This window comes from Nocardioides sp. YIM 152588 (assembly GCF_040191335.1).
Lineage (GTDB): Bacteria > Actinomycetota > Actinomycetes > Propionibacteriales > Nocardioidaceae > Nocardioides.
Genome location: NZ_JBEGDJ010000009.1, coordinates 1 through 114,173, shown reverse-complemented (window position 1 = coordinate 114,173; position 114,173 = coordinate 1). Strand labels below are relative to the sequence as shown.

The following is a 114,173-nucleotide window of genomic DNA, read 5'->3' as shown; positions in this document are numbered from 1 at the left end:
GGCCGCGCGGCGGCGGAGCGGCGACGCCGGGCTGCTGGCCGGTGCGTCCTTGGGCGCCTCCTTCGGCGCGGGCGCGTCCTTCGGTGCGTCCTTGGGCGGGCCCTTCGGCGCCTTGGCGGACGTGCCGTTCGCCTCGGTCCCGGCCGGGGACTCCTCGGTCTCGGCCGGGGTGGAGCGCGCGTTCGGAGACGCGCCGTTCGCCCTTCCCTCGTCGACCTTGACGCCGGGTCGGATCGCTGTGTCCTCGACTCGCTCGGTCATCAGCTCTCACTCTCTGCGGAACCATCGGGGGCGCCGGACTGCTCCGACGTCACCTCCGCGGACCCCTCGATTGTGTCATCCGAGCCCTGAACGGGCGATTCGATCGATTCAGGCTTTGCCGTAGCGCCCTCGGCGGACCCCTCCGGGGCGGCACCGCCGTCGCCGTTCTCGTCGCCGTTCTCCGCCTCGTCGTCGTCCTTGCTCTCGACGGAGCGGGCCACGACGGCCACGGAGTCGCCGCGCTTCGGGGAGACGAACTTCACGCCCTGGGTGGAGCGGCCGGTCGGCCGGAAGTCGGTGTTGATGGGGCTGCGCACGACCTGGCCGGTCGCGGTGATCGACAGGATCTCGTCGCCCTCGACGACGATGAACGCGCCGACCAGGACGCCGCGGTCCTCGTTGGCGAGCGCCATCGCCTTGATGCCGAGACCGCCGCGGGACTGCACCCGGTACTCCGCGATCCGGGTCCGCTTGGCGAAGCCCTCGTTGGTGATGGTGAAGACGTACTGGACGTTGTCGGACTCCTCCTCGTGCGCCACGTCGGCGGCGCGGATGACCGACATCGAGAGCAGGTCGTCGCTGTCCTTGAACTTCATGCCGGTCACACCCGAGGTGGCCCGACCCATCGGCCGCAGCTGGCTGTCGTCGGCCGGGAAGCGGATCGCCTGGCCCTTCCGGGAGACCAGCAGGATGTGGTCGTCGCCGCTGGCCAGCTCGGCGCCGATCAGCTCGTCGTCGTCCTCGCGGAAGTTGATCGCGATGACGCCGGCCTGCCGCGGGCTGTTGTAGTCGGCCAGGCGGGTCTTCTTCACCAGGCCGCTGCGCGTGGCCAGCACCAGGTACGGCGCCTGCTCGTAGTCGCGGATGGCCAGCACCTGCGCGATCGACTCGTCGGGCTGGAACGACAGCAGGCCGGCGACGTGGCCGCCCTTGGCGTCGCGGGAGGCCTCGGGCAGGTTGTAGACCTTCGTCCGGTACACGCGGCCGGCCGTGGTGAAGAAGAGCAGCCAGTGGTGGCTGGTGGTCGAGATGAAGTGCTCGACCACGTCGTCGCCGCGCAGGCTCGCGCCGCGCACACCCTTGCCGCCGCGCTTCTGGGTCCGGTACTGGTCCGCGCGGGTCCGCTTGGCGTAGCCGCCGCGGGTGATCGAGACGACCTGCTCCTCGTCGGGGATCAGGTCCTCCATCGACATGTCGCCGGCGGCCGCGATGATCTGCGTACGCCGGTCGTCGCCGTACTTCGCGACGATCTCGCCGAGCTCGTCGATGACGATCTGACGCTGCCGCGCCACGTTGGCGAGGATGTCCTTGAGGTCGGCGATGACGAGCTCGAGCTCGGCCAGCCGGTCGATGATCTTCTGGCGCTCGAGTGCGGCCAGGCGGCGCAGCTGCATGTCGAGGATCGCGTTGGCCTGGATCTCGTCGATCTCCAGGAGCTCGATCAGGCCGCGGCGGGCGTCGTCGACCTCGGGGGAGCTGCGGATCAGCGCGATGACCTCGTCGAGGGCGTCCAGCGCCTTGACCAGTCCGCGCCAGATGTGGGCGTCGGCCTCGGCCTTCCGCAGCCGGAACTCGGTGCGGCGGCGGATGACCTCGACCTGGTGGTCGACCCAGTTGCTGATGAACTGGTCGATCGTCAGGGTCCGCGGCACGCCGTCGACCAGCGCCAGCATGTTGGCGGAGAAGTTGGTCTGCAGCTCGGTGTGCTTGAGCAGGTTGTTCAGCACGACCCGGGCCACCGCGTCCCGCTTGAGCACGACGACGATCCGCTGGCCCACGCGCGAGGAGGTCTCGTTGCGCACGTCGCTGATGCCCTGCACCTTGCCGGCGTCGGCGAGCTCGGCGATCTTCACCAGCAGGTTGTCGGGGTTGACCATGTAGGGCAGGTCGGTGATGACCAGGACCGTGCGGCCCGACCGGTCCTCGTCGACCTCGATGATCGCGCGCTGGGTGATCGAGCCGCGGCCGGTGCGGTAGGCCTGCTCGATGCCCTCGCGGCCCACGATCAGCGCGCCGTTGGGGAAGTCGGGGCCCTTGATCCGCTCGATCAGCGCGTCCTGGAGCTCCTCGCGGGTGGCGTCGGGGTGCTCGAGCGCCCAGATCGCGCCGTCGGCGACCTCGCGCAGGTTGTGCGGCGGGATGTTGGTCGCCATGCCGACCGCGATGCCGGCCGAACCGTTGACCAGCAGGTTCGGGAAGCGCGACGGCAGGATCGTCGGCTCCTCGGTCTTGCCGTCGTAGTTCGGGGTCATGTCGACGGTTTCCTCGTCGATGTCCCGGACCATCTCCATGGCCAGCGGCGCCATCCGGCACTCGGTGTACCGCATGGCCGCGGCCGGGTCGTTGCCCGGCGAGCCGAAGTTGCCCTGGCCGTTGACCAGCGGGTTGCGCATCACCCAGGGCTGCGCGAGGCGGACCAGGGTGTCGTAGATCGCGGAGTCGCCGTGCGGGTGGTAGTTACCCATGACGTCACCGACGACGCGGGCGCACTTGTTGAAGCCGCGGTCGGGACGGTAGCCGCCGTCGTACATCGCGTAGAGCACGCGCCGGTGCACCGGCTTCAGGCCGTCGCGGACGTCGGGCAGCGCGCGGCCGACGATGACGGCCATCGCGTAGTCGATGTAGGAGCGCTTCATCGACTCCTGGAGGTCGACGGGCTGGATCCGGCCGCCAGCGCCCTCGGGGGCACCGTTGTCGGTGGGGGTCTCGGTCACGATTGCTCTCTCTGTGGCGTTCTATCGATGTCTAAGAAATCCGCTAGATACTCAGATATCGAGGAATCGGACGTCCTTGGCGTTGCGCTGGATGAAGGAGCGACGCTGCTCGACGTCCTCACCCATCAGGATCGAGAAGATCTCGTCGGCCTGGGCGGCGTCCTCCAGCGTCACCTGGAGCAGGACGCGCTGGTCGGGGTCGAGGGTGGTCTCCCAGAGCTCGTCGGCGTTCATCTCACCGAGACCCTTGTAGCGCTGGATCGGCGCCTCCTTGGGCAGCTTCTTGCCGTTCTCCTGCCCGTGCGCGAGTACGGCGTCGCGCTCCGCGTCGGAGTAGACGTACTCGTGCGCGTGGGGCTTGTTCCACTTGATCCGGTACAGCGGCGGCTGCGCCAGGAAGACGTGGCCGGCGTCGATGAGCGGTCGCATGAAGCGGAACAGCAGCGTGAGCAGCAGCGTGTTGATGTGGTGGCCGTCGACGTCGGCGTCGGCCATCAGCACGATCTTGTGGTAGCGCAGCTTGGCGATGTCGAACTCCTCGTGCACACCCGTGCCGAGGGCGGAGATGATCGCCTGCACCTCCTGGTTGGCCAGCACCTTGTCGATGCGGGCCTTCTCGACGTTGAGGATCTTGCCGCGGATCGGGAGGATCGCCTGGATCCGGTTCTCCCGGCCCATCACCGCCGAGCCGCCCGCGGAGTCACCCTCCACGATGAAGACCTCGCACTCCTCCGGGTCGCGGGAGGAGCAGTCGCGCAGCTTGCCGGGCAGGCCGCCGCCGCCGAGCAGACCCTTGCGGTTGCGGGCGAGGTCGCGGGCCTTGCGCGCGGCGAGGCGGGCCGTCGCGGCGGCCTGCGCCTTGCGGATGATCTCCTTGCCCTCGCCGGGGTTCTTCTCCATCCAGTCGCCGAGGTGGTCGTGGACGACGCCCTGGACGAAGCGCTTGGCCTCGGTGTTGCCGAGCTTGGCCTTGGTCTGGCCCTCGAACTGCGGCTCGCCGATCTTCAGGCTGATGATGGCGGTCAGGCCCTCGCGGATGTCGTCACCCGTGAGCCGGTCCTCCTTCTTCTTGACCAGGCCCCACTCCTCGCCCCACTTGTTGACCAGCGAGGTCAGCGCCGCGCGGAAGCCCTCCTCGTGGGTGCCGCCCTCGGGGGTGTTGATGGTGTTGGCGAAGGTGTGCACCGACTCGTTGTACGACGACGCCTGCCACTGCATCGCGAGCTCGAGGCTCATCGGGTTGGCCTCGTCGTCGCCGGTCTCGGCCTCGAAGGCGATGATCGGGGAGATCACGGTCTTCTTGCGGTTGAGGAAGTCGACGTAGTCGGCCAGGCCCCGCTCGTACTGGAAGACCTGCTCGAGGGCCTTGTGGCCGTCGACGTCGGTGGCGTGGATCTCGGAGGCGGAGTCCGCGACGCCGTCGACGTCGATCGCGCCCTCGTCCACGGCGTCGGCGAGGTCCTCCGCCTTCGGTCGGGCGTCGCGCAGCTCGATCCGCAGGCCCTTGTTGAGGAAGGCCATCTCCCGGAACCGGGTGGAGATGGTCTCGAGGGTGTAGTCGGTGGTCTCGAAGATGTCCGGCGACGCCCACCAGGAGACGGTGGTGCCGGTGCGCTCGCCGTCCTCGAGGGGACGGACCTGGCGCAGCGGGTAGTCGGGCACGCCGAGGGAGAAGTCCTGCTCCCACAGGTAGCCGCGGTTCTTCACCTCGAGGCGCAGCTTGGTCGAGAGCGCGTTCACGACCGAGGAGCCGACGCCGTGCAGACCGCCGGAGACCTTGTAGCCGCCGCCGCCGAACTTGCCGCCGGCGTGCAGCACGGTCAGCGCGAGGGTCGCGGCGGGCAGCTCCTGGCCGGGCGCCGTGTCGGTCGGGATGCCGCGGCCGTTGTCGGCGACGCTGACCGATCCGTCCGCGTTGAGGGTCACCTCGATCGTGTCGCAGTAGCCGGCGAGCGACTCGTCCACCGCGTTGTCGACGATCTCCCAGATCAGGTGGTGCAGGCCGCGCTCACCCGTCGAGCCGATGTACATGCCGGGGCGCTTGCGGACGGCCTCGAGGCCCTCCAGCACCTGGATCGCGGAGGCGTCGTACTCGACCGAGGTGGCCGTCCCACCGGGAGTCTCCTCGGGAGCCGCGGACGTGGGCTGGTCGGCAGTGGACACACGGACCTCTTCAGGAATGCGATGACATGGCGAAGGCCGAGGCGAGCACCCGGTGACTACCGGCGGCGCAGGATCCCGGCCTGGCTTGCATTCTAGCCGTTACAGGCCCTATGGACACGTCTCACACCCTTGGGAAGGGGTCCCAAACCGGTGCAGACAGGCCCTGAGAGGCCCAGAACCGCCGTTTGGAGCGACGCGGAGGGGCCCGTTTGACCCCCGATACGGCGGCAGCGGCGCCAGAGCCGCGAAGCCACCGTCACCGGGATCCGCTCAGCCGTAGGTGTCGCGCGGCCCCCGGGAACCACGTGCCGAGCGTCGCCCGTGCTTCCAGCTCGGCGCGTTCGGGCCGATCACCTCGACCACCGTGACGGTGCCGTCGCCCAGCTCCTCGTTGAGGCGCCGGACGACGGTGGCGGCGAGCAGCGTGAGCTGGGTGGCCCAGGCGGTGGAGTCCGTGCGCACCTTGAGCACGCCGTCGACGAGCGTCTCGGGCGTGGAGTGGGCGCCGATCTCCGGGCCGACGATCTCGGCCCACCGGGCGAAGACGCCGCGGACCTGCAGGTCGAGCGACCAGCCGCGGTCGCCGATGATCCGCTCCAGCTCCGAGCCGAGCGCCTGCGGGTCTCGCCCGTCGGGGTAGGCGCTGCTCATCTGGGTCTCGCCCCGGCGCAGCCGGCCGGGCCTCCGGGCGCCCTGCGACCGGCCGCCGGTCACGATGCCCCGCTTCGCCGCCGCCGAGGCGGGGCCGGTCGAGCCGGCGGCACCGCGCATCATCGAGCGGGCGAGGTCGAGTCCGTCCGGCTGGTGCTCCTCGGGCGCCTCGTCGCTGCCGTCGCCCACCGGCTCCGTCGGGTCCTCAGCCACGGGTCACCTCCCCGTCCGCGACGTGGAAGGTGACCCCGCGCAGCTCCTCGGGTACGTCGGCGGGGACCGCCGCGGTGACCAGCACCTGCTCGGCGCCGGCGACGAGGCCGGCCAGCTGCGCGCGGCGCTCCGTGTCGAGCTCGGCGAAGACGTCGTCGAGGATCAGGATCGGGTCGTCCCCGTCGGCGCGGAGCAGGTCGTAGGAGGCCAGCCGCAGTCCGAGGGCGAACGACCACGACTCGCCGTGCGAGGCGTACCCCTTCACCGGGAGCCGCGCGTCGTCGCCCGGTCCGAGGGTGAGCTGCAGCTCGTCGCGGTGCGGCCCGACCAGCGTCAGGCCGCGGTCGATCTCGTCGCGCTGGCGCCGGGAGAGCTCGGCGGTGAACGCGGCGCGCAGCTCCTCGGCGTCGGGGACCGCGGCCGCCGGGTCGCGGTCGGGGAGCACCGTCGCGGCGTACGCGATCCGGGCGTCGTCGCGGGAGGCGCCGCGCGCCACGGCCTCGTAGGCCTTGCCGAGGTACGGCGCCAGGTCCGCGACGAGGCGCAGCCGCGCGCCGAGCAGCTCGCTGCCGACCCCGACCAGCTGGTCGTCCCAGACCGCCAGGGTGGCGAGCGCGGCGTCGCGCGCGGAGCCGCGGGCGTTGTAGAGCGTCTTGAGCAGGGTGTTGCGCTGCTTGAGCACCCGGTCGTAGTCGGCCCGGGTGCCGGCGTACCGCGGCGCGCGCAGCACCAGGAGCTCGTCGAGGAAGCGACGCCGCTCGCCGGGGTCGCCCTTGACCAGCGCCAGGTCGTCGGGACTGAAGACGACGGTGCGGACGAGCCCGACCAGCTCCCGGGCGCGGGGGAGCGGCGACCGGTTGATGCGGGCGCGGTTCGCGCGGCCGGGGTTGAGCTCGACCTCGAGCACGGCGGTGCGCCCGTCGCGGACCACGGCGGCCCGCACCACCGCCTGGTCGGTGCCGGCACGGACCAGCGGCGCGTCGCTCGCGACGCGGTGGGAGGAGAGCCGGGAGAGGTAGTCGATCGCCTCGACCAGGTTCGTCTTGCCCTGGCCGTTGCGGCCGACGAAGGCCGTCACCCCGGGCTCGAGCTCGACGTCGACGGACGGGTAGGAGCGGAAGTCGTGGAGGGTCAGGTGGGCGACGTGCACCGCTCTCCTCCTCGACGGCTCGTGACGACGTCACGCGGTGGTGACGTGAAGCAGTGGTGAACCGGCCCCGATCCGAGTCGGGGTCCGTCCGGATCAGCCTAGGCTGCGCGACATGACGCAACCACCGCACCCGCCGTACGGCGGCCCCGAAGGCCACGGCGCGCAGCCCGCCCCGAGCGGCCAGTTCTACCTCTCGGTCGTCGGCCAGGAGTACGGCCCCTACGACTACCCGTCCCTCGCCCAGATGGCGGTGTCGGGGGCCCTCAAGCCGGAGGCGCCGGTCCGCGCCGCGGAGAGCCAGCAGTACTTCGCCGCGCGCGACGTCCCGGGCCTCTTCTCGGACAAGGAGTGGCTGATCACGGTCCTGCTCTCGTGGTTCCTGGGTGGCTTCGGCGTCGACCGCTTCTACCTCGGCTACACCGGGCTCGGCGTCGCGAAGCTGCTCACGCTCGGTGGGTGCGGCATCTGGAGCCTGGTCGACGCGATCCTGATCACGCTCCGCAAGGTCCCCGACGCCGACGGCCGGCCGCTGCGGTGACCGTCCGCGTCCCGTCGCCGACGAGCGCCGAGGTGCTCGTCGGCGGCGGGGTGCTCGCGCTGGCGGTGGCCTGCCTGGCCTCGCCGGCCACGATCGAGGACGGCCCGGTCCTGTGCCCCTTCCGCCGCCTCACCGGCCTGCCGTGCCCGGGCTGCGGCCTGACCCGGTCGTGGGTCTACCTGGTCCACGGCTGGTGGCGGGAGTCGTTCCTCGCCCACCCGTTCGGCCCGATCGCGGCCGGCATCGTGGTCGCGCTCGCGGTGCTCCTGGCCGTCTCCCGCGTACGACGCGCGCCCGCCCCACCCGTGGACCGCTGGTCGAGACACCCGCTGACCTGGGCCTTCGCCGCCGCCTGGCTCGGCTTCGCCCTCACCCGGATGGTCGTCGCGGCCTGAGGGTGGTGGTTTCGAGGCTCGCTGCGCTCGCACCTCAACCACCGGGATCCGCGAGTCGGCAGAAACTCTCTATCGACTCGCGCCTCGTGCGAGTCAGTTTGTGCCGACTCGCGCCTGCCTGAAGCTGGGACCACCGACGCCGACCCGAGTGGTGACCACCGAATTAGCTTCTCCGCGTGCAGACGCGGTGAGACGCCAGCGAACCTCGCACCGGGAAATGCTCGACCGCGAGCGCGGCAGCGTGTCGAGCGAAGCGAAGACACGCTCGCGCCCTAATGAAGGGCGTGGCCCCCGAACCCGTTCCGCATCGCGGCGATCGCCTTCATCGCGGGGGAGTCGGGCTGGCGGGAGACGAAGCGCGCGAACAGGCTGGCCGCGATGGTGGGCATCGCGACGGCGTGGTCGATCGCGGCCTGGACGGTCCACCGGCCCTCGCCGGAGTCGTCGGCGTAGCCGCGGATCTTGTCCAGGTGCTCGTCGGCGCGGATCTGGTCGACCAGCAGGTCCAGCAGCCAGGAGCGGACGACGGTGCCCGTGCGCCAGGAGGCGAAGATCTCGGGCACGTTGTCGACGATGTCGGTGGCCTCGAGCAGCTCCCAGCCCTCGGCGTAGGCCTGCATCATCGCGTACTCGATGCCGTTGTGAACCATCTTGGCGAAGTGGCCGGCGCCGGGGGTGGTGCCGCAGTGCACGAGGCCGTCGGGGGTGTCGGCGGGCTTGAGGGCCTCGAACGCGGGCATCACCTTCGCCGCATCGGCCTCGGCGCCGCCGTACATCAGCGCGTAGCCGTTCTCGAGGCCCCAGACGCCGCCGGAGACGCCGCAGTCGACGAAGCCGATGCCCTTCTCGGCGAGCGACGCTGCGTGCGCGGCGTCGTCGGTGTACTTGGAGTTGCCGCCGTCCACTACCAGGTCGCCCTCGGAGAGCAGCCCCTTGAGCTCCGCGATCGTGGCGTCGGTGGGCGCCCCGGCGGGCACCATCACCCACACCACGGCCGGCTTCGGCAGCGCCTCCACCATCGCGGCGAGGCTGTCGGCGTCGCTGATCTCGGGGTTCCGGTCGTAGCCGACGACCGTGTGGCCGGCGTTGCGCAGGCGGGTGCGCATGTTGCCGCCCATCTTGCCGAGGCCGACGAGTCCGATGTCCATGGTCGCTCCCTGTGTGGTGAGTGCGGATCCTTGAGTGCAGGTCGGGTGGGCGGCGCTCGACGCGGTCGGGACGGCGTCAGCTGAGCAGGCGACGCGGCATCAGCAGGTACCGGAAGGTCCCGGCCTGCTCGCCCTCGTCGGCGGCACCGCTGATCACCACGGGCTTCGATGCCTGGGTGAAGGCCAGCTCGACCACGGCCTGGTCGATCGCGCCGAGGCCGTCGAGCAGGAACTGAGGGTTGAAGCCGGTGACCAGGTCCTCGCCCTCGATGTCGGCGTGGACCCGCTCCGAGGCCTGCGCCTCGTCGCCGGAGCCGGCGTCGAGGGTGAGCACGCCGTCGGAGAAGGCGAGCTGCACCGCGGTGTTGCGCTCGGCGACGAGCGCGACGCGCTTGACGGACTCGATCAGCTCGGCCTTGTCGATCTTGGCCAGGGTGAGCCGCTCGTTCGGGAAGAGGCTCCGGACCTTGGGGAACTCGCCGTCCAGGAGACGGGTGGTGGTGCGCCGTACGCCGCCGGGGCCGGTGCCCTCGAAGCCGATGAGGCCGTCGCCGGCACCGCTGGCGGAGAGCGCGATGGTGATCTCCTCGCCCGCGGTGAGCGCCTTGGCGGTGTCGGCGAGGACCTTGGCCGGGACCAGGGCGGCGAGGGAGGCATCCGGCGTACCGGGGGTCCAGCCGAGCTCGCGCTGGGCGAGCCGGAACCGGTCGGTGGCCAGGAGCGCGATGGTGTCGCCCTCGATCTCGAGCCGGACGCCGGTGAGCACCGGCAGCATGTCGTCGCGGCCGGCGGCGGTCACCGCCTGCGCGACGGCGTGCGCGAAGTCCGCGCTCTTCACGACGCCGGAGGCGGCCGGCATGTCCGGGATCGAGGGGTAGTCCTCGACCGGCATGGTCTGCAGGGAGAAGCGCGAGGAGCCGCAGGTGACGGTGACCCGCGCGCCCTCGAGGGAGACGTCGACGGGCTTGGCGGGCAGGGCGCGGCAGATGTCGGCGAGCAGCCGGCCGCTGACCAAGGCCTTGCCCTCGTCGCTCACCTCGGCGGCCAGGGTGGCGCGCGCGGAGGTCTCGTAGTCGAAGGTCGACAGGATGAGGCCCTCGTCGCCGGCCGTGATCAGCAGCCCGGCGAGCACCGGCGCGCTGGGGCGGAGGGGGAGGCTGCGAGCAGCCCAGGCGACGGCGTCGGCGAAGACATCGCGGTCGACTCTGAACTTCACTTCTGCGTACCTCTCAAGGGGAAGGGCAGCGGACGACGGTCTGCGGCGGCCGTCGTCCGGGTGGTCTGCATGGGTCGGTCGTGCATGTGCATCCTGCCACGCCTGTCATGGGATGGCGCGAGGGCGGGTGAGCGGAGAATCCCAAGTCTGTGGTTCCGCGGCCCCGGTCCGGGAGTTGTTTCGGACCTCTGTGGTGCCGTGGCCGAGCCCGGATCGCCCGGATTCTTGTAGTTCATCCCCAGGGGGAGGGCCGGGAGAAGTTCACGAGTTGGATGTGTCGTAGGAATTCTCGGAGTTGTCATAGCACCGGTGGAAACTGTGGATATCCAGTGTTCTCGCTGGTCAGCGAGATTTTTCCGGTGGATGACGGGTGTGGATGAAATCGGGGCGAATGACAAGTTCGTGTGGAGGCGGGCCGTGCTGGGGAGCACGGACCCGGCGGCTCCACCGAATCCTCCCCGTGTAGTTCGCACCGTTTTCACGGTTTTATCCACAGGTGGGGATCAGCCCTGGCGGGCCTGCATCTTCACCCGGTTGGTCAGCTCGCTCACCTGGTTGAAGACAGCGCGGCGCTCGCCGAGGAGCTGGTTGATCTTCCGCTCGGCGTACATCACGGTCGTGTGGTCGCGGTTGCCGAACTGGGCGCCGATCTTCGGCAGCGACAGCCCGGTGAGCTCGCGGCAGAGGTACATCGCGATCTGTCGCGCCATCACCAGGTGCCGGCCGCGGCTGGGGCCGGTGAGCTCCTCGATGGAGAGCCCGAAGTAGGCCGCGGTCTGGGCGATGATCAGCGGAGCGGTGATCTCCGGCTCGCCGCCCTCGGGGATCAGGTCCTTCAGCACGATCTCCGCCAGGGTCATGTCGACCTCCTGGCGGTTCAGGTTCGCGAACGCCGTCACGCGGATCAGGGCGCCCTCGAGCTCGCGGATGTTCGTCTGGATCTTGCTGGCGATGAACTCCAGCACGTCCGACGGCGCCGTCAGGCGGTCCATCGCGGCCTTCTTGCGCAGGATCGCGATCCGGGTCTCGAGGTCCGGCGGCTGGACGTCGGTGATGAGTCCCCACTCGAACCGGTTGCGCAGGCGGTCCTCCAGCGCCTCCAGCCGCTTGGGCGGCCGGTCGGAGGTCAGCACGATCTGCTTGTTGGCGTTGTGCAGCGTGTTGAACGTGTGGAAGAACTCCTCCTGGGTCTGGGTCTTGCCCTCCAGGAACTGGATGTCGTCGATCAGCAGCACGTCGATGTCGCGGTACTTCCGCTTGAACCGGTCCTGCCGGTCGTCGCGGATCGCGTTGATGAACTCGTTGGTGAACTCCTCGCTGGAGACGTAGCGCACCTTGCTGCCCGCGTAGATCGTGCGCACGTAGTGGCCGATCGCGTGCAGCAGGTGGGTCTTGCCCAGGCCGGACTCGCCGTAGACGAGGAGCGGGTTGTACGAACGGCCCGGCGCCTCGGAGACCGCGACCGCGGCCGCGTGGGGGAAGCGGTTGGAGGAGCCGATGACGAACGTCTCGAACGTGTACTTGGGGTTGAGCCGGGACTCGCCGGCGGCGGCGGGCGCCGCCGAGGGCATGGGCGCCGCGGGCTCCGGCGCCTCGTAGCGCGGTGCCGGCTCGCTGATCGGAGCCATCGACGACATGTCGTTTTGTGACTTTGTCGACATTTCTTCCGACGACACGGCCACGGCCGGTTCGACAGGTACGGCGGCCGGGTCGACGCGCGTCGACGGAGCTGGCTCGGCGGCCGGGTCGAAGCCGTCCGTGAGAGGCGGGGCCTGGTGCTGGAGGCTGGGGTCGACCGTGACGGCGAGCTGGACCTCGTGACCGAACCGGTCGCTGAGCGCGTCCTCGAGCTGGCCCCGCAGCCGGCCCTCCAGCCGCTTGCGGGTGAAGTCGTCGGGGACCGCCACGATCGCGGTGGTCCCGTGCAGGGTGACCGGCTTGCTCGACTGCAGCCACGCGCGCTGGTGGGCCTGCAGGTCGTTGACGAGGCGCTGCCACTCGATGGAGAGTCGTTCGTCGGGTGTCGCGGTGCGCTGCTCGCCGCCCTCGAACTGGTCGGGTGTCCCGGTCACGTGTGCCTCTCGTCCGGTGGTGGATGCCTGCTGGTGGTCGGTCGTGGTCGCTGCAGCGCGTCCACAACTTTGTCCACAACCTGTGAACGATGATCCACGATGACTCATGGACCACCCCCGAGACCAATCGGAGGCGCCAGTCCTAACACGTTTCTGCAGGTCAGCCGGATTTCTTGAAACTCCTTCGGAGCTGGTGACGTGATGTCCGGCCCTGGCGGCTCCACCATCGGCGGGGAAACCCGGAAGATCGAAAGTAACCCGATGTCCACGGGTGGACAAGCCGCTATCCACAGGTTTCGGGACAATGTCCCGAGGCGGTCCCCTGAAGGGGGTGTCGCGGGTTTGACCCTGTCTCGGCGCTCCGCGTACCGTAGATCGGTCGTCTGGTGTCGACCGGTGCCGCATGTCCACGATGACCGGGGTGGGTTGAAGCCTCCGGAGCGTGGCTGCGCGGTGCCGGCCGACCACTGGGCGCGACGCTGTCGCGTGCCGGACGACCCTTCCCGATACACCCTTTGAGAGGTCCAGACGTGAGCAAGCGGACGTACCAGCCGAACAACCGTCGTCGTCAGAAGACGCACGGCTTCCGACTGCGCATGCGCACCCGCGCAGGCCGAGCCATCCTGGCGAGCCGTCGCCGCAAGGGCCGCAAGGACCTCGCCGTCTGATTCGGACGTGCCGAGGCCGCGGCTGGACCGGGGCTGATCGTGCTGCCCACCGGATCGCGGCTCCGGGACCCGGACCTGTTCCGGGTCGCGAGCCGTGAGGGCCGACGCTCGGGTTCGCGAACCCTTGTCACCCACCTCCTCGTCGTGAACGGCGAGGAGGCTTCGGTGCTGTTCGGGGACGACCCCGACGGCACCCCCCGCGTCGGATTCGTGGTGAGCAAGGCCGTCGGCGGCGCCGTCGTGCGCAACCGGGTCAAGCGCCGGCTGCGGCACGCCGTGGCCGCCCACCTCGGCGACCTCCCGCCCGCCAGCGTGCTGGTGGTGCGGGCCACCCCGGCGGCCGGCGGGGCGTCGTACGACCAGCTGGTCGGCGACCTCCGGCACTGCCTGTCCCGGGTCCGCTCATGAAGTGGGTGCTGATCGGGCTGCTGCGCGCCTACCAGACCGTGATCAGCCCTCTCTACGGTCAGGTCTGTCGGTTCTACCCGTCGTGCTCGCACTACGCCATCGAGGCGATCCGGGTGCACGGCTCGATCAAGGGCTCCTGGCTGACCGTGCGTCGCCTGGCCCGGTGCCATCCCTGGAACCCGGGGGGCGTCGACCACGTACCCCCGAGACGTGAGAATGACCCCCACGTAGCAACGCCCGAATCGGTGGACGCCGACCGGGCCCGACCCTCTCAAGGAGCCTGACTAGTGGGCATCATCGGCGACATCGGCAACCTGATCATGGAGCCGCTGTACTACGCCATCTCGGCGGTCCTGCTCGCGTGGCACTGGCTGTTCAGCCTGGTCATGCCCGCGGACGGCGGCATGAGCTGGGCTCTCGCGATCATCGGCCTGACGGTCACCATCCGTGCCGCGCTGATCCCGCTGTTCGTGCGGCAGATCAAGTCGAGCCGGAACATGCAGCTGCTGCAGCCCAAGGTGCGCGAGCTGCAGAAGAAGTACGGCCACGACCGGCAGCGCCTGGCCGAGGAGACGATGAAGCTCTACAAGGAGGCGGGCACCAACCCGTTCGCCTCCTGCCTGCCGCTGCTGCTGCAGATGCCGGTCTTCTTCGCGCTCTTCCGCATCCTCGACGGCGCCGCCGACGGCACCGCGCACGGCTTCATGACCGCCGAGAAGGCTCAGCAGTTCGGTAGCGCCGAGATCTTCGGCCGGATCCCGCTCGCGGACTCCTTCTGGGGCGCGCGGACGTGGGGCGACAACCCGAACGCCCTCGTCATGGTCGTGGCGTTCGTCCTCTTCGTGATCATGATCGCGACAACGTTCACGACTCAGAAGCAGCTGATGTCGAAGAACATGCCGGCGGACGCGATGACGGGACCGTACGCGCAGCAGCAGAAGATGCTGCTCTACGTCCTGCCCTTCATCTTCGCCATCACCGGCGTCGCGTTCCCGATCGGCGTGGTCCTCTACTGGACCACCTCCAACCTGTGGACCATGGGTCAGCAGTTCTACGTGATCCGGAACAACCCGGCTCCCGGCACCCCCGCCTTCGACGCGAAGGCCCAGCGCGACCGCGAGAAGGCGGTCAAGCACGGGCAGCCCGTCGACGAGGCCGAGGAGAAGCCCGAGGAGACGGAAGAGAAGCGTCCCGCCCAGCGCACGCAGCCCAAGCGGCAGACCCGTGCGCAGCGGAAGAACTCCGGCGGCGGGAGCCGCCCGAACCAGAGCAAGGGAGCTGGCAATTGAGCACTGAGACCGAACTGGAGGCCCCGGTGACCGAGGGCGCCGCCGCGGGCGAGGCGACGGTCGCTGATGCGGTGTCGGACGCGGGCACCGAGGGCGGTGGCCGCGTGGAGCGTCTCGAGGGCGAGGGCGACATCGCCGCCGACTACCTCGAGGAGCTCCTCGACATCGCCGACCTGGACGGCGACCTGGACATGGACGTCGAGGGCGACCGCGCGTCGGTCTCGATCGTCGGCGCCGACCTGCAGCAGCTCGTCGGGCGCGACGGCAAGGTCCTCGAGGCGCTGCAGGAGCTGACCCGGCTGGCGGTCTACCGCGAGACGGGCGAGCGCTCGCGACTGATGCTGGACATCTCCGGGTTTCGCGCGGACAAGCGGACCCGGCTGACGGTCCTGGGCGAGGAGACGGCCGCGAAGGTCCGGGAGTCCGGCGAGCCGGTCTCGCTGGAGCCGATGTCGCCGTTCGAGCGCAAGATCGTGCACGACGCGGTTGCCGCGGCGGGCCTGACCTCCGAGTCGGCCGGCGTGGAGCCCCGCAGGTACGTCGTGGTGCTGCCGGACGCCGTGAGCGACTGACGTTTCACGTGGAACGAGCCGTAGGCGCGGCCGTGGGTGGGGACGCCGTCCCCCCCGCGGCCGCGCGTCTATTTGGGGACGAGCGCGTGGCGCTCGCCGCGCGCTATGCCGACCTCCTGTGCACCGAGGGAGTCGTGCGGGGTCTGATCGGACCCCGCGAGGCTCCGAGGATCTGGGACCGACACCTGCTGAACTGTGTGCTGATGGCACCAGCGCTCGCCACCGGCCAGCGGGTCGCCGACATCGGCTCCGGTGCCGGCCTCCCGGGGTTGGTCCTGGCCATCGCCCGTCCGGACGTGTCCTTCACGCTGATCGAGCCGCTGCTGCGGCGGACGACCTTCCTGGAGGAGGTCGTGGCCGAGCTGGGGCTGGACAACGTGACGGTGGAGCGCGGAAAGGCGGACGCGTTTCACGGGAAACAATCGTTCGACGTCGTGACCGCCCGGGCCGTCTCGGCGCTGAGCAACCTCATCGCCTGGGGTATGCCGCTGGTCGCCGCGGATGGCGCGCTTCTCGTCATGAAGGGCTCCTCTGCCGAGGACGAGATCGAGGGCGCGTCCGAGGCGCTGCAGGCCTGGGGCTGTGCGCCACCTGACGTCGAGGAGATCGGGGATCCGGACGCGGGCGCGGTTCGGCTGGTCCGGGTGCGCTGGTCGGGCGGTCCGCGAGTATCGTTGCGCCCTCAGGGCGCCGGAGCCGCGAAGGCCGGCGCCCGTGCGCGTAGCAAGCGGCGCCAGGGGAAGCGAAGGGGGGACGCATGAGCGAGCGGCACGACGCAGGGTTTTCCACCGACGCGGGGCTTCCCGCTGAGCGTGTACGTCCACAGGACGTGGGTAGTTATCCACAGACCGGGGGTCCGGTGCGAGGAGAGCATGACGTGTCTGTTTCACGTGGAACATCCGGTCCCGAGGTGGTGAGCCAGGTGCGCACCGCGGCCGAGCTCGCCGAGATGGCGGACCACTTCGAGGACGACCTGACGCCCCTGGCCAAGGCCGCCCAGGCGACGGTCATGACGCGCCAGGGGATCCCCCAGGAGTACCTCGACCGACCGGAGTCGACGCGGGTCTTCGTCGTCGCCAACCAGAAGGGCGGCGTCGGAAAGACCACCTCCACCGTCAACCTCGCCGCCGCGCTGACGCAGCTCGGCCAGCGGGTGCTCGTGATCGACCTGGACCCGCAGGGCAACGCCTCGACCGCGCTCAACATCGAGCACCACCGCGGCGTCTCCTCCACCTACGACGCGCTCGTCGAGGGCACGCCGCTGGCCGAGATCGCGGTCGAGTGCCCGGAGATCAGCGGCCTGTGGGTCGTCCCCGCCACCATCGACCTCGCCGGCGCGGAGATCGAGCTCGTGAGCGTGGTGGCTCGCGAGGGTCGTCTGAAGAAGGCGATCCTCGGCCACCCGCGGGTCGGCTCGCGCGCCGAGGTCGGGAACGAGCGTTTCGACTACGTCCTCATCGACTGCCCGCCGTCGCTCGGCCTGCTCACGCTCAACGCGCTCGTCGCGGCGGCCGAGATGCTCATCCCGATCCAGGCCGAGTACTACGCCCTGGAGGGGCTCGGTCAGCTGCTCAACACGGTGGACATGGTGCGCGCGCACCTCAACCAGGAGCTGGCGGTCTCGACCATCCTGCTGACCATGTACGACGGCCGGACCCGCCTCGCTGCCGGCGTGGCCGCCGAGGTGCGGGAGCACTTCGGCGACCAGGTGCTCAACACCGCGATCCCGCGCTCCGTGCGCGTCTCGGAGGCGCCGTCCTACGCACAGACGGTGATGACGTACGACCCCACCTCACCCGGCGCGCTGTGCTACCTGGAGGCCGCGCGCGAGATCGTCACCCGAGGGAGCATCGGTTCATGAGCAGCAACGCACCCCGTCGGGGCCTCGGTCGGGGCCTCGGATCGCTGATCCCGAGCGCCCCGCCAGCGGTCGCCGTACCGCTCCCGACGGGAAGCCCGGCTGTCAACGCCGGTGCCCACCATGCGGACATTGGCGCGAGCGGGCCTGCCAGCGGATCGGTGGACCCGGGGTCCGCCGATCGGGGGAACGGCCCTCAGATCGAAGATTCGGCTCTCAAGGCCGTCGAGGGCGCCTACTTCGCCGAGATCCCGGTGGACGGCATCCGACCCAACGCCGTCAACCCTCGGCAGGTCTTCGACGAGGATGCGATGGCCGAGCTGGTCCACTCCATCAAGGAAGTGGGTCTCCTCCAGCCGGTCGTGGTGCGCCGTGACGGCGACGCCTACGAGCTCGTCATGGGCGAGCGGCGCTGGCGGGCGACCATGTCGGCCGGACTCGACACGATCCCCGCGATCGTCCGCGAGACCGACGACACCGACATGCTCCGCGACGCCCTCCTGGAGAACCTCCACCGCAGCCAGCTGAACCCGCTGGAGGAGGCGGCCGCCTACCAGCAGCTCCTCGAGGACTTCTCGTGCACCCACGAGGAGCTGGCGCAGCGGATCGGTCGCTCGCGCCCCCAGATCAGCAACACGCTGCGCCTGCTGAAGCTGAGCCCCGCGGTCCAGCGTCGGGTGGCCGCGGGCGTCCTCTCGGCCGGCCACGCCCGCGCCCTGCTCGGCGTCACCGAGGCGGACGCGCAGGACCGGCTCGCGCAGCGGGTCGTCGCCGAGGGGATCAGCGTCCGGGCACTCGAGGAGATCGTGACGGTCGGCGACACCGGCAGTGGCGCGGCCCCGCGGGCGAAGCGGACCAAGCCGTCGGCCCCCGGACTCGCCGAGCTCGCGGATCGGCTGGGCGACCGGCTCGAGACGCGGGTCAAGGTCGACCTCGGCCGGAGCAAGGGCAAGGTCACCATCGAGTTCGCCAACACCGGCGACCTGCAGCGGATCGTCGACCTGATCGACCCGCGCAACCGGTCCGACCGGATCGTCTGACCCAGACCGGGCGCACGACCCGGATCGCGAACGCCGGGCCGGCAGGAGACTCCTGCCGGCCCGGCGTTCGTTGTCGGGTGGTTTCGAGGCTCGCTTCGCTCGCACCTCAACCACCGGCAGGGCCAGATTGTGCTTCGTCAGGAGCGATTCTGAGCGAACCGGCTCTCATCGAGCGAAGGCAACTTCGCTCAGAATCGCTCTCACAGAACCGGAAATCGGCGGATTCCGGCCCTTCGGAGGCTCGGGATGCCGATCAATCGCTATGTCGACATATCGACGTATCAGCACATCGACATGTCGACACGCCTACTTCGAGCCCTTGCGCTTCTCAGCCTTGCGCCGGGCGCGCTCCCTGCGCTCGGCCAGCTCGAGCTCGCGAGCCTCATCGAGCGTCGGCGCGCCGCCGCCGAGCCGGGCCGGTAGCCACCACGATCCCGGCGGCTGCTCCTCGGCGGGGTAGGCGGCGATGACCTCGTCGAGCATCTGCGCCATCGCGGCCTTCAGCTCGGCGGTGTCGGCGACCGGGTCCTCACCGGTCGGGTGGAGCGGTGTGCCGGCGCGGACCGCGATGGACTTCCCGCGACCGAAGTCCTTCGGGTGACCCTTCGTCATCATCCGCTGCGTGCCCCAGAGCACCACCGGCACCACCGGTACGCCGGCGGCCGCCGCGATCCGCGTCGCGCCGGTCTTGAACTCCTTCAGCTCGAAGGAGCGGGAGATGGTCGCCTCCGGGAAGATGCCCACGGCCTCACCGGCTTGGAGGAACTCGACGGCCTTCTTCATCGACGGGATGCCGTCGCCCCGGTCGACCGGGATGTGGTGGAAGCTGCGCATCACCGGCCCGCCGACCGGGTGGTCGAAGACCTCCTTCTTCGCCATGAAGCGCACCAGCCGCTTGGAGGGGTGCGCGGCGAGGCCGCCGTAGATGAAGTCGACGTACCCGATGTGGTTCACCGCCAGCAGCACGCCGCCCTCCCGGGGGACGTTCTCGGTCCCGGAGAGCTGGATGTTCTGTCCGAGCAGCCGGAACGCGGCCTTCGCGGTCACGATGACCGGGGGATACACGATGTCGAGCACGGGGATGCCTCTTCCGAACGGCGGTGCGCCCGCGGGCGCCGGGGATTGCCCCGAAGTCTGACACCCCCGGGCCAGGGTGTGCCCGCGCGCCCGGATGTCAGCGGCGGGTGGCGAGGAACTCCCCGATCCGGCCGATCGCCTCCTCGAGCATCTCCACGTCGGGCAGCGTCACCAGGCGGAAGTGGTCGGGCTCGGGCCAGTTGAACCCGGTGCCGTGGGTGACCAGGATCTTCTTGGCCCGGAGCAGGTCGATGACGAACTGCTGGTCGTCCTCGATGTGGTAGACGTCGGGGTCCAGCCGCGGGAAGCAGTAGAGGGCGCCGCTCGGACGGACCGAGGAGACCCCGGGGATCTCGTTGAGCAGCCGGTCGGCCAGCATCGCCTGCTCGTAGAAGCGCCCGCCGGGGACGATGAGCTCGTTGATCGACTGGTAGCCCCCCAGTGCGGTCTGGATGGCGTGCTGGGCGGGGACGTTGGCACACATCCGCATGTTGGCGATCAGCGTGAGCCCCTCGAGGAACTCCTCGGCGACCTCCTTGGGCCCCGAGATCATCACCCAGCCGGCGCGGTACCCGCAGACGCGGTAGGCCTTGGACAGCCCGCTGAAGGTGAGGCACAGGACGTCGCCGCCGGCCGCGGTCGCGGCGTGGTGGTGCACCGCGCCGTCGAAGAGGATCTTCTCGTAGATCTCGTCGGCGAAGACGACCAGCTCGTGACGGCGGGCGATGTCGACCAGCGCCTCCACCATCTCCTTGCTGTAGACGGCACCGGTGGGGTTGTTGGGGTTGATGATCACCAGGGCGTGGGTGTTCTCGGTGATCTTGGACTCGATGTCCTCGAGGTCCGGCATCCAGCCGTTCTCCTCGTCGCACCGGTAGTGCACGGGGATACCACCGGACAGGGTGACCGCGCCGGTCCACAGCGGGTAGTCGGGAGCGGGGACCAGGATCTCGTTGCCGTCGTCGACGAACGCCTGGAGCACCATCGAGATCAGCTCGCTGACCCCGTTGCCGATGAAGACGTCCTCCACGTCGGTGTGCACCAGCCCGCGCGACTGGTAGTACTGGGCGACCGCGGTACGCGCCGAGTAGATGCCCTGGGAGTCGCTGTAGCCCTGTGACTCGTGGAGGTGGTGGGTGACGTCCGCCAGGATCGCCTCGGGCGCCTCGAACCCGAACGGTGCCGGGTTGCCGATGTTGAGCTTGAGGATGCGGTGTCCCTCGGCCTCCAGCCGCTGGGCCTCGACGAGGATCGGACCACGGACGTCGTAGCGGACGTCGCGCAACTTCTTGCTCTGTCGGATCTGGCGCACGACGCCCATCCTCTCAGCCCCGCGCCACCTCATTTCCGCGCCCGCGCCGGGTGGACGCCGCCGTACCATCGGTGCAGGTGAGGGAGGTGAGGTGGCGTGACTCGGACGACGGTGCCGCTGACGCTCGACCTGCTGGCCGAGCTCGATCCGCCGTGCGGGCGGCACGGGGCGCGAAGCCGCGACCGACGGCTGTGGGTCTCGGAGCGCCTCCGGGAGTGGGGCTCCTGCGGGCGCGTGGCGCTCGTCGAGGGACACCCGGTCGGGCTGGTCGTCTACGGGCCCCCCGAGTCGATCCCCGAAGCCCGCCGTCAGCCGACGGCCCCCGTCTCCGAGGATGCGGTGCTGATGGCCGCCGTGTGGCTGGATCCGGAGCACCGGGCCGGCGGGCTCGGCCGGCTGCTGGTCCAGGGGATGGCGGCCGACCTGGTGCACCGCCCGGGCGTGCGGGCGATCGAGTGCTTCGCCCGGCGGGGCGCCGACAGGTCGGTGCACCGTGAGCTGCTGGTGCCGGCGGGATTCCTGGCGCGGGTCGGGTTCCGCACGCAGCGACAACATCCGCGCGTGCCCAGGATGAGGATGGACCTGCGTTCGACGCTCACCTGGCGCGACGAGGTCGGCGCGACCTGGGAGCGCCTGCGCGAGGCCGTCCGGCCGTCGCCCGTGACGTCGCCGGTGGGGACCAGGGTCGGCGGAGGGGCCGGCATCCGGCAAGCCGACGGGCCGGTGACCCTGGCGGGGTCACCGGCCCGATGAGCGCCGAGGGGCGCGGGCGGTGCTGGGTGGGCTCAGCGGCGAGCTCAGACGAACTCGGCGAGCTCCTTGAGCAGCGCGGCCTTCGGGCGGGCGCCGACGATCGTGCGGACGACCTCGCCGTTCTGGTACACGTTGATCGTCGGGATGCCGGTGACCCGGTACGACGCCGGGGTGACCGGGTTCTCGTCGACGTTCATCTTCAGGAACGTGATCTTGTCGCCGTGCGCACCGGCCAGCTCGTCGAGGATCGGGGCGACCTGACGGCACGGGCCGCACCACTCGGCCCAGAAGTCGACGAGGACCGGCTTGTCGGCCTTCAGCACCTGGGTCTCGAACTCCGAGTCCGTCACAGCTGCGATGTTGCCCATGGATGTTCCCTTCTCGTGGGCCCCGAGGGCCCGGTTGCTGCCACCGGAGCGCGTCCGGTGGTCGACGTTGGTGTGGTCACGGCTACTGCCCAGTCAACAGCACCGCGGTGCCCGATGTTCCCCGTCCGGGGCGGGTGTCGGGCGGGTGGGCCGCCGAGGTCGCGTCCTCGTCGGCCCGGGTGGCTCAGCGGGCGGCCGCGGCGGCGGTCGCCTCCGCGAACTCCAGCTCTGCCAGGTACTTCTCCGCGTCCAGGGCCGCCGCGCAACCGCTGCCGGCGGCGGTGATCGCCTGGCGGTAGCGGCGGTCGACGAGGTCGCCGGAGGCGAAGACGCCGGGCAGGTTGGTCGCGGTCGAGTCCGGTGCGACCAGCACGTAGCCGTCGTCGTCGAGGTCGACCTGGCCGACCAGCAGCTCCGAGCGCGGGATGTGGCCGATGGCCACGAACAGCCCGGTCGCCGGCAGCTCGGACTTCTCGCCGGTGACGGTGTCGCGCAGGGTCAGGGACTCGAGCGACTCCGCGCCGTTGACGGCGTCGACCTCGGCGTTCCACACGACCTCGAGCTTCGGGTCGGCGAACGCGCGCTCCTGCATGATCTTGGAGGCGCGGAGCTCGTCGCGCCGGTGGATCAGCGTCACCTTGGAGCCGAAGCGGGTGAGGAAGGTGGCCTCCTCGACGGCGGAGTCGCCGCCGCCGACCACGGCGATGTGCTGCTCGCGGAAGAAGAAGCCGTCGCAGGTGGCGCAGTAGGAGACGCCGCGGCCCGACAGCGCGTCCTCGTTGGGCAGGTCGAGCTTGCGGTAGCCCGAGCCGGTGGCCAGGATCACGGCGCGCGCGGTGTAGGTGTCCGTGGCGGTCTTGACCACCTTGACGGGGCCGGTCAGGTCGACCTCGACCACGTCGTCGGCGACGAGCTCGGCGCCGAACCGCTCGGCCTGCGCCCGCATCTCGTCCATCAGGGCCGGGCCCTGGATGCCCTCGCGGAAGCCGGGGAAGTTCTCCACCTCGGTGGTGTTCATCAGCGCGCCACCGGCCGTCACAGAGCCCTCGAAGACGAGCGGCTGCAGGCTGGCCCGCGCGGTGTAGATCGCGGCGGTGTAGCCGGCCGGGCCGGAGCCGATCACGATGACGTTGCGCGGCTCGGCGGTGGTGGTGTCGGTGGTCACGGATGCTCCTTCGATGGCGTACGCGATCTCAACCAGATGGTAGGCGCGTTGATTCCCCGGCTCACGCCCGGGCGGAGGTAGATGTGGCACGACTCTCAGCGTTCGCCGCGGTCGTGTGCCCGAGAACACCACGGAACGGGTCCTCGGGCACACGACCCGAGTCGCCGAGCGGGATCAGGAGAGCACCGGCAGGGTCACCGAGCGGAGCACCTCGGTGGTGCCGCAGCGCAGCACCTCGACCACCTGGGTGGTGCCGACCGGCTCGCGGTAGGCGACCAGGGCGGGCAGGTGCTGGTAGCGCACGCCCAGGTAGTACCCGGCCGCGAGGTCGAGGGCGGCGCAGGTGAACCCGCGCGGGGCGACCACCTTCCGCGCCTCGTAGTCGGGGCGGGCCGGCAGGTTGGCGCCGCGCAGCGCCAGGAGCTCGCCGCGGAGGTGCTCCGTGCGCAGGGAGAGCACCCGGCTGTCGGCCCGGCGCACGGTGAGCCGGGACCGCAGTTCGGGCCGGCTCGCCAGCGCGGCGTTCAGGTCGGCCCGGGCGCGGCGCTGCGTGGCCCGGCGCGACCGGGCCGCCGCGTCGTCGGCCATCGCCGTCTCGGGGCTCGCCTCGGCTCCGAACGCGCCGTCCAGCTCCTCCGGGTCGTCCAGCTCGTCCGCGGAGGGCTGGGCGCCCGAGGCCTCACCGCGCTCCGGCTCCCCGTCCGCGATCGCGCTCATGATGTCGGCGTCGGGCTGGGCGACGTCCCCCACCCGGATGCCGACCGCGACGAGCGCCACCACGGCGGCCGCGGCGACGAGCGCCTGGACGACCCGCCGCCGGCGGTGCGAGGACAGCGGGACCACCCGGGCCGTGTCGGCCTCGGCCTCCGCGGACCGGTCCGCCGTCAGCTCGAGCAGCTGGGTGTCCAGCCGGCTCGCGACCTCCGGCGGCAGTGGCGCGGGATCGGCGGCGTCGGCGAGGAGCCGTCGTACGGCGTCCTCACGGCCGGCAGCGTCGCCAGGCGCGTTGCCGGGGCGGTCTCGGGGGGTGGTCATGCAGTGGGTTCCTCGTCAGGGGGTGGAGGTCGGGGCGGGCGTGGTCCCCGGTGGACCTCGCCGACCTCCCGCTCCGACGTGCGGGAGCGTCGCTGGGTTCCGGCCGGGAGCCGTCCGACCGGCGTGGTCCTGCTCACCCTCGTCGTCGAGGTCGCCGAGCAGGTCGGCCAGCTGGTCGGCCAGGCGTCCCCGCGCCCGGGAGCAGCGGCTCTTCACGGTACCCACCGCGCAGTCGAGGATCGCCGCCGCCTCCGCGACCGGGTAGCCCTCCATGTCGACGAGCACCAGCGCCGCGCGCTGCTCCAAGGGCAGCGTGGCGAGCGCGGCCAGCACCCGGGACCGCCGCTCGGAGCGCAGGTGCTGCTCCAGCGGGTCGCCGTCCGCGTCGACCGCGACCGCGCGGGTCAGCCGGTCCTGGTCGTCCAGCTGGTCGGGCAGGGGCTCGGCGCGGCGGACCTTGGCGGCGCGGAGCCGGTCCAGGCAGGCGTTGACCACGACCCGGTGCAGCCACGTGGTCACCTTGGCCTCGCCGCGGAACGACCCGGCGCGCCGGAAGGCCGCGACCATGCCGTCCTGCAGCCCGTCGGCCGCGGTCTCGGGGTCGCCGGTGGTGCGCAGGGCGACGGCCCACAACCGCTCCCGGTGCCGACGGAACAGCACGCCGAAGGCCTCGGCGTCCCCCGCCACGTGGGCGGCGAGCAGGTCCGCGTCGGCGGGCTCGTCCGGGGGCACGTCGACGCCCGCCGCGGAGGCGTCGTCCGGGTCGCTGGGCGGGAGCGGCTCAGTGACCACGCACCACCACCTCCGCGACCTCGCCTCGATAGCCACCCGACACCGGCGGCAACGAAGTCAACCACACGAGGAGGTAGCGGCCGGTCGTCGATCCCTCTCCGACGGTCGAGCCGTCCGGGGTGAGAGTTGCCGTGTCACCTTCCGCCGTGGCCTCCGCGACGGGCGTCCCGCTCGGGGCGTCCGTGGGCGTCTCGCGGCTGATCCACACCGAGGCCGACGTCGGTGAGCCGACGAAGGTGAGGTCCACGTCGGTGACGGTGCGGACCTCGCCCAGGTCGATCACCAGGCCGACCCCGGTCTTCAGCGCCCCCGGCGGCGGCCCGAGCTGGTCGTTGTAGGTCTGGGTCGGCCACGCAGTCGTCGGGTCCCCGTCGATCGCGAACGAGGAGTCCTCCGGGTGCTCCTCGCCGTCGCCCAGAGGGTCGAAGTCCACCGCGGAGACGGGGCTTAGCACGCTCGGCGCCACGCTCGGAGCGGGCGAGCTGCCGCGCGTCGGCCCGGTCTCCTCCGCGCCGAGCGGTGTCCTGCCGCGGCCCAGGTTGACCGCGATCGCGACGGCGACGATCAGCACCAGGCCGAGCCCGACCAGGAGGGCGGCGCGCAGCCAGGTGCGCCCCGGGACGGACTCCTCCTCGACGACCCGCTCCACCGCGCCGGTGCCGCTGTCCCACAGCGCGGGGTCCGCGGGAGCCGGGGGACCCGCGGCCACGTCGGCCGGCTCCGGCATCGGCGCCACGGCGCGGGCCCGCCGCGCGGCCACGCCCTCGGGCGTCTCGGGCGCGAACAGCGGTCGCTCCGGCGGCTCCTCGAACGGCGGGGGCGGCGGCGGCGGCGTGCTGCGCGTCCGCATCCAGGTGACGTCGTCCTCGTCGTCGGCGAAGACCGGCATGCCGGCCTCGGTCGGCAGCTCCGAGACCAGGGGGACCGGGCCCGGGTCGGGGAGCGCCGTGCCCTCGGTGGGTGTGGTCGGCGCGTTCCGTCGGGCGCGCGCCGCGGCGGACTGGGCGGTCTCGGCCAGCTCCTCGCGCGGGTCCTCGCGCGGGTCCTCGGAGGGTGGTGCCTCCGTCTCGGCGGTCCGCATCGACGCCCCCGCCTGCGTCCCCGCGGCGGCGGAGACCCGTGGGCCCGTCCGCACCGGCGGGTCGGCGAGCGAGGGCAGCGTGACCGGCCGGACCTCGTTGATCGGCGGGATCGAGGAGGCCAGCTCCTCGGGCAGCCCCGTGACGTCACCGAGGAACTCCATCAGCCGGTCGTAGATCGCCCGGGCGCTCGAGACGTCGGGCGCCTCGGCGACCTGCACTGCGGCGATCCGCCACCAGTGGTGGTGGTTCTCGTCGGCATGGTCGATCTCGCACCACAGCGCGTCCAGCGGCCGCGGCACGCCGGGGAGCACCTGTCGCGGCGACATCGTGCTGCCGTGCACCTCCAGCGCCGGCTCCACCACCGAGGTGGACGGCCCCGACCACGTGCCGGTCAACGCGCAGTAGAGCAGCCCGCCGAGGTCGGCCAGGTCGCCGCTCTCGCGCGCCGGCGGGAGGCCGTGCAGAGCGGCGTCGACGCACAGCCCGATGATCCGCACGGCGCCGAGCCGGTCGATCAGGATGTTCTCGGGGTTGAGGCGCCCGTGGGTGACGCCCTGCGCGTGGCAGCGGGCGATGGCGTCGGCGACGTCGGCCACCAGCCACGCGGCGCGGCGCGCGGGGAGCGGGCCGGCGTGGTTGACCAGGATGTCCAGCGACGTGCCGGTGCCCCACTCGTTGACCACGAAGCAGAGCCCGTCGCGGGTCTCGACGTCGAGCACGCGCAGGATCCGGGGGTCGAGCACCATCGCGGAGGACCGGGCCGCCGCCACCAGGGCGTCCGCCCGGGGGTCGCCCTCGGAGATGACGTGCAGCGCGACGGACCGGTCGAGGACAGCGTCGTGCGCCCGCCAGAACCGGCCGCCCGCGCTCTCGGTCAAGAGGTCGATCAATCGGTAACGGCCGGCCAGCACATCGCCAGGTCGCGTCGCTGTCGCCACACCAGTCCTCTCTGATCACGGCCATCGTAGGCCGCGTGGCGCCCCGGCGTGGTCAGCCCCGGCGAACCCGCGCCAGGACGAGCCCGACGACCGAGGTGACCTCGCTCAGGCCGAGCACGCGCGCGGCCCCGAGGAAGAAGCCGGCGGTGCCCGCGGTGACGACCGCGACCTCGACCGCGGCGAGGATCCAGCCCGGGTCCGCGACGAACGCCTCGACGACGTCGACGACCAGGATCCGCAGCAGCACCGACACGACGACCACCCCGGCGGCGCCGACCGCCAGCCGGCCGGCGAACCCGAGCCACCGGCCCGCGCCGCCCGCGGCCAGCCCACCGCGGCGCAGGAGCCGGACGAGCAGCAGGCTCGACAGGGTCGCGCCCACGCCGTACGCCGCGGTGTAGGCCAGGATCAGCGCCGGGGTGGTGTAGCCGGGGTCGACCAGGCCGACCAGGGCGATCGCGGTGGCGATGTTGGTGCCGGCGATCACGCACTGCACCCAGAAGACCAGCTTGTTGCGCTCCAGGGCGTAGAAGCCGCGCAGCACCAGGTAGTGGATCGTGAACAGCACGACGCCGCTGCCGAACAGCGCCAGCGGGAGCTCGAGTCGGTCGTAGGTGTCCGCGGTCGCGCCGTGGCCCCAGATCACCTGCGCCAGGGGGAGCGCGATCGCCGGCAACAGCGCGGCGAACGGCACGATCACCGCCAGCGCGGTGCGCATCGTGGTGCCCAGCGTGCTCGCCAGCGCGGGCATGTCCTGGTTGGCGGCCGACGCCGAGAGCCGGGGCAGGATCGCCGTGGCCAGCGAGACCGTGATGATCGAGTGCGGGACCATCACCACGAGCATCGCGTTGGTGTAGATCGTGATGCCGGTGCCGTCGGTCGCGGCGGCGGTACCGCCCGAGGCCAGGCGCACCACGACGACGTACGCCAGCTGGTTGACCACCACGAACAGGACGGTCCACATCCCGAGGCGGAACGTCTGCCGCAGGCCCACGCCGCGGAAGTCGAAGCGCGGCCGGTAGCGGACGCCCGCCGCCCACAGGTAGGGCACCAGGATCAGGAACTGCGCCGCGATGCCGGCCGTCGAGCCGATGCCGAGCAGCGCCTCCTGGCCCGGGGTGAACGCCGCGGACTGCTGCGCAGCCGAGGCCGGGCCGAACGCGATCAGGTAGGTGATCAGCACCGCCACCGAGATCACGTTGTTCGCGATCGGGGCCCACATCATCGGCCCGAACCGGCCGCGGGCGTTGAGCACCTGGCCGACCAGCACGAACATCCCGTAGAAGAAGACCTGCGGCAGGCAGTAGCGGGCGAAGTCGATCGCCGACTGCCGCTGCTCGGCCAGCGCCGGGTCGTCGTACCGGCTGTTGAGCATGATGTCCATGACCTGCGGCGCGGCCGCGACGAGCACGACCGTCACGGTGCCGAGGAAGAGCGCGGCGAGGGTGATCACGCGGTCGACGTACGCCGCGCCGGCGTCCGCGTCGTTCTTCATGGACCGCACCAGCTGCGGGACCAGCACGGCGTTGAAGACGCCGCCGGCCAGCAGGATGTAGAGCATGTTCGGCAGCGTGTTGGCGATCGTGAAGATGTCGGCGTGCAGGCCGATGCCGAGCGCCGCGGCCAGCAGGGTGGACCGGATGAAGCCGCTGAACCGGGAGACGACGGTGCCGGCGGCCATCACCGCGCTGTTGGTCAGGATCGCGCGCTGGTTGTCGGCCGGCGGCTGCGGGCGCGGGTCCTCGTGGGAGGACCCGGTCACGGACTCGTCGGTCACGGGGTGGTCTCCGCCTTCCGGCCGGTGGCCTCGTCGCTGTCGCCGGGGGTCGGCTCGGCGGGGGCCTCCGCGCCGGCGGGATCCGCGGGGTCGGCCCCGGGGGCCGTGGCGCGCCGCGACCGGGACCGGATCCGGCGGTAGAGCCGGATGACGATGGCGAGCATCAGGATCCCCACCCCGGCGCCGATGAAGACCCAGATCACCGTGCTCACGCCGCCGGAGCGGACCGGGACCACGTCGGAGGAGCCGATCGGGTTGCCGTCGACGTCGGTGAGGTTGAGCCGGATGTTGTGCACGCCCGGGACCGTGGTGTGGGCCTGCAGCGACACCGAGGTGCGGCTCTCCGGGCCCAGCTCGATCGGGCCCGAGGGGTCGATCCCGGCGCCGTTGTCGTCCTCGGCGACGACCTGGACGGTCACCGGTACGTCGAGGGTGTTGCTGACGGTGACCGAGAAGCTGCCCGACGAGCTGGAGAGCGTGACCCCGGGCGGCGCGCTGATCTCGACCGACTCGAGCCGCTTGGAAAGCCACGCCCGGGAGGCCGCGAGCCGCGCGGCGGCCCGCCGGTCGCCGCGCAGCGCGTACGACGCGCCGGCGAGCGCCTCCGCGGTCACGGAGTCCGCGACGGTCGCCCCGTCACCCAGCACGTTCTGCAGGGTGGTGCCGGCCGCCATCAGCCGGTTCACCTCGCCGAAGACGGCCACCGGGGTCTCCAGCGCCGCCTGACGCGCCGGGTAGTTCAGGGTGTCGGTGTCGACCGGGTCGCGGTCCCCCGCGACGATCGCGCCGACCGTGGTCAGGTTCAGCCACAGCACGTCCAGGCCGGTCCAGAACTGCGAGGCCCCGGCGGGGTCGATCCCGGTGGGTAGGACCAGCACCAGCGGCGCCGCGCCCTGGGCGTCGGTGTCGGTGTCGGTGGTGTCGGTGGTGTCGGTGGTGTCGGTGGCCGCGGCGTCGATCAGCCGCAGCGCCGCCTCGCTGAGCAGCCGCTGGCGCACGGCCACCGGGGCCAGGCGCCGGTTGGGCCCGGGGCCACCCGCGGCGGCGGCCGCGGTGGTCACCGCGACGGCGGCCTCGCCCACCTCGCCGGCCGCCGGCGGGCCGTCGGGGTACTCGTCGTCACGGAACATCCGGTCCGTCAGCAGCAGCACCGCCGCGTCGCTGACCCCGTCGATCGCCGCGGGTGAGACGAAGCCGTTCGGCGACGTGACGGCCGGGTTGACCGCGGTGCGCCAGTCCGTCAGCACGTCGCTCGGCCGCTCCCGGGCCAGCGTGTAGAGGTCGGCCAGGGCGTCGGCCGCCCCGGAGAGGTCGGGGTCGCCGTACGGCAGGGCGAGCACCTCCTGCGCCGCCAGCAGGGGACGGGCCTGGTCCAGCCACGGCTGCGCGCTGGCGACCGCGGGCTCGACCTCCTGCGGGGTCTCCTGCTCCTCGTCGGACCCGGTCCCGGTGTCCTCGCCGCCCTCACCGGTCGCCTCGCCGTCCTCCACGGGCTCGGAGACGAGCGTGCGCGGCTGGTTGCCCCGGGCGAGCGCGCGCACCGCGTCCGGGACGGCGGGATCGACCAGCCAGGTCACCGGCTGCGCCCCCGACTCCGCGCCGAACGCGAGCATGCCGCCCAGCGAGCCGGAGACCGAGAGCTGGCGCTCCCAGCGGCCCACCCTCGCCAGCGAGCCGTCCGACTTGTGGCTGACCGGGGCCCGCAGGGGCGCGACCACCGCGGCGTCGACGCCCGCGTCGTCGTACCCCGCCGGGAGGTAGGGCAGGAACGTGCGCGCCCGGCCGTCGGCGAACTCGTCGCGCGGCGTCGTCCGGCTCTCGCCGGAGGCCTGCACGCCGAACCAGTAGACACCCGGGGTGGGGTCGCCGAGCTCGGAGCGGAGCACCGCCTGCGGCACCGTGATCGTGAACGTCGACGTCTCGCCCGGGCCCAGCCGCCGGATCCGCTCGGTGACCGCCGGGTCGATCAGCCGCTCGCCCACCGGCGTGGTCGGGTCGGTGGCGGCGGCCTCCGCGAGCTCCTCGGCGGTCACCATCGGTCCGGGGCAGGTGGCGTCGGACTGGCAGTCGTCGGAGTTCAGGTACGGGTAGACGTTGACCTGGTGCCAGGCGACCAGGTCGCGGTTGGTGATCGTCCCGCTGATGGTCAGCGGTCCCCGCTGCGGCAGCACGCCGGGGGAGAGCGTGTCGATGGTGATCAGCAGCGGCGCGTCGTACTTCCGGCGCTCGCGGCGACGCTCGGCCGACCGGCTGAGGCGCGCGGCACGGTGGCGCTCGGCGGCCTCGGCCGCGGCCTGGGTCGCGGCCTCGGTCGTGCTCTCGGCGGAGTGGTCGGGGCTCCCGGCGCCGGGCGAGGGCGAGGCCTGCGCGGCGGCCGGCACCGTCGCCGCCAGCAGCAGCCCTGCCAACGCGCCCAGGGCAGCACGGGAGAACGACCGACCGGGGACCACGGCACGAGGGTAGTCGGGCCGGGTCGCCTCGGCGGCAGGGCGGGCCGATCCCGCGCGATGGGGATGAGGCGGCGGTCACGCCCTAAACTTTCCCCGCGTGAGCGACCGCATCGAAGCATCCGCCCCCGGCGAGGCCGCCGCACCCCTGCGGCTGGTCGACGTGCAGTCGGCGGTCGCCGCCGAGCTGGACCGGATCGGCCCCGTCATCGACGAGCTCGGCGCCCGCTTCGCCGAGGCCGGCCACGAGCTGGCGCTGGTCGGTGGCCCGGTCCGCGACGCGATGCTCGGCCGCCGCTCGAACGACCTCGACTTCACCACCTCCGCCCGGCCGGAGGTGACCGACAGGATCCTGCGTGCCTGGGGCGACGCCTGGTGGGACATGGGTCGCGACTTCGGCACCATCGGCTGCCGCAAGGGCGACTGGGTCGTCGAGGTGACGACGTACCGCTCCGAGGCCTACGACCCCGACAGCCGCAAGCCCGACGTGCAGTACGGCGACACGCTCGCCGGCGACCTGGGCCGCCGCGACTTCACCGTCAACGCGATGGCGGTCCGGCTGCCCGGCCGCGAGCTGGAGGACCCGTACGGCGGCCTGCTGGACCTCGCGCACCGGGTGCTGCGCACACCGGGCCGGCCCGAGGACTCCTTCTCCGACGACCCGCTGCGGATGATGCGCGCGGCGCGGTTCGCGGCCCAGCTCGGCTTCACCCCCGCGCCGGAGGTGGTCGAGGCGATGACCGCGATGGCGGACCGGATCGAGATCATCTCCGCCGAGCGGGTGCGCGACGAGCTGGTGAAGCTGATCTGCGCGCCGGCGCCGCGGCTCGGCCTGGAGCTGCTGGTGGAGACCGGGCTGGCCGCGCGGGTGCTGCCCGAGCTGCCCGCGCTGAAGCTCGAGCGCGACGAGCACCACCGGCACAAGGACGTCTACGAGCACACGCTGACGGTGCTGGAGCAGGCGATCGACCTCGAGCCGCGGCTCAGCGAGGGAGGTGGGCCCGACTTCGTCTCCCGGTTCGCCGCGCTGATGCACGACGTCGGGAAGCCGAAGACCCGGCGGTTCGTCGACGACGGCACGGTCACCTTCCACCACCACGACGTGGTCGGCGCCAAGCTGACCCGCAAGCGGATGAAGGCGCTGCGGTTCTCCAACGACGAGATCGAGGCGGTCAGCCAGCTCGTCGAGCTGCACCTGCGCTTCCACGGCTACGGCACCGGCGAGTGGACCGACTCCGCGGTCCGCCGCTACGTCCGCGACGCCGGCGCCCAGCTGGAGCGGCTGCACGTGCTGACGCGGGCCGACTGCACCACCCGCAACAAGCGGAAGGCGGAGCGGCTGCGCCGTACCTACGACGAGCTGGAGGCGCGGATCTCCCGCCTGGCCGAGGCCGAGGAGCTCGCCGCGCTCCGCCCCGACCTCGACGGCAACCAGATCATGGAGATCCTCGGCATCCCGCCGGGTCGCGTCGTCGGCGAGGCCTACCACTTCCTGCTCGAGCAGCGCCTGGACAACGGGCCGATGAGCGAGGAGGAGGCCACCGCCGCCCTGCGCGCGTGGTGGGCCGAGCGGGACGCCTGACGGCGTACGGCCGGGACGAGCGGGTCCGGCTGTTCCGGGGGTTCGCCCGCGCGGGTGGCTACCGGTGAGTACGGTCGGGGCGAGCCAGGGCCCGTCCGGGCCGACCACGAGCACGGAGGTGCCCCGCCATGCCCGAGACCGCCTACGAGGAGCTCCTCGAGGACACCGTCGACGTCGACGCCGCGCCCGCCACGGTGTGGGCGCTGGTCACCGACCTGCCGCGGATGGCGCGGTGGAGCCCGCAGGTGGTCCGGTCGAAGGTGTGGGGTCGCGCGGTCGGCCAGGGCGCGAAGTTCACCAACCTCAACCGCCGCGGCTACCTGTTCTGGCCGACCAACGGCAAGGTCGTCCGGTTCACGCCGCCCTCGGAGCACTCCGTGGGGGAGTTCGGCTTCCGGATCAACGAGAACCGCACGATCTGGTCCTTCACCCTCGAGCCCACCGCCACCGGCACCCGGGTGATCCAGCGCCGCGAGACGCCGGACGGGATCTCGGGGGTGTCGATGGGGCTGACCAAGGCCGCGCTGGGTGGCCAGGACGTGTTCACCGACGAGCTGCGTGCCGGGATGCGCCAGACGCTGGAGCGGATCAAGGCCGACGCTGAGGGGTGAGGCCGGGGTGCAGGAATCACCGGTTGACCGGTGATTCCTGCACTTCCAGGGCGTTGAAGTGCCTGTCAAGCGACCGAATCACCTGCCAACCGGTGATTCTTGTGACAGGAGTGACGAAGGGCCGGCCCCCACGGGGACCGGCCCTTCGGCTGTCTCAGGCACATGGCCCGAGGACGTGCGTCACTCGCCGCGGATGAACGCCTCGAGCTTGGCGCGACCCTCGGTGTCCTCCATCTGCACCGGCGGGGACTTCATCAGGTACGCCGCAGCCGGGAGGATCGGGCCGCCGTGGCCGCGGTCCTTGGCGATCTTCGCCGCGCGCACGGCGTCGATGATGATGCCGGCGGAGTTCGGGGAGTCCCAGACCTCGAGCTTGTACTCCAGGTTCAGCGGGACGTCACCGAACGCGCGGCCCTCGAGGCGCACGTAGGCCCACTTGCGGTCGTCCAGCCACGCCACGTAGTCCGAGGGACCGATGTGGACGTTCTTGTCGTCGATCTTGCCGGCCAGCGGGCCGTTCAGGTTCGACGTCACGGCCTGGGTCTTGGAGACCTTCTTGGACTCCAGGCGCTCGCGCTCGAGCATGTTCTTGAAGTCCATGTTGCCGCCGACGTTGAGCTGGTAGGTGCGGTCCAGCGTCACGCCGCGGTCCTCGAACAGCTTCGCCATCACGCGGTGGGTGATGGTGGCGCCGACCTGCGACTTGATGTCGTCGCCGACGATCGGCACGCCCGCGGCCTCGAACTTCGCGGCCCACTCCGGGTCGGAGGCGATGAAGACCGGCAGGGCGTTGACGAAGGCGACGCCCGCGTCGATGGCGCACTGCGCGTAGAACTTGTCGGCCTCCTCGGAGCCCACCGGGAGGTAGGAGACGAGGACGTCGACGTTGTTGTCCTTGAGGACCTTGACGACGTCGACCGGCTCGGCGGCCGACTCCTCGATCGTGGCCCTGTAGTACTTGCCCAGACCGTCGAGGGTCGGGCCGCGCTGGACCTCGACGCCCAGGGTCGGCACGTCGCAGATCTTGATGGTGTTGTTCTCGCTGGCGTTGATCGCCTCGGAGAGGTCCTTGCCGACCTTCTTGTCGTCGACGTCGAACGCGGCGACGAACTCGACGTCACCGACGTGGTACTCGCCGAACTGGACGTGCATCAGGCCGGGGACCGTGCTGGCAGGGTCCGCGTCCCCGTAGTACTGCACACCCTGGATCAGCGAGGTGGCGCAGTTGCCCACGCCCGCGATGGCTACTCGAACCGAACCCATGAGGAGTCCTTTCTTGGATTGATCGGGCGCCGGAGGCGTCCGGTGCTGCGAGGTTCTCTCGCACTTGGATCTCGTCGCTGTCAGTCGTTCCTCACCGGCTCCACTGCCGGGGAGGCGGGAGGGGGCGCCGGCTCCGGCGGCACCCCTCGTTCGGCGTTGATGAGGTCCGACAGCCAACGAACCTCTCGTTCGACCGACTCCACGCCGTGGCGCTGTAGCTCCGCGGCGTACCGGTCGACCTCCTTCTGGGTCATCGCCAGATCGCGCTGCACCCGGTCGAGTCGCTCCTGGAGCCGGGAGCGGCGCCCCTCCAGGACGCGGAGACGGATCTCCATGTCGGTGGAGGAGAAGAACCGGAAGCGGATGTCGAAGTTGTCGTCCTCCCAGGCGGCAGGACCGACCTCGGACATCAGGCGCTCGAACTCCGCGGTGCCCTTCGACGTCACCTGGTAGACGATCCGCTGGCGACGCGACGCCGGGGCGGTGCCCGGATCGGGCGTCACCTCCGCGATCAGGTTGCCCCGGAGCATCTTCTTCAGTGCCGGGTAGAGCGAGCCGTAGGAGAGCAACCGGCCCCAACCGAGCATCAGGTTGAGTCGCTTGCGGAGCTCGTAGCCGTGCATCGGACCCTCATGCAGCAGCCCGAGGACTGCGAGCTCGATGGTCTCTCCGCGACGTGCCATGCGATCTATCGTAGCGATATATCCGCGTGACGTGAACACGCGATGGGTCATGCGTGAACCAGGGGTGGCGCGAGACAGGTACGACGGACCTGCCCGAGGATGCGGCTGCGATTGCCTCGGATGCGTACCCTGATCTGCGGCGATCGACAGGGAGACCGTGCTCGACCCTGTTCGCCTGACCTGACCCCGGGCGAATGAGCGAGGACGTGGCCGAAGGCAAGCGCAGCGCTGGCGGCACCGCGAAGCGGTCCAACGGATCCAGCAGCAAGAAGAAGCAGTCGACCCCCAAGACCTGGAAGACCCGGCTCCGCTCGGTCGCCAAGTGGGGGCTGATCGCCTTCCTCGTCCTCAGCCTGATCGGCGTCGGCGTCTTCATCTACGCCTACCGCTCGATCGACATCCCGAGCGCGAACGCCGAGTTCCTCACCGAGACCACCCACGTCTACTACGCCGACGGCGAGACGGACCTCGGTCAGTTCGCGATCCAGCGCCGCGACGCCATCGACTACGACGAGATGCCGCAGTCGATCAAGGACGCGGTCGTCGCCTCGGAGAACCGGACCTTCTGGACCGACAAGGGCATCGACCCGCGCGGCATCCTCCGCGCCGCCTTCAGCAACGCCAAGGGCGGTTCGACCCAGGGCGCCTCCACGATCACCCAGCAGTACGTGAAGATCCTCTACCTCACCCAGGAGCGCACCTGGGAGCGGAAGGTCAAGGAAGCGATCCTCTCGCTCAAGGTGCAGAACCAGCTCTCGAAGGAGGACGTGCTCGAGGGCTACCTCAACACGATCTACTTCGGCCGCGGCGCCTACGGCATCCAGGCCGCCGGCCAGGCGTACTTCGGCAAGGACGCCGCCGACCTGAACCTGCGCGAGTCCGCCGTGCTGGCCTCGGTCCTCAACAACCCGTACAACCTGGACCCGGCGAACGGCAAGGCCTCGAAGCGCGCCCTCAAGGACCGCTACCAGTACACGCTCAGCGGCATGCTGGCGATGGACACCATCACCGAGCGCCAGTACGAGAAGGCCTCGAAGCGGCTCCCGAAGTTCCCCGAGATCGCCAGCAGCAGCCAGTACGGCGGCCAGAAGGGCCACGTGCTCTCCATGGTCCGTTCCGAGCTGCTCGACATGGGCTTCAGCGAGGACGAGATCAACGGCGGCGGCCTGCACGTGACCACCACCTTCACCCCGAAGGCGATGAAGGCCGCCGAGGAGGGCGTGAAGGCGGCCCGGCCGGAGGGGTTCTCCGACAAGGAGCTGCACGTCGGCGTCGCCTCGGTCGAGCCCGGCACCGGCGCCGTCCGCGGCATCTACGCCGGCCAGGACTTCCTCGACTCGCAGCTCAACTGGGCGATCGAGGGCGGCCAGGCCGGCTCGACGTTCAAGCCCTTCGCCCTCGCCGCCGGCATCAAGGCCGGCTTCTCGCTGAAGGACACCTTCGACGGGAACTCCCCCTACGAGCTCCCCGACGGCACCTTCGTGGAGAACCAGGGCGACTCCGACTACGGCAGCAACATCACGATGGTCACCGCCACGGAGCACTCGGTGAACACGGCCTACATCGACATGACGCTGTCGATGGGGTCGAACGGCCCGCAGCAGATCATCGACATGGCGAACGCCATGGGCGTCCCGCCGGCCGAGCCGGCCGACGACCCGTACGGCTTCCCGACGTCGACCCCCGGCCTGAACGCGAACACCGGCGTCTCGCTGGGCTCCCAGACCGTCAGCCCGATCAACATGGCCAACGGCTACGCGACGATCGCCAACAAGGGCGTGGCGGCCGACGCCTTCATCATCGACAAGGTCGTCGACCGCGACGGCGTGGTGCGCTACCAGCACAAGGTGAGCACCCACCGCGCCATGCCCGAGGACATCGCCGCCGACGTCTCCTTCGCCCTGCAGGAGACCGTCGAGGCATCCGGCGGCACCGCCGCGAAGGCGAAGCTGATCAACCGTCCCGCCGGCGCCAAGACCGGTACCGCGACCAACGGCCTCGGCGAGGTCTCCTCGGCCTGGTTCTCCGGCTTCACCCCGCAGATGGCGACCGCGGTCATGTACGTCCGCGGCAAGGGCAACGAGCAGCTCCAGGGCTGGCTGCCGTCGTACTTCGGCGGCTCCTACCCCGCGGACACCTGGGTCGAGGTGATGAACCGCCTGCTCGAGGGCGAGCCGGTCGAGGACCTGCCCGAGCCGGCGTACGTCGACGGCGACGCGCCGACCGAGGGCCACGACCCGCTCCCGACGAAGACGCCGAAGCCGAAGCCGACCAAGGAGCCGAAGCCGTCGAAGGAGCCGACCACGGAGGCCCCGTCGAAGGAGCCGACCACGGAGGCCCCGCCGACCACGGAGCCGCCGACGACGCAGCCGCCCACGACGGAGGCGCCGACCACGCAGCCGCCGACGACCGCGCCGACCACACCGCCGACGACGCCGACCACGCCGGCGACGACCGCGACGACGGAGCCCACCCGCGGACCACGCACCGGAGCGGCCCGCCCCTGACGGACGTCCGTGGCAACATCCTCCCCGTGACCCAGGTCTACCCGAGCCGCGAGGACCCGGTCGTCCGCGGGCTGAGCGAGTCCATCGGCGGGCCGATGGGCGAGCACGGCACGCGGCACCGGTGGTGGACGCCGACCCGGGTGCTGCTGCTGCTCACGGCGGTGGTGTTCAGCCTCGGGCTGATCCAGAAGGCGCCGTGCTCGGTCGTCGAGGGGCAGGACCAGAACTGGACCTACTCCCACATGTGTTACACGGACCTGCGTCCGCTGTACATCCCGCGGGGGCTGGCCGAGCACGCGTGGCCGTACACGGACGACGCGGAGACGCGCGACCGCTACGAGGTGATGGAGTACCCGGTCGGGATCTCCTACTGGGCCTGGGGGACCTCCTGGGTGGCGCACTGGCTGAACGGCTCGCCCGACCTGGCCGAGCGCTACCGGCTCCCGGTCGACGAGCTGTGGGGCCTGCCGGAGATGTCGCGCGAGGTGAACCTCTTCGTGCTCATCAACGCGGTCGGGTTCGGCGCCCTCGCGCTGCTGTCGACCTGGCTGCTCGCCGGCACCCATCGCGGGCGGCCCTGGGACGCCGCCGCCTTCGCGCTCTCGCCCGCGCTGCTGCTCACCGGGCTGATCAACTGGGACCTCATAGCGGTCGCCCTGGTCGCCGGCGCCCTGTGGGCGTGGTCGCGGGACCGGCCGCTGCTGACCGGCATCCTGATCGGCCTCGGCACCGCGGCCAAGCTCTACCCGCTCTTCCTGCTCGGCGCGGTGCTGGTGATCTGCCTGCGCCGGCGCCGCTGGCGCGCGCTGGCGGTGACCATCGGCGCGGCCGCGATCAGCTGGCTGGCGGTGAACCTCCCGGCGTACCTGAGCGGGCCGGAGGAGTGGAAGGTCTTCTGGTCCTTCAACGCCGACCGCGCGGCCGACCTCGGGTCGCTGTGGCTGCTGGTCGACCAGGCCGGCGACGTCGGGTTCTCGGCGCACACCATCAACCTCTGGTCCTGGATCCTGTTCGGCGCCTGGTGCCTCGGGGTGTTCCTGGTCGGGATGTTCGCGCCGGAGGAGCCGAGGTTCGCGCAGCTCGGCTTCCTGATCGTCGTCGGCTTCCTGCTGGTCAACAAGGTCTACTCACCGCAGTACGTGCTGTGGCTGCTGCCGCTGGCGGTGATGGCCCGGCCCCGCTGGCGCGACCAGATCGTCTGGCAGGCCTGCGAGGTCTTCTACTTCTGCACCGTGTGGTGGTACCTCGGCAGCTACCTCGCCCCCGCCGGCGGTGGCGACGCCGGCTTCTACTGGCTGGGCATCGTGATCCGCGTGATCGGGCAGCTCTACCTGGTCGGGATCATCGTGCGGGACATCTACCGGCCCGCGCACGACCCGGTGAAGGCGTCGACCGTGGCCGAGGTCGAGGCCGGCCCTGAGCGGGGTCGTGTGCCTGAGCCATCGGCATAGCGGGGCGTGGGGCACACGACCCGCCGCCCGGGCGGAGCGAGCGCGCCGGCTCAGTCGGTGAGGACCACCAGGTCGAACGCGGTCGCGGTGTAGCGCACCCGCACGTCGATCTCGTCGCCGACCGCCGGCACGTGGGCGCCGCCGGGCAGGAAGAGCATCGAGGCCTGCATGTGGGGCGGCTCGGCGAAGAGGCGCTGCTTGCCGTCGATGGAGTACGGCGAGCGCACGAACCCGGCCGCGTCCAGGCCGCCGCGGGCGATCGTGGCCGCGCGCGCCTTCAGCGAGTGGTCTCCGGTCGGTGCCTCGAGCCCGATGCCGTGGGCGGTGCCGCCGCTGACCACGAGCAGGTGGCCGTCCTTGGGGACGCTGCGGCCCCGGTACCCGAACAGCTCCCCCCGGCTCACCGGGTGCACGTCGAGCACGGTGGCGGTCACCTTCAGCGCGCCGCGGTCGCCGAGCCAGAGGGCGGTGCCGATCCGCGGGCGGATGGTGAAGTCGGCGTACTCGCTCGCCAGCCGGGTCAGCTCGGCGTCGGTGAGGTGGCTGACCCAGACCGTGGAGAGGCCCGGCAGGTCGGCGCCGACGGCGTCGGTGATCAGGCGGGTGACCTCGCCGTAGTGGCTGCCCGCGGCCAGCGGCAGGTGCAGCGCGAGCCCCTCGACGCGGACGCCGGGGTGCTTGCGGAGCAGCTCGCCGGCCTCCCACAGCTCGCGCGCGGACATGCCGTGGCGGCGCATGCTGGTCATCCGCTCGAGCACGACGCGGGCGGTCGGGTCCGCGTGGAGCAGCTCCTTGAGGTCCTCCAGGCGGCTGACGGTGTGGATCAGGCGCTTGCCGAGGCTCGCGTCGGGCAGCGTCACCCACGGCCGCCACGGGGTGAGCACCAGCAGGTCGCCGTGCCAGCGCGAGGAGACCTCGGGCAGCTCCTCGTAGGTGCCGACCGCGAGGGCGGGTACGTCGTGGCCGTGCTCGCGCAGCCACTCCGCCTTGCGGGCGAGCCGGGCCAGCCCGAACCCGTAGCCGTTGCCCTTGGCCACCGGCACCAGGCCGGGGTGGGCGTCCGCGACCTGCTCCAGGTGCGCGCGCCAGCGGGGACCGTCGACGGTCAGTGTCAGGCTCATCGTCAGCCCCGCCGCTTCATGTAGAGGTCGAACGCCTTGTACAGGGCCCGGTTGACCGGCAGGTCCCACTCGCCGGCGTACTGGACCGCCTCGCCGCCGGTGCCGACCTTGAACTGGATCAGCCCGACGTGGGAGTCCTCGGCGTCCAGGGTCTCGGTGATGCCACGCAGGTCGTAGACGGTCGCGCCGTGCGCGAGCGCGTCGCGGATCATCGCCCACTGCACGGCGTTGGAGCCACGCACCTCGCGCTTCTCCGTCGAGGAGGCGCCGTAGGAGTACCAGGCGTGCTCGCCGACCTGGATCGCGATCGTCGCCGCGACCAGGTCGCCGTCGTGGCGGGCCAGCCAGAGCTTGAACCGCTCCGGGTCCTCGGCGGTCAGCGCGTCGTGCATGGTCTCGAAGTACGACGCCGGTCGCGGCGTGAAGTGGTCGCGCTCCGCCGTGTGCCGGTAGAGCTCGTGGAACGCCGCGAGGTCGGCGCGGGAGCCGAGGGTGACCTCGACGCCCTCCTTGGCGGCCTTCTTGATGTTGCGCCGCCACAGCTGGTTCATCCCCTTGAGGACGTCGTCCTCGGAGCGCCGGTCGCCCTCGGCGTCGACCAGCGGGATCTGGAACACGAACTCAGGCTGCCCGGCGGCGAAGCCGCCCTCGACGCCCTGGTGGCGCCAGCCGAGCTCGGCGAGCTGGGCCAGCACCCGGGCGCCCGTCGCGCAGCGCTCCGCCGGGGCGATCTGGCGCAGCAGCCGTACGTCGGCGTCGGCGATGCCCTCCTTGACCTGGGCCGCGCTCCACCGGTTGACCGCCACCGGCGGGCCGATCCGGACCGCGAACGCGCCCTGGGACTTGAGGTGCGCGACCATCGGCGCCAGCCAGTCGCCGAGGTTGTCGTCGTACCAGTCGATGGCGGGGCCCTCGGGCAGGTAGGCCAGCGTCCGGTTGAGCCTCGGCAGGCTGCGGTGCAGCACCAGCGCGGCGCCGCAGAGGGTGCCGTCGGCGTCGAACCAGCCCAGCGACTCGCTGCGCCACTCCGGCTTCACCTCCGCCCAGCCGGGCGTCTGCAGGAAGCTCGCCGAGGGGAGCGTCGCCAGGTAGGCGCCGTGATCCTCCGCGGTGATCGCTCGGACGGTGATCGGGCGCGGTGCGGTCGGGCGCTCGGTCGGCATGGGACGAGGCTATCGGGCGGCCTGCGGGGGCCTGATGTGCGCTCCACCGGCACGTGGTGCGGGTGGAACGCACATCTGTGCCTCGTGGGACGGTCAGACGCGCTCGCGCAGCCAGGCCGCGTCGGCGGTGTGCTCGGCGGCGCCGCCGGGGGTCTCGAGGATCACCGGGGCGTCGGCCTCCGTGATCACCTGCGCGAGCAGCGCGGGGTCGATCCGGCCCTCGCCGAAGTTGGCGTGCCGGTCGGCGCCGGAGTCGAAGTCGTCGCGGCTGTCGTTGGCGTGCACGAGGTCGATCCGGCCGGTGATGGCGCGGACGTCCTCGACCACCGTCTCCAGCGCGTTGCCGCCGGCGTGGGCGTGGCAGGTGTCCAGGCAGAAGCCGACCATCTCGAAGCCCTCGGCCGCCGAGATCGCGTCCCACACGCGCGCGATCCGGTCCAGGTGGCGGGTCATCGCGTTGGTGCCGCCGGCGGTGTTCTCGATCAGTAGCGGGACCTTGATGTCGGTCGCTTCGATCGCCTTGCGCCAGTTGTCGAAGCCCTTGGCCGGGTCGTCCTCGTCGGTGACGTGGCCGCCGTGCACGATCAGTCCCTTGGCGCCGATCTCGGCGGCAGCGTCCATGTGCTGCTGCAGCAGCTTGCGGCTCGGGATGCGCTGGCGGTTGTTCGTGGTGGCGACGTTGATCAGGTACGGCGCGTGCACGTACAGGTCCACGCCGGCCGCCTCGGCGTCCGCGCGCAGCGCCTCCGCGCCGGCCTCGTAGGCGAGCACCGGCCCCTTGTAGGACTGCGGGTTGCCCAGGAAGAACTGCACCAGCGGCGCGGTGCGGGCCGACGCCTCGGCGATCGGGTCGGTCTGGTCGACGTGGGCGCCGATGCGGAGCTCGCTCATGGGGCCAGCCTAGGAGGGCGCGGCGACGCCGCCCGGGGCGGTCGCGGCGCCGTACGGGGCCGGGCGCAGCGATTGGGAGACGGCCCCTCCGCGCTGTTAGCCTGACCTGTCGCTTCCATCACCGATGGTGGAGTCGCGACAGCAAAGCCCTCCTGCCGTGGAGAGTCCACGGCCGCCTGAGTCCAGAGGAGGTGGAGACCGCTTTGCGTGCTTACGAAGTCATGGTCATCCTCGACCCGAGCCTCGACGAGCGCACTGTGCAGCCGTCGCTCGACAAGTACCTCAACGTGATCCGCAACGACGGTGGCACCGTCGACAACGTGGACGTCTGGGGACGTCGTCGCCTCGCGTACGAGATCAAGAAGAACGCTGAGGGCATCTACGCCGTCATCACCCTCACCGCCGAGCCGGCCACCGTCGACGAGTTCGACCGCCAGCTGGGTCTGAACGAGGCCGTGCTGCGGACCAAGGTGCTGCGCCCCGTTTCCTGAACGAGGCCCGCTCGTCGGGCGGACCCGCCGTCGCTCATGTCGGCGGTGTTCGACACGATGAGCACACCTGGGGAAGAACGCTTCCCACGTGACCCGGCACGATCCGGCATCTGAGGAGACAACATGGCAGGCGAGACAGTCATCACCGTCGTCGGCAACCTGGTCGACGACCCGGAGCTGCGCTTCACCCCGTCGGGTGCGGCCGTGGCGAACTTCCGGATCGCGTCCACGCCCCGCACGTTCGACCGTCAGTCGAACGAGTGGAAGGACGGCGAGGCGCTGTTCCTGTCCTGCGCCGTCTGGCGTCAGATGGCCGAGAACGTGGCCGAGACACTCCAGAAGGGCATGCGCGTCGTCGTGCAGGGGCGCCTGAAGTCCCGGCAGTACGAGACCCGCGAGGGCGAGAAGCGCACCGCGTTCGAGATCGACGTCGAAGAGGTCGGTCCGTCGCTGCGCTACGCGACCGCCAAGGTCGCCCGTGCCGGACGCTCGTCCGGTGGCGGCGGCTACGGCGGCGGCCAGCAGTCCGGCGGTGGCGGCGGCTACGGCGGCGGCCAGCAGTCCGGTGGCGGCGCTCCCGCCCAGGACCCGTGGGGCGGCGGCCAGCAGTCCGGCGGTGGCAACTTCGGTGGCGGCGGCCAGCCCGCCGACCCGTGGGCCACGCCGGGTGTGGGCAACGACGAGCCCCCCTTCTGATCCACGCGAGGAGCGGTGGCCGGTCCGGCCGGCCCCGCACCTCACCTATTCACATCAACCATTCCGGTCGCTCGTGACTGAGGCGGCCGGGCTCTGAGGAGGAGCACCACAATGGCGAAGGCAGTCGTCCGCAAGCCGAAGAAGAAGGTTTGCCAGTTCTGCAAGGAGAAGGCGACCGGTGTCGACTACAAGGACACCGCGCTGCTCAAGAAGTTCATCTCCGACCGCGGCAAGATCCGCGCCCGTCGGGTGACCGGCAACTGCGTGCAGCACCAGCGTGACATCGCGATGGCCGTGAAGAACGCCCGCGAGGTGGCCCTGCTGCCCTACACGTCCAGCGGCCGCTGAGCACCCGCGAGACAAGGAGAGACTGACATGAAGATCATCCTCACCCAGGAGGTCGACGGTCTCGGCTCTGCCGGCGACATCGTCGAGGTCAAGTCGGGCTACGGCCGCAACTACCTGCTGCCGCAGGGCCACGCCATCGCCTGGAGCAAGGGCGCGCAGGCCGAGGCCGACGCGATCAAGAAGGCCCGCTCCGCGCGCGCCGTCCGCGACGAGGCCCACGCGGCCGACATCAAGGGCAAGCTCGAGGGCAAGCCGGTCGACGTCAAGGTCAAGGCCGGCCAGGGCGGCCGCCTCTTCGGCGCCGTGACCGTCACCGTCATCGCCGACGCGCTCGGCGAGGTCGCCGGCGAGTCGATCGACAAGCGGACCATCGTCCTCGGCTCCCCGATCAAGTCGCTGGGCAACCACGCGGTGTCGGTGCGCCTGCACGACGAGGTCTCCGCGGCGGTCGCGCTCAACGTGATCCCCGCCTGATCATTCGCAGAACCCACTCGACGGCCGGTCCCATGGGGGCCGGCCGTCGGTGCTTTTCGGGGTCGGCGCCGGTCGGTCGGAATCACCGGTCGACCGGTGATTCCCGCACTTGTCAGCCGTTGCATTGCCTGACAAGTGACAGAACTCCCTGTCCGGTGGGACGGGGGTGGCGCGTGGGGTCACACGGCAGTCACGCCGCGCGCCGCCCGCTCGGGTCGTCCGAGCCGGTCACCAGCCACGCCGACCCCCGTGAGCGGTGCACCAGCGTCACCAACCTGCCGCCCATGAACAGCGCGCAGAAGACCACCCACAGCACGGGCAGGCCGGCACCCAGCGCGGCGACCCCCAGCATCACCGGGGCGTAGGCGGCGAGGACGAGCACCCCCGCGAACGCCAGGTACCGCCCGTCGCCCGCGCCGATCAGCACGCCGTCGAGGACGAAGACCACCCCGGCCACCGGCTGCGCCACGGCGGCGACCAGCAGCACCGGCACCAGCGCGTCGCGGACCGCGGCGTCGGGCGTGAACAGCGCGCCCAGCCACGGCGACACCGCCGCCAGACCCAGCCCGGTGACGACCCCGCTGACCACGCCCCAGCGCACCATCCGGTCAGTGACCGCCCGGGTCGCCGCCGCGTCGCCGGCGCCCAGGTAGCGGCCCGTGATCGCCTGCGCGGCGATCGCGATGGCGTCCAGCGCGAACGCCAGGAAGGTCCAGATCGTCGTGGCGAGCTGGTGGGTGGCGATCGGCACCGCCCCAGCCGCGCCTCCGCCGGCGGTCAGCACGACCGCGTACGTGGTGACGAGGAGGGAGGCGCGCAGCGTCAGCGTCCGCACCAGCAGCGGTACGCCGGCGCGGCCCGCCGCCGCGATGCCCGACCGCCGCGGGCCCAGCGAGGTCCCCTCGCGGCGCGCGGCGCGCGCGACGATCCAGACCAGGACGGCGGCGCCGGCGGACTGGGCGAGGACCGATCCGAGCGCCGAGCCCGCGATCCCCAGGCGCGGGGCCGGCCCGAGGCCGAAGACGAGGACGACGTTGAGCGCCAGGTTCACCGCGTTCGCGGCGACCGCGACGACCAGTGGGGTCCGCGTGTCCTGCAGGCCGCGGAGCACGCCGGTGGCGGCCAGCATCAGCAGCAGCGGCGGGATCCCGAGCGCGGCGATGCGCAGGTAGGTGGCGGCGGGGTCGGCGACCGAGGCCGGCGGGGAGAACAGCGCGACCAACGGCGCCGCGCCGAGGCCCACCAGGAGGGTGGCCGGGACGCCGATCGCGACGGCCAGCCAGAGTCCGTCGACACCCTGCCGCAGGGCTGCCGCCCGCCGGCCGGCGCCGAGCTGCCGGGCCACGCCCGCCGTGGTGCCGTAGGCGAGGAAGACGCACAGCCCGACGGCGGTCTGGAGCACCGTCGCGGCGATCCCCAGGCCGGCGAGCTCCCGGGTCCCGAGGTGGCCCACGACGGCGGCGTCGCCGAGCAGGAAGAGCGGCTCGGCGACGAGGGCGAGGAACGCGGGCACGGCGATCCGGGCGATCTCCCGGTCCTCGGCCCGTTGTCGCTGGTCGCGCCGCATCAACGGTGCCGTCCGGGTCCTGCGGAGACCGCTCCCGGGACCGGTGGATAACTGTGGATGACTTGTGGACAGTCCCGTTTCCGGGACCTTTGGCCCAAGATCGGGCGATCCGACAAATCTTGACGGAAAGTGAACTGGATCACACTGCAAAGAGAAGCCGACAAATCTTTCCCCACAGGTGTGAAAACGCGTTCATGCAGGTCAGCGGGGGTATTCATGGCAGCATCCCCTCACTTTCCACAACTGGGTCCCCAGGCAGTGCACACCCGCGCTGCGTGTCGTCCACCTGTTCCCGGTAGTTATCCCCAGGCCCTGTGGATAAGTGCCTTCCCCTCGTGTTGCGGACCACCGTAGTTTCGCCCTCGGCGTTTCGCTTCCACGGTTGTGCCCGACCTAGGGTGCAGGCTGCTGTGTAGCGGACGATCCGGCCCGTGCCGGGCCGCCACCAGCACCGGCGCCGCCGTCGTCGTCGGCCAGCAGTCGACTCAGAGGTCGCTAGTTCAGCAGATGCCCCCGGAGGGCGGAGAGGGAGGGTTGCCATGAGCGTCACCGACTCGGGAACTCGTCCCTGGACGGACGAGCCCCCGGAGGACTTCGGGGACGGACCCGCGCCCTACGAGCCCGGCCAGGCGCCGCAGCGCCCCGGCGACCGCACGCCGCCGCAGGACATGGCCGCCGAGCAGTCGGTCCTCGGCGCGATGCTGATCTCCAAGGACGCCATCGCCGACGTGGTCGAGGTGCTTCGCGGCGTCGACTACTACCGCCCCGCGCACGAGTCGATCCACGACGCGATCCTCGACCTCTACGGCCGCGGCGAGCCCGCGGACATGGTGACCGTCGCCGGCGAGCTCCAGCGCCGCGGCGAGCTGCAGAAGATCGGCGGCGCCCCCTACCTGCACACCCTCGCGGCCAACGTGCCGATCGCGGCGAACGCCGGCTTCTACGCCGACATCGTCCGCGAGAAGGCCGTGCTCCGCCGACTCGTCGACGCGGGCACCAAGGTCGTCCAGCTCAGCTATGCCGGCGAGGGCGACGTCGACAGCATCGTCAACCAGGCGCAGGCCGAGATCTACTCGGTGACCGACCGCCGGAAGGCGGAGGACTTCGTCCCGCTGAGCGACATCATGGACAGCGTCCTGGACGAGATCGAGGCGATCGAGAACCGCGAGGACGGCATGTACGGCGTCCCGACCGGGTTCGCCGAGCTCAACGACCTGACCAACGGGTTCCACGGCGGCCAGATGATCATCGTCGCGGCCCGTCCCGCGGTCGGTAAGTCGACGCTCGCCCTCGACTTCTGCCGCGCGGCCTCGATCGGCGCCAACATGGCGTCGGTCTTCTTCAGCCTGGAGATGTCGCGCACCGAGATCACCATGCGCCTGCTCTCGGCCGAGGCACGGATCCCGCTGAACCACATCCGCAACGGCAAGATGACCACCGAGGAGTGGGAGCGGCTCGCCCGCCACGTCTCGAAGGTCTCCGCGTCGCCGATGTTCATCGACGACTCGCCCGGCATGACGCTGACCGAGATCCGGGCCAAGGCGCGCCGGCTCAAGCAGAAGCACGACCTGAAGCTGATCGTGCTCGACTACCTCCAGCTGCTGACCTCGGGCAAGAAGGTCGAGTCCCGCCAGGTCGAGGTCTCGGAGTTCTCCCGGCAGATCAAGCTGCTGGCCAAGGAGCTCGAGGTCCCGATCATCGCGCTCTCCCAGCTCAACCGTGGCTCCGAGCAGCGCGCCGACAAGCGCCCGATGACCAGCGACCTGCGCGAGTCCGGCTCGATCGAGCAGGACGCCGACATCGTCATCCTGCTGCACCGTGACGACGTCTACGAGAAGGAGTCGACCCGCCCCGGCGAGGCCGACCTGATCATCGCGAAGCACCGCAACGGCGCCACCCGCGACATCGTCGTGGCCTTCCAGGGTCACTACAGCCGGTTCGTCGACATGGCTCACTGAGCCCGGTCGAGCCGGCTCACTGAGCCCGGTGCGACGGCGCCGTACGCATCGGTGCCGGTGGGCGTCTCCTCGACCGGCCGCTCCGCCGCGATCCGACGTGGGTCGTCGGGCGGCAGCGAGTCGATGCGGATCCGTCGGGGGTGCGCGGCGGATCCGGCCACCAGGTACTTCTGGCCGGGCCGGACCGCTGCCGCCGCCTCGAGGAGCAGCGCTTCCCGCTCCGGGTCCGCGGTCGCAGGTCGGTCCTCGGTCGCCGGGCCGTCGTCGAGGGCGTCGCGCACGATGCGGCGCGGGTCGTAGCGCCGGGGATCCAGGACGTCCCAGTCGGCGCGGGAGAAGGACGAGCCGAGCTCGCTCTCCGCCCGGGCGCGGGAGGCGTCGAGGAACGAGCGGAAGTCGCGGAGGAGCTGCCCGAGCCGGTGGGCGTAGACCGGGAGTCGCGTCGGCCCGATCACGACGCCGGCGATGACGGCCACCAGGAAGAGCTTCTCGAAGGTCAGTCCGAACACGTGGTCCTCCGGTCGTGGACGTGGGTGATCGCGAGCGCGATGCCGAAGAGCGCCGACATCGGTGCGGCCACGAAGAACATGGACATGACGTCGGCCGCCGGCGTGACCAGCGCGCTGAACAGCACGATGGCGACGACGATGATCCGCCAGCTCCTCCGCAGCGCCGCGGCCGAGACGATGCCGAGGAAGTTGAGGGCGACCACGAAGACCGGCAGCACGAACGCGACGCCGGTGGCCACCACGACCTTGAGCACGAAGTCGACGTAGTAGGTCGCGGTCAGGATCGTGGTGTCCTCGGCCGAGGAGAAGCCGGCCAGCACCCGCACCATGTGCGGGAAGAGCAGGAACCCGAACGCGCAGCCGGCCGCGAAGAGTGGCACGGCGGCCGACATGAAGCCGAGGGCGTGGCGCCGCTCCCGGCCCGTCAGGCCCGGCGTGACGAAGGCGAAGATCTCGAGCAGCCAGACCGGGCTGGAGAGCACGACGCCGGTGACGATCGCGATCCGCAGCTTGAGGTCGAACGCCGCGGTCACGGTGTCGTAGTTGAGGCTCGCGTCCCGGGTCAGGGCGAGCTCCTCGATCGGGGAGCGGAGGACGTCGAGGATCTGGTCGGAGAGCAGGTAGCCCCCGACGACCCCGAGCAGGAGTGCCACCGCCGCGCGGAGCCCGCGCGTGCGGGCCTCCCGCAGGTGGCCGGCGAGGGGCATCGTGCCCCGCGCGGCGGTGGCGGCGGTCACGACGTCGGCCGCTCGGCGTCGGTGACGGTCGGGGGGACGGTCGGGGTGACGGTCGGGGTGGCCGTCTGCGTGGCGGTCTGGGTGGGCGTGTCCGCGGCCTTCCCGTCGCGCGTCTCGTCCTTGAGGATGCGCATCGACTCACCCACGCTCTTGGCGAGGGTGGGCAGCTTGGCGGAGCCGAAGACGAGCAGCACGATCGTCAGGATGACGAGGGCGTGCCAGCCGGAGAGGTTCTGAAGCATGACGTGTCCTTCGGTGGGAGGGGAGGGGGTCGGGGGTCACTCGGAGGAGGGGGCCGACGGCGGCTCGCCGCCCTCCGGGGGCGCACCCGTCGGGGGCTCGCCGCCACCCGCCGGGGGCTCACCGCCGCCGGCCGGGGGCTCGCCGCCACCGCCCATGCCGGGCGCCGTGTCGAGGTCGGCCTCGGTGGTGGTGTCGACCGCGACGGCGAGCGAGCCGACGTAGCCGCTGTCGGGATCGCCGGTGAACGTGCCCATCTGCAGGTCGACGCCGTCGCTGAAGACGTTGTCGGTGTCCAACGTGATCTGGGCGAGGTTCTCGGCCGAGCCCGCATAGGTGTCGAGCTGGTAGATCTCGTTCAGCATGTCCTCGGGGAAGGCCACCTGGGACGTGGCGATCGCGTTCTCGACGTCGGTGGCCGACGCGGCGTCCGGGTAGACCTCGAAGTGGATGTGGGTCCAGCGACCCGCGTAGCAGCCGGGGACGATGGTGCTGAAGGTGACCTCGCCGTTGGCGTCGGCGACCTGGACGCCGCGCAGGAAGGTCTCGTCCTCCAGGCCCGCGGAGTACATCGAGTACTCGCCGTGGGCGTCGCAGTGCCACAGGTAGACCGCCACGCCGGCGAAGGCCGCGTCGTCGTTGGCCATGTCGGTCACCGTGAACGTGAAGTCCAGCGGTACGCCGTCGGCGGTGGCGCCGCCGTCCAGGCTGGACGTCACGTCGCTGCGGACGATCCCGGACTCCTCCAGGACGTTGAGGTCGGTGGTGCCGTCGGCGGGGTAGGGGCCGTTGGTCTCCTGCGGGATCTCGCCCGCGGACGAGGCGCCGGCCGAGCCGGCGGCGCTGGAGGATCCGGAGGAGCTCGCGACGCTCGAACCGGAGCAGGCAGCGAGCGCGAGCGTGCCGGCTCCGACACCGACGACGCCGAGGACGCGTCGCCGGGTGATCAGCGTCGCGACGTCGAATCCGGCGCCCTGGTCGACCACCTCGTCCTCGGGGCGTGGCAGGAGACGACCCTCGTAGGCGGGGCCCTCCGGCGTCTGGTCGGGCTCGGGGATGTGGGTCATGGGGACTCCTCGGTCGGCTCATCGGATCGAACGACCCCGACGGTGACGCCCGGAGTTGCGGGTTCGCTGGGTTGCCTCTGTGCGTCGCCTGTGACTCGCGATGTCACCGTTCCGTAAGGACGCGCACCGTCGGAGCGCCCGATCGGTCGCGATACTGGAGGCATGCGTCTGCTCGTCTCCCTCCTCGCCTCCCTCGCCCTGCTGCTGACCGCTTGCGGATCAGGCGACGGCACGGAGGACACCACCGCGTCCGACACGTCCAGCCCGTCCGCGGCCGCCACGGAGACGGGTGACGAGAGCACGAGCGACAGCAAGAGCGACACCCAGGGCAAGAAGGACAAGGGCGGCGACGAGGCGCCGGTCGCGGTCGCGCCGATCCTCGACTTCACCGCGACGACCCTGGACGGCTCCACCTTCGAGGGTGCCTCGCTGGCCGGCACCCCGACGGTGCTGTGGTTCTGGGCGCCGTGGTGCCCGACCTGCCGCGCGCAGATCCCCAACGTCACCGCCCTCGCGGACGAGTACGACGGGGAGGTCGCCGTCGTCGGGGTGGGTGGCCTCGACAGCGCCGGCGCCATCGAGGACCTCGCGGCCGACATCCCGCACGTGACCCACCTGGTCGACGACGCCGGTGAGGTGTGGCGCCACTTCGAGGTCACCGAGCAGTCGACGTTCACCATCATCGACGCCGACGGCGAGGTCGTCTCCGAGGGCTACCTCACCGACTCCGAGCTCGACTCCGCGGTCGAGCGTCTCGCGGACGCCGCCTGATGGTCCAGGTCGCGGGGCTCGAGGCCGGCGAGGTCGGCCTCGCCCTCGGCGCCGGCCTCGTGGCGGCGGTCAACCCGTGCGGGTTCGCGCTGCTGCCGGCGTACCTCTCCCTCTTCGTGCTCGGCGACCAGCCGGCCACCGCGACCGCCGCGGTCGCCCGGGCGCTGCGGGCCACCGTGGCCCTGACCCTCGGCTTCGCCGGCGTCTTCGTGGCGTTCGGCCTGGCCGTCGCCCCGGTCGCCGCCTCGGTCCAGGCGTACCTGCCGTGGTTCACGGTGGTGCTCGGCGTCGTGCTCGCGGTCGCGGGCCTGTGGGTGCTCGCCGGCCGCCGGCTGCCGAGCCTGCGGATGCCGGGCCGGCGCGGCGGCTCGGGGAAGCCGATCGTGGCGAGCTGGCCGGCGATGGTCGGCTTCGGTGCCTCCTACGCGGTCGCCTCGCTGGGCTGCACCATCGCGCCCTTCCTCGCCGTGGTGGTGACCAGCTTCCGCGCCGGCACCCCGCTGGCGGGCGTGGTGCTCTTCGCGGCGTACGCGCTCGGCATGGGCGTCGCCGTCGGGGTCGCCGCCACCGCCGTCGCGCTGGCCCGCCGCGGGCCGGTCTCCGCGATGCGCCGCCTCGGCGGCCCCGCCACCCGGATCGCCGGGCTGGTGCTCGCGATCGCGGGCGCGTACGTCGCCTGGTACGGCGCCTGGGAGCTGCGCGTGCTGCACGGCGGCGCCGGGCAGGACCCGGTGGTGACCGCGGCCGGCGAGGTGCAGCGGTGGCTGGTGGAGCGGACCGAGGCGATCGGCCTGGCCGGCCTGGCGGTGGTGCTGGTCATCCTGGTGGCCGGCGCGCTCGTCACCGTGGTCGTCCGGCGACGCCGCGCCCCGGCCGGTGGCGCACCGGCCCCCTCGGAGGCCGCCTCGGAGGGCGCCTCGGAGGGCGCCTCGGAGGGCGCCTCGGGCGAGGCGCCGACTAGTGTCGAACGGTGACCTCCGGGGCCGACGACCGCAAGACCAAGCCGACCGACACCGCGATCGACGCCGTCCTCGCGGCCGTGGACAACCCGCGCCGCCGGGCCGACGCGGAGGCGGTGCTGGAGCTGATGGAGCGGGTCACCGGCGCCGAGCCGGTGGTGTGGGGCTCGAGCATCATCGGCTTCGGTCGCCAGCCGTACACGACCGCCGACGGCAAGCAGCGCGAGTGGTTCGCGGTCGGGCTGGCCCCGCGCAAGGCGGCGCTGACCCTCTACGGGCTGACCTACTACGGCTCCCACGCCGACCTCCTGGAGCGGCTCGGCCCGCACAGCACCGGCAAGGGGTGCCTCTACGTGAAGCGGCTCGACGCCGTCGACGCCGACGTGCTGCGTGAGCTGGTCACCCTGTCGTGGGCGGAGAACCACGAGCCCGGCTGAGGCGCGGGCGCTGGCGCGGAGGGCCGCGAGGGCGTAGGAGTGACCCATGACGTTCTCGATCGTGGCCCGGTCCGACGACGGTGAGACCTGGGGTGTGGGCGTCGCCTCGAAGTTCCTGGCGGTCGGCGCCGCCGTACCCGCCGCCGTCGCCGGGGTGGGAGCGATCGCCACCCAGGCCGACGCCAACGTCGCCTTCAAGGGCCTGGCCCTGGCGCACCTAGACGACGGCGCGACCGCCGGGATCGCCCTGCAGCGCCTGCTGGAGGAGGACGACGGGCGCGAGGACCGGCAGGTCGGGATCGTCGACAGCGACGGCCACGCGGCCAGCCACACCGGGTCGGCCTGCCTGGCGTGGGCCGGCGGCGTCGTCGGGGACGGGTACGCGATCCAGGGCAACATCCTCACCGGGCCGGAGGTGGTCGAGGCGATGGAGGCCGCCTGGCTCGCCGGCGCCGACCTGCCGCTGCCGCGTCGCCTGCTGGCCGCGCTCGAGGCGGGCGACGCCGCGGGCGGGGACTCCCGCGGACGGCAGTCGGCCGCCCTCTTCGCGGTCCGCGACGGTGCCGGGTACGGCGGGCTCGACGACGTCGCCGCCGACCTGCGCGTCGACGACCACCCCGCCCCGCTGGTCGAGCTCGGCCGGCTGCTCGACCTGCACGAGCTCTACCTGACGGCCTCCACGGAGGAGGAGAAGGTGCCGGTCACCGCCGAGCTGGCCGCCGAGCTGGAGGAGCTCGCGCGCGCCGCCGGCGCCCGCGACTTCGCGGCCTGGGTCGGCACCCACAACCACGAGATGCGGGTGGCCGACGACGGCGCCTGGATCGACGAGCGCGTTCTCGCGATCATCCGCGCCTCGGCGCCGTAGCGGCGAGCCGCGCCGGTCCCGACCCGGACTCCAGTGCGGCTCCAGTCGCGCCCGAGTCCGGCTCCAGAGGGCTCCGTGACGGTGGATCCATCGATCCACCCACCACCCACGGAGTCCCGAGATGAACACCCTTCACCGCGTCGGGGCGGCCACGGCCGCCCACCCCTGGCGCACCGTCGCAGCCTGGCTGCTCCTCCTGCTCACCCTCGGCGGGCTGAGCGCGGCGTTCGGCGGCGACCTGCACGAGGACTGGAACGTCCCCGGCACCCGCGCCCAGGCCGGCATCGACACCGTCCGCGACCACTTCCCCGGCGCCGGCGGCGCCACGGCGCAGGTCGTCCTGCACGACGACGGCCCGCTCGACGCCGCGGTCGTCGAGGACGTCACCGACCGGCTGACCGCCACCGAGCACGTCGCCAGCGTCAGCCCGCGGATCTCCGACGACGGCGACACCGCGCTGCTCTACGTCCGGTACGCCGTCGAGAGCACCCACCCCGACGTACTCGGCGTGACGGAGCCGCTGACCCGGGCGGCGGAGCCCGCCGCTGCGGCTGGCTACCAGGTCGAGCTGGGCGGCGAGGTGCCGAGCACGGCGGACGAGATCGACGGCCGCGGCGAGCTGATCGGCATCGGCGTCGCGCTCGTGCTGCTGGTGCTCGCCTTCGGCTCCGTCGTCGCGGCCGGCCTGCCGATCGCGACCGCGCTCGGCGGCCTCGTCGCCGGCTCGTCCGGCGTGATGCTGCTCGCCGCCGTCACCGACGTCTCGCCGACCGCGCCCACGGTCGCGACGATGGTGGGGCTCGGCGTCGGCATTGACTACGCGCTGCTGATCGTCACCCGCCACGTCGCCCGGCTCCGGGCCGGCGACACCCCGCGGCAGGCCGCGGCGACCGCGACCGCCGTCGCCGGCCGCTCGGTCCTCGGCGCGGGCCTGACCGTGCTCGTCTCCCTGATGGGGCTGCGACTCGCGGGGCTGCCGACGTTCAGCACCTTCGGGTTCGCCACCGCGCTGGCCGTGATCGGCGTGATGGCCGCGGCGCTCACCCTGGTGCCGGCCCTGTGCGCGCTGGCCGGGCGGCGGCTGCTGCCGCGGGCTGTGCGACGCGAGGCGTCGGAATCACCGGTCGACCGGGGATTCCGACGCTTGGGGGCCGTTGCAACGCCCGCCAAGCGACCGAACCACCTGTCCGGTGTGACGGGTGGGGCCGACGGGGAGCCGCTCGCCGGCCGCTGGGCCCGCGTCGTCGCCCGCCGCCCGGTCGTCTGGGGCAGCCTCGCCCTGGTGCTCCTGGTCGCCCTCGGCGCGCCGGCGCTGGGCATGCGGACCTGGCCGCAGGACGGCGGCAGCGACCCGGTCGGCAGCACCACCCGGGCGGCGTACGACCTGGTCAGCGCCGAGTTCGGAGAGGGCGCCAACGGCCCGATCACGCTCGTCGCCGACCTCGACGAGCTCTCCGCCGCCGACGTCGAGGCCGTCCACGCCGAGGTGGACGCGCTGCCCGAGGTGGCCGTCTCCACCCCCGCGACGACCTCGCCCGACGGCGCGATCGCGATCTGGGACATCGAGCCCACCACGGCCCCGGCCGACGAGGCGACCAGCGCGTTCGTCGACGACCTGCGCGCCGACGTGCTCCCGGACGGGGTCGAGGCCACCGGCTACACCCCGATCCTCGGCGACATCTCCGACATGCTGACCGAGCGGTTGTGGCTCGTCGTCGGCTTCGTGGTCGCCGTCTCGGTGGTCCTGCTGATGATCCTGTTCCGCTCGGTCGTCGTCCCGGTCAAGGCGGCGGCGATGAACCTGCTCTCCATCGCCGCGGCGTACGGCGTCCTGGTGCTCGTCTTCCAGCACGGCTACGGCGCCGGGCTGCTCGGCGTCGACCACGCGATCCCCGTCTCGAGCTGGGTGCCGATCCTGCTCTTCGCGGTCCTCTTCGGGCTGTCGATGGACTACGAGGTCTTCCTGCTCTCGGCGATCCGGGACGACTGGCTCGACACCGGCGACGCGACCGGCAGCGTGGTCCGGGGCCTGGCCTCCACCGGACGGGTGATCTCGGTGGCGGCGGCGATCATGGTCGCGGTCTTCCTCGGCTTCGCCACCGAGTCCGGGGTCGTGGTGAAGATGATCGGCGTCGGCCTGGCCGTCGCGGTCGCCCTCGACGCGACCGTCGTCCGGATGGTCCTGGTGCCGGCCACGATGACACTGCTCGGCCGCTGGAACTGGTGGTTCCCCGGCCGCACCTTCCACGCCCCGGCCGTCCCCACGCCCGCCGACGGCACCGACCCCGACCGCGCCGCGGTCCCGGCCTGACGAGCCGATGACACCCCACCTGGCGCGACGCGTGACCCCACCGACCCTGCCGACCCACCACATGAGGAGAGACGCCATGAGCACCGCCCCGACCACCACCCACCCCGACCAGCTGTTCCTCCCCGGCCAGGCGGCCGCGCCGGCCGGCCCCGTGGACATGTCGATGATGTACCTGATGCACCACGGGTTCCGGCGGGACCTGCGCCGCTTCGCCGCCGCCGCCGAGCACACCCCGGCCACCGACACGGCCACCTGGGCCGCCCTCGCCCGGCGGTGGGACCTCCTCGCCGAGGTCCTGCACCACCACCACACCGGTGAGGACACCGGCCTGTGGCCCGCCCTCCTGGAGCGCGCGGAGGAGCCGGAGCGGGCCACGCTGGAGGCGATGGAGGCCGAGCACGCCGGCATCGACCCGCTGTTGCGGACCTGTGCCGAGCGGCTGGCGGCGCTCGCCGACGGCGGCGGCACCGACGCGGAGCGGGAGGCCACCCGCTCCGCCCTCGCGGTCCGGATGGCGGAGGCGAACCAGCTTCTCGGTCAGCACCTCGCCCACGAGGAGACCGACGCGATGGCGATCCTCCAGCGGCACCTGTCCCCGGCGGACTGGGACCGCATCGAGGCGGAGAGCTTCGAGTCGCAGAACGGGCCGGCCTTCCTGTTCCGGCTGGTGCCCTGGGTGGCCGACGGGCTTCCCACCGCCGCCCGGGACAAGGCGTTCGCGATGGCCGGCCCGGCGATGCGGGTGCTCTGGTGGCTGGGCCGGGGCCGGCACGGGCGCGCCGAGCGGCGGGCGTTCCGGTACGTCCCGCGCGCGGAGATCGTCTAGAACCCGTGGCGTTCCCGCAGGTCGAGCAGCCACCGCTCGACCTGCGGGATCCGCCATGCCCGGATCAGGTCGAGCGCCGTGTCGGCGTGCTCGGTCGCCAGGTCCGTCTCGCCGACCGCGGCCGCCGCCAGCGCGAGGTAGGCGTCGACCGGCCCGTGCGCCGGCGAGGTGCCCGACAGCACGCAGCCGCCGGCGTACGGCGCGAGCCGGGCGTAGGCGCGGGCGGCGACGTCGGGCTCTCCCAGGCCGAGGCCGAGCTCGGCGCCCAGGGCCCACAGGAACGGCGAGAACCAGTTGTCGGTGTCGAGCTCGATGCCGTACCGGTCGAAGAGCGTCCGTGCCACGTCCGGCTGCGCGGTGCGCAGCGCGAGGATCGCGCCCGCCGGCCCGACCGGGATCGAGGCCTCGTCCAGGAACCGCAGCACCGCCTCCGGCGGGGGTGCCTCGACGCCGGGGCACCACAGCGGCACGAAGAGCGCCGCGCCGCCGACGATGTCGACCTTGTGCGCGGTCGAGACCCGCTCGAAGCAGGCCGTCACGTCGGCGAAGGTGGTGGCGATCTCCTCCTCGTTGCCGCGCATCGCCGCCCAGCTGTGCTGCAGCGTGAGCGCGACCATCTCCACGAGGTAGAGCCGCTCGGCGCGCGCGACGCGCACGACGTCGACCAGGTCGTCGGTGGCGTCGGGCAGGTCGCCGAGCTCGCACCGGGCGGCGGTCAGCAGCATCCGCAGGTTGGTCCGCATCCGGACGTCCCCGGTCCGCTCGGTGAGCGACAGTCCCTCCTCGCACCAGGACCGGCGCCACTCGGCGCCACTGCGCCGGTCCGCCGAGACGGTGGCGCCCAGCAGCGCCTCGGCCAGCAGCCCGTCGTCCCCGACCAGGCGGGCCGTCGCGATCGCCTCCGCCGCGATGGACTCGATCTCCTCCGGCGACACCGCGTAGTAGCACTCCGAGGCGAGCGCCAGCAGCAGCCGGCAGCGCACGGCGAGCGCGTCGGGGCTCGCTTCCGGGCCCGTCGCCGGCACCGCGTCGAGCGCCTGCCGGATCGTCGCGATCACCGCGTCGTTGCGCTCCCCGTACGCCCGGGCCGGCCACAGCGCGTCCGTGGTCGCGACCCGGGCGGCCCGGACCACCAGCGCGGGATCGCCGAAGCGCCCGGCCAGCACCACGGCCTCGTCGATCGCCTCGTGCATCTCCAGGCGGCGGGTGCTCCACCGGCACGCCTCGGCGTAGCCGAGCAGCAGGTCGCTGGGCGTTCTCGTAGTGCGGTGGCGCCGGCCGCGGACGCGCCCGCCGGGGACGGCGAGACCGCGTGCGCCTCGGTGGTCTACATCGGGGAGTCGACGTCGGTCGGCCTGCTCGACCCGGCGTACCTGCCCCGGCCGGCGACGCGGCTGCCGGCGCAGCTGGCGCGGGTCGGGGTGGAGGACCTCGACGCCGACGTGCTCGGGGCGCGCTCGATCGTCGAGCGGTGGCACGACGAGCCGAACGCCCAGGACGCCGTGGAGGCCCGGCGCGACGCGGGCGTCGAGGCGTGCTGGGTGATCGCGATGGGCACCAACGACGCCGCCAACCTCGCGGTCGGCGGCGTCTACTCCGCCCCGGAGCGGATCGACCGACTGCTGGCGGCGATCGGCGACCAGCCGGTGCTGTGGCTGACCGTCCGGTCGCTGCGCTCCTCCGGCCCGTACGCCGACGCGCACATGGCCGCCTTCGACGCCGACCTGGAGGCGGCCTGCGAGCGGCACCCCAACCTGCGCCTCTACGACTGGCGCTCGGAGGTCCGGACGGAGTGGTTCGTCGCCGACGGCGTCCACTTCACCTCGCACGGCTACCGGCAGCGGGCGCGGCGGATCGCGCGGGCGCTGAGCGCCGCCTACCCGTCGGGCGCGGAGCCGGCGGCCGGCTGCGTGGTCGGTGGCGCCGCCTGACGGCCTCGGCCGGCCCGCTGCGGCGCTTCCTGGTGGAGGAGGGGTGTCGCGGACGCGCGCGATCGCCCACCATGGGGAGGTGTCGATCGAGAAGGCGGCCACGCTCCTGGCCCTGCATGGTGGCGGGGGCTTCGTGCTCCCCAACGCCTGGGACGCCGGATCGGCGCGGATCCTCGAGCAGGTGGGCTTCCCGGCGATCGCCACCACCAGCGCGGGCATCGCGTGGTCGCTCGGGGTCCCCGACGGCGGGGCGGTGGAGCGCGACACGATGCTGGAGCACGTGGCGCGGATCGTCGCCGCGGTGGACGTGCCGGTGAGCGCCGACCTGGAGTCCGGCTACGGAGCTACCGCCGACGAGGTCGGCGCCACCGTGGCCCGGGCCGTCGGGCTCGGGGTGGTGGGCGGGAACCTCGAGGACGCCGGGCCGGGTGGGCTGTTCGGCGTCGAGGAGGCCGTCGACCGCCTGGCCGCCGCACGCGCCGCGGCGCCGCTGGGCTCCTTCGTGATCAACGCCCGCACCGACACCTACCTCTCCGGGGCCCATGCCGGCGCCGGCGCCTTCGCGGCGACCGTCGAGCGCGCGACCCGGTACGTCGAGGCCGGCGCGGACTGTGTCTTCGTGCCCGGCGTGGTCGACGAGGACGAGATCCGCCGGCTGGCCGAGGAGATCCCGGGACCGCTCAACATCGTCGCCGGCCTGGCCAGCACCACCGACGCCCGCACGCTGTTCTCGCTCGGAGTGGCCCGGGTGAGCCTCGGCGGCAGCATCGCCCGCGCCGCGATGAGTCTGGTCGAGCGGGCGGGCCGGGAACTGCTGGAGACCGGGACGCTCGGCTTCCTCGACGGTGTGATCGGCTACGCCGACCTGCAGCGGCGCCTGGCGCCCTGACGCCGGGTGCGCGGCCCGCCGGTGCGCCATCGCGGGCGCCCGGCGACGAGCGCCGGCGGCGGTCTCAGGTGAACGCGAGACGGGTGCGGGTGAGCTCGATGAAGCGTTGGATCGCCCGGTGGACGTCGGCGCCCGCGCGGTCGAGGTCCGCGGCGCCGCTCAGCGTTCCGAGCAGCACGATGACCTGATCTGCCATGGCATCGATCATGCGGTACCGGCCGCGTCCAGGTGGGGATTGCGCCCGGACGGTGAGGTGCCGGTGTCGCTCGGTCAGCGCCGCCAGAACAGGTGGTGCTCCACGCCGCTGGGGCTGGGCACGACGTCGCGGTGGTAGCGGTCGAGCAGCTCCTCGGGCGAGGTCCAGAGCCGGGAGCCGGAGCCGAGCTCGATCGGGACGACCGCGACGTGCAGCGTGTCGACGAGGCCGGCGTCGAGGAACTGCCGGATGGTGTCGGCGCCGCCGCCCAGCCGGACGTCGCGTCCGTCCGCCGCCTCGAGCGCGACGGCGAGGACCTCGGCGGGGGAGCCGGCGACGAAGTGGAAGGTCGTGTCCGACAGGGTGAACGACGGCCGGTCGTGGTGGGTCATCACGAGGACCGGGGTGTGGAACGGCGGGTCGTCGCCCCACCAGCCCCGCCACTCGTGGTCCGGCCACGGTCCGCGCACCGGCCCGAACTTGTTGCGTCCCATGATCTCGGCGCCGACGTTCCGGTGGAACTCGCGCACCAGGTGGTCGTCCAGCCCCCGGCTGCCGTCCGGGTCGCTGCGCGCCGGCCAGCTCGCCGTCGGCGTGGCCCAGGCGAAGAGGTCCGCGGGATCGGCATGGCCGAAGGGTCGCTCCAGGGACTGGCCGTCGCCGGCGCCGTACCCGTCGCTGGACACGGTGAAGTTGTGCACCCGGACCATCTGGGTCACGGCGGGCCTCCTTGCTGTCGCTGTCGAGGGGGTGGACCGCTCGTGGGGCCGAGACTCATCGGCGCGGCTCGCGCGCGCCATACCTAGAAGAGCAAGGTATAGTTGCCTTGCAGCTCTAGGTATCGGGAGGCAGTGTGCGCATCGACAAGGACCTCGTCGCGGCCTCGGCCACGCCGCTGGTGCTCGGCATCCTCGCCGAGGGGGACTCCTCCTACGGCTATGCGATCCTCAAGCGCATCCGCGAGCTCTCCGACGGCGACCTGGAGTGGACCGACGGGATGCTGTACCCCCTGCTGCACCGGCTCGAGCGCATGGGCCAGGTGCGGTCGTCCTGGCAGACCTCCGACGCGGGTCGGCGGCGCAAGCACTACTCGCTCACCGACGCGGGTCGTGCGGCGCTCGCCGACCGTCGCGGGCAGTGGGCCGTGGTGAGCGAGGCGCTCGACCGCGTCTGGCAGCAGCGGACGCCCATCGCGCCGACCCGGGTGGTCGGCCCGTGAGCGACCAGCAGATCGAGCAGTGGCGCGGCTACGTCCGGCGGCGGGCGACCCTGACCGCGGACGACGTGGCCGAGCTGGAGGAGCACCTGCGCGGCCAGGTCGACGATCTCGTTGCGTCCGGGCTGGCCGACGACGAGGCGTTTCTGATCGCGGTGAAGCGCATGGGCAGCGTCGACGAGCTGTCGCGGGAGTTCGCCCGGGAGCACTCCGAGCGGTTGTGGAAGCAGCTCGTCCTCACCCCGGGCGAGACCGAGGGGGCGCGCGGGTCGGGCCCGGAGCTGTGGGGTGCGATCGCCCTCGGCGCCGGCGCGGCCCTGTCGCTCCGGGCCGGCCTCGCGTGGCTCGACGAGGGGAGGGTCGCCCTGCTCGCGTCGGTGCTGGTCCTGCCGTGGCTGGCCGGCTACTTCGCGTGGCAACGGCGGCTGCCCGCGGGGCAGGTCGCGACGCTCGCGGCCGGCTTCGTGGCCGTCGGTGCGCTGCTGGTCGCCTACCCGTTCGACGCGGGCGGCGACACGCTGCTGCTCGCGGCCGTGCACGCGCCGGTCCTGCTGTGGCTCCTGGTCGGGGTCGCGTACGTCGGCGGCGACTGGCGGTCCGGGCCCCGGCGGATGGACCTCATCCGGTTCACCGGCGAGTGGGCCGTGTACTACTTCCTGCTCGCCGCCGGAGGCGGGCTGCTGCTGGCGCTGACCGCCGCCACGTTCGGTGCCATCGACGTCGACGCCGGCCCGCTCCTGTTCGAGTGGGTGCTGCCGATGGGCGCCGCCGGGGCGACGCTGGTCGCGGCGTGGCTGGTGGAGTCCAAGCAGGACGTCATCGAGAACATCGCACCCGTGCTGGCGCGGGTCTTCTCGCCGCTCACCATCGCGCTGCTGGTCGCGCTGCTGGCGGCGTTCGCCGTCGACCCGGACGTCATCGACGTCGACCGCGAGCTGCTCATCCTGATGACGGTCATCCTGGTGCTGGTGCTCGCCCTGGCCCTGTACGCACTGTCCGCGCGGCCGCCGGAGGCCGCGGCCGGGCTCGCCGACTGGGTGCAGGTCGCGCTGGCGCTCGCGGCGATCGTCGTCGACCTCGTGGTGCTGGTCGCGATGGCCGGCCGCATCGCCGAGCTCGGGCTGACCCCCAACCGCGCCGCCGCGCTCGGCCTCAACGTCCTGCTGCTGGTCAACCTCGCGGTCTCCGCGTGGCTCGGCCTGGCGTTCGTGCGGGGCCGGAGGCCCGTCGCCGCGCTGGAGCGGTGGCAGACGGACTACCTGCCTCTGTATGCCGCGTGGGCGGCCGTGGTGGTGGTCCTGTGGGGGCCGATCTTCGCCTGGGGGTGATCGGTCGGCGGGGTCGTCGGCTCAGGTGAGCTTCTCGAAGACCATCGTCGCCTGGATCCGGTCGCCGCCGCCGAACCCGCCGCTCTTGCCCGAAGCGGTCGTGATGGTGCGCAGCCGATAGCCCTTGGCGGCCTGCTTGTTGATCGCCGCCTCGAGCTCGGGGAGGTTCCCCGACCCCGATCCCATGAACCTCTCCTTGAGCGTCACCTGGATCACCACGTACTCCATGACCGGCCTCCCTGCCGTCCCGGGGCGCCGCCGCTCGGCGCCCGCAGTGGCAGAGTCCTACCGGTCCGGCGGCCTCCACCGCAGCCGTTCGGGCCGGATCGACGACGCGGCCACGCCGTACCTGTTCCGGCTGGCCGGACGCCTGATCGGCGGCACCGAGTTCTCGCCCGAGGACACGGCGGACGCGCGCCGGCGGATCGCCGAGTTCTTCCACCGGCACCTGGGCTGAGGTCGTGGGGTCGGGTGGCCCCACGTCACAACCCGATTGGCCCCTTTTCAGCCCGAAAAGGGGCCAATCGGGTTGTGACGCGGCGAGACAGCCGCCCGCGGGTCAGCCGAGCGCCGCGCGGATCGGCCGCCCCGGGAAGGCATCGACGTCCAGCTCGCCGTCGCGGACCACGAACGTGCCGTCCACCAGCAGGTGCCGTACGCCGACCGAGGGGCGCGTCGGGTCCAGGTAGGTCGCCCGGTCGCTGATCGTGGCGGGGTCGATGACGACGAGGTCGGCGTCCGCGCCGATGCCGAGCCACCCCTTGGTGCGCGCCGCGGGGGCGAAGCCGGCGACGACCTGCGCGGGCAGGTAGGAGCAGCGGCGGAAGGCCTCGGCCCAGGTCCAGGTCCCGGTCTCGACGACCATCCGGCGCAGGGAGCGGGCGAAGGTGCCGGCGGTGCGCGGGTGGGTCTGGCCGCCGGCGGGCAGGGGCCACTCGCGCGAGTCGGTCGACCCGTCGGGCCACTCCACGTGCATCGCGTCGCTGGCCACGATCGAGTCGGGGAAGGCGAGCGCGCGCTGCAGCATCGCCGCGTCCTCGGTGTCGTCCTCGTCGAGGAACCGGACCACGCAGACCGCGCCGGGGTCGGTGGCGCGCAGCTCGGCCAGCCGCTCGATCGAGGCGACCCGCTCGCCGGTGGAGACCATCGAGATCGACGAGGGCGTCAGGCCCCACGCGCCGAGCCGCTCGGGGGCCAGGAAGAAGGCGCCGATCGCGGTGCTCCCGGCGCCGTACGGGTAGGCCTCGACGGTGACCCGCGAGCCGCCGGCGCGGGCGGCGTCGAGCTGGCCGAGCACCCGGTCGATGTGGCGGCGCGAGGTGCTGTTCACGTGGCAGTGGTGCATGGTGGCACCGGTCTCGGCCGCGGCGCGGGTGACCTCGAACGAGCCGTCGATCGGCGTGGTCGGGTCGGCCTCGACGATCTCGCGCACGTGCGTGAAGGTCGCGGTGCCGGTGGCGGCGGCCAGCCTGGCCACGTCGAGGAACTCCTCCGGGTCCGAGCGCGGCGCGTAGCCCATCAGCACGCCGACGCCCAGGGCGCCGGCCTCGAGCTCGGACTCCAGCAGCCGCAGCCAGGTGCGCCGCTCCGCCGCCGACGAGGTGCGCTGCCAGGCGGGGTCGCCGAGCATCCGCAGCGAGGCGTGCAGGTCGGCGTCCGGGGTCAGGCCGAGGTGCGCCGCGGCGCGGGCGTCCCCCCAGGAGGCGGAGAAGCCGTAGTGCAGCAGCCGGCCGTCGGCGGCGGCCCGGGCGTAGGCCTTCTCGACCGGCATCAGGCCGGCCTCGAGGTCGAGGGTGGCGGTGACGCCGTCGAGCGCCTGGAGCCGCTGGCCCGCGACGGAGTGCACGTGGCTGTGCAGATCGACGAAGCCGGGCCCGACGACCATGCCGGTCACGTCGACCTCGGTCGCGCCCGCGAGCGCGCCCTCGGCCGCCACCGACGGCGCCACGGCGACCACCGTGCCGCCGTCCACGGCCACGTCGGCCACTCGTTCGGTCCCGGTTCGCGGGTCGGCGACGCGCCCGCCTCGAAGAATCAGCACGCGGACCATCCAACACCGCCCACGTCCGCGGGCTCACTGGAGGATCGGACAACCAGCGCCGCGGTGGCCTGTCCGATCGGACGAATACAGCCCCCGAGTGTTGTCCCTACGGTTGCCGCCATGTCATCCGTCGTGCCTTCTCCCGGGACCCTGGACGCCGCCTCCGCCTGGCTGGAGGAGAACTTCGCGCGCCTCGTCGCCGAGCGCCAGGTGCCCGGTGCGACCGTCGCCGTCCTGGCCGAGGGCCGGGTCGCCGCGGCAGCCGCGGGCGTGACCAGCCTGGCCACGGCCGTCCCGGTGGACACCGCCACGGTCTTCCAGATCGGCTCCATCACCAAGATCTGGACCACGACGCTGGTGATGCAGCTGGTCGACGACGGGCTGCTCGACCTCGACGCGCGGCTGCTGGACTACCTGCCCGAGCTCACGCTCGGCGACGCCGAGGCCGCGAAGGCCCTGACGACGCGCCACCTGCTCACCCACACGGCGGGCTTCGAGGGCGACATCTTCACCGACACCGGCCGCGGTGACGACGCGGTGCAGAAGTACGTCGCCACGCTGACCGACCTGCCCCAGCTCTTCGCGCCGGGAGAGACCTTCTCCTACAACAACACCGCCTTCGTGGTGCTCGGCCGCCTCGTCGAGGTGCTGCGCGGCCAGCCGTACGACGCGGTGCTGGTCGAGCGGATCGCCGGGCCCCTCGGCCTCGACAGCGTCAGCCCCAGCGCCTACGAGGCGATCCGGCACCGCGCCGCCACCGGCCACGTCCCCGGCGAGGACGGCGAGCTCGCCGCCGCCACGACGTGGGCACTGGCGCGCTCCAACGCGCCCGCCGGTTCGATGCTGGCGATGACGCCGACCGACCTGCTCGGCTTCGTCCGGATGCACCTCGACGGCGGCACCGCGCCCGACGGCGCCACGGTGCTCGGCGCCGGCTCGGCGGCCGCGATGCAGACCCGCCAGGTCGAGCTGCCCCGCCTCGCCGGCATGGGCGACGCCTGGGGCCTCGGCTGGGAGCTCTTCGACACCCCACAGGGCACCGTGGTCGCCCACGACGGCGGCACCATCGGCCAGGCGGCGTTCCTCCGGGTCGTCCCCGAGGCCGGCGTCGCGATCGCGATGCTGACCAACGGCGGGGACGTGTTCGGCCTGTTCGGCGACGTCGTCGCGCCCCTGCTCGCCGAGCTGAGCGGCGTCGTGCTGCCCGAGCGCCCCACCCCGCCGGCGGAGCCCGCGACGGTCGACGCGACGCCGTACCTCGGCCTCTACGCCGACACCATCTACGACATCGAGGTCACCCGGGACGGCGACGGCCGGGTCTGGCTGGACCGCACCCCGAAGGACATCCACGAGGAGATCGGGGAGAAGCCGATCCGCTTCGAGCTCGTCCACCTCGAGGGCGACTCCTTCATCACCGCCGAGCCGTTCCACGGCATCCACGTCATCTTCGCGTTCATCGGCAACGCGCCCGGCCCCTCGGGTGAGGCCAGGGCCAAGTACGTCCACTACGGCCGCGTGGTCTCGCGCGCCGACTGACCGACGTACAGCTCCCAGACCCCCGCATCACCACACCACCACCAGAAAGAGGAACGCCCATGAGGCCGGTCCGCTCGGGTGCCCTGCTGGCACTCTCCCTGTCCGTCGCCGCCGTCGGCCTCACCGCCTGCGGTGGCTCCGACTCCGGTTCGGACGCCGACGCGAGCACGTACGTCGACGGCCAGACGTTCTCGCTGGCGCTGTCCAGCGACCCGGGAGCGCTCGACCCGCAGGGCGGCGTCACCAGCACCCTGTTCCAGCTGACCCAGTTCGCCTACGACAACCTGGTCTCGGTCGACGCGGAGGGCAACGTCGGCTCGCAGCTCGCCTCGGACTGGTCGGTCGACGGCACCACCGTCACCTTCGAGATCGCCGACGGCATCACCTGCTCCGACGGCTCCGACTTCACCGCCCAGACGGTGGTCGACAACATCTCCTACGTCGAGGACCCGAAGAACCAGAGCCCGTTCCTGGGCGTCTTCATCCCGGCCGGCGCCACCGCCGAGGCCGACGGCAGCACGGTCACCGTCACCCTCGCCGCCCCGTCGCCGTTCGTGCTCTCCTCGTTCGCGAACCTGCCGATGGTCTGCGACGCCGGCATCTCCGACCGCGGCACCCTCAAGGACGGCACGGCCGGCACCGGCCCGTACGTGCTGACCGAGGCCGTGCCCGGCGACCACTACACCTACGAGCTCCGCGAGGGCTACGCCTGGGGCCCCGGCGGCGCCGGCACCGACGAGCAGGGCATGCCGGCGACGGTCGTGGCCAAGGTGGTCACCAACGAGACCACCGCCGCCAATCAGCTCCTCTCGGGCGACCTGAACGGCGCCGCTGTCTACGGCCCCGACGCCGAGCGCCTCAACGCCGCCGACCTCAGCCGCGTCGACGCCCAGGCGGTCGTCGGCGAGCAGTGGTACAACCAGAACGACGGCCACCTGACGGCCGACCCGGCCGTCCGCGCCGCGCTCACCCAGGCGCTCGACCTCGACGAGCTGCAGAAGGTGATCACCTCCGGCAAGGGCGGCCCGGCCACCCAGCTGGCCGTCGTCGCCCCCGCCGGCTGCACCGGATCCTCGGTCGAGGGCTCGGTCGCCGCGACCGACGCCGACGCCGCGGCCGCCGCCCTCGACGAGGCCGGCTGGACCGAGGGCGCCGACGGCGTCCGCGCCAAGGACGGCGAGAAGCTGTCGCTCGCGTTCGTCTACGACGCCTCGCTCGGCACCGGTGGCTCCGCCGCCGCCGAGCTGGCCGTGGCGGCGTGGACGGAGATCGGCATCGACGTCACCGCCACGCAGCTCGACCAGACCGCCATCGCCGGCGCCATGTTCGGCACCGGCGACTGGGACATCGCCTGGGAGCCGGTCAACATCAACACCCCGGACCAGATCGTCGCGTTCCTCTCCGGTCCCGGCCTGGCGGAGGGCGGCACGAACTTCGCCGGCATCGACAACGCCGACTACGCGGCCGGCGTCGAGACGGCGATGGCGGCCAACGGCGCCGAGGGCTGCGACGAGTGGCTGGCCGCCGAGGGCGCACTCTTCGAGGCCAACGACGTGATCCCGTTCGCCAACAACCTGCTGCCCTTCTTCGGCAAGGGCGCCGAGTTCGACGTCGTCGGCAACGTGGTGCCCACCAGCATCCGGATGCTCGGCTGAGGAGCCTGATCAACGCATGACCACATTGACACCGGCAGCCGCCCCGCCCGAGCAGGGGCGGGTCAGCCTGCGACTCGGAGGGCGCTGGACCCGCTTCGCGCTCCGGCGCACGGGGCGGCTGCTGGTGTCGCTGTGGGTCCTCGTGACCGCGTCGTTCCTGATGATCCACCTGATCCCGGGCGACCCGATCCGCGCCGCGCTCGGGATGACGGCCCCGGCCGAGCTGGTGGCCTCCAAGCGCGCCTCGCTCGGCCTGGACGACCCGCTGCTCGTCCAGTACGTGCACTATCTCGGAAACCTGCTCCACGGGGACCTGGGGGAGTCGATCGGCTCCCAGCTCCCGGTCTCCGAGGTCATCGCCCAGCGCCTGCCGGCCACCGCATCGCTGGCCTTCCTGGCCTTCGGTGCCGCGCTCGCCGTTGCCATCCCCCTGGGGGTGCTGGTCGCCGTCGCCACCCGGCGCGGCCGCCGGCGGCGTACCGAGCTGGGCTTCGCGGGCACCAGCGTGGTGCTCGGCTCGATCCCCGACTTCCTGGTCGGCGTCGCGCTGGTCGCGGTGTTCGCGGTCAACCTCGGCTGGTTCCCCGTCGCCGGCAACGACGGCGCGGCGGCGTACGTCCTGCCGGTGACGGCGCTCGCGATCGGGCCGGCCGCCGTGCTGGCCCGCATCGTCCGCGTCGAGATGCTGAGCGTCCTCGAGGCCGACTACGTCCGCACGGCCCGCGCCAAGCGGCTGCCGGCGCTGCGGATCAACCTCCGGCACGCGCTCCCCAACGCCGTGACGGCCACGCTCACCCTCAGCGGCATGCTGCTGGCCTCGATGGTGGCCGGCACCGTCCTGGTCGAGAACGTCTTCGCCTGGCCCGGCCTGGGCAGCACGATCGTCCAGTCGATCGTCACCAAGGACTACCCCCTGGTCCAGGGCACCGTCCTCGTGTACGGCGTGATCGTGCTCGTCGTGAACAACCTCGTCGACATCGCGCTCGCCGTCCTCGACCCGCGCTCCACGATCGGGGACTCCTGATGACCAACGCCACGTCGCCCGCGACCACCCCGTCCAGCCGGCCCGTCGGGTCCCGCCTGTCCCGCGTCCTGCGGACCCCCGTCGGGATCGTCGGCCTCGGGCTGCTGACGCTGGTGCTGCTGCTCGCCGTGTTCGCGCCGATCCTCTGGGGCGACCGCGCCGACGCCGTCGACACCGACAACATCCTCGCCGGCCCGTCGGCCGAGCACTGGGTCGGCACCGACAACCTAGGCCGGGACCTGTTCTACCGGGTGCTGGTCGCCACCCGCCTCTCGATCACGCTGGCCCTGCTCGCCACCGCGCTCGGCACCGCCGTCGGCCTGATCCTCGGCACGGCGCCGCTGCTGCTGGGCCGCCGCGCCGGTCGCCTGGTCACCGCCCTGGTCAACATCCTGGTCGCCTTCCCGGGCCTGCTGCTGGTGCTCTTCTTCGCCGTCGTCTTCGGCGTCGGCGCCCAGGGCGCCGTGCTCGCCATCGGCCTCGCCGGGGCGCCGTCCTTCGCCCGCCTCTGCCAGACCCTGGTCGCGGGCGTCGCCGACCTGGACTACGTCGCCGCGGCGCGGATCGCCGGGGTGAACCGCTTCCGGATCCTGTTCCGCCACGTGCTGCCCAACATCGCCGAGCCGCTCGTGGTCAACGTGACCATCAGCGCCGGAGGCGTCCTGCTCAGCTTCGCGGGTCTCTCGTTCCTCGGCCTGGGCGTGCAGGCGCCGGCCTACGACTGGGGCCGGCTGATGCAGGACGGTCTCGCCGGCATCTACATCCACCCGCTCGCCGCGCTCGCGCCCGGCATCATGGTGATCATCGCGGGCCTGGCGTTCAACCTCACCGGCGAGGCGATCGCCGGTGCGCTGGGGGTCTCCCCGGTGACCGGCGTGACGCCGGCGCTGCGGACCCCGACCGGGCGCACCCCGGGCGCCGAGCTGGCCCACGACGCCGGTACCGAGGACCTGGTGCTCGACGTGCGCGACCTGCACGTCGCCTTCCCGGGCGCCGCCGGCCCGATCCGCCCCGTCCGCGGCGTCACCTTCACGGTGCGCGCCGGCGAGGCGGTCGGCGTGGTCGGCGAGTCCGGCTCCGGCAAGTCGCTCACCGCGCTCTCGATCGCGCAGCTGGTCGAGGAGCCCGGCCGCGTCGACGCGCACCGGCTCGCCTTCTGCGGCGAGGACCTGCTCGCAGCGCCGGGCGACCGGAGGGGCGCGGCGGAGCGCGACCGGAGGCTCGGCACCTCCCTGGCGGTCGTCTTCCAGGACCCGATGACGTCGTTCAACCCGGCGATGCGGATCGGCTCCCAGCTCGCCGAGGTCGGCCGCCACCACCAGGGGCTCGACCGCCGGTCCGCCGCCGCCCGCGCCGTCGACCGGCTCCGCGCGGTCCGGGTCCGTGACCCCGAGCGCCGGGCGCGGCAGTACCCCCACGAGTTCTCCGGCGGCATGCGGCAGCGCGCGATGATCGGCATGGGCCTGATGGGCAGCCCACGCCTGATCATCGCCGACGAGCCGACCACCGCCCTGGACGTCACCGTGCAGAGCCAGGTTCTCGCGCTGCTCCAGGACGTCCGCCGCGAGCAGGGCGCCGCCCTGCTGCTGATCAGCCACGACGTCTCGGTCGTCTCCGACGTCTGCGACCGCGTGCTGGTGATGTACGCCGGCCGGGTGGTCGAGGACCTGCCCACCGCCGACCTGCACACCCGTGCCCGCCACCCCTACACCCGTGCCCTGGTCGCGGCCGTGCCGGACATGGCGACCGACCTCGACGCCCCCCTGGCGACCATCCCGGGCCAGCCCGTCGACCCCTCCGCCGTACCGGCCGGCTGCGCCTACGCCGCCCGCTGCCCGCTCGCGACCGCGCTGTGCCGGGAGCAGGACCCGGTCCTGGTGACCGCCGACGGCGGCGCCGGTCGGGTCGCCTGCTGGCACGCGGGGGAGCCCGTGCTGGCCGGCGACCGGCCGACCGCCGAGGAGGCGACCGCATGAGCCTGCACCTGGACCACCTCACCGTGCGCTACGGCGCGACCACGGTGCTGGACGAGGTCAGCCTGACCGTGCCCGACGGCGAGATCGTCGGCCTGGTCGGCGAGTCCGGCTCCGGCAAGTCGACGCTCGCCAAGGCCGTCGTCGGACTGGCTCCGGTGCACGGCGGCAGCATCACGCTCGACGGTGCACCCGTCCGCCAGCGAGGGCGGCGCCGGCCGATCCAGATGGTCTTCCAGGACCCCTTCTCCTCGCTCGACCCGCGGATGACGATCGGGGAGAGCATCGCCGAGGCGATCCCCGAGCGGCTGCCGCGGTCCGCGCGCCGGGCCGAGATCGCCCGGCTGCTGGAGCTCGTCCACCTCGACGCCGGCCGCGCCGGCCAGCTGCCCCGGGAGCTCTCCGGCGGCCAGCGGCAGCGGGTCGCGCTGGCCCGCGCGCTGGCCGGCCGCCCGCGGCTGGTGATCGCCGACGAGGTCACCTCCGCGCTCGACGTGTCCGTCCAGGGCGCCGTGCTCAACCTGATCCGCGAGATGCAGCGCGAGCTCGGCCTCTCGATGCTCTTCATCTCCCACAACCTCGCCGTCGTCCGCTACGTCGCCAGCCAGGTCGCCGTCCTCGAGGGCGGCCGGATCGTCGAGCACGGCCCGACCACGGACGTCCTCGAACGCCCCCGGCACGACTACACCCGCCAGCTCCTGGCCGCCGTTCCCGGCGGCCATCCCATCCCGACCAAGGAGATCCGCGCATGACCACCACCGGCCCCGCCACCGACGGCCTCATCGACCCGGCCCACTGGGAGGCCCGCTTCGCCGAGCTGGTGAAGAAGCACGGCATCCCCGGCGCGCAGCTCGGCATCCTCAAGGTCGGTGCCGACGGCGCCGCGGACGAGCTGTTCACGACCGCCACCGGCGTCCTGCACGCCGGCACCGGCCAGGTCGCCACCCCCGACTCGGTCTTCCAGATCGGCTCGGTCTCGAAGGTGTGGACCGCCACCGTCATCATGCAGCTGGTCGACGAGGGCAGGTTCACCCTGCAGACCCCGGTCGCCGAGATCGTCCCGGACCTGGCGCTGCGCGACCCCGACGTGACCAAGACCGTCACCGTGTGGAACCTGCTGACCCACACCAGCGGCATCGACGGGGACGTCTTCACCGACACCGGCCGTGGCGACGACGCGCTGGAGAAGTACGTCGCCGAGCTCGGCGAGGCCGCGCAGAACCACCCGCTCGGTGCCACCTGGTCCTACTGCAACTCCGGCTACTCGCTGCTCGGCCGGATCATCGAGGTCGTCACCGGCCAGACCTGGGACGAGGCCATGAAGGAGCGCCTGTTCGCCCCGCTCGGCCTGACCCACACCACCACGCTGCCCGAGGAGGCGATGGTCTTCGGCCACTCCGTGGGCCACCTCAAGGGCGGCGACGAGCCGGTCGTCGCACCCGTGTGGGGGATGCCCCGCTCGGTCGGCCCGGCCGGCCTGATCACCTCGCGCGTCGAGGACGTGCTGGCGTTCGCCCGGATGCACCTGACCGGCGGCACCGCCCAGGACGGCACCCGGGTGCTGTCGGAGGCCGGTGTCGCCGAGATGGCGGACTTCCAGACCGAGTGCCCGGAGAAGATCCTGCTCGGCGACTCCTGGGGCCTGGGCTGGTTCCGCTGCGACTGGAACGGCCACCGCGCCATCGGGCACGACGGCAACACCATCGGCCAGGCGGCGTTCCTGCGGCTGCTCCCCGAGGCCGGCATCGCGGTCGCGGTGAACACCAACATCGGCAGCGCCATCCCGCTGTACCAGGACCTGTACGAGGAGATCTTCAAGACGCTGGTCGACGTCGACCTGCCGGCGCGCTTCGAGCTGCCGGCCGAGCCGGTCGAGGTGGACGCGACGCCGTACCTGGGCGCCTACTCCCGGGAGTCGGTGCTGGAGGAGGTCTTCGAGGAGGACGGCAAGCTCTGGATGCGCACCACGGTCTCCGGCGCGGTGGCCGAGGCGTCCGGCGGGACCGAGCCCGAGACCAACGAGCTGATCCCGGTCGGGCCGGCGCTCTTCGCCTTCCAGCCCGACAAGAGCGAGGCCTACTACCCGGTGCGGTTCTACTCCCTGCCGAACGGCCAGGAGTACATCCACTTCGGCGCCCGGGCGACCCCGAAGCGGCCCGCCTGATGGCCGTCGCCACCGCCGTCCCGACCGCCACCGACCTGCCCGGAGACATCGTGCTCGAAGCCCTGCTCGGTGACCTGCGCGAGCTGGTCGAGTGCGAGTCGCCCTCCAGCGACCACGCCGCCGTGGCCCGTTCCGCCGACCTGGTCGCGCGGATCGGGCGGGAGCGGCTCGGCGTCGCCCCGGAGCGACTCGTCGTCGACGGCGTCCACCACCTGCGCTGGCGGCTGGGCGACCAGTCGGCCTCCGGCCGTGTCCTGGTGCTCGCGCACCACGACACGGTCTGGCCGGTCGGCACGCTCGCCCGGCGCCCGTACGACGTCACCGACGGCGTGCTGCGCGGCCCGGGCTGCTTCGACATGCTGACCGGGCTGGCGATGGCGCTGCACGCGATCGCCGACCTGGACGACCCGTCGGGCGTCACGCTGCTCGTGACCGGCGACGAGGAGCTGGGCTCGCCGAGCTCCCGGGTGCTGATCGAGGAGGAGGCGCGCCGCGCCGACGCGGTGCTGGTGCTCGAGGCGTCCGCCGACGGCGGTGCGCTCAAGACCGCCCGGAAGGGGACCTCGCTCTACGAGATCGAGGTCACCGGTCGCGCCGCCCACGCCGGGCTCGAGCCCGAGAAGGGCGTCAACGCCAGCGTCGAGATGGCCCACCAGGTGCTCGCCGTGGCCGGGCTCGGCGACGCGGAGGCCGGCACCACGGTCACCCCGACGGTGACCTCAGGCGGGACCACCATGAACACGGTCCCGGCGCAGGCGCGGTTCTCGATCGACGTACGGGCGTGGACTTCTGCCGAGCAGGAGCGGGTCGACGCCGCGCTGCACGGCCTCGCCCCGGTGCTCGAGGGCGCCGAGGTGCGCGTCGGTGGTGGCATCAACCGCGCGCCGCTGGAGGAGTCCGCGTCGATGGGGCTGTACGAGCGGGCGCGGCGGATCACCGAGCGGCTCGGCCTGCCCGCGCTGACGCACGCCGCCGTCGGGGGCGCGTCGGACGGCAACTTCGCCGCCGGCGTCGGCACCCCCACGCTGGACGGCCTCGGCGCCGTCGGCGGGGGCGCCCACGCCGAGCACGAGCACGTGCTCGTCGACCGGATTCCCGACCGCACGGCGCTGCTCCGCGCCATGCTGGAGGAGCTGCTGGGAGGAACGAGATGAGCACCGACCCGACCGACCTCGCCGAGGGGGCGTGGGCCGCGTACGAGGCGGCCGCCGGCGCCTCGGGCGTGGTGGTGCGCCGGCTCGCCGAGATCGACGAGCTGCGCGAGGCCGCCGAGGTGCTCGGGGAGATCTGGGGCGTCCCGGAGAACCCGCCGATGAGCGCCGAGCTGCTGCGGGCGATGGGCAAGGCGGACAGCTACGTCGCCGGCGCCTACGACGGCGACACGATGGTCGGCGTCTGCGTGGGGTTCCACTCCACGCCGGCGTCGCGGACGATGCACAGCCACATCGCCGGCGTGCTGTCGTCGGTGGGCGGTCGGCACGTCGGATTCGCCCTCAAGCTCCACCAGCGCGCGTGGTGCCTGGACCGCGGCATCGAGCTGATCGAGTGGACGTTCGACCCGCTGGTCGCCCGCAACGCCTACTTCAACCTCGCCAAGCTGGGTGCGCACGTGGCCGAGTACCTGCCGGACTTCTACGGCGCGATGACCGACGCGATCAACCGTGACGAGGAGAGCGACCGCATCCTGGTCCACTGGCCGCTCACCGACCCGCGGGTCGTGACCGCGTGCGCCGGTGCCCCCGTGCGCCCGGTCGTGCCGTCCGGCGCGGCCGCGTCGTGGGTCCAGGTGCCGCGCGACGTCGAGGCCGAGCGGCGTGCCGATCCCGAGCAGAGCCGCGACTGGCGCGCCAAGGTGCGCGACCAGCTGCTGACCGCACTGACCGCCGGCGGCAGCGTCGCCGGCTTCGACAAGGAGCAGGGCTACCTCGTGCTGCCGGCGGGCGACCACGGGGGAGACCACGAAGGAGAGACCGAGTGACCGTCAAGCTGGAGGGCGTCGAGCTGCGCCGCATCGCGATGCCGCTGGTGTCGCCGTTCCGGACCTCGTTCGGCACCCAGACCGCGCGCGACGTCCTGCTGCTCCGGGCGGTGACCGCCGACGGCGAGGGGTGGGGCGAGTGCGTGGCCATGTCGGACCCGCTCTACTCCTCGGAGTACGTCGACGCGACGGCCGACGTGCTGCGCCGCTTCCTGGTCCCGGCGCTCGCCGACGGCTCCGAGGACCTGCGCCGCCACGGCGCCCCCGCGGTCGCCGCGCTGCTGCGCAAGTTCAAGGGCCACCGGATGGCCAAGGCCGCCCTGGAGATGGCCGTGCTGGACGCCGAGCTGCGCGCGTCCGGACGCTCCTGGGCGCGGGAGCTCGGCGCGGTCCACGAGCGGGTGCCCTCGGGCGTCTCGGTCGGGATCTACGACAGCATCCCGGTGCTGCTCGACGTCGTCGGCGGCTACCTGGACGCCGGCTACGTGCGGATCAAGCTGAAGATCGAGCCCGGCTGGGACCTCGAGCCCGTGCGTGCGGTGCGCGAGCGGTTCGGCGACGACGTGCTGCTCCAGGTGGACGCGAACACGGCGTACACGCTGCGCGACGCCCGCCACCTGTCCAAGCTGGACGACTTCGACCTGCTGCTGATCGAGCAGCCGCTGGAGGAGGAGGACGTGGTCGGGCACGCCGCGCTCGCGCGCCAGGTCAGGACCCCGATCTGCCTGGACGAGTCCATCGTGTCGGCCGAGTCGGCCGCCGCGGCGATCGAGCTCGGCGCCTGCTCCATCATCAACATCAAGCCCGGTCGGGTCGGCGGATACCTGGAGGCCGTGAGGATCCACGACGTGGCCGCCGCGCACGGGCTCGCGGTGTGGTGCGGCGGGATGCTCGAGACGGGGCTGGGCCGGGCCGCCAACGCGGCGCTCGGCGCGCTGCCCGGGTTCACCCTGCCCGGTGACATCTCGGCCTCCGACCGCTTCTACCAGACCGACATCACCGCGCCGCTGACCATCGAGGACGGCTACATGCAGGTGCCGACCGGGCCCGGCCTGGGCGTCACCCCGATCCCGGAGATCCTCGACGCGGTCACCACCTCGACGGAGTGGATACAGCTTCGCTGAAAGGCATGGAGCGGCTTCGCCGCGCTGATTGGCTGTTCCGCCCAACCAGGCTCGCTTCGCTCGCGGTTGGGCGGGCAAACACTCGCAGGCTCGCGTTTGCCGGGGAGGTGCTGTCGGGATGACCGCACGCGGCTCGTACCCTGACGCGGTGAACCAGCGACCCCGCGCGAGCCTGGGCCGGGTCCTCGACGATCTCGGCGACTCGCTGCTCGAGCTGGTCGCCGGCGATCCGGCGCACGAGGGCGAGATCGGTGGCGTGGTCATCCACGACCCCGACGACGAGCCGGTGCTGCCGCCGGCGGCCCTGGTGGCCGGCGTCGGCGTGCCCGCGGCCGGGCTGCCGGACCTGGTCCGCGCGGTGGGTCGGCAGGGCGGCGTCGGCCTGGTCGTCCGGGCTCCGGTCGTGCTCACCCCGGAGCTGGACGCCGCGGTGGCCGACGCCGGGCTGGCGCTGCTCGGACTGCGCCGGGGTGCCACCTGGGCGCAGCTGACCGCGCTGCTGCGCTCGGTGCTCGCCGAGGGCGACATCGTCCACGGCGAGGCGGAGTCGATCGGCGGCCTGCCGTCGGGCGACCTGTTCGCCGTGGCGAACGCGGTCGCGTCGCTGCTGGACGCCCCCGTCACGATCGAGGACCGCAGCTCGCGCGTGCTGGCCTTCTCCGGCCGCCAGGACGAGGCCGACCCGTCCCGGGTGGAGACGATCATCGGTCGGCAGGTGCCGGAGCGGTACGCCCGCATGCTGACCGAGCTCGGTGTCTTCCGGGAGCTCTACCGCGAGCACCGACCCGTCGTGGTCGACCCCGCCGACCTCGGCGCCGACGCGGTCAGCAAGCAGCGGGTGGCCATCGCGGTCCGCGCGGGCGACGAGGTGCTCGGCTCGATCTGGGCGGCGATGGACGGGGAGATCACCCCCGAGCGGACCGCCGCGCTGCAGGACGCCTCGAAGCTGGTCGCGCTGCACATGCTCCGCGTCCGCGCGGGTGCCGACGTGCAGCGTCGGCTGCGGACCGATCTGGTCGGCAGCGCGATCGAGGGCGGCGTCGGCGCGCGCGACGCGCTGAGCCGCCTCGGACTGGCCGGGAGGCCGGTGGTCGTCCTTGCGGTCGCCCTGCGCACCGACCGCTCCGAGGCGGAGCCGGCGCCCGGCGACACCAGCGACCTGGAGCGGGTCGCCGACGCGCTCAGCGTCCACCTGGCCGCGTCCGTCCCCACCTCGGCGGTCGCCGTGGTCGGCGGCATCGCCTACGCCCTGCTGCCGGTGGCGCCGGGTGGGACCGCCAGCGAGCCCGAGACGCGCGCGGCCCGGCTGGCCGAGGAGTTCTGCGACCGGCTCGGGGCGCGGCTGCCGGCGATCGTCGGCGTCGGCGGCGTCGGCACCGACGTCGGGGGAGTGGCCGCCTCGCGCGCCACCGCCACCCGGGTGCTGCGGGTGCTCCGCGAGGGGCACGGCACCCGCCGGGTCGCGCGGCTGCCCGACGTGCACACCCAGTCGCTGCTGCTGGAGCTGCGCGACCTCGCCGCCGCCCGGGGCGAGCGGCCGGTCGGCCCGCTGGCGCTGCTGCTGGAGTACGACGAGCGCAACGACTCCGGCCTCGCCGAGACCCTCGACGCGTGGCTGGACGCCCTGGGCGACGTCCGCGCCGCGGCGGCGGCGCTGTTCATCCACCCCAACACGCTCCGCTACCGCCTGCGCCGGCTGGAGGAGGTCAGCGGGCTGGACCTCGCCGACCCCGAGCAGCGCTTCGCGGCGAGCCTGCAGCTGCGGCTGCTGGCGCCCCGCTGACGGGGCTGCTCCTCGCCGCCCGCCCCGGTCGCGCGGGTGGGCGCCGACCAGACGGCCCGAGTCGCTTCCGATCGACCCGGAGGGCCGCTTGACTGGTCACCGGACGAGCGGGAGGTGGTCGGTGGCGGGCTGGATCGACCTCTACTGGCTCCCGCTCGGCGCGGGTGGGCACTTCGTCCGGCTCAACGGTCGTGCCTACGAGCGGTGGTGCGCCTGGCGGGGTCGCCGACCGCCGCTCGACCTCTACCACGCCGGACTCATGGTGCGGCTCGGGGAGCAGACCTTCGCCGTGGAGATGGGACCCGTGTGGAACGTCGGTGAGGGCGAGCGGGGCGTCGTCCGTGAGGGGCCGGTCGGGGCGGCCTGGCTGGGCCGCTTCCGGGCGTTCCGCTACGAGGTCCGGTGCTGGCCCGGTGGCCGGATCCCCGACGCGTCGGCGGCGGTGGACAGCCCGGTCCGCGCGAGCGAGGACGAGGCGACGGCCGCTGCCCTGCTCGCGATCCTGCGGGAGGTCCCCGCACTGGTCTGGGGGCGCGACGAGCTGCGCACCGGCGAGATGTGGAACTCCAACTCCCTGGTCGCCTGGGCCCTGGCGCGGACGGGCCACGCGATGCCGGAGATCGCCCCTCCCGCCGGAGGGCGGGCACCGGGGTGGCGCGCCGGCCTGGACCTGGCGGCGCGTCAGGTGGGCCGCTGACACCCGGGGCCGGTAGTGCCGATCAGAACCCCTAGGTTGCTCCCATGCTCGCCGTCGCGATCGTCGTCATCACCCTGGCCCTGGTCTTCTACACGATCGGCGTCTGGGCCGAGCGGATCCAGGGCACGCTGCGGTGGTGGCACGCCGGGGCCTTCGCGCTCGGCCTCGCGTGCGACGTCACCGGCACGATGCTGATGAGCCGGATCGCCGACGAGTCCGACGGCCCCACCAGCGCCCTGAACACGGTCATGATCTGGACCGGCGGCCTGGCGATCGCGCTGATGGCCGTGCACCTGGTGTGGGCCGTGGTGGTGCTCGTGCGCGACCGGGCGAGCGAGAAGGCGAGCTTCCACCGGCTCAGCATCGTGGTCTGGGCGATCTGGTTGATCCCCTACGTCACCGGCGCGATCGGTGCGATGACGGCTGACTGAGGCGCCCACGGGCCGGCGCGGCCGAGCCCGGCAGCGACCGGCGTACTGGTCTGGACCACCCGGCGATCGGCGATGGACCCGCCGGCGGGTGCGTGGCAATGTCCGAGACCGGACAGTCCACGCACCACAAGGGAGTGATGACATGACTGGAAAGCTGGTGGCGGCGGCCGCCGCCGTGACCCTCGTCGGAGCAGTCGGCCTCGCAGCGCCGGCGCAGGCGGCGCACCCGTCCTGCTGGGGACAGGCGACGAAGGTCTTCGCCCAGACCGGGACGATGGGGGAGCACTCGTCCTCCCAGGCCAACCCGCGAGCCGGCCTGAGGAACCTGGCCCGTGACCTCGCGGACATGGGCGTGATCCCGGACGACTCGATGGCGTCGCTCGGCGTCTTCGTGGCGGGCGAGCTGGGGCTCAGCATCGACGCCTGCATGTAGCGGGTCAATGGGCGCGGGGTCGCACGTGCGTCGGGTCACCGATTCTGAGGATCGAACAGATGATCGAATGACGGTAGAATCGGCGTACGCCGAACCGCTCCCGAAGGCTCCGTGATGACCCTGCTGCCCGGTCCCGTCCCGCACCGGATCACCCGCGCGGTGACCGCCTGCCGGGTCGAGCTGGCCGGCGTGGCGGATGCGCATGCCGCGTTCTTGAGTGCGGGGGAGAAGGAAGCGGTGCTCACCGAGTTGGTGGCACTCGAGGCGCAGGTCGCCGAGTTGCGGTTGCGGACGATGGCCGCGGCTGGCGAGGTTGCAGAGGTCCATGGTGCACGGGACGTGGCCGGGTGGCTGGCGCACCGGGCGAACGTTGAGGTCGCCCGGCTGCGCCCCGAGGGGCGGCTGGCCGAGGCGATCGACCAGCGTTGGCCCCGGGTCGGGGCCGCGATGGCCGCCGGACGCCTGTCGCTGGACCAGGCCAAGGTGATCGTGCAGGCGTTGGACGCGCTCCCGGACCGGGTGGGGGGAGAGGTCAGGGGCGATGCCGAGGCGCGGCTGGTCGCCCTGGGGAGCGGCGACGCCGCCGAGTGCGGCGGGGTGGGGATGCTGCCCCAGCACCTGCGGGTCCTCGGGCGCCGGGTGCTGGACGTGGTCGCTCCCGAGGTCGCCGCGGACGAGGAGGCCCGTCGGCTGCACGAGGAGGAGTCCCGGGCGCAGTCGGCGTTGTCGCTGCGGATGACGCCGCTGGGCGATGGCGCCACCCGGGTCACGATGACGCTGCCCGACGCCACCGCGACGCGGTTGGCGACCTACCTCGACGCGCTCACCTCGCCGCGATCGGCTGGTGGAGCGAACCCCGACCTCGAGCGGCTGCCGCGGCACCGGATGCTCGGGCACGCGTTCTGCGCTCTGCTGGACCGGCTCGACCCGGCAACGCTTCCGGAGCACGGCGGCGATGCGACGGCGGTCATGGTCACCGTCACCCTGGAGGACCTGGAGAGGCGCCTCGGCGCCGCCGGGCTGCTGGACTCCGTGACCGGGGACGGCGCGGGCCGGATCTCCGCCGCCCACGCCCGCCGACTGGCGTGTACCGCCAAGATCGTCCCCGCCGTTCTCGGCGGGAAGTCGGAGGTCCTCGACCTCGGCCGCGCCCAGCGGCTGTTCACCCCGGCCCAGCGCAAGGCGCTCCGGCTCCGCGACACCACCTGCCGCGCCGAGGGCTGCACCATCCCGGCGACCTGGTGCGAGGCTCATCACGCCGCCCCCTGGTCAGCCGGCGGCCGCACGGACCTGGCCAACGCGGTCTTGTTGTGCGGGTTCCACCACCACCGGACCCACGATCCGGCGTACCAGACCGACCGGCTGGCCAACGGCGACCACCGCTACCACCGACGCCGGTGACGCTGGGGCCAAGTCCGCATGCCACCGTCGACCCGCCACCACCTCTCGGCGGCCGCCGCTCCGGCCAGGCACTCCGCCCCGGTCGGATTGCGTCAGACGCGGCGGAATGACGCGGCGAGACGGAGACAGCAGCGATGGCGCCTGGTCTCAGCGGCCCTCGCCATTCGATCGCCGGACTAGCCGGATCCATATCCGTCCGAGGCGTGGCGCGAAGGCGCGATCGATCGCTGCATCGAGTTCCGCAGCCCATGTGTTCACCTCGGGCTGCCGGGAGTCGTAGTGCCAGTTTCCATGTGCGTCGAACGGGACGCTGCTGCGCGTGACCAGACGTCTGTCGTCGTGGTGAAGGAGATTTCTGTACGGGTACGCCGCTCGCCTGGCCTGAGCGAGGTCCGGCCAATCCAGCTTCTCAAGAGGTGTCTCGTCGATAACCGAGTCGGCCATCAGGAGGTATCCGGACATGTCCCCCAGGACTCGTTGGAACTCCCTCAGCGCGATTTCGCCCTCGCGGCGACGTGTGCGATCACCTCGCCAGTTGTCAGCAGTGATAGCGATGGCTGCGGCGATGACACCAGAGGCCAGCGTGGTTCCCAGGGTGGCGATGACGGACACGGTTGAAGTATCGCGAGGCGCGCAGCCCGCAGGTCAAGAATCGACCCCGCGAAGCGGCGATAGGACGCACCTCAGTTCGAGGATCTCCGGGAGGCTGGACCTCCCTGGATCCCAGGGCCGACCTCCCGCAGTGCAACCAAATGCCGATCGTTCAGAGCGGTGACAAAGCTCTGGTCCGCGCCGGGGCTTGCGAAGTTCCGGCAGGAGCCCCGTGACGACGGTCAGAGTGCTGCGAACAGGTTCGCAACTGGCACGATGGCCGCCATCCCGCCACCGAAGCTGATGGCGGCCCAGCCGAGGCTCTCCCACCAACTACTGCGCTTAGAGATTCGGCGCTCCCCCTCGCCTGCTGTAGATGTCAACACCATCTGCACGAATCCACCGAGGGCTAGCAGAGATGCTCCATACGCCGGAGCGAACAGCTTCATCGTCGGCCAGTCTCGACCGGCAACCCACAGGACGGCCAGAACGATTGCGGTTAGCGCGGCGACAGCCGCCAGAGCCTTCACGGCCTCTAGGAATGACTGCGCCCTGGTTCGGTGTTCGCTCACGGCCGGAGGATTCCACGTGGAATCGGCTGGCCGGCGGAGGGGTGCCACGATGTTGCCTCGATCACTCTTGACCGCACGCCTTCAGGCTCGCGTCCGGACCGATTGCCCACACGACGTCCACGTGTCCGTACGTGCATGTGTTGCGGCGGAATGGGCGCACCTAGTTGATCGGTCGCTCTCAGCGCCTCGCGCGACCTTGACGCAGGCGTGGCGGAACCGCCGAGCCGATCACTTGTTGCCGTTCCACGGGGTTCGGCGCTGGTGCAGTGCCTGGGTGATGATCGAGACCAGTTCTTGAGGCGCATTGGTGGACCCTATGGCGCCTCGTGCTCGAGCCTCTGCGCTGTGGGCCGCCGACCGCGAACCTGAGTAGATGACGAAGGGAGTGTGGTCCCCGCCGGTGCGCATGGCGTCGAGCAAGGCGTATCCGGCCTGCCGGTCGGGTGGTCGGGCCATGTCGGAGATGACGATGTCCGCCGACTTCATGCGGAGCCGTTCCAGCGCCTCGTCCGTCGAGGTTGCGATGTCCACGATGACCCCGAGTGCTTCCAAGGCCTGCCGCTCGTAGCGGTTGTTGTCGGGCTGGTCGTCGACCCATAGCGCGACCGACCCCTGAAGGGAGCGTTGGCCTCGCTGACCCGGCAGCGCTTGTGCCAGCTCTGCAGCGGCCCGCGCTGGCGCATGAGGATCGGAGTCGGCGCTGGGTGACGTGGCGATTGCGGCCCCGACCGCGACGGCGGCCTCAATCTGCTGGCGCCTCGCAGATGCCTCGATACCTGGGGCCTTGAGGCTGAACTCGCTCAGGTTTGCCATGAAGTCGCCGAGACTCTCGCGGAACCGGATGACGAGGAACAGTACGATTGCCGGCCATGCCAAGGCATCAATAAGCGCAGCGGCAGCGGTAATTAGTTCGGTCACTGGCTGCATTGCTCTCCCGCCTCTGCCGGTCGCGCTCGCCCCTCGCGATCAGCCACTGCGTCGTCGTCGGTGGACGGTGAATGCGCGGCCGCTGCAGGGAAGGACTGAGCCCACATTCACCCTCGTCCTCGCGTTCTGGGCGCAGCCTCGCACAATGGCTCTTCCGCCGGCAACGCCCGAACATGCCGCTCGAACGGCGGCGAGTCGACTTCGTGCGACGGTGGCCCCCTCAACGGCCGCTTCGCGGCTACCAGACGATTTCCTTGGACCGCCGTCCGGCCGGTATGACACTGGCTGCTGTCGCGGCTATGACGCCGGTCCGCGACCGCGCGGAATGCGGCAGATGAGTGAGTTTCTCGAGTCAGTTTTTCGCGGCACCAGGGTAGGCTAGGGAGTAGATCTGGATGATCCCCGATGTCGACTGCGCGTACATATGCGCATCCTGTGGCCGTGAAAAAGACTCGCTGACGGCAAACTCGCGGACCTCTGTTCTAGTTCGCCTACGAGGAGATGCCCCTCAGGTGGCCGGCTGTCACGTCTCGGGCACCGCGTCCTCCTCGCTGGTCACCGACTCGGCGTCGGCGGACTCCGCCGTTTCCGTCTCCCAGACCGGGCCGAAACGGAATACTCGGGGGTCTTCGCCCCGCCAAGCTACGAAGTATTCGCCCGTCTCGACCCGGACCTGCGGTTCGTTGCCGCCATATACATCCTCGAATATGCCCAGAGCGATTGAGGTGCCGGTTACGGGAGAGAGGCCGTCCTTCTGCTCCGGCGACCGCGCTGAAAGTACGGTACTCCGGCGGTCGAAGAGGATCGCTTCATCGTCCAACATTGCGGTCTCGACGTGAGTAACTCTCCCTAGCGCAGCGCGGAAATCTGCGGAGTGCCACTCATGGACGTCCATCAAGCCGCCGTACGGGGATGCGAAGACGTACTCAGAGGCGTCGTCCCCGAGTGCCATAATCTGACCAAGAATCGCTTGGACCGTTGCCTCCCGGACCTCACCCTGAATTGATCGAAGTAGGTCAACAAGCTTGTGGTCTTCAGCATCGGTGAACCCGCGAGCGATGACCTGCCCGAGGTCTCGAGGGTCTGCGTAGGTCTGGTTGAAGACCTCGTCGACGAGGTAGTTCCTCGGAACTCGGAAGTTCATCCCCAGGATCGGTTTCGCGGAGTCAGCGGATGGGGGTACCTCGTCAACGACCGGTATCTCATCAGCGAGTCGATCGCTCTTTTTGAGCGCTGAGACGAGCGCCGCCTTGAGGTCGCCGACCTTCGCATCAGATAGCGGCGCCAGCGCCAACCGCCCATCCTCGGCAGCGTCCCACTTGCCGATCTCCTCTTCGAACTTCCTCTTGAGGTTCTTCTGTTTGTCGCTCAGCTCGGCCTGACCTGCATCGAGAACCCGGACGAATCGCTTGTACTCGGAGGCGATCTCTTGGTCGTTCGCAGGAGGCAGCGAGCCGAACGAGGAGGCAAGTGCGTGGAGTTGGGCCTTGTCGATGTAGTCGGACAGTTGAAGAGCTTGTGCGCGACCGGAGCCAGTGCCCCTCAGTTCCCACCAGTCCCACCTGCTGAACGGCGCCACGCCGCGTTCTGCGAGCGCCCTCGCCTCGATGATCTCCGCCCAAGTTCCTTGCGGCGCGACCAGAGGTCGAAGCTCAGGGTCCGCGGGATCGCGGTCATCGTTCTTGTCGCCGAGATAGTCCAACCAGCCAGAGAGGACGAGTTGGCCGGCTCTGACGTGGGCGCGGCCGGCGCCGCCGTCGTCGGAGAACCGGAAGAGTTCGTTCAACTCGTTGGCCGCCAGCTTGGCGGCGTCAGGCTTCTTCGCGTCCAGCGCGAGCTTCACAAGTTCAACCATTGCCCACGTTGCCCGGGCGGGAAGGTCTTGACGGCGGTCGGCGTCCGAACGGGAGTAGGCAGCGAGGTTCTGAACGCAGACGACGATGCGTTCCGGTAGATTCTTGAACTCGGGACCTCCATGCTGCAGGACGTCAAGCCAGATTCGGGTGAAACTACGCAAGCATTCGTCGACGTACTCCGATGAGTCCATGCGAGGCGCCTCGAGTGCCCGCGACATCGCGGCACTAACGAAGATTCCAGCTACGCGTGGCGAGAGGAGCACGTCCTGCTCGACTTCGCTGATGCTGCGAAACAGCCAGTCTCGTCGGGTAAAGGATGTCCGCCTGGAGGAGTCCAAGGTCTCGGGTCGAGCCAGCCAAACACCTTTGACGACATGTCCAAGAAGCTCGAGGGCACGCTCCGCAGTCGACAGCGCCCCAGAGCGAATGTTGGTGCCGATGGCATCCTTCAGGATCCCGATTTCTCGGTCGGTCTCCTCATCAGGAGTGACCGTGCCTGACACCTCGAACTCGACGCTCGACTGGAGTAGGCGCACCAACTTCCGCTGAGTTTCTTCGTCCAACTCTTGCTCCGTGCTGACGCGAAAGGCGGTCTCGCCGAGGCGGGTTCGATCTCCGGGCTCGACGTCCAGTGTCAGTCGGGGAGGAGTGTAGGTCTCGGCCGATCCGTCACCATCAATAGCGGTCTCGGTGGCCCGTGGGCCGAGCGAATCCAGTGCGCGACGTAGCACTTTGGGCTTGATCGACTTGACTACTCGACCAACCTCAGGGACAGGAACGCGGAGCGTCTCTCCCGCTGGATTCAGGATTCCGATCTCCCATGTGGAAGTGACGAGGTCTTTCAACTGTCTGCGAGCTTCCCCGTACGTCTGAGACACAGATTCGAGTCGGCTACTGATCGACTCAACGAGAGACGTCTTCACAACCTCGTCAAGTCTCGACGGGTGGCCGAAGAGCTGAACTAGCCGGAGCGTCGAGAGCACAAGCAACGCGACAGTGGGTACGAACCAGACCGCTGCGCTTACGAGCACGCCCATGCCGCTCGGCAGCCAGATCGTCTCGAAGGCAATCACCGCGTTGCCGACCAACCCGACGCCCGCGAACCACCCCGCCCAGATGTGGTCAAGGACGCGACTCCGTGAAGCCCCAATCGCGAGCGGCGCCTCAGCAAAGAGCTGCGCGGCAATCGCGAGCCCCGCAAATCCGACGGACAGGAACGTCGCGTGAACCTGCCAGAGAATCCCATCCCCGCCTTCGACAGCTGGAAGGTTCTCCGTGAGCCACGTCGGGTCACCCTCGTAGTGGAATACCGCCAGCAGCAGAGCGCTCAGAAAGAAGGTGCATGCTAAGAATAGGACGTCCCGCCAGTTCACGTTTCCCGGCCCCCCTGCTCCGCAGCCGCTTCTCCTCCGAAGGCAGGCTCGGCGTGGATGCGGGCGACGACGTCGTCGTCGGCGCTCTCGTCCACGCGGAGCGGCCCGCTGCGCTCGACCGTCAGATCTTCGGAGAACTGGAAGTCGGAGCGTGTGGCGTAGGCGCTCTCGCCCCTGGCGCCGCCGACGGTGAGGACGTGGTCGAGGACGCGACGCTTGAGGCTGTTGACGTCGGTGGTCGTCGCGACCTGGCGTCGCCAATCCCGGACGTGCTTTCCGGGGAACTGCTCTAGCAGCTTCTTCGAGCTCACGCTGGACGTCTCGCACCCCTCGGCCGTGAGCATGGGGGCGGGCTGGGTCAGCGAGTCAATGATCCCTACGTATTCCTCCGCCATTCCGTCGCGGACCGCTCGCTTCTCGTCGTAGGTCAGCGTCTCCGATAGGCCGGTCAAGCGTCGCTGGTACTCGTCGATGATGAGCTCTAGGGACACGAGGCCGAGGATTCGGGCCCGGAACTGCCCCACTGAATGGGATGCGTCTGCCCACCGCTTGTCCGCGGCAGCCGCAGTGCCGCCCGACTGGTGGGGGTCAGCAGCCTTCACGGGCCAAACCTATTGGGGTCGCCGACTAATATGGGGCACTTCCCTCGACACGAGTTATGGCCCGAGGTCGTCGTGAGCGGCCCACCGTGAGCCCGTGCCGAGCAGATCCGCAAGTCCAAGTCGCGACCTTGATGACAGCCATTGCTTTTTCCAGGAACTGGGAAGTTGAGGTCGGTTGCGGCCCTCGAGACCGCTCGGCCACCGCGAATACCTCCTCTGCCCCAAGCCGAGCCCAAGCGAGAAGGACCAGGCGTCGCCGCCGAACTGCGATACCGCGCCGCCCAGCGATCCCCTGAAACTCGTCCGACGGTCGCTCCCGGGGCCAGGGAAAACCTGCAGAAGGTGCTAAAGGGAGTCACCACGGGCAGCCCATAGTGGGCGGTTTGGCGCCCTCAGCCCAGCCCGACCAGCGCCGCCGACCGCTCCCACAGCCCGTCGATCAGGGCCTGGTCGTGGGCCTGCTTGTTCTCGCGGCCGTCGATCGAGAACCGGCTGAAGTAGCGGCCGTTGATCTCCGGGTCGGGGCCGTGCAGGGCGAGGGCGATCAGCGGCGCCGCGCCGTCCTCCACGCTGATCGTCGCGAACCGCTTGAGCGGGGTCCGGTAGGCGAGGCCGACGATCCAGGAGTCCCGGCCGAACGAGCTGCCGACGGGGCCCGGGTGGACGGCGGATGCGCAGATGTTGTCGTCGGACCAGCGCTGCGTGATGCCCCGGGTGAACAGGATGTTCATCAGCTTGCCGGTGCCGTACGCGACGAACTCGATGGCCCGGCGGTTCTCGTAGTCGAGGTCGTCGAGCACGATCTTGCCGCCCAGGTTCGCGATGCTCGAGGTGTTGACGACCAGCGCCGAGTCGGGCGCGGCGGTGAGCAGCGGGTGGAGCAGGTTGGTCAGCAGGAACGGCGCCAGGTGGTTGATCTGGAAGTTCGGCTCGTGCCCGTCGGCCGTCTTCTTCGACGGCGCGAAGGTGCCGCCGGCGTTGTTCATCAGCACGTCGATCGACTCGGTCCGCTCCGCGACCTCGGCGGCCAGGCGCCGTACGTCGTCGAGGCGGGCGAAGTCGGCGACCAGCGGCTCCGTGCCGACGGCCTCCGCGACGGGCCGGAGCTTCTCCGCCGAGCGGCCGGTGACCAGCACCGTCGCCCCGTGGCCGGCCAGCGTCCGGGCGGTCTCCGCGCCGATGCCGTCGCTGGCGCCGGTCACCAGCACCGTGCGCCCTGCCATGCTCTTCTCTTCGGTCTGCTCGCTGGGCTGCTCGCTCATGGTGCGAGCGTAGGGCCGGCAGGGGCGCCGCGTCGCGGGTCAGGAGGTGGCATCTCGCGCCAGGCTCGCCACCAGGTCCGCGATCGCCGGCGCGTTGTCCTCCTGGAGGAAGTGCTTGCCGGGCAGCAGCGTGATCGCGTCGAGCCCGGCCGCGCGCCGCGCCTCCTCGCCGAACCGCTCGGGCGTCAGCGCGGGGTCCTTCTCGCCCCAGACGACCTGGACGGGGTACGGCGCCTCGCCGAGCGTGCGCGCGTAGAGGTCGCGCTTGGCGCGGGTCAGCTCGAAGCCCTTCATGATCTTCAGGAACGCGGCCCCGCCGTCGCCGCGGCGGAGCAGGTCGACGTAGGCGTCGGCCTCGGCCGGCGGCAGCGCGTCGGGGTCGGCGACGCCCTGGAGCCGCATCAGCCGGCGGAAGATCGGCTTGGTCATGGTGCGCAGGTACGCCGGTCCGACCCGGGTCCGGAACGGCCGCATGGACCACGGCGGGGTGAAGGTGTCGACCTCGACGATCGTGTCCAGCACGGTCAGGGACGCGACCCGCTCCGGCATCGCGGCCGCGACCTCGAACCCGACCGGTCCGCCGATGTCGTGGACCACCAGGTGGAAGCGGTCGAGGCCGAGCGCGTCGACGGCGGCCGCGGCGAAGCGGCCCAGACCGGTCCAGGTGTAGTCGAACCCCCCGGGCGGTCGGCCAGCCCGAGCCCGGGCAGGTCGAAGGCGATGCCACGGAGCCCGCGGCTCGCCAGCTCGGGGACGACCTTGCGGTAGAGGAACGCGGAGGCCGGCACGCCGTGCAGGCAGACGACGGGCGGTCCGCTGCCCCGGTCGAGGACGAAGCTGCCGACCCCGTCGGCCTCGAAGTACCGGCCGGAGCGCTCGTGCTCGGCGATGACCTCGCTGCTGTCCATGCTGGTCTCCTCGGGTCCGCCGCGGGCTGGGGACGACAGTAGCGACCTCCGGGCGACCCGCGGGCGGCGTAGGGTGGGCGGCGTCACGTCATCGGACCCATCGAGGTGCCATGTCCTTCGAGTCCCCGACCGGTACGCGCGGCAACCGCCAGCCCCGGGGCTTCGTGCTCGCGACGTTCAACCGGTTCGCCATCCGCAGGATCCGCGCCGGCAAGGAGTCGGTCGCCGGCCTGAACGCCCTCGTCCTCACGACGGTCGGGCGCAGGAGCGGCGAGCCCCGGTCCACGCCGCTGGGCTGGTTCCCCGGCGAGGACGGGTCGTGGGTGGTCGTGGCCTCCGCGAACGGCGCCGCGAAGAACCCGGCGTGGTACCTCAACCTGGCGGCGCACCCGGACCGCGTGGCGATCGACGTGGCGGGCGAGCACGTCGAGGTCACCGCCGAGCAGCTGCACGGCGAGGAGCTGGATCGGGCCTGGGGGACGGTGGTCGCCGCCGCGCCCCGCTACGCCAAGTACCGGGAGAGCACGGACCGCGAGATCCCGCTGATCAAGCTCACCCGCCGCGGCTCCTGAGCGTCGCGCCGCCGCGGCGGCGCTCGGCGGCGGTGCTCGGCGGCGGCGCTCGGTGACGGTCAGCCGCGGGCGAGGACCCGCCACGCGATCCCCGGCCGGAGGAGCCGCTTCGGGTGGTCCATCAGGTTGGTGACCCGGAAGAACGCGGCCGCCACCACCGGGTCGCGTCGCGCGGCGCGCTGCAGCCGGCGGACGTAGCGGGCGACCCAGGCAGGGGCCGCCGGCGGCGGGCCCTCCACGCCGGGGATCTGCAGGTCGGCCCCGGTGACCACGGCCCAGGCGCGGTCCACGATCGCCGCCGCCGCTGCCGGATAGGCCGCGCGGACCGCGTCGAGGCCGCCGGCGATCGCGTCGCGCAGCTCCACGGCCTCCAGCGCGGCGACGCTCATGCCCTGTCCGAAGGACGGGTTGAAGGAGCAGATCGCGTCGCCGATCGGTGCGTACCCGGCGGGCAGGTCGGCGACCTCCTCGAAGTAGCGCCGGCGCGAGTCGGGGAAGCGGTAGCCGCGGGGTGCGTGCAGCAGCGGCCGGCTGGCGAGCAGCGGCGCCAGGTCGGGGTTCACCAGCCGAGCCGCGTAGGCGCGGAACCCGTCCTCGTCCAGCGGCGGCTGCTCGTCGAGGTAGCCGAAGAGCGTCACGATCCAGCGATCGCCCTCCTGCGCGATCGCCACGCCGCCCCGCGGCACGGCCGGCACCGGCCCCGACACCGAGACGAGACGGCCGTCCAGGTCCTCGGGGCGGCGCTCCAGCTGCGTGGTCGCGTAGCGCAGGTTGATCCGGACCCGCTCGTCCCGGGGCACGGCCAGGCCGAGGTCGCGCAGCCAGCCGACGCCGCGTCCGGAGCGTCCGGTGGCGTCGACGACGAGGTCGGCGCGCCTCGTCTCCTCGGCGGGCCCCGCGCCGGGGTGGCGCAGGCGGACCCCGACGACGCGGCCGTCCTCGGCGACGAGGCCGCACGCGTCCACGCCCTCGACGACGGTGACGCGCGCGAGCTTCAGGACGCGGTCGCGTACGGCGGACTCGAGCGTCTCCCGGGAGACGCTCATGCTCTCCTGGCCGATCGTGGTGTCGGCGAGCCGACCGCCGCCGATGTACCAGTGGCCGCTGCGGCCCAGGTCGCCCTTGGTGGCCGCGCCGGCGGCGAGCAGGTCGCCGCCGAGTCCGGGGAGGAGACGCTCGGCGGCCACGCGGCCGCTCGCGAGCAGCCCGTGGGCGTGGCCGACCTGCGGGGTGCCGGGGCGCGGCGCCGGGCCGTCGGGGAGGGTGTCGCGCTCGAGGACGATCACCTCGTCGGCGTACGGGTGGCAGGCGGCGGCGGCGAGCAGGCCGGCGATGCTGCCGCCGACGACGATCACGGTGGGCACGGTGCGGGTGGTGGTCATGGTGGCCTCCGGTGGGTCCGAGTGGGAGGCCCACCGTCCGGCCGTCAGGTGCTCATCCACCAGGTCAGGTGCTGTCCACTTCCCGACCGCCCGGCCGCGCGCTGGACGGGTCGCCGGACGCCGGGGGCGGGCCGTGCAGCTCCCAGGACCACAGCACGTCGCAGAGCCGTTCGACGCCGGCGCGCAGGTGGCGCCGGTACGTGCTGAACGGCAGGTCGAGCACCTCCGCCGCCCGCTCCTGGGTCGCGGCGGGACGCAGGTAGGTGCGGTCCAGCGTGCGGGCGGCCACCTCCGTGCGAGGGTCGGCCGCGACCTGCCGCACGGCCCTGCGCATGCTCGAGACCAGCGCGGCCGCCTCCCGCCCGTCGCCGTCACCGGCCTGGCACATCCGGGACCCGAGCAGCGGGCTGGCCAGCAGGCGGTCGGGGCGGGTCAGGTCGCGCAGTGCCGACCGCACGGCTGCGTCGAAGTCCTCGCGGGCCAGCGCGACGGGTGCCGCCACGGGCGGCGGCACCGTGCCGTGCTCGTCGATCTCCCGGGCCGCCAGGCCCTCGAGCCAGTCCGAGTAGTCGCTGCGGGCGAAGTCACGGGCCCAGACGCCGACGGTGCGCGGCTCTCCCTCGGGCCCGGTCACCGCGACCTCGCCGAGCGGCTCGAACCCGATGTAGGTCCAGATCGGCGCCCACGTCTCGTGCCACAGCGACGAGACGAGCACCCACCCGAGTCGCGGAACGGTCCACGCGCGCAGCGAGACCGCGGCGACCACGTCCGAGAAGCCGCCCAGCCGGTCCGGGGACACGACGTCGGCGATCGCCCAGTGGAAGACCACCTCCCGCGGCTCGGGCGGACGACGCCGGCTGATCGCCTCCCAGCCGAACGCGGCCACGGGGTCGGCGGCGCGCTCCTCCGGGCTCGCCTCGGACAGCACCGGGTGCACCAGGGCGCCCCGCAGGTCGCCGCGCGCGTCCTCGACCAGGTGCCCGGCGCCGGGCTGCAGGGCGAGCCAGTGCGCGGCTGCCGCCCGCCGCGCCGGTCCCTCGCTGCGGCCGAACGCCTCGACCGCCTGCGCGTGGGTCTCCGGGGTCACCGGCCGCGGCACGAGGGAGCCGAGGTCGGCGAAGGCGTAGAGGGCGGTCGCGGTCGGGTTGCCTCGGTGCAGGAACAGCAGGTCGTTCGCCGCGCGGTGGGCCTCGGCGGCCGTGCCCTGCTCGATGCGTCGCAGGATCGTCCCGCGGACGCGCCGGTGGAGGTCGGCGAACGCCTCGCGGTCGCGCCACCGCAGGTCGTGGTCGAGGGCGTCGCGGACCACGTCGTGCACGGTGAGGCCGTCCGGGTGCGCCTCGGCGTACGGCCGCTCCCGCAGCCAGGTGAGCAGGGCGTCGGCCGCGTCCTCGTCGAGGTCCAGCACCTCGCGGAGCAGCGCCCGGTCGACCCGCCGGGCATGGCCGCAGACGTGCAGCGCCCTGCGCTGGTCGGCGGTGACGGTGTCGTCGATGAAGCGTCCGAGCAGACGGGCCGCCGTGTCGGGGTGCCCGAACAGCGGACCGCCCGCGCTCGGCTCCGCGGCGGCCGGCGCGAGCGCCTGGTCGGCGGCGATGACGAGGGCCAGCGGGTGGCCGCAGGTCGCGCGCACCAGGTCCTCGACGAGCGGCTCGTCGCTCACCCCGCGGGCGCGCAGGAGGGCCGCCGCGTCCGGTGCCGTCAGGTTGCGCAGCGGCAGCTCGAACGCCAGGGAGGCCCAGACCGGGTCCGCGCGCCACTCCTCGGGCGGCGGGTTGCGCCCGGCCACCACGAGGACACTGTCGGCGGGCAGGGTCGGCAGGAGGTCGTGCCAGACCCAGCGCTCGAGCCCGGCCAGCAGCTCGAAGCGGTCGACCATCAGCACCCCGCCCGGCGGGCAGAGGTCGTCGGCACCCCCCGTGCCGGCGCCGCGGCGGAGCGAGCGCAGCGCGGCGGTCAGGGCCTCCGGGGAGGCCTCGACGTCCTGGCCGTCGACGCGGAGGCAGGGCCGCGCGCCATGGCCGGAGCCGTCGGCGAGACGGTCGGCCAGCGCCGTCAGCAGGGTCGACTTGCCGACGCCACCGGGCCCGTGGACGTAGACCATGGCGGGCGCCTCGTCCCCGTCGAGCGCTCCGAGGACCGACGCCAGCTCCGCGTGCCGCCCGACGAACGCCTCGCGGCGCAGCGCGCGCACGCGCGACGCGTTGGTGGCGGCCATGGGGTCATCCTGATCCCGGCCGACCTCGACCGTCCACCACCCCGCCGAGGTGGCGGGCGGTCACATCTCCTCGTGCGTCTCCGGGTCGCCGCCGAAGAGTCGGCCGTCGGGCCGGCCGAGCTCGGTGATCGCCTCGACCTCGTCGGTGGACAGCTCGAACCCGAACACGTCGAGGTTCTCCCGCTGCCGCGACGGAGTGGCCGACTTCGGGATGGGCAGCGAGCCGATCTGGAGCTGCCAGCGAAGGATCACCTGGCCCGGGGTGACGCCGTGCGCCGCCGCCGCGTCCGCGACGGCGGGCTCGGTGAACGGCGCCTGCCGCTTGCCCATCGGGCTCCACGACTCGGTCTGGATGCCGCGCGCCTCGTTGGCCGCGCGCATCGCCACCTGGGGGAAGTAGGGGTGCAGCTCGATCTGGTTGACCGCCGGCGTCACGCCGGTCTCGGCGATGATGCGGTCCAGGTGCGCCTCGGTGAAGTTGGAGACGCCGATCGACCGGACCAGCCCCTGCTGGCGCAGGTCGACCAGGGCGCGCCAGGCCTCGGCGTACCTGTCGACGCTGGGGTTGGGCCAGTGGATCAGGTGCAGGTCCAGGTGGTCGACGCCGAGCCGCTGCAGGGACTCCTTGGTGGAGGCGATCGCGTCGTCGTACCCGTGGTGGCGGCCCGGGATCTTGCTGGTCAGCCAGACCTCGTCGCGCGGTACGCCGGAGGCGCGCAGCGCGCGGCCGACCTCCTCCTCGTTCCCGTAGTTCACCGCCGTGTCGAGCAGGCGGTAGCCGGCGTCGAGCGCGCCGCGGATCGCGGCCTCGCCCTCCGCGCCGGTCAGCGGGTAGGTGCCGAAGCCGATCGCGGGCAGGTCGGTGCCGTCGTTGAGGGTGACCAGTGGGACCTGGCCGGAGATCTCGCTCATGCTCCCCACCGTAGGACGCGGCTCCTACGCTGGATGCGTGCCCACCGCCCCCGCGATCGTGCTGATCGCGCCCGCCCACGCCGACGAGATGCAGGCCGGCTTCGCCCGCTACGTCGCCGAGTACGACGTCCGGCTGGCGCGCTCCTGCGCCGAGGCCCTGGAGGTCACCCACGACATCCTCGACTCCGGCGGCACGGTGGCCCTCTACGCGGCCGAGTCGGTGCTGCCGGACGCCGACGTGCTGCGCTGCTTCCACAAGCTGCGGGAGAAGGTGCCGACCGCGCGCCGCCTGATCGCCGCGCACCTGGACCGCTTCCTCACGGATGGCCCGCCGCTGCGGGCGGCGATGGCGAAGGGCAAGTACGACGCCTACCTGCTGATGCCGCGCGGGGTCCGCGACGAGGAGTTCCACCACGCCATCACCGACCTGCTCTCCGACTGGGGCTCGACCGTCCCGGACCCGGAGGTGGTCTCGGTCAAGATCATCAGCCCGCGCCGCGACGGCCTGACGCTGGCGATCCGCGACTTCCTGGACCGGATGGGGATGCCCAGCCGGGTGTGGGAGCCCGAGAGCGACGCGGGTCAGTACGTGCTCGACCGCTGGGACGGCCCGACCGGCTTCCCGCTGGTGCACACGGTGCGCGGGGAGGTGCTGCAGCCGGCGAGCGTCCGCGACGTCGCGATCAGCATGTACGGCGCCCCGACCGCGATCGACGTCGAGCGGGTCGTCGACGTGGCGATCGTCGGCGGGGGACCGGCGGGGCTCGCCGCCGCGGTCTACGCCTCCTCCGAGGGGCTGTCGACCGTGATCCTGGAGGCCGAGGCGATCGGCGGCCAGGCGGGGACCAGCTCGATGATCCGCAACTACCTGGGGTTCCCGCGCGGCATCTCCGGGATGCGGCTGGCGCAGCGGGCCCGCAACCAGGCGATCCGGTTCGGCGCCCGCTTCTTCTCCGGCCAGGTGGTCTCCGAGCTGCGCCCCGGCGCCGACGGTGCACCGCACGTGCTGTGCACCGACACCGGCGAGGTGCGTGCCCGGTCGGTGGTGATCTCCAGCGGGGTCGCCTATCGCAAGCTGCGCGTGGAGCCGGTGGAGGCGCTGGTCGGGTCGGGCGTCTACTACGGGGCCGCGATGACCGCGGCGCGGGAGATGGAGGGGCAGGACGTCTACGTCGTCGGCGGTGGCAACTCCGCCGGGCAGGCGGCGGTGCACCTGGCGCGGTTCGCCCGCTCGGTCACCATCCTGGTGCGCCGCGAGGGACTGGCCGAGACGATGTCGTCGTACCTGATCGGCGAGATCGAGTACAACTCCCGCATCAGCGTGCGGCCCTGCTGCCGCGTGGTCGACGGCGGCGGCGACGGGCGCCTGGAGTGGCTGGCCCTGGAGGACGTGAGGACGGGCGACCGGGACCGGGTCGAGTCCGGCGGGCTGTTCCTGCTGCTGGGAGCCGAGCCGCACTGCGACTGGATCCCGCCGGAGATCGCGCGGGACGAGAACGGCTTCGTGCTGACCGGGCGCGACGTGCCCCGGGACCGCTGGGCGGACGAGCTGCCGCCGGAGAACCTCGCCACCACGGTGCCCGGCGTCTTCGCCGCCGGGGACGTGCGCTCGGGGTCGATGAAGCGGGTCGCCTCCGCCAGCGGCGAGGGCGCGTCGGTGGTGCCGCTGGTGCACGCCTACCTGGCGGCGACCACGGCCTGAGCCGGCCGCTGCCGGCCGCCCAGGGTGACGACGGCGAGGCTGACGACGGCGAACGCCGCGGCGAGCCCCAGCGCCCCGGCGGCGCCGAGTCCGGTGCCGGCGGCGGCGCCCAGCAGGTAGGGCGCGAAGAAGCCGAGGTAGGTCAGGGCGTAGAAGACCGCGACCGCGGCACCGCGCTCGTCCGCGGGCGCGATGCGCTCGACCTCGCGCAGCCCCGAGACCAGGCCGCAGCCGTAGCCGGCGCCGAGGACCGGCGCCGCCGCGAGAACCAGGAGCAGGCTGTCCAGCGCGACGGCCGCCACCCCGATCAGTACGCCGGCCAGCGCGGCGACCAGCCCGACCCGGCCGGCCAGGAGCGGCCGGCGGTCGTCGAGGCGCCGCGCGACCGGCTGGATCGCGACGCCGGTGCCGAGGGTGACGCCGGTCAGCACGCCGGCGAAGGCCAGCGCGAGGCCGCTCGGCCCGTCGACGACGCTGGGCAGGTAGGCGAACGCGACGGCCACGCAGCCGAAGACCCAGGGGGCGGCGGGGGCGACGGTCAGCAGGAAGGCCCGGCCGCGCACCACCGGCGGGACGCGCAGCAGCGGCCGCGGGGGCGCGTCGGCGCGGCGCGGTCCGGGGACGGGCAGCAGCAGGACGAGCGCCACGGTCCCGAGGACGACGTGGGGCAGGTAGGGCACCGTCAGCGGTGAGCCGGCGAGCTGCGCGACGACGCCCGTGGCCAGCGGACCGAGGGCGAAGCCGGCCGACAGCGAGAGCGCCGCCCGCCGCGCCCCGGCGCCGGGCGCGCCGCCCTCGGAGAGGTCCGCGACCCAGGCGCTGGCGGCGCCGAAGACGACCCCGGAGCAGAACCCGGCCAGCAGGCGCGCGACCGCCAGTCCGGGCATCCAGTCGTGCCACACCACGAGCAGCGCCGTCGCCACGGGGGAGAGCGCCACGAAGGGGACGACCACGGCCCGCCGGCCCCACCGGTCGGAGGCGGCGCCGCCGACCAGCAGCGCCGGGATCAGGCCGACGGCGTACAGCGCGAAGAGGAGGGCGCGCTCCTGGGTGCCGGTGCCGAGCTCGTCGCGGTAGGCGAGCAGCATCGGGGAGAACTGGTTGGCACCCCAGCCGACGGCGAACATCGCGAGGGCGACCCGGGGCCAGGACGGGGGCGCGGTCATGGGACGACCGTAGGCGACCGAAGGTTCAACCAGGATTGAACCGTCCGCGGTCTAGCATCGGCCCATGTCCGGCGACACCGACCTCGCGGCCGTCGGCGCCCTGGTCGGCGACCGGGTCCGCGCGGCGTTCCTGCTGCGGATGCTCGGCGGCGGGCCGGTCGGCGCCTCCGACCTGGCCAGCGGCGCGGGCGTCTCGGCCTCGCTGGCCAGCGCGCACCTCAGGCGGCTGCTCGACGGCGGGTTGGTCACGGTCGAGCGGGAGGGCCGCCGCCGGCTCTACCGGATCGCGTCGGTCGAGGTCGCGGAGATGCTTGAGGCGATGCAGGCGCTGGCCCCGGCGACGCCGGTGACGTCCCTGCGCGGCGCGAACGGCCGCCGCCGGCTGCGGCGGGCCCGGCTCTGCTACGACCACCTCGCCGGGGTGCTCGGCGTCGCCGTCACCGAGGGGCTGGTGGACCGCGCCGTGCTCGGTCCGGACCGGCTCGCGCTGGGCGCCCGCGCCGAGCCGGTGCTGGCGGAGGTGGGCATCGAGGTCGCGTGGCTCGTCGCTGCGCCGCGCCCCGCGCTGCGCGAGTGCACCGACTGGACCGAGCGGCGCCCGCACGTCTCGGGCGGGCTCGGCGCGGCCGTCGCGACGGCGTTCCTCGACCGGCGCTGGGTGGTGCCCCGGCCCGGCTCGCGCGGGCTCGACGTCACCGTCGACGGCGCGGCCGGGCTGGAGGGCTGGCTCGGCGTGCGGCTGCTGGAGCAGCCGGCTTGGCGCGACTCCGCCTGAGGGTGGTGGTTTCGAGGCTCGCTTCGCTCGCACCTCAACCACCGGCAGGGCTCGCTTCGCTCGCACCTCAACCACCGGCAGGCTCGCTTCGCTCGCACCTCAACCACCGGCAGGGCTCGCTTCGCTCGCACCTCAACCACCGGCAGGGCTCGCTTCGCTCGCACCTCAACCATCGGCAGCCGGTGGTTGAGGTGCGAGGCCGCCCGCGGCCGAGCCTCGAAACCACCTCGCCTCAGGCGGTCAGCTCCTCCGCCAGCTCGTCGAAGACCGCGACGTAGGCGTCCACGGACTCCTCGGTGTGGGTCACCGACAGCGTCCACTCCTCCTCGCGGCCCGGGGTCATGAAGATGCCCCGGTTGAGGTTGAACAGCCAGGCCAGGTCGGCCAGCGGCCCGTTCTGGTGGGCCTTGAACGACTCGTAGTCGGTGACCTTTTCCGGCGCGAAGGTGACGCACCCCTTGGAGCCGATGCCGAGCGCGTAGCCGGGCAGGTCGTACTTGTCGATGACGGACTGGCAGCCGCCGACGATCCGGTCGTTGAGCCGGTCCAGGTGGGCGTAGGCCTCCGGGGTGAGCACCTCCTCCAGGGAGGCGCGCGCCGCGGCCATCGTCAGCGGGTTCCCGTTGTAGGTGCCCACCTGGTAGACCGAGCCGTCCTCGACCACCGACATGATCTCCTCGGTGCCGCCGATGCCGCCGGTCGGCAGGCCGCCGCCGAGCGCCTTGGCGAGGGTGACCAGGTCGGGCAGGACGCCGAACTTCTCCACGGCGCCGCCGGCGGCGATGCACAGGCCGGTCTTCACCTCGTCGAAGATCAGCACGATGCCGTGCCGGTGGGTGATCTCGCGGACGGCCTCGAGGTAGCCGGGCTCGGGGAGCACGACGCCGAGGTTCATCATGGCGGCCTCCATGATCACGCAGGCGGGCTTGCGGCCCTCCGCGGTCAGCCGCTCGATGCGCCGCTCCATCGCGCCCGCGTCGTTGAACGGCACCGCCACGGTCATCTCGACCACGGACTGCGGGATGCCCGCGCCGTACGCGAGCGAGGCGAGGTTCTCGCGGTCGCCGATCCGGTCGTAGTCGACGCCGATCGAGACCATCACGCCGTCGTGGTGGCCGTGGTAGGAGCCGAAGATCTTCATCACGGTGTCGCGGCCGGTGAACGCGCGGGCGATCCGGATGGCGTCCATCGTCGCCTCCGAGCCGGAGTTGGTGTAGCGCCACTTCGGCAGGCCCCAGCGGCGCGCCAGCTCGTCGGCGACCCAGATGTCGTCCTCGGTGGGGCAGGCGAAGTGCGTGCCCTGGGGGTAGCGGCGGGCGAGGGCGGCGCCGATGGCCGGGTGCGCGTGGCCCTGGACCATCGACCCGTAGCCGTTGTGGAAGTCCCACATCTCGGTGCCGTCGACGTCCCACACCTTGGGCCCGGAGCCCTTCTCCAGGTAGATCGGCCACGGGTCGCGCAGCTGGTACGACGACGCGACGCCGCCCGAGAGGTGCACCCGGGCCCGCTCGAACATGTCCCGGGAGCCGGTCGTGCGCTCGTTGAGCCGCGCGGACTCGCGGGCGGTCAGCTCGGCGATGCGGGCCGGGTCGATGGTGGTGCTCATGGTTCCTCCTGCGGGTTCGGTGGGCCGGTGGAAGCCGGCGGGGGTCGTGAGGTGTGCGGTGCCGGGACGTCGGGGGTCAGCCGAGGAGGTCCCGGGCGAGGTCGAGGTGGAACTCCACCGACAGGGCGAGGTCCTCGATGTGGACGCGCTCGTCGGCGTTGTGGAAGCCGGCGGTGATCACCTCGGCGGAGGTGGCGCGGAACGGGCTGAACCCGTACGCCGTCGGCGTGCCCGCCTCGCGCAGGTAGACCGAGTCGGTGAAGCCGGTGCCCAGCATCGGCAGCAGCGCCGCGTCGTCGCCGGAGGCGGCCAGCACCCGCGCCATCGCGTCCATCAGGCGGGAGTCCGGGGTCGAGGCGCTGCCGGCGACCAGGTGCTCGGGCCACTCCAGCTCGTAGGGGACGCCCGCGCCGAGCCGGGCACGCACGTCGCGCTCGACGTCGGCCGCGCTGGTCCCGGGCAGGATCCGGCAGTCGAGCTCGAAGGAGGCGCGGGCCGGCATCACGTTGCGCTTGCCGGACCCGGCGAGCAGCGTCGGCGCCATCGTGGTGCCGGCGAGCGCGGGCAGCGTGTGCGCGAGCACCGGGTGCAGCGCCGCGGCCCGGGCGACGGCGCCCTCGAAGTCGGTGCCCACCTCGTCGGGGGGCGTGCCGAGCAGGTCGGCGACGATCCGGTCGACCAGGGGCGACGGCGTGTGGCTGGGCATCCCGCGCCCGACCCGTCGCAGCAGCTCGCCGAGCAGGGGGACGGCGTTGTCGCCGACGTCGGGGGTGGAGGCGTGGCCGGCCTCGCCGTGGGCGACGACCCGCACCGGGTAGGTGCCCTTCTCGCCGATCCCGACGGTCTGCACGACGCGGCCGTCGGCCAGCGGCAGCCGCTCCCCGCCGCCCTCGTTGATGGCCAGGTCGGGCCGGATGTCGGGGCGGGCCTCGAGCAGCCACCGCATCCCGACGTCGTACATGCCGTCCTCCTCGTCGGCGACGGCGATGAACCAGAGGTCGGCCCGGGGGCGGAACCCCGAGCGGGCCAGCTCGGCCATCGCCACCGCGCGGGCGGCGACCTCGTTCTTCATGTCGATCGCGCCGCGGCCCCACAGCCAGCCGCCCTCGTCGACGACCGCCGCGAACGGCGGGTGCGTCCAGTCGCGCGGGTCGGCCGGGACGACGTCGAGGTGGCCGACGAACGCCAGCGACGGGACCGGCCCGCCGTCGTCGCCGGGTGCGCCGGTGCCGGGGATCCGGGCCACGAGGTTGGCCCGGCCCGGCTCGCGCGCGACCAGCTCGCAGTCGACGCCGGCCTCGGCCAGGTAGTCGCGCAGGTAGGTCGCCGCGGCGGTCTCCTGGCCCGGCGGCCGGCCGAGCGCGGCCTCGGGTGCGTTGGAGGTGTCGAACCGGATCAGGGTCCGGGCGACCTCCAGCACCTCCCGCTGCAGCTCCTCGGGGGTGCTCATGATGCGGCCGGCCCGGTGAGCAGCTTGTCCAGCACCCAGGCGTACACCTCGGCCTCGTAGGCCAGGTGCCCGTAGCGGCCGGACGGCCCGCTGTGCGCGCCGGCGCCGGTCTCGACCCGGAAGAGGCAGCGCGGCGACCACTCGGGGTCGGTCTCGCGGAGCCGGGCGACCCACTTGGCGGGCTCATGGACCATCACCCGCGGGTCGTGCAGGGCGCCGGTGGCGAGCAGGTCGGGCCGCGTGCCCGCCTGCGGCGGGTTCTCGTAGGGGGAGTAGGCCAGCATCCAGTCGAAGTCGGCACGGCGGCGCGGGTCGCCCCACTCGTCCCACTCGTTGACGGTCAGCGGGATGGACGCGTCGAACATTGTGCTGACCACGTCGACGAACGGCACCTCGGCCACCACCGCCCGCCACCGGTCGGGGCGCTGGCTGAAGACGGCGCCCTGCAGCAGCCCGCCGGCGGAGAGCCCGCGGGAGGCGATCCGGTCGCCGTCGACGTACGTGCCGGCGAGGCCGTCGGCGACCGCGGCGAAGTCGGTGAATGTGTGCTGCTTGTGCTCCATCCGGCCGTCGAGCCACCACCGGCGGCCACCCTCGCCGCCGCCGCGGACGTGGGCGTGGGCGAAGACGACGCCCCGGTCCAGCAGGCTCGGCAGCGCCGGGTCCCAGTCGGGCTCGAAGGTGTACTCGTAGGCGCCGTAGCCGTAGAGCAGGGCCGGCGCGGTGCCGTCGAGCGGGGTGTCGCGGTGCCGCACCACCGTCACCGGCACGGGCGTGCCGTCGGTCGAGGGCACGGTGAGGCGCTGTGTGACGTAGCGCTCGGGGTCGTGGCCCGGCGCCTCCTCGCGCAACACGTCGCGGCGGGTGCCGTCGGCGAGGTCGAGGTCGCTCCACACCCGGGGCTCGACGTGCGCCTGGTCGACCACAAGCGCCGCGGGGGCGTCGTAGGAGGCGTTGCGGGCCAGCCGCACCTCGCCGCCGGGGAAGCGGCTGGCAACCTCGGTGCCCTTGCCGGCCAGGTCGTCGAGCGGTACGACGCGGAGGCGGTGCTCGGCGGCGACGCGCAGGCTCAGCACCGCGTGCGTGGCGAAGGCGTCGACGCGCTCCAGCCGCTCGGTCGGCTCCTCGTCGCGCACCGGGCTCCAGGCCGTGTGGTCCTGGTCGGCCTCCCGGGGGACCGGGGTGGAGACGAGCCGGAACTCGACAGCGCCGTCGTTGGTGACGACCAGCAGGGGGCCACCGCGCACGTGCTCGCTGCGGTAGACGATCCCCGGCCGTCGGCCGCCCACGGAGCGGGGCGGCGCCTCCGGTGCGTGCGCGTCGATCGCCCACTCCTCGCCGGTGTCGCGGCTCTCGCTGCGCACCAGCACGACCTCGCCGCTGCGGGTGCCGCGGACCATCAGGGCGAACCGCTCGTCGGGCTCCTCGACCACCAGCTCGTCCTGGTCCGCCGGCGACCCGACCCGGTGCCGCCAGACCTGGTGGGGCCGGTAGGCGTCGTCGTGGACGGTGTAGAAGAACGTCGTCGAGTCGGCGCTCCACGCCGCGCCGTAGTAGCTGCGCGGCACGACCTCGTCGAGGTCCGCACCGGTGCGCAGGTCGCGGAAGCGGAGCGTGTAGACCTCGTCGCCGTCGGTGTCCACCGAGTAGGCCAGCAGCCGTTCGTCGGGGCTGACCAGGGTCACGCCGAGCTCGAAGAAGTCGGTGCCGGCGGCCAGGGCGGCGACGTCGAGCACGGTCTCTGTGGGGGCGTCGGGCCCGTCGGGGGAGCCGAGCGGGGCACGCACCAGGTCGGCGTACTCGCTGCCGGGGGCCGTGTGCAGCGCATACCGGTGCCGGGCGCGCGACCACCACGGCGACGCCTCGGCCTCGGGCAACCGCGCGACCATCTCCTCCCGCAGCTCGGCGGTGAGAGGGGCCAGCGGGCGGCACGACTCCTCGTAGAAGCGGCGCTCCTCCTCGAGGTGCGCGACGAGCTCCGGGCCGCCGTCGGCCATCCAGTGGAAGGGGTCGGGCCTCACCACGTCGTGCTGGCGGTGCTCGTGGGGGCGCTGCGGCGCCTGCGGGGGAAGGAGGCTCACCCGCGCAACCTAACCGCCGGAGGCCCATTCCGGAATGCCGATTTCGTCTCGAAACCGAGATTTCACGTCGAAATCGGTTTCCAAACTGTTTCGCGGCGGACGATTCCCATATCAATTTGGTCTTGAGGCAACTTTTTTCGCTCCGCTTGTAGTAGGAAATTCCTCGACGGCGTCCCGACGGCGCGACGACCGGTCGACAGCCGCGAGATGACGTCCCGACACGTCCGAGCAGGGAGCGCACATGGGCAGTGGAGCAAGTACCGGCAATCGTCCGCGGAAGTCGCGGCTGGCGAGAGGGCTGGCCGCCGGCGCCCTGGGTCTGGGGCTCCTGGCACCCGGGCTGGCGCTCGCCCCGGCGGGCCCCGCACAGGCGGCCGACGACGACGTCACCTTCACCGTCGGCGTGCTCAACGAGGCCGACTCGTTCAACCCGTTCCTCGGCATCGAGGCCACCTCGTTCGAGATGTGGGCCCTGATGTACGACTACCTGATCACCTACTCGATGGACGACATGGCGGTCGAGCCGTCGCTGGCGACCTCGTGGGAGACCTCCGAGGACGGCCTCACCTGGACCTTCGACATCACCGACGAGGCCACCTGGTCCGACGGTGAGCCGCTGACCGCCGAGGACGTCGCCTTCACCTACAACCGGGTGCTCGACGGCGGCCCCGAGCGGGCGACGTGGGGCTCCTACCTGGCCAACGTCACCAGCATCACCGCGCCGGACGCGACCACGCTGGTGCTCGAGCTGGAGAAGCCGAGCTCGAGCCTCCCGCTGCTCCCGATCCCGATCATCCCCGAGCACGTCTGGGCCGACGTCAGCGAGAAGGACGTCAAGAGCTACAAGAACGAGCCCGAGGGCGGGGAGCCGGTCGTCGGCTCGGGGCCGTTCCGGCTCGTCGACGGCAGCGCCGGCGGCTCGACGATCAAGTTCGAGGCCAACCCCGACTACTGGAAGGGGGCCTCGCACCTCGACGAGGTCGTCTTCCGCGTCTACAAGTCCGAGGACCCGCTGGTCCAGGCCCTGAAGAAGGGCGAGGTCGACTTCGCCGACGGCATCAGCGCGCTCCAGGTGCGGGCGCTCGAGGGCGAGGACTCGATCATCGCCCAGAACGGCGACTCCCCGGGCTTCGACGAGATCGCCTTCAACGTCGGTGCCGTCGACCTCAAGACCGGCGACCCGATCGGCGACGGCAACCCCGCGCTGCTGGACGCCGACTTCCGCCACGCGCTCGGCTACAGCATCGACAACGACCAGCTGATCGAGAAGGTCTACCAGGGCGCCGGCCTGCCCGGTTCCACGATCGTGCCCCCGGCGTACCAGTATCACTGGGCGCCCGAGGGCGAGGACGCGTTCTCCTACGACCCGGAGAAGGCCGGCGAGCTGCTCGACGCGGCGGGCTACACCGAGGGCGGCGACGGGCTGCGCACGATGCCGGACGGCTCGCCGATCGGCACGCTGCGGCTCATCGCCCGCGCCGAGTCGCCGACGTCGCTGGACACCATGAACTTCTTCAAGGAGTGGCTCGGTGACATCGGGATCGACTCCGAGGTGGTCAGCATGGAGTCGAGCAAGCTGACCAACGTCATCCTCGACGGCGACTTCGACGCCTTCCAGTGGGGCTGGTACGTCGAGCCCGACCCGACGTCGATGCTCAGCTACATGACGTGCGACCAGCGCGGCAACTGGTCGGACTCCTGGTACTGCAGCGAGGAGTACGACGCCCTCTACGAGGAGCAGCTGACCGAGACCGACCCCGACGCCCGCGTCGAGATCGTCAAGGAGATGCAGCAGCTCGTCTTCGAGGACTCGCCGTACCTGGTCACCGCCTACAACACCGTCGGCGAGGCGTTCCGCACCGACCGGTTCGCCTGCCTGGTGCAGCAGCCCAACCCCGGCGGTGTGTGGCTCTTCCAGTACGGCGTCTACAACTACCTCAACATGCAGCCGGCCGCCGACGCCGGCGACTGCGGCGGCGTCGCCGACGCGACCGAGGCCACCTCGGCCTCCGAGGAGTCCGGCATCAGCACCGGCGCGGTCGTCGGGATCGGTCTCGGCGTGGTCGTGGTCGCCGCCCTGGGCGTGGTCGTCGCTCTGCGCCGACGCGGCACGGCCGGCGACCGCGAGTGAGCTGAGGGTCCGAAGGTGAGTCTCGGGTGAGTCAACGATGAGCACAGTCGCCGCCGACCCCGCCGCCGTCTCGGCGGAGGCGGGGTCGGGGCGCCGCCGCAGGGGCGGCGGCTACGGCCGGTACGCCGGCGCCAAGGTCCTCGGCTCCCTCGGGAGCCTGGCCTTCATGCTGGTGGTCAACTTCTTCCTGTTCCGGGTGCTCCCCGGCGACCCGGCGCGCACGCTGGGCCGCGGCCGGCTCTCCACGCCGGAGCAGGTCGCGGAGTTCAACGCCACCTACGGCCTCGACCAGCCCATGCTCCAGCAGTTCTGGACGTTCCTGAAGAACCTGGTGCACGGCGACCTGGGCTACTCGATCCTCTACCACCGCGACGTCTCCGAGATCCTGCTCGACCGGCTCTGGCCGACCCTGCTGCTGGTCGGCTCGGCCACGGTCCTCGCCGCGACGCTCGGTGTGTGGCTCGGGATCCGCGCCGGCTGGGCGCGCGGCTCGACGTTCGACCGGTTCTCGACCAGCACGTCCCTCACGCTCTACTCGATGCCCGAGTGGTGGCTGGGCCTGCTGCTGATCGCGGCGCTCTCGGTCGGGGTCGGACCGCTGCCGGGCCTCTTCCCGACCGGCGGCTTGCACTCGGTGGACGCCGACCCCGGCACCCTGAGCGGGGTGCTGGACACGATCTGGCACCTGACGCTGCCGGTGCTCACGCTGACGCTGGCCTACCTGGCCGACTACGCGCTGATCATGCGCGGGTCGCTGGTCGACGAGGTCGGCTCCGACTACCTCACCACCGCCCGGGCCAAGGGCCTGCGCGACGTGCAGGTCCGCGGCCGGCACGCGGTGCCCAACGCGCTGCTGCCGACCACCACCGTGGTGGCGCTGAACTTCGGCTTCGTCGTCGCCGGCGCGATCACGGTCGAGACCATCTTCTCCATCCCGGGTCTCGGCCTGCTCACCACCGACGCGCTGGCGGTGCCCGACTACTGGCTGCTCCAGGGCGTCTTCCTGCTCGCCTCGGCGGGCGTGATCCTGGCCAACCTCGGCGCCAACCTGATCTACGGCTGGCTCGACCCGCGGGTGCGCACGTGAGCGCGGCACCGGACGGAGGAACCGTGGCAGAGGCACCCACCCTCACCTCCCGGCAGCTGGTCCGCCGGCGCCGGCGGGCCGCCTGGTCGCGCGGCTGGGCCGAGTTCCGCGGCAACCGCGGCGGCCTCGTCGGGCTGGTCGTCCTGGCGCTCTTCGTGCTGATCGCGGTCGGCGCCCCGCTGCTCGCGGACCGCTCCGGGCTGGAGGTCACCCAGGCCACCGGCGGCGTGCTCGAGCCGCCCTCGGGCGAGTTCTGGCTCGGCACCGACGACAACGGGCGCTCGGTCCTCACGCTGCTGATCTGGGGCGCGCGGATCTCGCTCTTCGTCGGCCTGATGGCCACCCTGATCTCGATGCTGATCGGCACCGTGGTCGGCCTGACCTCGGGCTACTTCGGCGGCTTCGTCGGGGCGGCGCTGTTCCGGGTCACCGAGTGGTTCCTGGCCATCCCGTTCCTGCCGCTGGCCATCGTGCTGGCCACGGTGCTGGGGCGCTCGCTGCTCAACATCGTGATCGTGATCGGCGTGACCTCGTGGGCCGGCACCGCGCTGCTGATCCGCAGCCAGGTGCTCTCGATCAAGGAGCGCGCCTACCTGGAGCGGTCCCGCGCCCTCGGCGCCGGGCACGGCCACCTGCTCCGCCGGCACGTGCTGCCCAACGTCGTACCGCTCGTGTTCGCCAACACGACCCTGTGCGTCGCGGTCGCGATCCTGTCGGAGACGACGCTGAGCTTCCTCGGCCTCGGCGACCCGACCCGGGTCTCCTGGGGCTCGATGCTCGACGACGCCTACAGCGTCGGCGCGATCACCACCGGCTCCTGGTGGTTCTTCGTGCCGCCGGGCGTCTGTGTCGTGCTGGTCGTGCTGTCGTTCACCCTGGTCGGACAGGCCCTCGAGGCCGTCCTCAACCCCAAGCTGAGGAAGCGATGAGCGACCTGCTGCGGATCGAGGACCTCTCGGTCACCTACGCGACCCAGGAGGGTCCCGTCCCCGCCGTCCGCGGGGTCACGCTGGGCGTCGACCGGGGCGAGGTGCTCGGCATCGCGGGGGAGTCCGGATGCGGGAAGTCGACCCTGGCCAGCACGATCCTGCGGCTGCAGCCGGCCAGCGCGACCGTCGACGGCCGGGTGCTCATGGACGGCGAGGACGTCGTCACCATGCGCTGGGGCGACCTGCGCACGCTGCGCTGGGCGGGCGCGTCGATCGTCTTCCAGGGCGCGCTGCACTCGCTCAACGCCGTGCGCCGCGTCGGCCAGCAGATCGCGGAGCCGATCCGGCTCCACGAGCCGGGCGTGGGGGACGCCGAGGTGGACCGCCGCGTCGGCGAGCTGCTGGAGCAGGTGGGGCTGCCCGCCGCGCGGGCCAAGGCCTACCCGCACCAGCTCTCCGGCGGGCAGCGCCAGCGGGTGATGATCGCCATGGCGCTGGCCTGCCGGCCCGACCTGGTGATCGCCGACGAGCCGACCACAGCGCTCGACGTGATGGTGCAGGCGCAGGTGCTCGACGTGCTCACCACGCTGGTCCGCGAGGCCGGCCTCGGCATGATCTTCATCAGCCACGACCTGGCGGTGCTGGCCGAGGTGAGCGACCGGATCGCCGTGATGTACGCCGGTCGCGTGGTCGAGCAGGGCCCGGCGAACCTGGTCTTCACCGACCCGCTGCACCCCTACGCCGCCGCGCTCGGCGCGTCCTTCCCGCGGGTGGGCGACCCCGCCGCCCGCTACGCGCCCGCCGGCCTGGCCGGCGATCCGCCGGACCTGCGGTCGCTGCCGGCCGGGTGCTCCTTCGCGCCGCGCTGCCCGCGCGCCGTGGACGCCTGCACCGCGGCCGAACCGGTCCTCGAGCTCAAGCGGCCGACCCGAGCGGCGGCCTGCATCCGGGTGGGAGAGTCATGAACGACCAGATCGATGCGGCCGAGAACGGACTCAGCCTGGAGGCGCGCGACGTCGCCGTCACGTTCACCTCCCGAGGCGGCGCCGTGGCCACCGCGCTGGACGGCGTGGACCTGAGCGTGCGCAGCGGCGAGATCGTCGCGCTCGTCGGCGAGTCCGGCTCGGGCAAGACGACGCTGGCGCGCGCGCTCGCCGGCCTGCAGCCGACGACCGGCGGCGAGGTGCTCGTCGACGGCGAGCCGATGGGACGGCGCGGACGCGAGCTGAAGGCGCTGCGTCGCCGGGTGCAGATGGTGCTGCAGGATCCGGCGGGGGCCCTCAACCCGCGGCACACCGTCTACGACTCCGTCGCCGAGGGGATCCGGCTGCACGGCCTGGCGCGCGGCGCGGACCGCACCGAGGAGCGGATGGTCGCCGACGCGCTGTCCGCCGCCGGCCTGCGGCCGCCGGAGCGGCTCTTCCTCCGCTACCCGCACGAGCTCTCCGGCGGCCAGCGGCAGCGGGTGCTGATCGCCGGGGCTCTCGCGCTCCAGCCGCAGCTGCTGATCGCGGACGAGCCCGTCTCCAGCCTGGACGCCTCGATCCGCGGTGAGGTGCTGGCGCTGCTGCTCAGGCTCCGCGCCGAGCTGGGCCTGGGCGTGCTCGTGGTGACCCACGATCTCGGGCTGGCCTGGAACATCGCCGACCGCACGGCCGTGATGTACCTGGGCAGGATCGTCGAGGCGGGCCCGACCGAGGAGCTGCTGACCAACCCGCAGCACCCGTACACCAAGGCGCTGCTCTCGGTGGTCCCCGAGACCGATCGGGTCGAGCCGGTGGTGCTGCAGGGCGAGATCCCCGACCCGACCCGCATCCCGGGCGGGTGCCGGTTCCACCCGCGCTGCCCTGAGCTGGCCTCCGGCGCCGCCGCGGCGGCCGGCGTCGACGTCGACTGCCGACGGGCGCTGCTGCCGGTGCTGCCCGCGAGCGGCGGCTGCGCCTGCCACCTGGTCGCCGCCCGGCAGAGCGTGCCGTCGTGAGCGACGGGGTGAGCCGCGCGATGGGTGGCGGCCCGGGCGGGCTGCAGGCCGCGCTGCCGCGCGAGCTCTACGTCGACCCCGCCGCCTTCGCCGCGGAGCGGGACCGGGTGCTGTTCGGCGAGTGGCTCTGCGTCGGCCGCCGCGACGACCTCGGCCTGGACCAGCCGCGCCGCCTCGCGGTGGTGGACGTGGTCGGGGAGTCCGTGCTGGTCACCAGCGACGACGGCGGCGTGCTGCACGCGGCGTACAACGTCTGTCGGCACCGGGGCGCCCAGTTGGTCGCGTCGGTGCCGGGCGCGGAGACCGTCTGCACCGCGGCGGGCTCGCTCCGCTGCCCCTACCACTCCTGGACCTACCGCCTCGACGGCTCGTTGATCAGGGCCCCGCACGCCGACCTCACCGAGGCCGACCTTCCGGACTTCTCGCTCAACCGGGTCGCCGTCGACGAGTGGGCGGGCTTCGTCTTCGTCCACCTGGGCGCCCCGGCGGCGCCGCTGGCCGAGGCGATGGCGCGGCCCGCGCGGACCCTGGCCAACTACGGGATGGGCGAGCTGGTGACCGGGCTGCGGTTCACCTACGAGGTGGCCGCCAACTACAAGGTGGTCACCGAGAACTACAACGAGTGCTACCACTGCGGCCCGGTCCACCCCGAGCTCACCCGGCTGGTGCCGGCCTTCGGTGGCGGCGGCGGTGGCATCGACTGGGACAGCGGGGTGCCGCACCGCGAGGGTGCGTGGACCTTCACGACGTCGGGCACCACCGACCGCGCGCCGCTGCCCGGCCTCGACGAGGACGAGCGGGTGCGCCACAAGGGCGAGCTGGTGCACCCCAACCTGATGCTCTCGGCATCGGCGGACCACGTCGCCGCCTTCGTGCTCGCGCCGCAGTCGGTGGACCGGACCCGCATCGAGTGCCTGCTGCTCTTCCACCCCGCCGCGGTGGCCGACCCGGGCTTCGACCCCTCCGACGCGGGTGACCTGTGGGACCTGGTGAACCAGCAGGACTGGGCGATCTGCGAGTCCGTGCAGCGCGGCATGTCGTCGCGCTCCTACACGCACGGGTGGTTCGCGCCGATGGAGGACGACTCCGCCGACATCCGCCGCTGGCTGCTGCCGCGGCTGGCCGCCCCCGAGGGAGACGATGATGACTGAGCGGTACGACGCCGTGGTGGTGGGCCTCGGTGCCCTGGGCTCCGCGGCCGCCTGGCAGCTGGCCCGGCGCGGGCTGAGCGTGCTCGGGCTGGAGCAGTTCGAGCTGGGCCACTCACGGGGAGCCAGCCACGACACCAGCCGCATCCTGCGGCACAGCTACCACACCCCCGAGTACGTCCGGCTGACCCAGGACGCGTACGACGACTGGGCCGACCTGTCCGCCGAGGCCGGTCGCGAGCTGGTGACCGTGGTCGGCGGGCTCGACCTGTTCCCGACCGACCCGGCGATCCCGATGATCGACTACACCGACGCGCTCACCGAGGTCGGCGTCCCGTTCGAGCTGTTGGACGTCGCCGAGATCGAGGCCCGGTGGCCGCAGTTCACGCTGCCGGAGGGCACCGTGGGGCTGTACCAGGAGCGCGGCGCGATCGTCCCCGCCGGACCCGGCACCGCGGCCATGCAGGAGCTGGCCCGGGGGCAGGGCGCGGCGCTGCGCGGCAACGCCGCGGTGGCCGCGGTCACCGGAACCTCGGTGACGCTGGCCGACGGCACGACGTACGAGTGCGGCGCGGTGGTGCTCTGCGCCGACGCCTGGACCAACCGGCTGCTGGCGCCGCTGGGGCACGAGCTGCCGCTGACCGTCACGCTCGAGCAGGCGACGTACTTCCGGCCCGAGCGGCCGGAGGAGTTCGCGCCCGACCGGATGCCGCTGTGGATCTGGATGGACGAGCCGTCCTTCTACGGCTTCCCCTGCTACGGGGAGGCGACGATCAAGGCAGCCCAGGACTGCGGGGGTCCGGCGGTGGACCCGGACGCGCGGGGCACCGACCCCGACGAGGCGATGCTCGACCTGCTCGCCGGCCATGTGGCCCGGACCCTTCCCGGCGCCGGCCGGCCGGTGCGGTCGCTGCGCTGCCAGTACACGCTCACCCCCGACCGCGACTTCGTCATCGACCGGGTGCCGGGGCACCCGTCGCTGGTGGTCGGCCTCGGTGCGGGCCACGGCTTCAAGTTCGCACCGACCTTCGGGCGGCTGCTGGCCGAGCTCGTCGTCGACCCGGGCGCGGCCGCGTCCCCGACGTTCGCGTTGGACCGACCGGCCCTCACCGACCCGTCGTTCGCGGCACACTGGCTCGTCTAGGGAGCAAGGAGACCGGCATGGGGGACCTGGAGCGGCTGCAGGCCGAGGTGCGTGCGCGGGGCGGGGCCGTGCCGGCGATGCTGCCCGCCGAGGCCTACACCTCCGAGGAGGTGCTGGCCTGGGAGCGGCGCCACCTGTTCGCCGGCGGCTGGACGTGCCTGGGCAGGCTCGAGGAGCTGTTGCCCACCGACCTCGACGACGGCCGGCCGGCGACCCAGCGGGCGGTGATGGTCGGCGACGTCTCGGCGCTGCTCACCCGCGACGGCAGCACGGTCCGGATGTTCGCCAACACCTGCCGGCACCGCGCCCACGAGCTGCTCCCGGACGGCGACGCCTCGGCGCGGCGCTCGGTGCTCTGCTCCTACCACGCGTGGTCCTTCGACCTCGCCGGCGAGCTGCAGGCCGCTCCCGGCTACCGCGACCAGCCCGGCTTCGACGCGGCGGCGTACGGGCTGGTGGAGCTGCCGGTGGCCCTGTGGGCGGGGTGGGTCTTCGGGCACGCCCTGCGCCCGCTCGGCGACCCCGAGCTGGTGTCGTTCGAGGCGTGGCTGGGGGACCTGGGCGGGATCGTCGAGCCCTACGACCCCGCCGCGCTGAGGCTGGCCGACCGGCACACCTACGAGATCGCCGCGAACTGGAAGATCGTCGCGGAGAACTACCACGAGTGCTACCACTGCCCGCTGATCCACCCCGAGCTGTGCCAGGTCAGCCCGCCGACCTCCGGCGACAACTACGACCTGCCCGGCGCGTGGGTGGGTGGCTCGATGGACCTGCGCGACGGGATGGCGACGATGTCCCTGACGGGGGAGTCCGGCGGCCACCCGATCCCCGGCGTCGCGCCGACCGCCGTGGAGTACGTCCACCTGCTGCCCAACCTGCTCGTCTCCGCGCACCCCGACTACGTGATGACCCACCGGCTGGTGCCGCTGGCGCCGGGCCGGACCTGGATCGAGTGCTCCTGGTACCTGCGCCCCGGACCGGACGGCACCGTGCCCGACCCCGCCTTCGCCGTGGAGTTCTGGGACCTCACCAACCGCCAGGACTGGGCGGCCTGCGAGTCGGTCCAGCGCGGCCTGGAGTCACCCCACTACGCGCCGGGTCCGTTCTCGCCGAGCGAGGACGCGGTCGAGTACTTCGTCTCGCTGGTCTCCCGTGCGTACGTCGGGGAGTCGGTGCACGACGTGGCGCCCATCCGGGAGTAGGCCGGGGCGGCGGGGCCGTCGTCACATCCCGATTGGCCCCCCGAAGGCCGATTTCGGGGCCAATCGGGATGTGACGACGCATGCCTCAGCCCGCCACGACACCCCTGGGGCGGACACGGTGCGTGAATACCCACACCCGCATCGCGACGAACCGCATCACGGTCACCGCCAGGTTGGCGGCGGTGAGAACCGCGACCTCCACCGCCGCGCCCGGCGTTCCCGAGGCGTGCAGCAGCCACAGCGCGCCACTGGTCACGGCCAGCCCGACACCGAAGACGATCAGGCCGCGCACCTGGTGGCCGACCGCGCCGCGGCGGCCGCGGATGCCGAACGTGACCCGGCGGTTGGCGGCCGTGTTCGCGATCGCGGTGAGCAGCAGGGCGAGCAGGTTCGCCGTGAACGGCGAGAACGGCCCCCGCAGCACCAGGTACAGGACGGCGTACGCGACGGTCGAGGCGACGCCGACGAGCCCGAACATGACCACCTGCATGCCGAGCCGCCCGCCGCCCGCGTCGGCCGAGGCCCGGCCGACGCGCTCGGCGACCTCGCCCACCGGCAGCCGTCCGGAGAGCAGGCCCCGGCCGACCCGCAGGATGCCCCGTACGTCGTCGCGGGCCGTGCGCCAGAGGTCGACCCGGCTGTCGGGGTCATCGACCCAGTCCACCGGTACCTCGTGGATCCGCAGGCCGGCCCGCTCGGCGAGCACCAGCAGCTCGGTGTCGAAGAACCACGCGTCGTCCTCGACCAGTGGCAGCACCTCGCGTGCCACCTCGGCGCGGATCGCCTTGAAGCCGCACTGGGCGTCGGAGAAGTGGGCGCGCAGGGTGCCGCGCAGCAGCAGGTTGTAGCCGCGCGAGATCAGCTCGCGCTTCGGGCCGCGCTCGACCCGCGACCCCTGCCCGAGGCGGGTGCCGATCGCCAGGTCGGAGTGGCCGGAGATCAACGGCGCCACCAGCGGCAGCAGCGCGTTGAGGTCGGTCGACAGGTCGACGTCCATGTAGACGAGCACCGCGGCGTCCGACTCGGACCAGACCCGCTTGAGGGCGCGTCCCCGCCCCTTCTCGGCGAGGTGGACGACGCGGACGTCGTCGTGGGCGTGCGCCAGCCGGCGTGCGATCACGGCCGTACCGTCGGTGCTCGCGTTGTCGGCGATCGTCACCCGCGCGGTCCAGGGGAGGGTCTGCAGGTGCTCGCGTACCCGCTCGACCGACCGGGCGAGGTCCCGCTCCTCGTTGTAGACCGGGATGACGACCTCCACCGTGGTGGTCGCCGACCGGGCGTCGGGCCCGGCGCCGACGGTCGGCTGCTCCCAGGGCTGCGCGGTCGTCACGACGCCGTGCCCGTCGTCAGGTCGTAGACGGTGACGCCGTCGACGGTGGTCGACGCGAAGCTCTCCTGCACCCAGGCCGCGATCTCGCTGCTGGCGCCGCTGCCGCCCATCGACCGGCCGAACCCCCCGCCGCCGATGAAGTAGTGGATCTCGCCGGCCGCGACGTGGTCCTGGAACTCCGCCAGCGTCGGGCTCGGGTCCGACCCGTTGAAGCCGCCGATCGCCATCACCGGCTCCTCCGTGGCCAGCTGGTAGCCGGACGCGTTGTTGGAGCCGACGGCCGCCGCCACCCAGGTGTAGTCGTCCGCGTCGGCGGCGAGCAGCGCCGTCAGCTCGGCGCTCGGGTCGCTGCCGTTGAGGAGGCCCCCGGCGCCACCGCCCGCCTGGGCGCCCGCCTGGCCGCCCGGCGGCCCGCCGCCCATCGGGCCGGCCTGACCCTGCTGGCCCTGCGGCGGGGTGGGGCGCCCTCCGGCGCCGCCGTCGCCGGGCGGACCGCCGGGACCACCGCGACCCCCGAACCCGCCGCCGGTGCTCGGACCGGCGGTGGGCAGCGACCCGGTGTGCGCGGTGCCGGCCGTCTGGACGGCGTACGCCGTCGGGCCGGCCAGGCCCGCCACGACCGCGACGGCGGCGGCCGCCGCCACCAGGCGCGGGGGGAGCCAGCGCAGGCCGGCCAGAACGACCGCCGCGGCGATCCCGAGCACCAGCACGACCCAGCGCAGCCACGGCAGGAAGTCGGGGCTGCGCCCGAGCAGGACGAACGCCATCACGGCGGTGACCACGACCGCGAGCGCCGCGGCCGGGCCGGCCACGACGCCGTCGCGGTGCCGCCACAG

The 114,173-nt window shown here is 72.4% G+C and carries 101 protein-coding genes and 3 pseudogenes; 56 read left to right on the top strand and 48 right to left on the bottom strand.

Features of this window, described 5'->3' with window-relative positions; all coding sequences use genetic code 11:
* From ABLM29_RS07230 to recF, 5 genes and pseudogenes are all read right to left on the bottom strand, one after another.
* Positions 1–261, bottom strand: a pseudogene (locus tag ABLM29_RS07230) (hypothetical protein); the annotation flags it as partial.
* Positions 261–2,975 carry a DNA gyrase subunit A gene (gene gyrA / locus ABLM29_RS07225; protein ID WP_349713349.1) on the bottom strand — a complete coding sequence of 905 codons (2,715 nt, stop codon included), beginning with the start codon at positions 2,973–2,975 and terminating at the stop codon, positions 261–263. The pseudogene ABLM29_RS07230 and the gene gyrA, both read right to left, overlap by 1 nt.
* A gap of 51 nt (positions 2,976–3,026) precedes the next feature.
* Positions 3,027–5,138 carry a DNA topoisomerase (ATP-hydrolyzing) subunit B gene (gene gyrB, locus ABLM29_RS07220; protein ID WP_349713348.1) on the bottom strand — a complete coding sequence of 704 codons (2,112 nt, stop codon included), beginning with the start codon at positions 5,136–5,138 and terminating at the stop codon, positions 3,027–3,029.
* Between the two features lie 270 nt (positions 5,139–5,408).
* Complete coding sequence (locus ABLM29_RS07215; RefSeq protein ID WP_349713346.1) at positions 5,409–6,002, bottom strand: DciA family protein; 594 nt, start codon at positions 6,000–6,002, stop codon at positions 5,409–5,411.
* Positions 5,995–7,152: a DNA replication/repair protein RecF gene (gene recF, locus ABLM29_RS07210; RefSeq protein WP_349713345.1), complete on the bottom strand. Its 1,158-nt coding sequence runs from the start codon at positions 7,150–7,152 to the stop codon at positions 5,995–5,997. Before recF ends, ABLM29_RS07215 begins: the two co-directional genes overlap by 8 nt.
* Positions 7,153–7,264: 112 nt before the next feature.
* On the opposite strand from recF, the gene ABLM29_RS07205 reads away from it, so the two are divergent.
* Positions 7,265–7,690, top strand: coding sequence for an NINE protein (locus tag ABLM29_RS07205; protein WP_349713344.1), 426 nt, complete (start codon positions 7,265–7,267; stop codon positions 7,688–7,690).
* Positions 7,687–8,085: a DUF2752 domain-containing protein gene (locus tag ABLM29_RS07200; protein WP_349713343.1), complete on the top strand. Its 399-nt coding sequence runs from the start codon at positions 7,687–7,689 to the stop codon at positions 8,083–8,085. The genes ABLM29_RS07205 and ABLM29_RS07200 overlap by 4 nt, the downstream gene beginning before the upstream one ends.
* 272 nt (positions 8,086–8,357) lie before the next feature.
* Here ABLM29_RS07200 and gnd read toward each other — a convergent pair.
* From gnd to dnaA, 3 genes and pseudogenes are all read right to left on the bottom strand, one after another.
* Positions 8,358–9,242 (bottom strand): annotated as a pseudogene (gene gnd / locus ABLM29_RS07195) (phosphogluconate dehydrogenase (NAD(+)-dependent, decarboxylating)); the annotation flags it as partial.
* Between the two features lie 67 nt (positions 9,243–9,309).
* Entirely contained in the window at positions 9,310–10,449 is a 1,140-nt protein-coding gene (dnaN, locus tag ABLM29_RS07190) for a DNA polymerase III subunit beta (protein WP_349713341.1), read from the bottom strand.
* 503 nt (positions 10,450–10,952) lie between these two features.
* Entirely contained in the window at positions 10,953–12,521 is a 1,569-nt protein-coding gene (dnaA, locus tag ABLM29_RS07185) for a chromosomal replication initiator protein DnaA (protein WP_502889186.1), read from the bottom strand.
* A gap of 530 nt (positions 12,522–13,051) precedes the next feature.
* Between dnaA and rpmH the strand changes: the two genes are divergently transcribed.
* The 8 genes from rpmH to ABLM29_RS07145 all read left to right on the top strand — a co-directional run bounded on the left by rpmH (position 13,052) and on the right by ABLM29_RS07145 (position 18,356).
* Entirely contained in the window at positions 13,052–13,189 is a 138-nt protein-coding gene (gene rpmH / locus ABLM29_RS07180; RefSeq protein ID WP_349713340.1) for a 50S ribosomal protein L34, read from the top strand.
* Positions 13,190–13,228: 39 nt separating this feature from the next.
* Positions 13,229–13,597 carry a ribonuclease P protein component gene (gene rnpA / locus ABLM29_RS07175; protein ID WP_349713338.1) on the top strand — a complete coding sequence of 123 codons (369 nt, stop codon included), beginning with the start codon at positions 13,229–13,231 and terminating at the stop codon, positions 13,595–13,597.
* On the top strand, positions 13,594–13,881 hold the full coding sequence (gene yidD / locus ABLM29_RS07170; RefSeq protein WP_349713337.1) for a membrane protein insertion efficiency factor YidD: 288 nt from the start codon (positions 13,594–13,596) through the stop codon (positions 13,879–13,881). The genes rnpA and yidD overlap by 4 nt, the downstream gene beginning before the upstream one ends.
* Positions 13,882–13,917: 36 nt before the next feature.
* The gene (gene yidC / locus ABLM29_RS07165) at positions 13,918–14,886 is read left to right on the top strand and encodes a membrane protein insertase YidC (RefSeq protein ID WP_502889187.1); all 969 of its coding nucleotides are present in this window, start codon (positions 13,918–13,920) and stop codon (positions 14,884–14,886) included.
* A 71-nt stretch (positions 14,887–14,957) separates the two neighbouring features.
* The gene (locus ABLM29_RS07160; RefSeq protein ID WP_349713354.1) at positions 14,958–15,458 is read left to right on the top strand and encodes a Jag family protein; all 501 of its coding nucleotides are present in this window, start codon (positions 14,958–14,960) and stop codon (positions 15,456–15,458) included.
* Positions 15,459–15,544: 86 nt separating this feature from the next.
* Complete coding sequence (rsmG, locus tag ABLM29_RS07155) at positions 15,545–16,219, top strand: 16S rRNA (guanine(527)-N(7))-methyltransferase RsmG (RefSeq protein ID WP_349713333.1); 675 nt, start codon at positions 15,545–15,547, stop codon at positions 16,217–16,219.
* Positions 16,220–16,368: 149 nt separating this feature from the next.
* Positions 16,369–17,319, top strand: a complete 951-nt coding sequence (locus ABLM29_RS07150; protein WP_349713332.1) for a ParA family protein — start codon at positions 16,369–16,371, stop codon at positions 17,317–17,319.
* Positions 17,316–18,356 carry a ParB/RepB/Spo0J family partition protein gene (locus ABLM29_RS07145; protein ID WP_349713331.1) on the top strand — a complete coding sequence of 347 codons (1,041 nt, stop codon included), beginning with the start codon at positions 17,316–17,318 and terminating at the stop codon, positions 18,354–18,356. The genes ABLM29_RS07150 and ABLM29_RS07145 overlap by 4 nt, the downstream gene beginning before the upstream one ends.
* A 306-nt stretch (positions 18,357–18,662) precedes the next feature.
* Here the strand turns inward: ABLM29_RS07145 and ABLM29_RS07140 are convergent, their stop codons facing one another.
* Together ABLM29_RS07140 and ABLM29_RS07135 are read right to left on the bottom strand one after the other, a co-directional pair.
* Positions 18,663–19,433, bottom strand: a complete 771-nt coding sequence (locus ABLM29_RS07140) for a lysophospholipid acyltransferase family protein (protein WP_349713330.1) — start codon at positions 19,431–19,433, stop codon at positions 18,663–18,665.
* Between the two features lie 97 nt (positions 19,434–19,530).
* Positions 19,531–20,745 carry a pyridoxal phosphate-dependent aminotransferase gene (locus tag ABLM29_RS07135; RefSeq protein ID WP_502889185.1) on the bottom strand — a complete coding sequence of 405 codons (1,215 nt, stop codon included), beginning with the start codon at positions 20,743–20,745 and terminating at the stop codon, positions 19,531–19,533.
* A gap of 96 nt (positions 20,746–20,841) precedes the next feature.
* On the opposite strand from ABLM29_RS07135, the gene ABLM29_RS07130 reads away from it, so the two are divergent.
* On the top strand, positions 20,842–21,498 hold the full coding sequence (locus ABLM29_RS07130) for a GNAT family N-acetyltransferase (RefSeq protein ID WP_349713328.1): 657 nt from the start codon (positions 20,842–20,844) through the stop codon (positions 21,496–21,498).
* A 44-nt stretch (positions 21,499–21,542) separates the two neighbouring features.
* Here the strand turns inward: ABLM29_RS07130 and trxA are convergent, their stop codons facing one another.
* The 7 genes from trxA to ABLM29_RS07095 all read right to left on the bottom strand — a co-directional run bounded on the left by trxA (position 21,543) and on the right by ABLM29_RS07095 (position 31,105).
* Entirely contained in the window at positions 21,543–21,866 is a 324-nt protein-coding gene (gene trxA, locus ABLM29_RS07125) for a thioredoxin (protein ID WP_349713326.1), read from the bottom strand.
* 184 nt (positions 21,867–22,050) lie between these two features.
* On the bottom strand, positions 22,051–23,031 hold the full coding sequence (gene trxB, locus ABLM29_RS07120; protein ID WP_349713325.1) for a thioredoxin-disulfide reductase: 981 nt from the start codon (positions 23,029–23,031) through the stop codon (positions 22,051–22,053).
* A gap of 174 nt (positions 23,032–23,205) precedes the next feature.
* Entirely contained in the window at positions 23,206–24,066 is an 861-nt protein-coding gene (locus tag ABLM29_RS07115; protein WP_349713323.1) for a hypothetical protein, read from the bottom strand.
* A 15-nt stretch (positions 24,067–24,081) separates the two neighbouring features.
* On the bottom strand, positions 24,082–24,858 hold the full coding sequence (gene sigM, locus ABLM29_RS07110) for an RNA polymerase sigma factor SigM (RefSeq protein ID WP_349713322.1): 777 nt from the start codon (positions 24,856–24,858) through the stop codon (positions 24,082–24,084).
* Positions 24,848–26,818 carry a protein kinase family protein gene (locus ABLM29_RS07105; protein ID WP_349713320.1) on the bottom strand — a complete coding sequence of 657 codons (1,971 nt, stop codon included), beginning with the start codon at positions 26,816–26,818 and terminating at the stop codon, positions 24,848–24,850. Before ABLM29_RS07105 ends, sigM begins: the two co-directional genes overlap by 11 nt.
* A gap of 112 nt (positions 26,819–26,930) precedes the next feature.
* Entirely contained in the window at positions 26,931–28,655 is a 1,725-nt protein-coding gene (murJ, locus tag ABLM29_RS07100) for a murein biosynthesis integral membrane protein MurJ (protein WP_349713319.1), read from the bottom strand.
* Complete coding sequence (locus ABLM29_RS07095; RefSeq protein WP_349713318.1) at positions 28,652–31,105, bottom strand: DUF6049 family protein; 2,454 nt, start codon at positions 31,103–31,105, stop codon at positions 28,652–28,654. Before ABLM29_RS07095 ends, murJ begins: the two co-directional genes overlap by 4 nt.
* A gap of 160 nt (positions 31,106–31,265) precedes the next feature.
* On the opposite strand from ABLM29_RS07095, the gene ABLM29_RS07090 reads away from it, so the two are divergent.
* Positions 31,266–32,684, top strand: coding sequence for a CCA tRNA nucleotidyltransferase (locus ABLM29_RS07090; protein WP_349713353.1), 1,419 nt, complete (start codon positions 31,266–31,268; stop codon positions 32,682–32,684).
* A gap of 128 nt (positions 32,685–32,812) precedes the next feature.
* Positions 32,813–33,295 carry an SRPBCC family protein gene (locus ABLM29_RS07085; RefSeq protein ID WP_349713317.1) on the top strand — a complete coding sequence of 161 codons (483 nt, stop codon included), beginning with the start codon at positions 32,813–32,815 and terminating at the stop codon, positions 33,293–33,295.
* Positions 33,296–33,475: 180 nt separating this feature from the next.
* On the opposite strand, the gene ABLM29_RS07080 is transcribed toward ABLM29_RS07085, so the two are convergent.
* Both ABLM29_RS07080 and ABLM29_RS07075 read right to left on the bottom strand, forming a co-directional pair.
* Complete coding sequence (locus tag ABLM29_RS07080) at positions 33,476–34,558, bottom strand: inositol-3-phosphate synthase (protein ID WP_349713316.1); 1,083 nt, start codon at positions 34,556–34,558, stop codon at positions 33,476–33,478.
* Positions 34,559–34,638: 80 nt separating this feature from the next.
* The gene (locus tag ABLM29_RS07075) at positions 34,639–35,241 is read right to left on the bottom strand and encodes a PadR family transcriptional regulator (protein WP_349713315.1); all 603 of its coding nucleotides are present in this window, start codon (positions 35,239–35,241) and stop codon (positions 34,639–34,641) included.
* A gap of 194 nt (positions 35,242–35,435) precedes the next feature.
* On the opposite strand from ABLM29_RS07075, the gene ABLM29_RS07070 reads away from it, so the two are divergent.
* Positions 35,436–37,748, top strand: a complete 2,313-nt coding sequence (locus ABLM29_RS07070; protein ID WP_349713313.1) for a transglycosylase domain-containing protein — start codon at positions 35,436–35,438, stop codon at positions 37,746–37,748.
* Between the two features lie 26 nt (positions 37,749–37,774).
* On the top strand, positions 37,775–39,199 hold the full coding sequence (locus ABLM29_RS07065; RefSeq protein ID WP_349713312.1) for a glycosyltransferase family 87 protein: 1,425 nt from the start codon (positions 37,775–37,777) through the stop codon (positions 39,197–39,199).
* Positions 39,200–39,249: 50 nt separating this feature from the next.
* On the opposite strand, the gene ABLM29_RS07060 is transcribed toward ABLM29_RS07065, so the two are convergent.
* From ABLM29_RS07060 to ABLM29_RS07050, 3 genes are all read right to left on the bottom strand, one after another.
* Entirely contained in the window at positions 39,250–40,320 is a 1,071-nt protein-coding gene (locus ABLM29_RS07060) for an alanine racemase (RefSeq protein WP_349713311.1), read from the bottom strand.
* Positions 40,321–40,322: 2 nt separating this feature from the next.
* Positions 40,323–41,483 (bottom strand): lipid II:glycine glycyltransferase FemX, encoded by a 1,161-nt coding sequence (locus tag ABLM29_RS07055; RefSeq protein ID WP_349713310.1) that lies wholly within the window; start codon positions 41,481–41,483, stop codon positions 40,323–40,325.
* 93 nt (positions 41,484–41,576) lie between these two features.
* On the bottom strand, positions 41,577–42,374 hold the full coding sequence (locus tag ABLM29_RS07050) for a deoxyribonuclease IV (protein WP_349713309.1): 798 nt from the start codon (positions 42,372–42,374) through the stop codon (positions 41,577–41,579).
* Between the two features lie 203 nt (positions 42,375–42,577).
* Here ABLM29_RS07050 and rpsF point away from each other — a divergent pair, with 203 nt between their 5' ends.
* The 4 genes from rpsF (at position 42,578) to rplI (ending at position 44,383) form a co-directional block, all read left to right on the top strand.
* Complete coding sequence (rpsF, locus tag ABLM29_RS07045; protein WP_349713308.1) at positions 42,578–42,865, top strand: 30S ribosomal protein S6; 288 nt, start codon at positions 42,578–42,580, stop codon at positions 42,863–42,865.
* 123 nt (positions 42,866–42,988) lie between these two features.
* A complete protein-coding gene (locus ABLM29_RS07040; RefSeq protein ID WP_349713307.1) occupies positions 42,989–43,561 on the top strand; it encodes a single-stranded DNA-binding protein in 573 nt (190 codons plus the stop codon).
* Between the two features lie 111 nt (positions 43,562–43,672).
* The gene (rpsR, locus tag ABLM29_RS07035) at positions 43,673–43,909 is read left to right on the top strand and encodes a 30S ribosomal protein S18 (RefSeq protein WP_136592603.1); all 237 of its coding nucleotides are present in this window, start codon (positions 43,673–43,675) and stop codon (positions 43,907–43,909) included.
* A 27-nt stretch (positions 43,910–43,936) separates the two neighbouring features.
* Entirely contained in the window at positions 43,937–44,383 is a 447-nt protein-coding gene (gene rplI, locus ABLM29_RS07030; RefSeq protein ID WP_349713306.1) for a 50S ribosomal protein L9, read from the top strand.
* Positions 44,384–44,573: 190 nt separating this feature from the next.
* On the opposite strand, the gene ABLM29_RS07025 is transcribed toward rplI, so the two are convergent.
* On the bottom strand, positions 44,574–45,950 hold the full coding sequence (locus tag ABLM29_RS07025) for an MATE family efflux transporter (protein WP_349713304.1): 1,377 nt from the start codon (positions 45,948–45,950) through the stop codon (positions 44,574–44,576).
* 539 nt (positions 45,951–46,489) lie between these two features.
* On the opposite strand from ABLM29_RS07025, the gene dnaB reads away from it, so the two are divergent.
* Positions 46,490–47,908 carry a replicative DNA helicase gene (dnaB, locus tag ABLM29_RS07020; protein ID WP_349713303.1) on the top strand — a complete coding sequence of 473 codons (1,419 nt, stop codon included), beginning with the start codon at positions 46,490–46,492 and terminating at the stop codon, positions 47,906–47,908.
* Here dnaB and ABLM29_RS07015 read toward each other — a convergent pair.
* The 4 genes from ABLM29_RS07015 to ABLM29_RS07000 are packed head-to-tail and all read right to left on the bottom strand — an operon-like array spanning position 47,902 to position 50,461.
* Positions 47,902–48,417, bottom strand: a complete 516-nt coding sequence (locus ABLM29_RS07015; RefSeq protein WP_349713302.1) for a Sec-independent protein translocase subunit TatA/TatB — start codon at positions 48,415–48,417, stop codon at positions 47,902–47,904. The genes dnaB and ABLM29_RS07015 overlap by 7 nt on opposite strands.
* Complete coding sequence (gene tatC / locus ABLM29_RS07010; protein ID WP_349713301.1) at positions 48,405–49,154, bottom strand: twin-arginine translocase subunit TatC; 750 nt, start codon at positions 49,152–49,154, stop codon at positions 48,405–48,407. The genes ABLM29_RS07015 and tatC overlap by 13 nt, the downstream gene beginning before the upstream one ends.
* On the bottom strand, positions 49,151–49,396 hold the full coding sequence (gene tatA, locus ABLM29_RS07005) for a twin-arginine translocase TatA/TatE family subunit (protein ID WP_349713299.1): 246 nt from the start codon (positions 49,394–49,396) through the stop codon (positions 49,151–49,153). The genes tatC and tatA overlap by 4 nt, the downstream gene beginning before the upstream one ends.
* Before the next feature lie 36 nt (positions 49,397–49,432).
* Positions 49,433–50,461 (bottom strand): intradiol ring-cleavage dioxygenase, encoded by a 1,029-nt coding sequence (locus ABLM29_RS07000; protein WP_349713298.1) that lies wholly within the window; start codon positions 50,459–50,461, stop codon positions 49,433–49,435.
* A 162-nt stretch (positions 50,462–50,623) separates the two neighbouring features.
* Here ABLM29_RS07000 and ABLM29_RS06995 point away from each other — a divergent pair, with 162 nt between their 5' ends.
* From ABLM29_RS06995 to ABLM29_RS06970, 6 genes are all read left to right on the top strand, one after another.
* Positions 50,624–51,232: a TlpA family protein disulfide reductase gene (locus tag ABLM29_RS06995; RefSeq protein ID WP_349713296.1), complete on the top strand. Its 609-nt coding sequence runs from the start codon at positions 50,624–50,626 to the stop codon at positions 51,230–51,232.
* Positions 51,232–52,206 carry a cytochrome c biogenesis CcdA family protein gene (locus ABLM29_RS06990; protein ID WP_349713295.1) on the top strand — a complete coding sequence of 325 codons (975 nt, stop codon included), beginning with the start codon at positions 51,232–51,234 and terminating at the stop codon, positions 52,204–52,206. Before ABLM29_RS06995 ends, ABLM29_RS06990 begins: the two co-directional genes overlap by 1 nt.
* Entirely contained in the window at positions 52,203–52,628 is a 426-nt protein-coding gene (locus ABLM29_RS06985; RefSeq protein ID WP_349713294.1) for a DUF1801 domain-containing protein, read from the top strand. Before ABLM29_RS06990 ends, ABLM29_RS06985 begins: the two co-directional genes overlap by 4 nt.
* Positions 52,629–52,674: 46 nt before the next feature.
* Positions 52,675–53,493: a DUF1028 domain-containing protein gene (locus ABLM29_RS06980; RefSeq protein ID WP_349713293.1), complete on the top strand. Its 819-nt coding sequence runs from the start codon at positions 52,675–52,677 to the stop codon at positions 53,491–53,493.
* Positions 53,494–53,614: 121 nt separating this feature from the next.
* Positions 53,615–55,804, top strand: coding sequence for an MMPL family transporter (locus ABLM29_RS06975; RefSeq protein WP_349713292.1), 2,190 nt, complete (start codon positions 53,615–53,617; stop codon positions 55,802–55,804).
* A gap of 76 nt (positions 55,805–55,880) precedes the next feature.
* A complete protein-coding gene (locus tag ABLM29_RS06970; protein ID WP_349713291.1) occupies positions 55,881–56,630 on the top strand; it encodes a hemerythrin domain-containing protein in 750 nt (249 codons plus the stop codon).
* Here the strand turns inward: ABLM29_RS06970 and ABLM29_RS06965 are convergent.
* Entirely contained in the window at positions 56,627–57,823 is a 1,197-nt protein-coding gene (locus tag ABLM29_RS06965) for a hypothetical protein (RefSeq protein ID WP_349713290.1), read from the bottom strand. The two genes, ABLM29_RS06970 and ABLM29_RS06965, sit on opposite strands and share 4 nt — an antisense overlap.
* Before the next feature lie 75 nt (positions 57,824–57,898).
* On the opposite strand from ABLM29_RS06965, the gene ABLM29_RS06960 reads away from it, so the two are divergent.
* Complete coding sequence (locus ABLM29_RS06960; RefSeq protein WP_349713289.1) at positions 57,899–58,561, top strand: SGNH/GDSL hydrolase family protein; 663 nt, start codon at positions 57,899–57,901, stop codon at positions 58,559–58,561.
* A gap of 79 nt (positions 58,562–58,640) precedes the next feature.
* Positions 58,641–59,450 (top strand): isocitrate lyase/PEP mutase family protein, encoded by an 810-nt coding sequence (locus ABLM29_RS06955; protein ID WP_349713288.1) that lies wholly within the window; start codon positions 58,641–58,643, stop codon positions 59,448–59,450.
* Between the two features lie 64 nt (positions 59,451–59,514).
* Here the strand turns inward: ABLM29_RS06955 and ABLM29_RS06950 are convergent, their stop codons facing one another.
* Together ABLM29_RS06950 and ABLM29_RS06945 are read right to left on the bottom strand one after the other, a co-directional pair.
* Positions 59,515–59,646: a hypothetical protein gene (locus ABLM29_RS06950; RefSeq protein ID WP_349713287.1), complete on the bottom strand. Its 132-nt coding sequence runs from the start codon at positions 59,644–59,646 to the stop codon at positions 59,515–59,517.
* Positions 59,647–59,720: 74 nt separating this feature from the next.
* Entirely contained in the window at positions 59,721–60,356 is a 636-nt protein-coding gene (locus ABLM29_RS06945; RefSeq protein WP_349713352.1) for a dihydrofolate reductase family protein, read from the bottom strand.
* Between the two features lie 143 nt (positions 60,357–60,499).
* On the opposite strand from ABLM29_RS06945, the gene ABLM29_RS06940 reads away from it, so the two are divergent.
* Positions 60,500–60,865 (top strand): PadR family transcriptional regulator, encoded by a 366-nt coding sequence (locus ABLM29_RS06940; protein WP_349713286.1) that lies wholly within the window; start codon positions 60,500–60,502, stop codon positions 60,863–60,865.
* The gene (locus ABLM29_RS06935; RefSeq protein ID WP_349713285.1) at positions 60,862–62,190 is read left to right on the top strand and encodes a permease prefix domain 1-containing protein; all 1,329 of its coding nucleotides are present in this window, start codon (positions 60,862–60,864) and stop codon (positions 62,188–62,190) included. The genes ABLM29_RS06940 and ABLM29_RS06935 overlap by 4 nt, the downstream gene beginning before the upstream one ends.
* A gap of 21 nt (positions 62,191–62,211) precedes the next feature.
* Here ABLM29_RS06935 and ABLM29_RS06930 read toward each other — a convergent pair whose 3' ends face one another.
* Positions 62,212–62,418, bottom strand: a complete 207-nt coding sequence (locus tag ABLM29_RS06930) for a DUF4177 domain-containing protein (protein WP_349713284.1) — start codon at positions 62,416–62,418, stop codon at positions 62,212–62,214.
* Between ABLM29_RS06930 and ABLM29_RS06925 the strand changes: the two genes are divergently transcribed.
* The gene (locus ABLM29_RS06925; protein ID WP_349713283.1) at positions 62,417–62,647 is read left to right on the top strand and encodes a hypothetical protein; all 231 of its coding nucleotides are present in this window, start codon (positions 62,417–62,419) and stop codon (positions 62,645–62,647) included. The genes ABLM29_RS06930 and ABLM29_RS06925 overlap by 2 nt on opposite strands.
* Positions 62,648–62,749: 102 nt before the next feature.
* Here ABLM29_RS06925 and ABLM29_RS06920 read toward each other — a convergent pair whose 3' ends face one another.
* On the bottom strand, positions 62,750–64,231 hold the full coding sequence (locus tag ABLM29_RS06920; RefSeq protein ID WP_349713282.1) for an amidohydrolase family protein: 1,482 nt from the start codon (positions 64,229–64,231) through the stop codon (positions 62,750–62,752).
* A gap of 120 nt (positions 64,232–64,351) precedes the next feature.
* Between ABLM29_RS06920 and ABLM29_RS06915 the strand changes: the two genes are divergently transcribed.
* The 14 genes from ABLM29_RS06915 (at position 64,352) to ABLM29_RS06850 (ending at position 80,430) form a co-directional block, all read left to right on the top strand.
* Complete coding sequence (locus ABLM29_RS06915) at positions 64,352–65,767, top strand: serine hydrolase domain-containing protein (protein WP_349713281.1); 1,416 nt, start codon at positions 64,352–64,354, stop codon at positions 65,765–65,767.
* A 59-nt stretch (positions 65,768–65,826) separates the two neighbouring features.
* Positions 65,827–67,422, top strand: coding sequence for an ABC transporter substrate-binding protein (locus ABLM29_RS06910; protein WP_349713280.1), 1,596 nt, complete (start codon positions 65,827–65,829; stop codon positions 67,420–67,422).
* Between the two features lie 16 nt (positions 67,423–67,438).
* Positions 67,439–68,446, top strand: coding sequence for an ABC transporter permease (locus ABLM29_RS06905; protein WP_349713279.1), 1,008 nt, complete (start codon positions 67,439–67,441; stop codon positions 68,444–68,446).
* Positions 68,446–70,422 carry a dipeptide/oligopeptide/nickel ABC transporter permease/ATP-binding protein gene (locus ABLM29_RS06900; protein ID WP_349713278.1) on the top strand — a complete coding sequence of 659 codons (1,977 nt, stop codon included), beginning with the start codon at positions 68,446–68,448 and terminating at the stop codon, positions 70,420–70,422. Before ABLM29_RS06905 ends, ABLM29_RS06900 begins: the two co-directional genes overlap by 1 nt.
* Positions 70,419–71,171: an ABC transporter ATP-binding protein gene (locus ABLM29_RS06895; RefSeq protein ID WP_349713277.1), complete on the top strand. Its 753-nt coding sequence runs from the start codon at positions 70,419–70,421 to the stop codon at positions 71,169–71,171. The genes ABLM29_RS06900 and ABLM29_RS06895 overlap by 4 nt, the downstream gene beginning before the upstream one ends.
* A complete protein-coding gene (locus ABLM29_RS06890; protein WP_349713275.1) occupies positions 71,168–72,583 on the top strand; it encodes a serine hydrolase domain-containing protein in 1,416 nt (471 codons plus the stop codon). The genes ABLM29_RS06895 and ABLM29_RS06890 overlap by 4 nt, the downstream gene beginning before the upstream one ends.
* Positions 72,583–73,737, top strand: a complete 1,155-nt coding sequence (locus tag ABLM29_RS06885) for a M20 family metallopeptidase (RefSeq protein ID WP_349713274.1) — start codon at positions 72,583–72,585, stop codon at positions 73,735–73,737. The genes ABLM29_RS06890 and ABLM29_RS06885 overlap by 1 nt, the downstream gene beginning before the upstream one ends.
* On the top strand, positions 73,734–74,561 hold the full coding sequence (locus ABLM29_RS06880; RefSeq protein ID WP_349713273.1) for a GNAT family N-acetyltransferase: 828 nt from the start codon (positions 73,734–73,736) through the stop codon (positions 74,559–74,561). The genes ABLM29_RS06885 and ABLM29_RS06880 overlap by 4 nt, the downstream gene beginning before the upstream one ends.
* On the top strand, positions 74,558–75,685 hold the full coding sequence (menC, locus tag ABLM29_RS06875; RefSeq protein ID WP_502889183.1) for an o-succinylbenzoate synthase: 1,128 nt from the start codon (positions 74,558–74,560) through the stop codon (positions 75,683–75,685). The genes ABLM29_RS06880 and menC overlap by 4 nt, the downstream gene beginning before the upstream one ends.
* Positions 75,686–75,833: 148 nt before the next feature.
* Positions 75,834–77,468 carry a PucR family transcriptional regulator gene (locus ABLM29_RS06870; protein WP_349713271.1) on the top strand — a complete coding sequence of 545 codons (1,635 nt, stop codon included), beginning with the start codon at positions 75,834–75,836 and terminating at the stop codon, positions 77,466–77,468.
* Positions 77,469–77,589: 121 nt separating this feature from the next.
* The gene (locus ABLM29_RS06865; RefSeq protein ID WP_349713269.1) at positions 77,590–78,165 is read left to right on the top strand and encodes a hypothetical protein; all 576 of its coding nucleotides are present in this window, start codon (positions 77,590–77,592) and stop codon (positions 78,163–78,165) included.
* A gap of 44 nt (positions 78,166–78,209) precedes the next feature.
* Positions 78,210–78,596, top strand: coding sequence for an HsmA family protein (locus tag ABLM29_RS06860; protein WP_349713267.1), 387 nt, complete (start codon positions 78,210–78,212; stop codon positions 78,594–78,596).
* 142 nt (positions 78,597–78,738) lie between these two features.
* A complete protein-coding gene (locus tag ABLM29_RS06855; protein WP_349713265.1) occupies positions 78,739–79,029 on the top strand; it encodes a hypothetical protein in 291 nt (96 codons plus the stop codon).
* A 114-nt stretch (positions 79,030–79,143) separates the two neighbouring features.
* Entirely contained in the window at positions 79,144–80,430 is a 1,287-nt protein-coding gene (locus ABLM29_RS06850; RefSeq protein WP_349713263.1) for an HNH endonuclease signature motif containing protein, read from the top strand.
* A gap of 147 nt (positions 80,431–80,577) precedes the next feature.
* Here ABLM29_RS06850 and ABLM29_RS06845 read toward each other — a convergent pair whose 3' ends face one another.
* The 7 genes and pseudogenes from ABLM29_RS06845 to ABLM29_RS06815 all read right to left on the bottom strand — a co-directional run bounded on the left by ABLM29_RS06845 (position 80,578) and on the right by ABLM29_RS06815 (position 88,521).
* Positions 80,578–81,042 (bottom strand): hypothetical protein, encoded by a 465-nt coding sequence (locus ABLM29_RS06845; protein WP_349713262.1) that lies wholly within the window; start codon positions 81,040–81,042, stop codon positions 80,578–80,580.
* A gap of 221 nt (positions 81,043–81,263) precedes the next feature.
* Positions 81,264–81,593, bottom strand: a complete 330-nt coding sequence (locus tag ABLM29_RS06840) for a hypothetical protein (protein WP_349713261.1) — start codon at positions 81,591–81,593, stop codon at positions 81,264–81,266.
* Positions 81,594–81,821: 228 nt separating this feature from the next.
* The gene (locus ABLM29_RS06835) at positions 81,822–82,520 is read right to left on the bottom strand and encodes a response regulator (RefSeq protein ID WP_349713260.1); all 699 of its coding nucleotides are present in this window, start codon (positions 82,518–82,520) and stop codon (positions 81,822–81,824) included.
* Positions 82,521–83,043: 523 nt separating this feature from the next.
* Positions 83,044–85,749 carry a hypothetical protein gene (locus ABLM29_RS06830; RefSeq protein WP_349713259.1) on the bottom strand — a complete coding sequence of 902 codons (2,706 nt, stop codon included), beginning with the start codon at positions 85,747–85,749 and terminating at the stop codon, positions 83,044–83,046.
* Positions 85,746–86,351 carry a hypothetical protein gene (locus ABLM29_RS06825; protein WP_349713257.1) on the bottom strand — a complete coding sequence of 202 codons (606 nt, stop codon included), beginning with the start codon at positions 86,349–86,351 and terminating at the stop codon, positions 85,746–85,748. The genes ABLM29_RS06830 and ABLM29_RS06825 overlap by 4 nt, the downstream gene beginning before the upstream one ends.
* 392 nt (positions 86,352–86,743) lie before the next feature.
* Positions 86,744–87,613, bottom strand: a complete 870-nt coding sequence (locus ABLM29_RS06820) for an SDR family NAD(P)-dependent oxidoreductase (protein ID WP_349713256.1) — start codon at positions 87,611–87,613, stop codon at positions 86,744–86,746.
* Between the two features lie 39 nt (positions 87,614–87,652).
* Positions 87,653–88,521: pseudogene (locus tag ABLM29_RS06815) on the bottom strand (alpha/beta fold hydrolase).
* A gap of 110 nt (positions 88,522–88,631) precedes the next feature.
* Between ABLM29_RS06815 and ABLM29_RS06810 the strand changes: the two are divergent.
* On the top strand, positions 88,632–89,093 hold the full coding sequence (locus tag ABLM29_RS06810; RefSeq protein ID WP_349713255.1) for a nitroreductase/quinone reductase family protein: 462 nt from the start codon (positions 88,632–88,634) through the stop codon (positions 89,091–89,093).
* Positions 89,094–89,152: 59 nt separating this feature from the next.
* On the opposite strand, the gene ABLM29_RS06805 is transcribed toward ABLM29_RS06810, so the two are convergent.
* The 3 genes from ABLM29_RS06805 to ABLM29_RS06795 form a co-directional block, all read right to left on the bottom strand.
* On the bottom strand, positions 89,153–90,475 hold the full coding sequence (locus ABLM29_RS06805; RefSeq protein WP_349713254.1) for an NAD(P)/FAD-dependent oxidoreductase: 1,323 nt from the start codon (positions 90,473–90,475) through the stop codon (positions 89,153–89,155).
* Positions 90,476–90,539: 64 nt separating this feature from the next.
* Positions 90,540–92,693, bottom strand: a complete 2,154-nt coding sequence (locus tag ABLM29_RS06800) for an AAA family ATPase (protein ID WP_349713253.1) — start codon at positions 92,691–92,693, stop codon at positions 90,540–90,542.
* Positions 92,694–92,753: 60 nt separating this feature from the next.
* Positions 92,754–93,605 (bottom strand): aldo/keto reductase, encoded by an 852-nt coding sequence (locus tag ABLM29_RS06795; RefSeq protein ID WP_349713252.1) that lies wholly within the window; start codon positions 93,603–93,605, stop codon positions 92,754–92,756.
* Between the two features lie 37 nt (positions 93,606–93,642).
* Between ABLM29_RS06795 and ABLM29_RS06790 the strand changes: the two genes are divergently transcribed.
* Complete coding sequence (locus ABLM29_RS06790) at positions 93,643–95,307, top strand: NAD(P)/FAD-dependent oxidoreductase (protein WP_349713251.1); 1,665 nt, start codon at positions 93,643–93,645, stop codon at positions 95,305–95,307.
* Here the strand turns inward: ABLM29_RS06790 and ABLM29_RS06785 are convergent.
* Positions 95,283–96,473: an MFS transporter gene (locus tag ABLM29_RS06785; protein ID WP_349713250.1), complete on the bottom strand. Its 1,191-nt coding sequence runs from the start codon at positions 96,471–96,473 to the stop codon at positions 95,283–95,285. The genes ABLM29_RS06790 and ABLM29_RS06785 overlap by 25 nt on opposite strands.
* Before the next feature lie 64 nt (positions 96,474–96,537).
* Between ABLM29_RS06785 and ABLM29_RS06780 the strand changes: the two genes are divergently transcribed.
* The gene (locus ABLM29_RS06780) at positions 96,538–97,248 is read left to right on the top strand and encodes an ArsR/SmtB family transcription factor (protein WP_349713249.1); all 711 of its coding nucleotides are present in this window, start codon (positions 96,538–96,540) and stop codon (positions 97,246–97,248) included.
* Positions 97,249–97,480: 232 nt separating this feature from the next.
* On the opposite strand, the gene ABLM29_RS06775 is transcribed toward ABLM29_RS06780, so the two are convergent.
* From ABLM29_RS06775 to ABLM29_RS06765, 3 genes are all read right to left on the bottom strand, one after another.
* The gene (locus tag ABLM29_RS06775; RefSeq protein WP_349713248.1) at positions 97,481–98,854 is read right to left on the bottom strand and encodes an aspartate aminotransferase family protein; all 1,374 of its coding nucleotides are present in this window, start codon (positions 98,852–98,854) and stop codon (positions 97,481–97,483) included.
* A 76-nt stretch (positions 98,855–98,930) separates the two neighbouring features.
* On the bottom strand, positions 98,931–100,304 hold the full coding sequence (locus ABLM29_RS06770) for a M20/M25/M40 family metallo-hydrolase (RefSeq protein WP_349713246.1): 1,374 nt from the start codon (positions 100,302–100,304) through the stop codon (positions 98,931–98,933).
* Complete coding sequence (locus ABLM29_RS06765; RefSeq protein WP_349713245.1) at positions 100,301–102,385, bottom strand: prolyl oligopeptidase family serine peptidase; 2,085 nt, start codon at positions 102,383–102,385, stop codon at positions 100,301–100,303. Before ABLM29_RS06765 ends, ABLM29_RS06770 begins: the two co-directional genes overlap by 4 nt.
* Positions 102,386–102,626: 241 nt before the next feature.
* Here ABLM29_RS06765 and ABLM29_RS06760 point away from each other — a divergent pair, with 241 nt between their 5' ends.
* Genes ABLM29_RS06760 through ABLM29_RS06725 form a run of 8 tightly spaced genes read left to right on the top strand, consistent with a single transcriptional unit; the run spans position 102,627 to position 112,007 of the window.
* Positions 102,627–104,516, top strand: coding sequence for an ABC transporter substrate-binding protein (locus ABLM29_RS06760; RefSeq protein ID WP_349713244.1), 1,890 nt, complete (start codon positions 102,627–102,629; stop codon positions 104,514–104,516).
* Positions 104,517–104,553: 37 nt separating this feature from the next.
* A complete protein-coding gene (locus ABLM29_RS06755; protein ID WP_349713243.1) occupies positions 104,554–105,603 on the top strand; it encodes an ABC transporter permease in 1,050 nt (349 codons plus the stop codon).
* Positions 105,604–105,626: 23 nt separating this feature from the next.
* Positions 105,627–106,532, top strand: a complete 906-nt coding sequence (locus ABLM29_RS06750; RefSeq protein WP_349713242.1) for an ABC transporter permease — start codon at positions 105,627–105,629, stop codon at positions 106,530–106,532.
* On the top strand, positions 106,529–107,497 hold the full coding sequence (locus ABLM29_RS06745) for an ABC transporter ATP-binding protein (RefSeq protein WP_349713241.1): 969 nt from the start codon (positions 106,529–106,531) through the stop codon (positions 107,495–107,497). Before ABLM29_RS06750 ends, ABLM29_RS06745 begins: the two co-directional genes overlap by 4 nt.
* Positions 107,494–108,513, top strand: a complete 1,020-nt coding sequence (locus tag ABLM29_RS06740; RefSeq protein ID WP_349713240.1) for an ABC transporter ATP-binding protein — start codon at positions 107,494–107,496, stop codon at positions 108,511–108,513. Before ABLM29_RS06745 ends, ABLM29_RS06740 begins: the two co-directional genes overlap by 4 nt.
* Positions 108,510–109,664: an aromatic ring-hydroxylating oxygenase subunit alpha gene (locus tag ABLM29_RS06735; RefSeq protein ID WP_349713238.1), complete on the top strand. Its 1,155-nt coding sequence runs from the start codon at positions 108,510–108,512 to the stop codon at positions 109,662–109,664. The genes ABLM29_RS06740 and ABLM29_RS06735 overlap by 4 nt, the downstream gene beginning before the upstream one ends.
* Positions 109,657–110,805 carry an N-methyl-L-tryptophan oxidase gene (solA, locus tag ABLM29_RS06730; protein WP_349713237.1) on the top strand — a complete coding sequence of 383 codons (1,149 nt, stop codon included), beginning with the start codon at positions 109,657–109,659 and terminating at the stop codon, positions 110,803–110,805. The genes ABLM29_RS06735 and solA overlap by 8 nt, the downstream gene beginning before the upstream one ends.
* A gap of 17 nt (positions 110,806–110,822) precedes the next feature.
* On the top strand, positions 110,823–112,007 hold the full coding sequence (locus ABLM29_RS06725) for an aromatic ring-hydroxylating oxygenase subunit alpha (RefSeq protein ID WP_349713236.1): 1,185 nt from the start codon (positions 110,823–110,825) through the stop codon (positions 112,005–112,007).
* 85 nt (positions 112,008–112,092) lie between these two features.
* On the opposite strand, the gene ABLM29_RS06720 is transcribed toward ABLM29_RS06725, so the two are convergent.
* Positions 112,093–113,337 carry a bifunctional glycosyltransferase family 2/GtrA family protein gene (locus tag ABLM29_RS06720; RefSeq protein WP_349713235.1) on the bottom strand — a complete coding sequence of 415 codons (1,245 nt, stop codon included), beginning with the start codon at positions 113,335–113,337 and terminating at the stop codon, positions 112,093–112,095.
* A partial coding sequence (locus ABLM29_RS06715; protein ID WP_502889181.1) for a mannosyltransferase YkcB-related protein occupies positions 113,334–114,173 on the bottom strand: 840 nt, incomplete at its 5' end. The genes ABLM29_RS06720 and ABLM29_RS06715, both read right to left, overlap by 4 nt.

Excerpts from the sequence above, each read along its gene's own strand:
- ABLM29_RS06805 (WP_349713254.1), bottom strand. The coding sequence starts at position 90,475 with ATGACCACCACCCGCACCGTGCCCACCGTGATCGTCGTCGGCGGCAGC.
- ABLM29_RS07145 (WP_349713331.1), top strand. The coding sequence starts at position 17,316 with ATGAGCAGCAACGCACCCCGTCGGGGCCTCGGTCGGGGCCTCGGATCG.
- ABLM29_RS06900 (WP_349713278.1), top strand. The coding sequence starts at position 68,446 with ATGACCAACGCCACGTCGCCCGCGACCACCCCGTCCAGCCGGCCCGTC.
- ABLM29_RS07085 (WP_349713317.1), top strand. The coding sequence starts at position 32,813 with ATGCCCGAGACCGCCTACGAGGAGCTCCTCGAGGACACCGTCGACGTC.
- ABLM29_RS07070 (WP_349713313.1), top strand. The coding sequence starts at position 35,436 with ATGAGCGAGGACGTGGCCGAAGGCAAGCGCAGCGCTGGCGGCACCGCG.
- ABLM29_RS06950 (WP_349713287.1), bottom strand. The coding sequence starts at position 59,646 with ATGGCAGATCAGGTCATCGTGCTGCTCGGAACGCTGAGCGGCGCCGCG.
- ABLM29_RS06880 (WP_349713273.1), top strand. The coding sequence starts at position 73,734 with ATGAGCACCGACCCGACCGACCTCGCCGAGGGGGCGTGGGCCGCGTAC.
- ABLM29_RS06910 (WP_349713280.1), top strand. The coding sequence starts at position 65,827 with ATGAGGCCGGTCCGCTCGGGTGCCCTGCTGGCACTCTCCCTGTCCGTC.
- ABLM29_RS06745 (WP_349713241.1), top strand. The coding sequence starts at position 106,529 with ATGAGCGACCTGCTGCGGATCGAGGACCTCTCGGTCACCTACGCGACC.
- ABLM29_RS06775 (WP_349713248.1), bottom strand. The coding sequence starts at position 98,854 with ATGAGCACCACCATCGACCCGGCCCGCATCGCCGAGCTGACCGCCCGC.
- ABLM29_RS06890 (WP_349713275.1), top strand. The coding sequence starts at position 71,168 with ATGACCACCACCGGCCCCGCCACCGACGGCCTCATCGACCCGGCCCAC.
- solA (WP_349713237.1), top strand. The coding sequence starts at position 109,657 with ATGACTGAGCGGTACGACGCCGTGGTGGTGGGCCTCGGTGCCCTGGGC.
- ABLM29_RS06980 (WP_349713293.1), top strand. The coding sequence starts at position 52,675 with ATGACGTTCTCGATCGTGGCCCGGTCCGACGACGGTGAGACCTGGGGT.
- yidD (WP_349713337.1), top strand. The coding sequence starts at position 13,594 with ATGAAGTGGGTGCTGATCGGGCTGCTGCGCGCCTACCAGACCGTGATC.
- ABLM29_RS06885 (WP_349713274.1), top strand. The coding sequence starts at position 72,583 with ATGGCCGTCGCCACCGCCGTCCCGACCGCCACCGACCTGCCCGGAGAC.
- ABLM29_RS06855 (WP_349713265.1), top strand. The coding sequence starts at position 78,739 with ATGACTGGAAAGCTGGTGGCGGCGGCCGCCGCCGTGACCCTCGTCGGA.
- ABLM29_RS06770 (WP_349713246.1), bottom strand. The coding sequence starts at position 100,304 with ATGAGCACCCCCGAGGAGCTGCAGCGGGAGGTGCTGGAGGTCGCCCGG.
- ABLM29_RS06760 (WP_349713244.1), top strand. The coding sequence starts at position 102,627 with ATGGGCAGTGGAGCAAGTACCGGCAATCGTCCGCGGAAGTCGCGGCTG.
- rpsR (WP_136592603.1), top strand. The coding sequence starts at position 43,673 with ATGGCGAAGGCAGTCGTCCGCAAGCCGAAGAAGAAGGTTTGCCAGTTC.
- ABLM29_RS06970 (WP_349713291.1), top strand. The coding sequence starts at position 55,881 with ATGAGCACCGCCCCGACCACCACCCACCCCGACCAGCTGTTCCTCCCC.
- ABLM29_RS06915 (WP_349713281.1), top strand. The coding sequence starts at position 64,352 with ATGTCATCCGTCGTGCCTTCTCCCGGGACCCTGGACGCCGCCTCCGCC.
- ABLM29_RS06995 (WP_349713296.1), top strand. The coding sequence starts at position 50,624 with ATGCGTCTGCTCGTCTCCCTCCTCGCCTCCCTCGCCCTGCTGCTGACC.
- ABLM29_RS06820 (WP_349713256.1), bottom strand. The coding sequence starts at position 87,613 with ATGAGCGAGCAGCCCAGCGAGCAGACCGAAGAGAAGAGCATGGCAGGG.
- ABLM29_RS06925 (WP_349713283.1), top strand. The coding sequence starts at position 62,417 with ATGACCGGCCTCCCTGCCGTCCCGGGGCGCCGCCGCTCGGCGCCCGCA.
- ABLM29_RS07040 (WP_349713307.1), top strand. The coding sequence starts at position 42,989 with ATGGCAGGCGAGACAGTCATCACCGTCGTCGGCAACCTGGTCGACGAC.
- yidC (WP_502889187.1), top strand. The coding sequence starts at position 13,918 with ATGGAGCCGCTGTACTACGCCATCTCGGCGGTCCTGCTCGCGTGGCAC.
- ABLM29_RS07205 (WP_349713344.1), top strand. The coding sequence starts at position 7,265 with ATGACGCAACCACCGCACCCGCCGTACGGCGGCCCCGAAGGCCACGGC.
- ABLM29_RS07075 (WP_349713315.1), bottom strand. The coding sequence starts at position 35,241 with ATGGCACGTCGCGGAGAGACCATCGAGCTCGCAGTCCTCGGGCTGCTG.
- ABLM29_RS07000 (WP_349713298.1), bottom strand. The coding sequence starts at position 50,461 with ATGACCCACATCCCCGAGCCCGACCAGACGCCGGAGGGCCCCGCCTAC.
- ABLM29_RS06740 (WP_349713240.1), top strand. The coding sequence starts at position 107,494 with ATGAACGACCAGATCGATGCGGCCGAGAACGGACTCAGCCTGGAGGCG.
- ABLM29_RS06755 (WP_349713243.1), top strand. The coding sequence starts at position 104,554 with ATGAGCACAGTCGCCGCCGACCCCGCCGCCGTCTCGGCGGAGGCGGGG.
- ABLM29_RS07055 (WP_349713310.1), bottom strand. The coding sequence starts at position 41,483 with ATGCCGACCGAGCGCCCGACCGCACCGCGCCCGATCACCGTCCGAGCG.
- ABLM29_RS07060 (WP_349713311.1), bottom strand. The coding sequence starts at position 40,320 with ATGAGCCTGACACTGACCGTCGACGGTCCCCGCTGGCGCGCGCACCTG.
- ABLM29_RS07080 (WP_349713316.1), bottom strand. The coding sequence starts at position 34,558 with ATGGGTTCGGTTCGAGTAGCCATCGCGGGCGTGGGCAACTGCGCCACC.
- ABLM29_RS06800 (WP_349713253.1), bottom strand. The coding sequence starts at position 92,693 with ATGGCCGCCACCAACGCGTCGCGCGTGCGCGCGCTGCGCCGCGAGGCG.
- rplI (WP_349713306.1), top strand. The coding sequence starts at position 43,937 with ATGAAGATCATCCTCACCCAGGAGGTCGACGGTCTCGGCTCTGCCGGC.
- ABLM29_RS07115 (WP_349713323.1), bottom strand. The coding sequence starts at position 24,066 with ATGACCACCCCCCGAGACCGCCCCGGCAACGCGCCTGGCGACGCTGCC.
- ABLM29_RS06835 (WP_349713260.1), bottom strand. The coding sequence starts at position 82,520 with ATGCAGCCAGTGACCGAACTAATTACCGCTGCCGCTGCGCTTATTGAT.
- ABLM29_RS06785 (WP_349713250.1), bottom strand. The coding sequence starts at position 96,473 with ATGACCGCGCCCCCGTCCTGGCCCCGGGTCGCCCTCGCGATGTTCGCC.
- ABLM29_RS06965 (WP_349713290.1), bottom strand. The coding sequence starts at position 57,823 with ATGCACGAGGCGATCGACGAGGCCGTGGTGCTGGCCGGGCGCTTCGGC.
- ABLM29_RS06930 (WP_349713284.1), bottom strand. The coding sequence starts at position 62,418 with ATGGAGTACGTGGTGATCCAGGTGACGCTCAAGGAGAGGTTCATGGGA.
- tatA (WP_349713299.1), bottom strand. The coding sequence starts at position 49,396 with ATGCTTCAGAACCTCTCCGGCTGGCACGCCCTCGTCATCCTGACGATC.
- ABLM29_RS06850 (WP_349713263.1), top strand. The coding sequence starts at position 79,144 with ATGACCCTGCTGCCCGGTCCCGTCCCGCACCGGATCACCCGCGCGGTG.
- trxA (WP_349713326.1), bottom strand. The coding sequence starts at position 21,866 with ATGGGCAACATCGCAGCTGTGACGGACTCGGAGTTCGAGACCCAGGTG.
- ABLM29_RS06945 (WP_349713352.1), bottom strand. The coding sequence starts at position 60,356 with ATGGTCCGGGTGCACAACTTCACCGTGTCCAGCGACGGGTACGGCGCC.
- ABLM29_RS06895 (WP_349713277.1), top strand. The coding sequence starts at position 70,419 with ATGAGCCTGCACCTGGACCACCTCACCGTGCGCTACGGCGCGACCACG.
- ABLM29_RS07025 (WP_349713304.1), bottom strand. The coding sequence starts at position 45,950 with ATGCGGCGCGACCAGCGACAACGGGCCGAGGACCGGGAGATCGCCCGG.
- ABLM29_RS06860 (WP_349713267.1), top strand. The coding sequence starts at position 78,210 with ATGCTCGCCGTCGCGATCGTCGTCATCACCCTGGCCCTGGTCTTCTAC.
- ABLM29_RS06795 (WP_349713252.1), bottom strand. The coding sequence starts at position 93,605 with ATGAGCGAGATCTCCGGCCAGGTCCCACTGGTCACCCTCAACGACGGC.
- ABLM29_RS06990 (WP_349713295.1), top strand. The coding sequence starts at position 51,232 with ATGGTCCAGGTCGCGGGGCTCGAGGCCGGCGAGGTCGGCCTCGCCCTC.
- ABLM29_RS07050 (WP_349713309.1), bottom strand. The coding sequence starts at position 42,374 with ATGAGCGAGCTCCGCATCGGCGCCCACGTCGACCAGACCGACCCGATC.
- ABLM29_RS06905 (WP_349713279.1), top strand. The coding sequence starts at position 67,439 with ATGACCACATTGACACCGGCAGCCGCCCCGCCCGAGCAGGGGCGGGTC.
- ABLM29_RS06810 (WP_349713255.1), top strand. The coding sequence starts at position 88,632 with ATGTCCTTCGAGTCCCCGACCGGTACGCGCGGCAACCGCCAGCCCCGG.
- dnaB (WP_349713303.1), top strand. The coding sequence starts at position 46,490 with ATGAGCGTCACCGACTCGGGAACTCGTCCCTGGACGGACGAGCCCCCG.
- ABLM29_RS06725 (WP_349713236.1), top strand. The coding sequence starts at position 110,823 with ATGGGGGACCTGGAGCGGCTGCAGGCCGAGGTGCGTGCGCGGGGCGGG.
- ABLM29_RS06780 (WP_349713249.1), top strand. The coding sequence starts at position 96,538 with ATGTCCGGCGACACCGACCTCGCGGCCGTCGGCGCCCTGGTCGGCGAC.
- ABLM29_RS06975 (WP_349713292.1), top strand. The coding sequence starts at position 53,615 with ATGAACACCCTTCACCGCGTCGGGGCGGCCACGGCCGCCCACCCCTGG.